Source organism: Anaerobacillus sp. 63XJN7_5_ISO-PGPR-S23-430 (assembly GCF_056173695.1).
In genome coordinates, this window is record NZ_CM149686.1 from 2012193 (window position 1) to 2127535 (window position 115343).

At 39.6% G+C, this 115343-nt stretch carries 103 protein-coding genes, 8 tRNA genes and 3 riboswitches (2 of these 114 cut by a window edge); of the genes, 92 read left to right on the top strand and 19 right to left on the bottom strand.

All coding sequences use genetic code 11. From position 1 onward, the window contains the following. The 13 genes from AC0VYJ_RS10825 to AC0VYJ_RS10885 form a co-directional block, all read left to right on the top strand. Window positions 1-371, top strand: partial view of an NRDE family protein gene (locus AC0VYJ_RS10825; RefSeq protein WP_194221571.1) — the end only. The gene continues 385 nt to the left of window position 1, outside the view; 371 of the gene's 756 nt are visible here — the last part of the coding sequence; its start codon lies beyond the left edge, outside the window; it ends in the stop codon at window positions 369-371. A gap of 129 nt (window positions 372-500) precedes the next feature. Then, the gene (locus AC0VYJ_RS10830; protein WP_194221572.1) at window positions 501-656 is read left to right on the top strand and encodes a hypothetical protein; all 156 of its coding nucleotides are present in this window, start codon (window positions 501-503) and stop codon (window positions 654-656) included. Window positions 657-852: 196 nt separating this feature from the next. Next, window positions 853-928 (top strand) — tRNA-Val (locus AC0VYJ_RS10835). Window positions 929-957: 29 nt separating this feature from the next. Continuing rightward, window positions 958-1033 (top strand) — tRNA-Thr (locus AC0VYJ_RS10840). Window positions 1034-1038: 5 nt separating this feature from the next. Continuing rightward, a tRNA-Leu gene (locus AC0VYJ_RS10845) sits at window positions 1039-1123 on the top strand. Window positions 1124-1131: 8 nt separating this feature from the next. Further along, a tRNA-Arg gene (locus AC0VYJ_RS10850) sits at window positions 1132-1208 on the top strand. 4 nt (window positions 1209-1212) lie between these two features. Next, window positions 1213-1288 (top strand) — tRNA-Ala (locus AC0VYJ_RS10855). 19 nt (window positions 1289-1307) lie between these two features. Beyond that, window positions 1308-1400: transfer RNA gene (locus AC0VYJ_RS10860), tRNA-Ser, on the top strand. A 5-nt stretch (window positions 1401-1405) separates the two neighbouring features. Then, a tRNA-Gly gene (locus AC0VYJ_RS10865) sits at window positions 1406-1479 on the top strand. A 7-nt stretch (window positions 1480-1486) separates the two neighbouring features. Continuing rightward, window positions 1487-1561 (top strand) — tRNA-Glu (locus AC0VYJ_RS10870). Between the two features lie 126 nt (window positions 1562-1687). Next, window positions 1688-2014 (top strand): transporter, encoded by a 327-nt coding sequence (locus AC0VYJ_RS10875; RefSeq protein ID WP_194221573.1) that lies wholly within the window; start codon window positions 1688-1690, stop codon window positions 2012-2014. A 326-nt stretch (window positions 2015-2340) separates the two neighbouring features. Beyond that, window positions 2341-2982 (top strand): YpjP family protein, encoded by a 642-nt coding sequence (locus tag AC0VYJ_RS10880; protein ID WP_475367345.1) that lies wholly within the window; start codon window positions 2341-2343, stop codon window positions 2980-2982. A 53-nt stretch (window positions 2983-3035) separates the two neighbouring features. Then, complete coding sequence (locus tag AC0VYJ_RS10885; RefSeq protein ID WP_430246299.1) at window positions 3036-3263, top strand: hypothetical protein; 228 nt, start codon at window positions 3036-3038, stop codon at window positions 3261-3263. A 192-nt stretch (window positions 3264-3455) separates the two neighbouring features. On the opposite strand, the gene AC0VYJ_RS10890 is transcribed toward AC0VYJ_RS10885, so the two are convergent. Beyond that, window positions 3456-3692 carry a YuzB family protein gene (locus AC0VYJ_RS10890; RefSeq protein WP_226613011.1) on the bottom strand — a complete coding sequence of 79 codons (237 nt, stop codon included), beginning with the start codon at window positions 3690-3692 and terminating at the stop codon, window positions 3456-3458. 192 nt (window positions 3693-3884) lie between these two features. Between AC0VYJ_RS10890 and trxB the strand changes: the two genes are divergently transcribed. Next, a complete protein-coding gene (gene trxB, locus AC0VYJ_RS10895) occupies window positions 3885-4826 on the top strand; it encodes a thioredoxin-disulfide reductase (RefSeq protein ID WP_430246303.1) in 942 nt (313 codons plus the stop codon). A 34-nt stretch (window positions 4827-4860) separates the two neighbouring features. Here the strand turns inward: trxB and AC0VYJ_RS10900 are convergent, their stop codons facing one another. Beyond that, window positions 4861-5304: an Hsp20/alpha crystallin family protein gene (locus tag AC0VYJ_RS10900; RefSeq protein WP_194221578.1), complete on the bottom strand. Its 444-nt coding sequence runs from the start codon at window positions 5302-5304 to the stop codon at window positions 4861-4863. 150 nt (window positions 5305-5454) lie between these two features. On the opposite strand from AC0VYJ_RS10900, the gene AC0VYJ_RS10905 reads away from it, so the two are divergent. Both AC0VYJ_RS10905 and AC0VYJ_RS10910 read left to right on the top strand, forming a co-directional pair. Beyond that, window positions 5455-6249 (top strand): thymidylate synthase, encoded by a 795-nt coding sequence (locus tag AC0VYJ_RS10905; protein WP_475367346.1) that lies wholly within the window; start codon window positions 5455-5457, stop codon window positions 6247-6249. Beyond that, complete coding sequence (locus AC0VYJ_RS10910; RefSeq protein WP_475367347.1) at window positions 6246-6728, top strand: dihydrofolate reductase; 483 nt, start codon at window positions 6246-6248, stop codon at window positions 6726-6728. Before AC0VYJ_RS10905 ends, AC0VYJ_RS10910 begins: the two co-directional genes overlap by 4 nt. A 45-nt stretch (window positions 6729-6773) precedes the next feature. Here AC0VYJ_RS10910 and AC0VYJ_RS10915 read toward each other — a convergent pair whose 3' ends face one another. Then, window positions 6774-7607, bottom strand: a complete 834-nt coding sequence (locus AC0VYJ_RS10915) for a YitT family protein (RefSeq protein ID WP_194221581.1) — start codon at window positions 7605-7607, stop codon at window positions 6774-6776. Between the two features lie 154 nt (window positions 7608-7761). Between AC0VYJ_RS10915 and AC0VYJ_RS10920 the strand changes: the two genes are divergently transcribed. Next, a complete protein-coding gene (locus tag AC0VYJ_RS10920; RefSeq protein WP_475367348.1) occupies window positions 7762-8427 on the top strand; it encodes a GntR family transcriptional regulator in 666 nt (221 codons plus the stop codon). A gap of 36 nt (window positions 8428-8463) precedes the next feature. Here AC0VYJ_RS10920 and AC0VYJ_RS10925 read toward each other — a convergent pair whose 3' ends face one another. Then, window positions 8464-8784: a 2Fe-2S iron-sulfur cluster-binding protein gene (locus AC0VYJ_RS10925; RefSeq protein ID WP_475367349.1), complete on the bottom strand. Its 321-nt coding sequence runs from the start codon at window positions 8782-8784 to the stop codon at window positions 8464-8466. 166 nt (window positions 8785-8950) lie between these two features. Here AC0VYJ_RS10925 and AC0VYJ_RS10930 point away from each other — a divergent pair, with 166 nt between their 5' ends. The 6 genes from AC0VYJ_RS10930 to AC0VYJ_RS10955 all read left to right on the top strand — a co-directional run bounded on the left by AC0VYJ_RS10930 (window position 8951) and on the right by AC0VYJ_RS10955 (window position 16960). After that, window positions 8951-9382, top strand: coding sequence for a DUF2203 family protein (locus AC0VYJ_RS10930; protein WP_475367350.1), 432 nt, complete (start codon window positions 8951-8953; stop codon window positions 9380-9382). 334 nt (window positions 9383-9716) lie between these two features. Next, window positions 9717-11603 carry an ABC-F family ATP-binding cassette domain-containing protein gene (locus AC0VYJ_RS10935; protein WP_475367351.1) on the top strand — a complete coding sequence of 629 codons (1887 nt, stop codon included), beginning with the start codon at window positions 9717-9719 and terminating at the stop codon, window positions 11601-11603. Between the two features lie 2915 nt (window positions 11604-14518). Beyond that, on the top strand, window positions 14519-14953 hold the full coding sequence (locus AC0VYJ_RS10940; RefSeq protein WP_475367352.1) for a YhfM domain-containing protein: 435 nt from the start codon (window positions 14519-14521) through the stop codon (window positions 14951-14953). A 136-nt stretch (window positions 14954-15089) separates the two neighbouring features. Further along, entirely contained in the window at window positions 15090-15542 is a 453-nt protein-coding gene (locus AC0VYJ_RS10945) for a VOC family protein (protein ID WP_475367353.1), read from the top strand. Between the two features lie 708 nt (window positions 15543-16250). Then, window positions 16251-16439 (top strand): hypothetical protein, encoded by a 189-nt coding sequence (locus AC0VYJ_RS10950; protein ID WP_475367354.1) that lies wholly within the window; start codon window positions 16251-16253, stop codon window positions 16437-16439. Window positions 16440-16642: 203 nt separating this feature from the next. Continuing rightward, entirely contained in the window at window positions 16643-16960 is a 318-nt protein-coding gene (locus tag AC0VYJ_RS10955) for a hypothetical protein (protein ID WP_475367355.1), read from the top strand. Window positions 16961-17113: 153 nt separating this feature from the next. Here the strand turns inward: AC0VYJ_RS10955 and arr are convergent, their stop codons facing one another. Then, a complete protein-coding gene (gene arr / locus AC0VYJ_RS10960; RefSeq protein ID WP_475367356.1) occupies window positions 17114-17530 on the bottom strand; it encodes an NAD(+)--rifampin ADP-ribosyltransferase in 417 nt (138 codons plus the stop codon). A 512-nt stretch (window positions 17531-18042) separates the two neighbouring features. On the opposite strand from arr, the gene AC0VYJ_RS10965 reads away from it, so the two are divergent. From AC0VYJ_RS10965 to AC0VYJ_RS10995, 7 genes are all read left to right on the top strand, one after another. Further along, complete coding sequence (locus AC0VYJ_RS10965) at window positions 18043-18864, top strand: M55 family metallopeptidase (RefSeq protein WP_430246335.1); 822 nt, start codon at window positions 18043-18045, stop codon at window positions 18862-18864. Between the two features lie 15 nt (window positions 18865-18879). Further along, entirely contained in the window at window positions 18880-19809 is a 930-nt protein-coding gene (locus AC0VYJ_RS10970) for an ABC transporter permease (protein WP_430246338.1), read from the top strand. A 1-nt stretch (window position 19810) separates the two neighbouring features. Then, entirely contained in the window at window positions 19811-20755 is a 945-nt protein-coding gene (locus AC0VYJ_RS10975) for an ABC transporter permease (RefSeq protein ID WP_430246340.1), read from the top strand. A 51-nt stretch (window positions 20756-20806) separates the two neighbouring features. Next, a complete protein-coding gene (locus AC0VYJ_RS10980; protein WP_475367357.1) occupies window positions 20807-22438 on the top strand; it encodes a peptide ABC transporter substrate-binding protein in 1632 nt (543 codons plus the stop codon). A 195-nt stretch (window positions 22439-22633) separates the two neighbouring features. Beyond that, on the top strand, window positions 22634-23734 hold the full coding sequence (locus tag AC0VYJ_RS10985) for a dipeptide epimerase (protein ID WP_404682100.1): 1101 nt from the start codon (window positions 22634-22636) through the stop codon (window positions 23732-23734). Beyond that, on the top strand, window positions 23721-24629 hold the full coding sequence (locus AC0VYJ_RS10990) for a C40 family peptidase (protein ID WP_475367358.1): 909 nt from the start codon (window positions 23721-23723) through the stop codon (window positions 24627-24629). The genes AC0VYJ_RS10985 and AC0VYJ_RS10990 overlap by 14 nt, the downstream gene beginning before the upstream one ends. Then, entirely contained in the window at window positions 24629-25417 is a 789-nt protein-coding gene (locus tag AC0VYJ_RS10995; RefSeq protein WP_475367359.1) for a serine hydrolase, read from the top strand. Before AC0VYJ_RS10990 ends, AC0VYJ_RS10995 begins: the two co-directional genes overlap by 1 nt. A 65-nt stretch (window positions 25418-25482) precedes the next feature. Here the strand turns inward: AC0VYJ_RS10995 and AC0VYJ_RS11000 are convergent, their stop codons facing one another. After that, entirely contained in the window at window positions 25483-25977 is a 495-nt protein-coding gene (locus AC0VYJ_RS11000; RefSeq protein ID WP_475367360.1) for a L,D-transpeptidase family protein, read from the bottom strand. A gap of 43 nt (window positions 25978-26020) precedes the next feature. Here AC0VYJ_RS11000 and AC0VYJ_RS11005 point away from each other — a divergent pair, with 43 nt between their 5' ends. The 7 genes from AC0VYJ_RS11005 to AC0VYJ_RS11035 all read left to right on the top strand — a co-directional run bounded on the left by AC0VYJ_RS11005 (window position 26021) and on the right by AC0VYJ_RS11035 (window position 33320). Continuing rightward, window positions 26021-26521 (top strand): metallophosphoesterase family protein, encoded by a 501-nt coding sequence (locus AC0VYJ_RS11005; RefSeq protein WP_430246350.1) that lies wholly within the window; start codon window positions 26021-26023, stop codon window positions 26519-26521. A gap of 118 nt (window positions 26522-26639) precedes the next feature. Further along, complete coding sequence (locus tag AC0VYJ_RS11010) at window positions 26640-28142, top strand: phytoene desaturase family protein (protein ID WP_475367361.1); 1503 nt, start codon at window positions 26640-26642, stop codon at window positions 28140-28142. Then, window positions 28139-29575 (top strand): phytoene desaturase family protein, encoded by a 1437-nt coding sequence (locus AC0VYJ_RS11015; RefSeq protein ID WP_430246354.1) that lies wholly within the window; start codon window positions 28139-28141, stop codon window positions 29573-29575. Before AC0VYJ_RS11010 ends, AC0VYJ_RS11015 begins: the two co-directional genes overlap by 4 nt. A 7-nt stretch (window positions 29576-29582) precedes the next feature. Continuing rightward, window positions 29583-30419 (top strand): phytoene/squalene synthase family protein, encoded by an 837-nt coding sequence (locus tag AC0VYJ_RS11020; RefSeq protein WP_430246356.1) that lies wholly within the window; start codon window positions 29583-29585, stop codon window positions 30417-30419. Between the two features lie 247 nt (window positions 30420-30666). Beyond that, complete coding sequence (locus tag AC0VYJ_RS11025; RefSeq protein WP_475367362.1) at window positions 30667-31245, top strand: GNAT family N-acetyltransferase; 579 nt, start codon at window positions 30667-30669, stop codon at window positions 31243-31245. 52 nt (window positions 31246-31297) lie between these two features. Continuing rightward, window positions 31298-32230 carry an alpha/beta hydrolase gene (locus AC0VYJ_RS11030; protein ID WP_475367363.1) on the top strand — a complete coding sequence of 311 codons (933 nt, stop codon included), beginning with the start codon at window positions 31298-31300 and terminating at the stop codon, window positions 32228-32230. Window positions 32231-32570: 340 nt separating this feature from the next. Next, a complete protein-coding gene (locus AC0VYJ_RS11035) occupies window positions 32571-33320 on the top strand; it encodes an AAA family ATPase (RefSeq protein ID WP_475367364.1) in 750 nt (249 codons plus the stop codon). Window positions 33321-33465: 145 nt separating this feature from the next. On the opposite strand, the gene AC0VYJ_RS11040 is transcribed toward AC0VYJ_RS11035, so the two are convergent. From AC0VYJ_RS11040 to AC0VYJ_RS11055, 4 genes are read right to left on the bottom strand one after another with little or no spacing between them, the layout of a single operon-like run. After that, window positions 33466-34929, bottom strand: coding sequence for a phytoene desaturase family protein (locus AC0VYJ_RS11040; protein WP_475367365.1), 1464 nt, complete (start codon window positions 34927-34929; stop codon window positions 33466-33468). Then, complete coding sequence (locus AC0VYJ_RS11045) at window positions 34926-36047, bottom strand: glycosyltransferase family 2 protein (protein WP_475367366.1); 1122 nt, start codon at window positions 36045-36047, stop codon at window positions 34926-34928. Before AC0VYJ_RS11045 ends, AC0VYJ_RS11040 begins: the two co-directional genes overlap by 4 nt. Next, window positions 36047-36859, bottom strand: coding sequence for a carotenoid biosynthesis protein (locus tag AC0VYJ_RS11050; RefSeq protein ID WP_475367367.1), 813 nt, complete (start codon window positions 36857-36859; stop codon window positions 36047-36049). The genes AC0VYJ_RS11045 and AC0VYJ_RS11050 overlap by 1 nt, the downstream gene beginning before the upstream one ends. 17 nt (window positions 36860-36876) lie before the next feature. Then, window positions 36877-38382, bottom strand: coding sequence for a phytoene desaturase family protein (locus tag AC0VYJ_RS11055; RefSeq protein WP_475367368.1), 1506 nt, complete (start codon window positions 38380-38382; stop codon window positions 36877-36879). Window positions 38383-38561: 179 nt separating this feature from the next. On the opposite strand from AC0VYJ_RS11055, the gene AC0VYJ_RS11060 reads away from it, so the two are divergent. The 4 genes from AC0VYJ_RS11060 to msrA all read left to right on the top strand — a co-directional run bounded on the left by AC0VYJ_RS11060 (window position 38562) and on the right by msrA (window position 42654). Continuing rightward, window positions 38562-39080: a glycosyl-4,4'-diaponeurosporenoate acyltransferase CrtO family protein gene (locus AC0VYJ_RS11060; protein WP_475367369.1), complete on the top strand. Its 519-nt coding sequence runs from the start codon at window positions 38562-38564 to the stop codon at window positions 39078-39080. Continuing rightward, a complete protein-coding gene (gene fni / locus AC0VYJ_RS11065) occupies window positions 39061-40104 on the top strand; it encodes a type 2 isopentenyl-diphosphate Delta-isomerase (RefSeq protein WP_226613046.1) in 1044 nt (347 codons plus the stop codon). The genes AC0VYJ_RS11060 and fni overlap by 20 nt, the downstream gene beginning before the upstream one ends. Before the next feature lie 195 nt (window positions 40105-40299). Beyond that, a complete protein-coding gene (locus tag AC0VYJ_RS11070; RefSeq protein ID WP_194221612.1) occupies window positions 40300-41703 on the top strand; it encodes a Na+/H+ antiporter NhaC family protein in 1404 nt (467 codons plus the stop codon). 87 nt (window positions 41704-41790) lie between these two features. Next, window positions 41791-41904, top strand: a riboswitch (SAM riboswitch). A 99-nt stretch (window positions 41905-42003) separates the two neighbouring features. Continuing rightward, window positions 42004-42654, top strand: a complete 651-nt coding sequence (msrA, locus tag AC0VYJ_RS11075; protein ID WP_475367370.1) for a peptide-methionine (S)-S-oxide reductase MsrA — start codon at window positions 42004-42006, stop codon at window positions 42652-42654. Between the two features lie 47 nt (window positions 42655-42701). Here the strand turns inward: msrA and AC0VYJ_RS11080 are convergent, their stop codons facing one another. Next, the gene (locus AC0VYJ_RS11080) at window positions 42702-44945 is read right to left on the bottom strand and encodes a hypothetical protein (protein ID WP_475367371.1); all 2244 of its coding nucleotides are present in this window, start codon (window positions 44943-44945) and stop codon (window positions 42702-42704) included. 257 nt (window positions 44946-45202) lie between these two features. Here AC0VYJ_RS11080 and cydD point away from each other — a divergent pair, with 257 nt between their 5' ends. The 18 genes from cydD to AC0VYJ_RS11170 all read left to right on the top strand — a co-directional run bounded on the left by cydD (window position 45203) and on the right by AC0VYJ_RS11170 (window position 68214). Further along, window positions 45203-46936, top strand: coding sequence for a thiol reductant ABC exporter subunit CydD (cydD, locus tag AC0VYJ_RS11085; protein ID WP_475367372.1), 1734 nt, complete (start codon window positions 45203-45205; stop codon window positions 46934-46936). After that, window positions 46933-48642 carry a thiol reductant ABC exporter subunit CydC gene (gene cydC / locus AC0VYJ_RS11090; RefSeq protein ID WP_475367373.1) on the top strand — a complete coding sequence of 570 codons (1710 nt, stop codon included), beginning with the start codon at window positions 46933-46935 and terminating at the stop codon, window positions 48640-48642. The genes cydD and cydC overlap by 4 nt, the downstream gene beginning before the upstream one ends. A 224-nt stretch (window positions 48643-48866) precedes the next feature. After that, window positions 48867-49103 (top strand): hypothetical protein, encoded by a 237-nt coding sequence (locus AC0VYJ_RS11095; RefSeq protein WP_475367374.1) that lies wholly within the window; start codon window positions 48867-48869, stop codon window positions 49101-49103. 86 nt (window positions 49104-49189) lie between these two features. Then, the gene (locus AC0VYJ_RS11100) at window positions 49190-51334 is read left to right on the top strand and encodes a DNA topoisomerase III (RefSeq protein WP_475367375.1); all 2145 of its coding nucleotides are present in this window, start codon (window positions 49190-49192) and stop codon (window positions 51332-51334) included. A 185-nt stretch (window positions 51335-51519) separates the two neighbouring features. Continuing rightward, the gene (gene argC, locus AC0VYJ_RS11105; RefSeq protein ID WP_475367376.1) at window positions 51520-52578 is read left to right on the top strand and encodes an N-acetyl-gamma-glutamyl-phosphate reductase; all 1059 of its coding nucleotides are present in this window, start codon (window positions 51520-51522) and stop codon (window positions 52576-52578) included. Between the two features lie 27 nt (window positions 52579-52605). Continuing rightward, the gene (argJ, locus tag AC0VYJ_RS11110) at window positions 52606-53838 is read left to right on the top strand and encodes a bifunctional glutamate N-acetyltransferase/amino-acid acetyltransferase ArgJ (RefSeq protein ID WP_475367377.1); all 1233 of its coding nucleotides are present in this window, start codon (window positions 52606-52608) and stop codon (window positions 53836-53838) included. Then, complete coding sequence (argB, locus tag AC0VYJ_RS11115; RefSeq protein WP_475367378.1) at window positions 53801-54634, top strand: acetylglutamate kinase; 834 nt, start codon at window positions 53801-53803, stop codon at window positions 54632-54634. The genes argJ and argB overlap by 38 nt, the downstream gene beginning before the upstream one ends. Beyond that, window positions 54625-55797, top strand: a complete 1173-nt coding sequence (locus AC0VYJ_RS11120) for an acetylornithine transaminase (RefSeq protein WP_475367379.1) — start codon at window positions 54625-54627, stop codon at window positions 55795-55797. The genes argB and AC0VYJ_RS11120 overlap by 10 nt, the downstream gene beginning before the upstream one ends. Then, the gene (locus AC0VYJ_RS11125; RefSeq protein WP_475367380.1) at window positions 55794-56867 is read left to right on the top strand and encodes a carbamoyl phosphate synthase small subunit; all 1074 of its coding nucleotides are present in this window, start codon (window positions 55794-55796) and stop codon (window positions 56865-56867) included. Before AC0VYJ_RS11120 ends, AC0VYJ_RS11125 begins: the two co-directional genes overlap by 4 nt. Then, window positions 56854-60054: a carbamoyl-phosphate synthase (glutamine-hydrolyzing) large subunit gene (gene carB, locus AC0VYJ_RS11130; protein WP_475367381.1), complete on the top strand. Its 3201-nt coding sequence runs from the start codon at window positions 56854-56856 to the stop codon at window positions 60052-60054. The genes AC0VYJ_RS11125 and carB overlap by 14 nt, the downstream gene beginning before the upstream one ends. Before the next feature lie 4 nt (window positions 60055-60058). Next, window positions 60059-61027 (top strand): ornithine carbamoyltransferase, encoded by a 969-nt coding sequence (argF, locus tag AC0VYJ_RS11135; RefSeq protein ID WP_475367382.1) that lies wholly within the window; start codon window positions 60059-60061, stop codon window positions 61025-61027. Between the two features lie 70 nt (window positions 61028-61097). After that, window positions 61098-62309 carry an argininosuccinate synthase gene (locus AC0VYJ_RS11140; protein WP_475367383.1) on the top strand — a complete coding sequence of 404 codons (1212 nt, stop codon included), beginning with the start codon at window positions 61098-61100 and terminating at the stop codon, window positions 62307-62309. A gap of 12 nt (window positions 62310-62321) precedes the next feature. Beyond that, the gene (gene argH, locus AC0VYJ_RS11145; RefSeq protein WP_475367384.1) at window positions 62322-63704 is read left to right on the top strand and encodes an argininosuccinate lyase; all 1383 of its coding nucleotides are present in this window, start codon (window positions 62322-62324) and stop codon (window positions 63702-63704) included. Window positions 63705-64025: 321 nt separating this feature from the next. Further along, window positions 64026-64163, top strand: a complete 138-nt coding sequence (locus tag AC0VYJ_RS11150) for a hypothetical protein (protein ID WP_475367385.1) — start codon at window positions 64026-64028, stop codon at window positions 64161-64163. Between the two features lie 122 nt (window positions 64164-64285). Further along, window positions 64286-65155 (top strand): patatin-like phospholipase family protein, encoded by an 870-nt coding sequence (locus tag AC0VYJ_RS11155; protein WP_475367386.1) that lies wholly within the window; start codon window positions 64286-64288, stop codon window positions 65153-65155. A 73-nt stretch (window positions 65156-65228) separates the two neighbouring features. Further along, on the top strand, window positions 65229-66677 hold the full coding sequence (aldA, locus tag AC0VYJ_RS11160; protein WP_475367387.1) for an aldehyde dehydrogenase: 1449 nt from the start codon (window positions 65229-65231) through the stop codon (window positions 66675-66677). Window positions 66678-66781: 104 nt separating this feature from the next. Continuing rightward, on the top strand, window positions 66782-67897 hold the full coding sequence (locus AC0VYJ_RS11165) for an aminopeptidase (protein ID WP_475367388.1): 1116 nt from the start codon (window positions 66782-66784) through the stop codon (window positions 67895-67897). 110 nt (window positions 67898-68007) lie between these two features. Continuing rightward, window positions 68008-68214 (top strand): hypothetical protein, encoded by a 207-nt coding sequence (locus tag AC0VYJ_RS11170; protein ID WP_098443633.1) that lies wholly within the window; start codon window positions 68008-68010, stop codon window positions 68212-68214. A gap of 75 nt (window positions 68215-68289) precedes the next feature. On the opposite strand, the gene AC0VYJ_RS11175 is transcribed toward AC0VYJ_RS11170, so the two are convergent. After that, window positions 68290-68985 (bottom strand): Crp/Fnr family transcriptional regulator, encoded by a 696-nt coding sequence (locus AC0VYJ_RS11175; protein ID WP_475367389.1) that lies wholly within the window; start codon window positions 68983-68985, stop codon window positions 68290-68292. 95 nt (window positions 68986-69080) lie between these two features. Between AC0VYJ_RS11175 and AC0VYJ_RS11180 the strand changes: the two genes are divergently transcribed. The 4 genes from AC0VYJ_RS11180 to AC0VYJ_RS11195 all read left to right on the top strand — a co-directional run bounded on the left by AC0VYJ_RS11180 (window position 69081) and on the right by AC0VYJ_RS11195 (window position 72212). Then, the gene (locus AC0VYJ_RS11180; protein ID WP_475367390.1) at window positions 69081-69296 is read left to right on the top strand and encodes a glutaredoxin family protein; all 216 of its coding nucleotides are present in this window, start codon (window positions 69081-69083) and stop codon (window positions 69294-69296) included. Between the two features lie 269 nt (window positions 69297-69565). Further along, entirely contained in the window at window positions 69566-70852 is a 1287-nt protein-coding gene (egtB, locus tag AC0VYJ_RS11185; RefSeq protein WP_475367391.1) for an ergothioneine biosynthesis protein EgtB, read from the top strand. Continuing rightward, window positions 70849-71820: an L-histidine N(alpha)-methyltransferase gene (gene egtD / locus AC0VYJ_RS11190; protein WP_475367392.1), complete on the top strand. Its 972-nt coding sequence runs from the start codon at window positions 70849-70851 to the stop codon at window positions 71818-71820. Before egtB ends, egtD begins: the two co-directional genes overlap by 4 nt. A gap of 77 nt (window positions 71821-71897) precedes the next feature. After that, window positions 71898-72212 carry a thioredoxin family protein gene (locus tag AC0VYJ_RS11195; protein ID WP_194221634.1) on the top strand — a complete coding sequence of 105 codons (315 nt, stop codon included), beginning with the start codon at window positions 71898-71900 and terminating at the stop codon, window positions 72210-72212. A 32-nt stretch (window positions 72213-72244) separates the two neighbouring features. Here the strand turns inward: AC0VYJ_RS11195 and AC0VYJ_RS11200 are convergent, their stop codons facing one another. Beyond that, complete coding sequence (locus AC0VYJ_RS11200; RefSeq protein WP_475367393.1) at window positions 72245-72475, bottom strand: hypothetical protein; 231 nt, start codon at window positions 72473-72475, stop codon at window positions 72245-72247. A 225-nt stretch (window positions 72476-72700) separates the two neighbouring features. After that, a riboswitch (cyclic di-GMP riboswitch) is annotated at window positions 72701-72789 on the top strand. Between the two features lie 25 nt (window positions 72790-72814). Here AC0VYJ_RS11200 and AC0VYJ_RS11205 point away from each other — a divergent pair. The 4 genes from AC0VYJ_RS11205 (at window position 72815) to AC0VYJ_RS11220 (ending at window position 76905) form a co-directional block, all read left to right on the top strand. Further along, window positions 72815-72952, top strand: a complete 138-nt coding sequence (locus tag AC0VYJ_RS11205; RefSeq protein ID WP_475367394.1) for an anti-repressor SinI family protein — start codon at window positions 72815-72817, stop codon at window positions 72950-72952. A gap of 381 nt (window positions 72953-73333) precedes the next feature. Then, entirely contained in the window at window positions 73334-74716 is a 1383-nt protein-coding gene (locus AC0VYJ_RS11210) for a glycine--tRNA ligase (protein WP_194221635.1), read from the top strand. Window positions 74717-74841: 125 nt separating this feature from the next. Further along, window positions 74842-75411 (top strand): HAD-IA family hydrolase, encoded by a 570-nt coding sequence (locus AC0VYJ_RS11215; RefSeq protein WP_475367395.1) that lies wholly within the window; start codon window positions 74842-74844, stop codon window positions 75409-75411. 87 nt (window positions 75412-75498) lie between these two features. Next, complete coding sequence (locus AC0VYJ_RS11220; RefSeq protein ID WP_475367396.1) at window positions 75499-76905, top strand: MFS transporter; 1407 nt, start codon at window positions 75499-75501, stop codon at window positions 76903-76905. A 46-nt stretch (window positions 76906-76951) separates the two neighbouring features. On the opposite strand, the gene gltC is transcribed toward AC0VYJ_RS11220, so the two are convergent. After that, window positions 76952-77857: a glutamate biosynthesis transcriptional regulator GltC gene (gene gltC, locus AC0VYJ_RS11225; protein WP_194221638.1), complete on the bottom strand. Its 906-nt coding sequence runs from the start codon at window positions 77855-77857 to the stop codon at window positions 76952-76954. Window positions 77858-78033: 176 nt separating this feature from the next. Here gltC and gltB point away from each other — a divergent pair, with 176 nt between their 5' ends. Together gltB and AC0VYJ_RS11235 are read left to right on the top strand one after the other, a co-directional pair. Then, window positions 78034-82623, top strand: coding sequence for a glutamate synthase large subunit (gltB, locus tag AC0VYJ_RS11230; protein WP_475367397.1), 4590 nt, complete (start codon window positions 78034-78036; stop codon window positions 82621-82623). A 14-nt stretch (window positions 82624-82637) separates the two neighbouring features. Continuing rightward, window positions 82638-84122 carry a glutamate synthase subunit beta gene (locus AC0VYJ_RS11235; protein ID WP_475367398.1) on the top strand — a complete coding sequence of 495 codons (1485 nt, stop codon included), beginning with the start codon at window positions 82638-82640 and terminating at the stop codon, window positions 84120-84122. A 99-nt stretch (window positions 84123-84221) separates the two neighbouring features. On the opposite strand, the gene AC0VYJ_RS11240 is transcribed toward AC0VYJ_RS11235, so the two are convergent. After that, window positions 84222-84311, bottom strand: a complete 90-nt coding sequence (locus tag AC0VYJ_RS11240; protein WP_224880206.1) for a putative holin-like toxin — start codon at window positions 84309-84311, stop codon at window positions 84222-84224. 218 nt (window positions 84312-84529) lie between these two features. On the opposite strand from AC0VYJ_RS11240, the gene AC0VYJ_RS11245 reads away from it, so the two are divergent. From AC0VYJ_RS11245 to AC0VYJ_RS11255, 3 genes are all read left to right on the top strand, one after another. Continuing rightward, window positions 84530-85474, top strand: coding sequence for a ring-cleaving dioxygenase (locus AC0VYJ_RS11245; protein WP_475367399.1), 945 nt, complete (start codon window positions 84530-84532; stop codon window positions 85472-85474). Next, window positions 85471-86076 carry an alpha/beta hydrolase gene (locus AC0VYJ_RS11250; protein ID WP_475367400.1) on the top strand — a complete coding sequence of 202 codons (606 nt, stop codon included), beginning with the start codon at window positions 85471-85473 and terminating at the stop codon, window positions 86074-86076. Before AC0VYJ_RS11245 ends, AC0VYJ_RS11250 begins: the two co-directional genes overlap by 4 nt. Window positions 86077-86338: 262 nt before the next feature. Further along, window positions 86339-86797: a DUF4306 domain-containing protein gene (locus AC0VYJ_RS11255; RefSeq protein ID WP_475367401.1), complete on the top strand. Its 459-nt coding sequence runs from the start codon at window positions 86339-86341 to the stop codon at window positions 86795-86797. Window positions 86798-86869: 72 nt separating this feature from the next. Here the strand turns inward: AC0VYJ_RS11255 and AC0VYJ_RS11260 are convergent, their stop codons facing one another. Further along, window positions 86870-88105, bottom strand: a complete 1236-nt coding sequence (locus tag AC0VYJ_RS11260; RefSeq protein WP_475367402.1) for a dicarboxylate/amino acid:cation symporter — start codon at window positions 88103-88105, stop codon at window positions 86870-86872. Window positions 88106-88380: 275 nt separating this feature from the next. Here AC0VYJ_RS11260 and AC0VYJ_RS11265 point away from each other — a divergent pair, with 275 nt between their 5' ends. The 3 genes from AC0VYJ_RS11265 to AC0VYJ_RS11275 all read left to right on the top strand — a co-directional run bounded on the left by AC0VYJ_RS11265 (window position 88381) and on the right by AC0VYJ_RS11275 (window position 90807). Next, on the top strand, window positions 88381-89157 hold the full coding sequence (locus AC0VYJ_RS11265; protein WP_475367403.1) for a class I SAM-dependent methyltransferase: 777 nt from the start codon (window positions 88381-88383) through the stop codon (window positions 89155-89157). A gap of 6 nt (window positions 89158-89163) precedes the next feature. Then, window positions 89164-89664, top strand: coding sequence for a G/U mismatch-specific DNA glycosylase (gene mug / locus AC0VYJ_RS11270; RefSeq protein ID WP_475367404.1), 501 nt, complete (start codon window positions 89164-89166; stop codon window positions 89662-89664). Window positions 89665-89910: 246 nt separating this feature from the next. Then, the gene (locus AC0VYJ_RS11275) at window positions 89911-90807 is read left to right on the top strand and encodes a branched-chain amino acid transaminase (protein ID WP_475367482.1); all 897 of its coding nucleotides are present in this window, start codon (window positions 89911-89913) and stop codon (window positions 90805-90807) included. Window positions 90808-91150: 343 nt separating this feature from the next. Here the strand turns inward: AC0VYJ_RS11275 and AC0VYJ_RS11280 are convergent, their stop codons facing one another. Both AC0VYJ_RS11280 and AC0VYJ_RS11285 read right to left on the bottom strand, forming a co-directional pair. Beyond that, the gene (locus AC0VYJ_RS11280; RefSeq protein WP_475367405.1) at window positions 91151-93034 is read right to left on the bottom strand and encodes a vWA domain-containing protein; all 1884 of its coding nucleotides are present in this window, start codon (window positions 93032-93034) and stop codon (window positions 91151-91153) included. Continuing rightward, a complete protein-coding gene (locus AC0VYJ_RS11285; RefSeq protein ID WP_430246428.1) occupies window positions 93035-93940 on the bottom strand; it encodes an ATP-binding protein in 906 nt (301 codons plus the stop codon). It abuts the gene before it with no gap. A gap of 175 nt (window positions 93941-94115) precedes the next feature. Here AC0VYJ_RS11285 and AC0VYJ_RS11290 point away from each other — a divergent pair, with 175 nt between their 5' ends. The 3 genes from AC0VYJ_RS11290 (at window position 94116) to AC0VYJ_RS11300 (ending at window position 96838) form a co-directional block, all read left to right on the top strand. After that, on the top strand, window positions 94116-94457 hold the full coding sequence (locus tag AC0VYJ_RS11290; RefSeq protein ID WP_160919492.1) for a YojF family protein: 342 nt from the start codon (window positions 94116-94118) through the stop codon (window positions 94455-94457). A gap of 13 nt (window positions 94458-94470) precedes the next feature. Then, window positions 94471-95136: a bacillithiol biosynthesis deacetylase BshB2 gene (bshB2, locus tag AC0VYJ_RS11295; protein WP_194221648.1), complete on the top strand. Its 666-nt coding sequence runs from the start codon at window positions 94471-94473 to the stop codon at window positions 95134-95136. Window positions 95137-95218: 82 nt separating this feature from the next. Then, complete coding sequence (locus AC0VYJ_RS11300) at window positions 95219-96838, top strand: ABC-F family ATP-binding cassette domain-containing protein (RefSeq protein WP_226613088.1); 1620 nt, start codon at window positions 95219-95221, stop codon at window positions 96836-96838. A gap of 37 nt (window positions 96839-96875) precedes the next feature. On the opposite strand, the gene AC0VYJ_RS11305 is transcribed toward AC0VYJ_RS11300, so the two are convergent. Next, entirely contained in the window at window positions 96876-98225 is a 1350-nt protein-coding gene (locus AC0VYJ_RS11305) for an MATE family efflux transporter (RefSeq protein ID WP_430246431.1), read from the bottom strand. A 131-nt stretch (window positions 98226-98356) separates the two neighbouring features. Here AC0VYJ_RS11305 and AC0VYJ_RS11310 point away from each other — a divergent pair, with 131 nt between their 5' ends. The 14 genes from AC0VYJ_RS11310 to AC0VYJ_RS11375 form a co-directional block, all read left to right on the top strand. Continuing rightward, window positions 98357-98767, top strand: coding sequence for a thiol-disulfide oxidoreductase DCC family protein (locus tag AC0VYJ_RS11310; RefSeq protein ID WP_475367406.1), 411 nt, complete (start codon window positions 98357-98359; stop codon window positions 98765-98767). A gap of 167 nt (window positions 98768-98934) precedes the next feature. Continuing rightward, window positions 98935-99037, top strand: a riboswitch (purine riboswitch). 246 nt (window positions 99038-99283) lie between these two features. Next, the gene (locus tag AC0VYJ_RS11315) at window positions 99284-100165 is read left to right on the top strand and encodes a 5'-methylthioadenosine/S-adenosylhomocysteine nucleosidase (protein WP_475367407.1); all 882 of its coding nucleotides are present in this window, start codon (window positions 99284-99286) and stop codon (window positions 100163-100165) included. 261 nt (window positions 100166-100426) lie between these two features. Then, the gene (locus AC0VYJ_RS11320) at window positions 100427-101317 is read left to right on the top strand and encodes a nitrilase-related carbon-nitrogen hydrolase (RefSeq protein ID WP_475367408.1); all 891 of its coding nucleotides are present in this window, start codon (window positions 100427-100429) and stop codon (window positions 101315-101317) included. A 99-nt stretch (window positions 101318-101416) separates the two neighbouring features. Further along, window positions 101417-102778, top strand: a complete 1362-nt coding sequence (locus AC0VYJ_RS11325; RefSeq protein WP_475367409.1) for an NAD(P)-dependent oxidoreductase — start codon at window positions 101417-101419, stop codon at window positions 102776-102778. Window positions 102779-102798: 20 nt separating this feature from the next. Next, entirely contained in the window at window positions 102799-104079 is a 1281-nt protein-coding gene (gene preA / locus AC0VYJ_RS11330) for an NAD-dependent dihydropyrimidine dehydrogenase subunit PreA (RefSeq protein ID WP_475367410.1), read from the top strand. 15 nt (window positions 104080-104094) lie between these two features. Beyond that, window positions 104095-105513, top strand: a complete 1419-nt coding sequence (gene hydA / locus AC0VYJ_RS11335) for a dihydropyrimidinase (RefSeq protein ID WP_475367411.1) — start codon at window positions 104095-104097, stop codon at window positions 105511-105513. Window positions 105514-105537: 24 nt separating this feature from the next. Next, window positions 105538-107019: an NCS1 family transporter gene (locus AC0VYJ_RS11340; RefSeq protein WP_194221657.1), complete on the top strand. Its 1482-nt coding sequence runs from the start codon at window positions 105538-105540 to the stop codon at window positions 107017-107019. A 4-nt stretch (window positions 107020-107023) separates the two neighbouring features. Beyond that, window positions 107024-107254, top strand: coding sequence for a hypothetical protein (locus tag AC0VYJ_RS11345; protein ID WP_475367412.1), 231 nt, complete (start codon window positions 107024-107026; stop codon window positions 107252-107254). Window positions 107255-107268: 14 nt separating this feature from the next. Then, window positions 107269-107511: a hypothetical protein gene (locus AC0VYJ_RS11350; protein WP_194221659.1), complete on the top strand. Its 243-nt coding sequence runs from the start codon at window positions 107269-107271 to the stop codon at window positions 107509-107511. Between the two features lie 290 nt (window positions 107512-107801). After that, window positions 107802-109391 carry a PucR family transcriptional regulator gene (locus AC0VYJ_RS11355; RefSeq protein WP_475367413.1) on the top strand — a complete coding sequence of 530 codons (1590 nt, stop codon included), beginning with the start codon at window positions 107802-107804 and terminating at the stop codon, window positions 109389-109391. Window positions 109392-109502: 111 nt separating this feature from the next. Next, on the top strand, window positions 109503-110969 hold the full coding sequence (locus tag AC0VYJ_RS11360; RefSeq protein ID WP_283152100.1) for a CoA-acylating methylmalonate-semialdehyde dehydrogenase: 1467 nt from the start codon (window positions 109503-109505) through the stop codon (window positions 110967-110969). Window positions 110970-110984: 15 nt separating this feature from the next. Further along, complete coding sequence (locus AC0VYJ_RS11365; RefSeq protein ID WP_475367414.1) at window positions 110985-112322, top strand: aminotransferase; 1338 nt, start codon at window positions 110985-110987, stop codon at window positions 112320-112322. A 130-nt stretch (window positions 112323-112452) separates the two neighbouring features. Beyond that, a complete protein-coding gene (locus AC0VYJ_RS11370) occupies window positions 112453-113436 on the top strand; it encodes a quinone oxidoreductase family protein (protein ID WP_194221662.1) in 984 nt (327 codons plus the stop codon). 497 nt (window positions 113437-113933) lie between these two features. Next, window positions 113934-115343: the 5' end (the start) of a 2-oxoglutarate dehydrogenase E1 component gene (locus tag AC0VYJ_RS11375; protein WP_475367415.1), read on the top strand. The gene runs 1449 nt beyond the window's last position; 1410 of the gene's 2859 nt are visible here — the first part of the coding sequence; the start codon lies at window positions 113934-113936; its stop codon lies beyond the right edge, outside the window.

The following is a 115343-nucleotide window of genomic DNA, read 5'->3' on the forward strand; positions in this document are numbered from 1 at the left end:
AGGATCAAATTTCAAAACTAGAGAACGGTGTTCACGCTGTAAGTAATCACTTACTGAATACGAGCTGGCCAAAGGTTGAGCAGCTTAAAGAAGAATTGAAACACTATTTAAGTGCAGAAAAGAACCTCGATCAGAATCGTCTTTTTGAAATGCTTTCTCATGCTGAGCCTGCACCTGATCATTTATTACCACAAACAGGCGTGCCGATTGAATGGGAAAGGATGCTTTCACCTGTTTTTATTAAGTCAGATCATTACGGAACGAGGGCGCAAACTGTTATTATGGTTTCACAAAATGGAGAAGTTACTTTCGTTGAGAGGTCAGGAGAAGATCAGGAAAATTACTACCAATTTAATCTTGATGAAGCATAATTGCGCTCTAAGTGAATAAATTATGTGTTACCTGTAACTTTTGCCGATAGATCGATGGTGAAAAAAGATTCGGGTTTAACAACAGAAAAATAGGGTACTGAGAATTATTACTTATGAGGAGGGGTTTTTTTGAAAAGAAAGCGTCACTATGTTGAAGATCAGCTTTTGCGGGAATCAACCGACATGAAAGAGTACCGAAAATATGATTCTGAAATGGTGACTAAAAAAAGACCAATACTCCGCCAAAATAAAAAGAAAAAACCACTTATTCAAACGCCAGTATAAGCAGGGGAGAGCGCTCCCTGCTTTTTTCTATGTCAAAAATGGAGTGCTTAACTATGGGGATTAATTTTTTTGTGAAAAAGGGTTGTGTTTTTTTCGGGTCGGTGATAAGATAAGTCTTGTCCTTGAAAAAACACAATAAAAAAAGTGTTGACGAGACAAAAGATGATATTGTATAATAATGAAGTCGCTGTTTAACGGAGGATTAGCTCAGCTGGGAGAGCATCTGCCTTACAAGCAGAGGGTCGGCGGTTCGAGCCCGTCATCCTCCACCATTTATTTTTGGTGATTTTCATTAAATTATGCCGGCCTAGCTCAATTGGTAGAGCAACTGACTTGTAATCAGTAGGTTGGGGGTTCAAGTCCTCTGGCCGGCACCACACATGCGGGTGTGGCGGAATTGGCAGACGCGCTAGACTTAGGATCTAGTGTCTTACGACGTGGGGGTTCAAGTCCCTTCACCCGCACCATAGAATATGCGCCCGTAGCTCAATTGGATAGAGCGTCTGACTACGGATCAGAAGGTTAGGGATTCGACTTCTCTCGGGCGCACCATATTGGGGCCTTAGCTCAGCTGGGAGAGCGCCTGCCTTGCACGCAGGAGGTCAGCGGTTCGATCCCGCTAGGCTCCACCATATATATTTTCATGTTTTCGGAGGAATACCCAAGTCTGGCTGAAGGGATCGGTCTTGAAAACCGACAGGGGCTTAGTCGCCCGCGGGGGTTCGAATCCCTCTTCCTCCTCCATCTTTGCGGGTGTAGTTTAGTGGTAAAACCTCAGCCTTCCAAGCTGATGTCGTGGGTTCGATCCCCATCACCCGCTCCATTTTGTTGGCCCGTTGGTCAAGCGGTTAAGACACCGCCCTTTCACGGCGGTATCACGGGTTCGATTCCCGTACGGGTCACCAACTAAATTTTCATAAACTTTATTGGCTCAAGCATACTCAAAGAGGTGCTTTTTTTGTTGTTTTCAATTCGGTACGTCTTATCAGAATACAGCATACAGTGACTGTATAAGAGAGGGGATGGACCGAATGTATTATGAAGAACATGAGCATATTGCTTATCATTATGACAACACAGATGCCTATCGTCAGCAACCGGTAGCTCCAACATCGAGCCCACCAGCATCACCGCCTCCTAGACCACAGTCAGCACAAGCTGGAACATTTGCTGTAGATCCAGGATCCATTAGAAGGTGTATGTATCGGTTTACTTATATTTGGATGAGAGGCGGCAATTCATTTTGGTTTTGGCCAGTATATGTAGGGCGTACTTCTGTTTCAGGGTTTCGCTGGACCGGTAGAAGATGGGTGTATACAGGCATAAGTCTGAGAAGAATTGATATGTTTACTTGTTAATAGATGGAGCGCTTACATGAAGCGCTCTTTTTTAAAGGCTCTTTCGTAGACATTGTTGCTATAGTGGGTGAATTTTCGCTCAGGGATGCTCGTTTTTCGCGGGGCAGGCGGTTAGCACCCTTCCGCTCCAATCAGCGAAGTTTAGTGTTTAATTCAAGAATTGTTTCGAAAGCAACAATCTTTTAAAAAAGAGCCTTTTTGAATGAAAAGCTTCGTTACCATAGCCAAATGAAAATTAATGAAAAATCGTCTAAACTTCTGGCTTTTTTGAGAAGATCATGCGAGAATAATACTAACTATTGATCTTCGAAAGTCAGGTGCACATAATGAAATTCCCTCTTTGGATGAGAAAGTTATTTGTAGCATTTGTTGCTGTTATTACGCTTGGAACTGTGGTTCCTACTGGATATCTAGCAGATGACAAAACAGAGTCATCAGAAAATTATCAAGAAGAAAACCATCTTCTTATTGAGCCGAGAGACGAGCCTGATAAGGCGATAGAGCCTCTTGTTGATCAGTATGATTGGCCCATCATAGCTCAGGACGCTTCTTCTTCTGAACTCCTGACGCATTTTGTAAGCTATGCAAGCAATCAATCCGAGCAACTCGGGCTAACAAAATTCGGTGAAACGATATCAACTCGAGTCGGTAACGAGTATCGAGATGCAATTGTACCTAAAATGACAGAAGCGATCGCTACCTCAGTGGAAAATCTGGATGAGGATACATTAAGGTCACTTCGTTTGACGGACAACCCTTCTGGTGGATACGGAGAACGTATTCTTCATGTATATAATGAACAGAGTGGGGAAGACTTATTGCGTTTTCATGTGAGAAGAGATCATCCCCCACAAGATGGCTATTGGTTTAATTTTCATTACCATGCAGCGAATGATGATTTTGAAGAACATTATGAAGTAGGTAAGATTTATTGGGATAAAAACACTCCGCCTAAGTGGCTCTCGTAAGAGAGGTGCGCGGGGTGTTTTTGGTTGGAGATTAAGGGAGGATCACAACATAGATGGAACTTGTACAATGTATTAGAGATGTTTTCGAAGAAGAGCCTTTAACCGGCTCAGAAAGTGTATTGAATCGTAAATTATTTAAGGAAGGTCATTTCTATCCAGTTTATAAAGATGAGCATCATAGCTGGATTACGCTTGATGATGAAGGAGAGCAGCATATTATTGCTACCGGCACCTCACTCAATGAAGACTTCTGGTTTACTTTTCGGTTTCGCATAGCATAATAAAAAGCCGCATAAAGCGGCTTTTACTTTTTTTTAGGGCGCGCATTTTGCGGGCCTCTTTTTTTATTCATAAGAAGAGCGTCTTCGCCTTCTTTTTCACCTTGCACACCGGCTTTCGGATCATACGCGTTTCGATTTTTCATGTAAGCTCCTCCTCTAATTGGATTCACTTATTAGTATGTCCAAATTCGGTTAAAACATCGGATTTTCTTCGATGAACTGGTAGACGTTATCAACTAGCTCATCGGGAGTTTCGGCAGTAACGCGCTCGCCGTTAACGAGACAGTAAATATCCTGGCTACAAAGTGTGCAGTGACCAAGACAAGAATATTCGAGCACATCAAGATCTGTATCTTTTTCTAGTTTTTCCATTGCTTTATGTGAACCGCTCGAAAGATTGCTCATGCAGAATTCAACTATTGGATTCATCTTTTATTCACCTCGGATTTTCCTTACTATTACAAGACTGTTTCTATTCTATCAAGAAGGTGTGAAAATGAACAACCATTTGCATAAGATCAAGAAACAAATTGATGGATACCCATATAATTTGTAAGAGAAGGGTTTATTTCTATATAATTAGGAAAAATAACATAATGAAGTCGATAGAGGAGGGTCATTATGCATAAAGCAGTTATTGTAGGAACAGGACCAGCGGGTTTAACAGCAGCCATTTATCTTGCGAGGGCTAATATGGAGCCGCTCGTCATTGAGGGACCGGAACCTGGTGGTCAGCTTACGTTAACAACAGATGTTGAGAACTTTCCCGGTTTTCCAGATGGCGTTCTCGGTCCAGAATTGATGGAAAATATGAAGAAGCAGGCGCTTAGGTTCGGCGCTACAATTGAGCGAGGATGGGTGAAGGATATTGATTTTAATGAGCGTCCCTTTAAATTAAAAACAGATACTCTCGGGGATATTATGGCGGAGTCTGTTTTGATTTCGACTGGTGCTTCAGCAAAGCTTCTAGGTATACCAGGAGAATCAGAGAATATGGGTCGAGGTGTGAGTACATGTGCAACGTGTGACGGCTTTTTCTTCCGTGGTAAAAAAATCGTTGTGATTGGTGGAGGAGACTCAGCTATGGAAGAAGCGACTTTCTTAACGAAATTCGCTTCAGAAGTTACTGTTCTTCACAGGAGGAAAGAACTTCGCGCATCAAAAATTATGCAGGAGCGTGCTCGCTCTAATGATAAAATTAGCTGGAAGCTGAATGCTTCCCCGCTAGAGGTTGTAGCAGAAAACAATAAAGTGAGCGGTATTAAAGTAAAGAATAGTGATACGGGAGAAGAGGAGTTCGTTAAGACAGATGGCATATTTGTTGCGATTGGCCATCGTCCAAACACTGATTTTCTCGCGGGTAAAATTAATATGGATGATAAAGGTTACGTTCAAGTAGAACCAGGAACGACAAAAACGAATGTCCCTGGTGTATTTGCATGTGGAGATGTACAGGATTTCACTTACCGTCAAGCGATCACAGCAGCAGGCACAGGGTGTATGGCGGCTATGGATTGTGAGCGGTTCCTTGAAGGAAACGCTTTTATAGACTGGAGTATGTAAGAAGAAAAAGCGCAGGCCTTGGCCCTGCGCTTTTTTAGTCGATGTTAATATAATTCGAATCGGTACGTATGCGATCAGATTTGGGTATCTTAATTTCTAGAACACCATTTTCGTATTTTCCTTTCACATTTTTCATGGAAAAGTGAAAGGGAAGCTTAATGGTGCGACTAGTACTTGAATAGGACCGTTCTTGTTTGTAATATTTTTGTTTATCGTTTCGTGACTCATGAAATTCTTTAGATTCAATGGAAATCCGGAGACCATCTCCAAGTGGTTCCACTTTAATTTGCTCCTTTGTGATACCAGGTAACTCTGCTTCAACAATAAATGCATCCTCCGTTTCATAAAGATCAACCCGAAACGACTGAGCTGGTAGAAGATTCGCAAATGGCTCTTTAAAGAAATCATCAAAGGTGTTCATCCAATTTTGAATAGCAGGGTCTTGAAACAGTTTGGGCAATTTATCGCCTTTCGCCATGGTTATTTCATCCTTTCCAACATTTCTGTTATACAGTATGTTTGCCCAAGGAAAATGTGCTTTTTGGCTGTTTTTTACATACAATTCACAAGTTACTTCTCATCTTTCTTCATGTTACAATGGTCATTAGAGAATTGAAGGAGGAGTACGATGAAGACTTATTTGCAGCTATGCGAAGAAATTTTACATAACGGAACTAAGAAATCTGATCGGACAGGAACGGGGACGGTCAGTGTATTTGGACATCAAATGAGGTTTGATTTACAAGAAGGTTTTCCAGCTTTAACTACCAAAAAACTTCACTTAAGATCAATCATTCATGAGCTTCTTTGGTTTTTAAATGGAGACACCAATGTAAAGTATCTTCAGGATAATGGTGTGCGCATCTGGAATGAATGGGCTGATGAAGATGGTGAGCTTGGTCCAGTTTATGGTCATCAATGGCGCTCGTGGACGGGCGCGGACGGATCAACCGTTGATCAAATTGCAAAAGTAGTTGAGCAAATTAAAACTAACCCGAATTCAAGAAGAATGATTGTAACAGCATGGAACCCTTCAGAAGTCGATAATATGGCTTTACCTCCATGTCACTGTCTTTTCCAGTTTTACGTTGCTGATGGTAAGCTTTCTTGTCAGCTTTATCAACGTTCTGCTGATGTGTTCCTTGGGGTGCCTTTCAATATCGCATCCTACGCGCTTCTCACGATGATGATGGCGCAGGTGTGTGATTTAGAGCCAGGTGAATTTATTCATACGCTAGGTGATGCGCATATTTATAACAATCATATTGAGCAGGTCAACCTTCAGCTCACTCGTGAACCTAGAGACCTTCCAAAAATGAAAATTAATCCAGACGTGAAATCAATTTTTGATTTCTCATTTGATGATTTTGAGTTAACGGATTACAATCCTCATCCACATATTAAAGGAGAGGTGTCGGTATGATATCATTTCTTCTAGCAATGGATGAAAAGCAGTTAATTGGGAAAGACAATGATCTGCCTTGGCATTTGCCAGCTGATCTCGCTTATTTTAAACGCATGACGACTGGAAAATCGATCGTTATGGGAAGAAAAACATTCGAATCAATTGGCAAAGCGTTACCCGGCCGTGATAATTATCTAATTACTAGAAAAGACCTGGAATATGAAAAGGTTACTGTACTGCATTCTGTAGAGGAGTTTCTGGAACTTTCAAAGCGTGAGGAAAAAGATTGGTTCGTTATAGGTGGCGCTGAAATCTATCGTCAGCTGCTTCCGCATGCTGATCGCCTGTACATTACTGAGATTCATGAATCGTTTGATGGAGATACTTATTTTCCCGATTTCTCTCAAGATGATTGGAAAGAAACTTCGCGCGAAAAACATTCACGTGATGAGAGAAATAAACACGCTTTCGATTTTGTCGTTTACGATCGCAACTAAAAAAATCCCCCGGTGAAATGCGTTTCACTAGGGGGATTTTTGCTTTTATGTTTTAGGAAATGTAAATCCTTCTCCAAAAACATCTCTCACGTCATGCACAACGACAAAAGCTTTATCATCGACTTTTTGAATCATCTTTTTAAGAAGGAAAAGCTCCTGTTTATTAATGACAACGTATAAGATGTCTTTTGATTCATTTGAATAATGTCCGCGAGCATTAATAACCGTTACGCCTCGGTCCATTTCTTCACTTACTTTCTCTGCAATGGCAACAGTACTTTGAGAAATAATCGTTACGGCTTTACGCGTATCAAATCCGTCAATTAAATAGTCCAATATTTTTGTGCTAATATAGATGGAAATTCCGGTATACATCGTATTTTCGATCCCGATGACGACGGAAGAGCCGAGTACAACGAGAATATCAAAAACAAACATCGATGTACTTACGCTCCACCCAAAGCTTTGGTTAAGCATACGGGCAACAATTGTAGATCCACCAGTAGTACCACCTGAGCGGAGAACGAGACCGAGACCAATCCCGATGAAAACACCTGCAAAGACGGTTCCGAGCATAATATCAAGCGGCTGACCCATTCCTTCAGTTAATTGTATAAATAATGAGCTAAAGAAGATCGCAAGCATCGTATACCAGGTTACTCGTTTATTCAGTACCTTATATCCAATGGCTAAAAGCACAGCGTTCATAACAAAGTTTGTAATCCCTGGTGACCAATCAAGAATATAATAAAGCGTCATCGATATGCCAGTTACGCCGCCTTCACCTAGTTCGTTTGGAATCGCAAACCAGTTCACACCAAGCGCAAAGAATAACGATCCGATAATAATTAACGTTATTTCTTTTCCAGTATTGTTCATGTCATCACTCCGTTCTGTTCCTCAATACGTAGGATAATATATCATAGTGGTTGAAACTGGACAAGATTGTTCAACAATATTGTTCGAAAGAAATGTGACTCCCTTTTTTTTATGTTAAAATAATGGAAAATAGAGTATGGGCGGGTCTTAAGACATGCGTAAAGAAACAGTTGAACAAAAAGTGTATCAACTAATAAAAAATGCGATATTAACGAGACAAATCGCTCCTGGGAATCAGCTGTTTGAAAGTGCTATTGCTGCTAAAGTCAATGCTAGTAGGACGCCGATTCGAAGTGCTATTACGAAACTGGAAGCAGAGGGTCTTGTGACTGTCGTTCCGAATAAAGGAGCATTTATCGTTCAACCGACGATTGATGAAATGATTCAGGCTTTTGAATTGAGAAAAGTTTTAGAGGACATGGCGATCCGTGAAGGGTACGCAAAAATGGAAGCTTCTGATATCGAGCGGTTAAAATATCAGACTGAGGAGATGGGAAAGGCGTTTAAAGAAGGGAACATTCTCTTATATCATGAACAAAATAAGGCGTTTCACCTTGTGATGGCTAAAGCGAGTGGAAATCGTTATTTGATTGATTTTATGGAGCAAATTTTAAATCAAATCACCATTTATATGGTGCTGTATGATGTTTTTAGTGGTAATGATGAGAATGATACTGTCGAACATAATAAAGTGATTCAACTACTAGAGGCGAACGATGAGAAAAGTCTTCATAACGTTATTACAAACCATCTTGAGAATAGTTTAGCAAAGCTTCAGGAAGATAAGCTAAATTATCAGTCACTGACAACACTATTTTAATAAAGACGAGCTAGGTAAGCTCGTCTTTGCTTTTGCTTATTCAGCAGGTCTAGGTCCAGCATCAAGGCCAGAGCTTTCAACAGTCATCGCAGGCTTCACTTCGCAGTTGCCGTTAACACGAACCTGACAGGAGAGGCGTAGTTTTTCTTCCACGCCTTTTTTCTTAAACGCTTCCTCTTCAATTTCAGTTAGTTCTCCAAATTCTCCATCCACCACTTCTACACGGCAGGTGGTGCATTTTGCGTTCCCTCCGCAGCGATGAAGAACATGTACCCCGTTATCTTCAAGAGCAAGTGCTAACTTAGTTCCTTCTTCTACTTCAAACGTTCCGTAATCTGGTACAGTAACTTTAGCCAAAGAAATTCCTCCTTTATGAAATGGTTCCCCTTACATCCTCTATCATATCCGAATTTCAACTCTCTTTGAAGAGCATTGCTCCGATTGTAAAAATTCGTCGAATAATGGTTAAAGAAAGTGGGTAAGGGTAAAGAAGTAGTAGTAAAGACGAACCAGGAGGAGAAACATGGAAAAAAAGTATTTTACTTTAGAAGAAGCGAATCGTTTGTTGCCAGTGTTAAGGAGAGAGCTTGCCGGACTTAAGCGCCTGAAAATTCAATTTAGCGAACATTACGATCAGATTGAACAGCATAAGAAAACGCTTCTTTATCGTCACAAAACAAAAGTTGACGAAGATATCCTTTTTAAAAAAGAGGCACGGATGGAATTTATGGAGTTAGAAGCACAAACGTTTATTAACAATATCATGACTCTTGGAGTAGAAATCAAGAATGTAGATGAAGGATTAATTGATTTTCCTGCAATAATCAATGGAAAAGAAGTGTTACTGTGCTGGAAAGACGGAGAAGAGGAAGTATCCTTTTATCATTCAGATCTAGGTGGATTTAATAAACGAGAACCGATTGAAAACATTATGAAAGAGGAGGAGCAGGGCTGATGTAGATCAGCTCTTTTCAATAAAACATAATTAAATTTCAATTACCGTACTAGTATATAATTTTAAAAATAGCTCACCTTAAAGAGTAGGGAGGTGAGTGCATGAAAAACCCAAAACAAACTCATAAGCAAGATACCGAATTCGCAAGCGAGCTAGCAGCTGAACAAAATAACAATAAAAAGCATAAGAAAAATAAGCAACAAAAAAAGAACGCTTAATAAAAAGGAGCTCTTAGCGGAGCTTCTTTTCTTTATCTTATTAGTAGATCAGTTCCCTTCTTTCTCTAAAACAGTTAAAATAGGAAGCAGACTAAAGAGAGAAAAGGATGAGTATCATGAGCTTATTACAGGCTGAATTAATCACCAAATCATATGGAGAGAAAACACTATTTGATGGGATATCTTTTTCACTCGAAGAAAAGCAGAGAATCGGTTTAATTGGAGTAAACGGCACAGGGAAATCCTCTTTGCTTAAAATTCTTGCGGGCATCGAGTCGATGGATAGCGGTACACTGCACCATGCGAATCAGTTCCATGTAGAGTACTTGCCTCAGGACCCGGTATTTGTTGAGGAAAAAACAATCCTTGAGACGGTTTTTGATAGTGATGTGCCGTTATTTAATACGGTAAGAAAATATGAAGAAGCGCTGCAGAACGTAATGAACTTTCCTGAGAAAGAAGCGACACAAGAGAAGCTCATTCAGGCACAGGAAGAAATGGATCATCTTCAAGCGTGGGATTTTAGTACCCAAGCTAAAACGATTCTAACAAAGCTCGGGCTTACTCAGTTTGACGCAATGGTGAATGAATTATCAGGGGGTCAACAAAAACGTGTTGCACTAGCGAAAGCATTTATAAATCCAGCAGACTTATTGATTCTCGATGAGCCCACTAACCATATCGATAATGCAACTGTTGAATGGTTAGAACAATACCTGGCCAATTACTCTGGAACTCTATTGCTTGTTACGCATGACCGGTATTTTCTTAATCGTGTAACAAACCGCATTTTTGAACTGGATAAAGGACGATTGTTTGAATATGAAGGGAATTACGCTACATTTCTTGAACAGAAAGCGATGCGTGAAGAACGTGAGGCGAAAGAAGAAGATAAACATAATAAATTACTAAAAAGTGAGCTAGAGTGGTTAAAAAAGGGAGCGAAAGCTAGAACAACAAAACAAAAAGCACGTAAGCAAAGAATCGAGAAAATGAAGGAAGAACCAGGACGAACGACAGAAGGAAATGTCGATATGGCATTAGGTGCGAGTCGTCTAGGTAAGAAAGTAATTGAAGCTACGGATATATCAAAAGTGATCAATGGTCGAACGTTAACAGACCAATTTAACTATCTTGTTCTCCCACAAGACCGAATTGGCATTATTGGACCGAATGGTTCTGGCAAAACGACGCTACTTAATATGCTTGCTGGTCGAATCGCTCCTGATTCAGGTCACGTTGATATTGGTGTAACAGTTAAACCAGGTTTCTACACTCAACAAAATGAGGGGTTAGATGAATCGCTTAGAGTAATTGAATACATTCGTGAAGGTGGAGAGGAAGTTCGCCTCCGTAAGGGCGGAACCGTATCAGCATCTCAAATGCTTGAGCGCTTTCTATTCTCACCTGATATGCAATGGACATACATATCCCGATTATCTGGTGGAGAGAAAAGAAGATTATATTTGCTTCGTATCTTAATGGAAGAGCCTAACGTTCTTTTCCTAGATGAGCCTACGAATGATTTAGACGTTCAGACACTTGCTGTGTTAGAAGATTATCTTGCCGAATTCCCTGGAGCTGTTATTACCGTTTCCCACGATCGTTATTTCTTGGATAAGATGGCAGAGCAGCTTTTCGTTTTCGATGGTGACGGAAAGATTGATCACTATTATGGTTCCTATTCCGATTATCTTGATGTATTGAAAAAAGAAAAAGAGCTTGAAGCTATGGAGAAAAAGCAATCAACTCCAAAAACAGATGATGCAATCGAGAAACCAAAGCAAGTGAAACTCTCTTACAAAGAAAAGAAAGAATGGGAAACGATTCAGGACACTATTGAGAAAATTGAACAGCGCATTGAAGACGTTAAAGTTGAAATAGCAGAATCAGGAAGTGATTTTGCAAAAGTAGATGAGCTTTATAAAGAAGAACAGGCTCTTACGTTGGAATTAGAAGAAAAAATTGAACGTTGGTCTGAGCTCTCAGAGAAAATGGAATAGTAGGAAACCCTGCTATGTATTAATGAGTTTTGAGAGATTCACTCACCAAAAAATTTATGTAATCAAACCTAAAGCCACTCCTGCACTTCAGGTGTGGCTTTTTTGGTCTGCTAGGAATGCGGATTAGGGAGTGAATTGAAAAAGGGTTTGAATGGTTATTTATGTTAATATTGAAGTTGAATTAAAGTAGGTATTCAAGTTAAGGGCAGCATTGTTGAAGGCTCAAATTCAAGGTAAACTGTGTTTATCTATTCATAGTACAGACTTATAAGCCAAGAAAGACGGTATTTGAGGTTATGAATTGATAGAAATAGTGGAATTTTTGGGCTTTTTAGGGGGGTGAAATTATGATAAAAGAAGAAATTCAAAAAGCTATAGAAATATTTAGAGAGCAAGTAGATGCGGTCGTCATTGATGTGATAGATGTTCTAAAGGATCTCTTCATGTAAAGGGAGAGGTTTTTTAGTTCCTGAACATCTTCTGTACTTATTAATTACAAATGAACGAAACATACATAATCAAATTATGTATGTTTGGCGAGTGAATAGAAGAAAAGAAGCCTTCGTTTCGAAGGCTTCTAATTTTGTTGACATCAATCATGATCTTACATGCAGGAAAAGGTTGCACCATCATCCTCGTTTGTATATGGTTATTTTAGGAATTATTTTTCAATGAAATCTTCCACAATCTCGGAGCTTATCTGTAAGAAGATAGGCTCCTCTTAATTTGAAATAAAAGATTGAGTTATGTTTGTTGATTTGAAATAATTGGTATTAGAAGTTTGGTCAGTTTAAAGATAACAGCTGAAATTGAAACATATTTTTTATGTAAACGTATTTTTTGAGGTATATTGATAATCGGAATGGAGGAAAAGTATGGCGGTTTTTTTGATTAGTTTCTTTTCAGCAGTGATTATATACATGACTGTTCATTCGATAATCAAGGTTTTAAATATAGCCTTAAATAGAGATGAGATATCAAAACGAAAATATAAACTTATTATGGCTACATCGATTTTTATAGGTACTCTCATAGCAGTAGTTTTACCTTTTGGATATGAAAGACTTTTTGCTGCTATTCTGTAAAATTTTCTTTAGTTTGATTAACTAAAGTGCATTCGCTTAGAAGGTTAGCGTTTGGGGGTATATTTAAATGTCTCGTAATCTACCCATTTATGGTCTAGGATTGCAAATTGTATTCTTTCTTCTCTTTTTAGCGCGTTGTTATCCAAAATGACCAATGTGATTGTTGCAACCATTTGTTTAATGCTCGGATTTTCAAGTATAATTTTCGGGTTGTTTCAGTTAAACATAGTAGCCGTCTGTTTCTTTGTGTCATTGTAATCATTATTGGAACTTTGATTATCAGCTTTACTATATTTACGTACTTCTTAAGTGAGGCTGATTACCCATCCTTGATTAGAATTGCATTTTGATAATTATCTTATAGGGAATTTGCTCAATTATTTCGGAAATTTTGCTTAACAATACGTAAGTGCTCTATGTAGGTTTAGGGCTGGAGTGTTAATTTGAAGGAAGTGTAAAATGTTCAAATCAAACATAACAAATAGAATAATAAGGTTAATATTTTTTTGGATCGGAGTATCTTTTTTGTTGCTTAATAGTAATAGTATCGCCAGTTCACAGTTATCATTAATATTTATAGCCTTGATTGGGGTTTCATTTACAGTGTATCAATTAACAATAATTATAACTTTAAGAAAAGTAAGTCGAAATTAGTTATTAATTCATAGAGAACCAATTGATCAATTATCTCTGAGCTTATCTGTAATAAGATAGGCTCCTTATTGTAAATGAAATATGGATTTAATAGAATCGTTTTGAAATAATTGGTATTGACGAGTAGAGCAAGAATTTTTAAGAGGGTAGTATCTGTTTAAACAACAATTGGGAAATTTACTAGAGGTGATATTTGTGATTGGTTTATTAGAGATTATATTTCAAGTATCAGGAGTTGTGTTGCTCATATGTGCAATTTATTATTATTTTCATTTTAAGAAAATCAAACGGGAAAGGAAGCTGAAACCAGTTGAGTTAACAGTTTACGCTGTAACTCAAATTGCATTTCTTCTTTTAGGAAGCAGCTATTTACTACTACTTTTGGATAAAAATAATTAAATAAACTCGGAGTTTATCTGTAATAAGATAGGCTTCTTTTTAATTAAATGGCTATGTTAAAGTTTAATGTTGATACTTCACAAAAGTAGAACTTCCAGTTTATGGAAGTTCTACTGTGGTATATTTTGCTTGTTAACTAAAGCAATAGGTTAATTAAGTGGGGATATCATTTTCTCTCAATCACTGAAGATATCCTTCATTTCATTTTTTTCTTTTTTTAATCGTTGAAAATGCCTTTCTATTCGTCTTGCTATAAAAGGCAGAAATATTACTATTAACATAAGCCAAAGCATAAAATTCCACCTTTTTTTTTAGAATTTCCCAGTCAAACTCCTCTAATCTTTCCATTCAAAGAAAAAAGAAATGTTAGATATTGAACTTACTTAATCTAAGTGTATCATAAGTTTTTGTACGAAATATACCATCTTCCAGTATCTCGGACCGCTTACCGAATAAAAAGTAATCGCTATATACAGGTCCAGGCAGGATGTGGAAGAATATATAGAGGTGAAGAAATGAATGAACTACTTTTAGTCTCGATGTTTGTGTTTGTACTTATGACTTATAAACAACTGCGAGCGTTAAGAAACAAAGAAATTCCCAGAGGCAATAGAAGAATTGTTTGGTCGATTTATAGTTTTTCAGTAATAGGGTTAGTAGCAGTGAATATCTATTTTTCTTAAGTCTCTTATTAAAATAAATCGGAGCGTTTGCTAAATAAATTGTAAGTCTATGTAGGCTTTAGGGAGGATTGTAGAATAACTGGGAGGACAAATAATGAAAAGAAACATATTGATTATGATTATACTTTCAATATCTCTAAGCGCCTGTTCAACAAACGAATTAGAAAATGTTGAAAGAGTAGAAGTAAGCTTTTGGATTGGAAATGAAAAACAATCAGAAGAAGTAGCGTTTAAAGAGAAAAAAGAAGTAGATGTATTCGTTGGTGCCACCAACAATGCAAAAGAACTTGATGATCAAAAGGTTATTAAAACACCTCCAGTATTGACCAATGATCTTATTATTGAAGAAAGCAATAATAAAGCATTTCAATTATGGATTACTGAAGATGGAGAAGGGTTCATTCAAAGTCTTGTACCAGAAGATATCCTAACATACCAATTGGATGAAGGTTCGGTAAAAGATGTAATAAATATTTTAAACAAACAAGATAATGTTACGCTCCTACCAAACATCGAATTTGAAAAATAAATCAGTTTTTGAGGTGTTCCATAATCTAGAAGCTTATCTGGAAGACTAAAAACGTTATAAATTAATATAAATTCACCTGAGTTCAAGTGCTACTAGTCGATAGTTCTGATTAAAATTAATAAGGAGTGATCTAATTATGGCAATAAACAAATTGCTAAGAATGGACAATGTCGGCATCGTTGTAGAATCTCTTGATGACGCAATTTCATTCTTCGAGGAGATTGGCTTGAACCTCGAAGGACGAGCCACTGTCGAAGGTGAATGGGCTGGTCGGGTAACTGGATTGGGTTTTCAGTGCGTAGAGATTGCTATGATGGTTACCCCAGATGGTCACAGCCGACTTGAACTTTCGCGATTTATCACCCCACCAACTATATCAGATCATCGGACTCATCCTGTAAATACACTCGGTTATCAACGCCTAATGTTCACCGTTGAAGACATTGACGAAATGGTATCCAGACTTACTATGTATGGCGCTCAGCTCGTTGGCAAAATGGTTCAATACGAGGACTCGTATCGGCTCTGCTACATTCGTGGAATCGAAGGACTTCTAATTGGTTTGGCAGAACAACTCGGTAACAAATAAGTAAGCGAGGTCTCATAAAGAGACTTTACTCAAATATAAATTACTGAAGCGAAAATTGAAACTGACAAGCAGTGTGAAAGTTATTTGAAGAAGTAGGGAAACAGATTCACGTGAAAACGTTATATGAGAATACGTCTCGATTCGAAGAGAATTCTAAGTAAACAATTTCGGAACTTATCTGCAGTAAAATAAGTCTCTTTTAGTGAAAAAGAATTGATACCCTGGATTCCATTTGAAATAATTGGATTTGTGTGAGGTAACCGCATTAAACAATCACTAGAACTATTTAGTTAAGGAGGTAGTATGAAGAAAGTATTATTAACTATATCAATAATTGTTAACCTGCTTTACTTAATTAATGTACTTGCTAGTTTAGGAATCAGGCAGTCCAATGGAATGAATGTTTTATTGGGATTGATATTTGTAGTAAGTATTCTGGGGTCAATATTTTCCCTAATACGATTTAGACAAAATTCGTGCTATCATCTTTATCTGTCAATTACGGTGCTTACATTAAACTTAGCTTCCTTTGGGTGGTTTGCTTTTATAAATTATTTATCGATAATAATGGGAGGATAAGGCCTCTTATAAGGTAGGTATCTTGAAATCGAGTCTTGAACTATCTCGGAGGGATAGCTACACAGTGGTTATCGGTTAGCAAGCTGGTGTAATATTTGACGAAACGTTATTCTATTAAGGGGTGAGGTTATGGGGTTTTGGTATTTCTTAATATTATTTGTAGGAATATTTTTAGTTGTTAAGGGGCTATTTGGGAATAAAAGAAATGCCTTGGTATTGATAGGGGTCATAAGTATTGCGTTCTCAATATTTATGTTTACACCAGGAAGTGATGAAATCATTTCAGAACTATTTAATTTTTTTGGAATAGATATATGAGTAATCTTCTACTAGGTATTTTCACGAACGGTTGCTAAAACTAAAGAAAAATATCTTGATTTGAAGTATTCTACAAAAAAGAGCGTTAATCTAAAAAGGATTACGCTCCTTTTTGTTTAAGTTGATTAAGAGGACAGTTTAACGGGATAAACTATGTTGAAAATTAATCTACATAATAAGCGAAAGAAAGTAGGTTTTATAATATGGATTTATCTTTGGAAATTGCGCATATTATACTGCCAGTTGCAATAGTGGGTGGGATTGGAGTATTTGTAATTCTAAGAATGAAACATAAGTCTAAGCAAGGAACTCTAGGTAAGAAAAAAATAAGAAGTGCTCAAACTATATTAGATAGCTTAATACCATTCGGAATGATGTTTGGTTTGGCTGTTGCTATACTTCTCAGCATGTTTAGCACCTTTTCCTTTCTTTCTGCAATTACTTGGGGACCTGGTATAGGTATGTTATTAGGATATTTTGCTTATGAAATTTACAGCAAGAAGGAAGATAGTTATTCATAATAACTGCCTTCCAGAAACTCGGAGCTTATCTGCATGCAATAAGAGAGGCTGCAAGTTTAGATACACAATAGAACTTTTTGTTCAAAACCAGGCATCGCTAGTATTGAGATACCTAGTTTTTCTTTCAATTTATGATTTGAGAGATTTAGAAGATTAATCATATATGACAAATTTCCCTTGTTCATGTAACCTTTTTATAGATGCAAGCATATGATTTATTTCTTCATCGGAATGTCTTTCCCATGAACTTAATTCAGCTACTATTTTTAAGGGCGATTTCGATCTATAAGAACGTGTAGGGTTTCCGGGAAACTTTTTGTCAGTTACGTTTGGATCATTTTCAAATTCACCTAATGGCTCTACAATATATATTCTTTCTTTTGATGTAGATATTGCTAATTCAGCCCCCCATTTAGCGGCATTTAATGTAGCAGTGAAATAAATATAGTTCGCTTTTTTGTTTTGGTAATTTGATAAGTGTTGCGGTACTAATAGATCTCCAATTTTTAGTTCTGCTTTCGTACCATGAAAGAAAGGTCCATGATCTAAGACATCTTTTTTGTCATTCATTTTAATACACCTCTCTTTTTTGATTTGTATAAAATAGTATAGAGCAGCAAGTATAAAAATAGTAGTCTATAATTACCTGGAAATTAGCGGTATAATATAAGTAGAGAAAATGTAGTTGAACGACAAGTAACTATAATTTGCGTTTTCATTAGCAATCACCGTCAATGGTTGTTGGAGCTTTAATAAAATAACAAAATTTACAGAGCTTGAAATGGCATTTTGCCTCTAAGCTCTCTTTTTTTATGATTTAATATATGTTTTGGCCTTTGAAGCGTTATGTGATTTCACGATTTGTCCATCTGAAGTAACTCGGTTATCAATATACTGGTGTGGTTTTTATATATTGTAAATATATTTTTAGGATCCCCCTTTTTGTGAACTCTACGAACATTGAGGAGCATTTGCAGAATGAAATAAAACTTCGCGATCTCCTTAGAATATTTTGAGAAATGAAGTAAATAGTGGTATAATTATTCAGAAAGTTACGAATCTAGAGAGAAAGGAGAACATTTGTGAAGTTTTATTTATCGGTAGATATGGAAGGCGTAACCGGTCTTGTAGATGAGACGTTTGTGGATTCGAATAAACAGAATTATATGCGTGGTCAGGAAATGATGACGCAGGAAGCCAATCACGTAATCGAAGCCGCCTTTGGAAGTGGATGCTCAGCTGTGACGGTAAATGATAGTCACTCAAAAATGAACAACTTACTTATTGAGAAGCTTCATCCCGAAGCAAGGCTCATTTCAGGAGATGTGAAGCCTTTTTCTATGGTTCAGGGGTTAGACAGTACATATGAAGGTATGGGGATGATCGGTTATCATGCACGCGCCGGTATGCCGGGCGTAATGTCTCATTCCATGTTCCACAATGTGAGAAATTTCTACATAAATGATCAAGTTGTAGGAGAGCTAGGGATGAATGCATACGTTGCCGGATACTTTGGTGTTCCGATTTTGTTCGTTGCAGGCGATGACAGAGCTGCACTAGAAGCCGAAGAGCTTATCCCAAACATAACAACAGCTGTTGTAAAAGAAACGATTTCTCGATCTTCCGCTCTTTTGTTATCACCACAAAAAACAGGGCAAGTGTTACGTCAACAAACAGAAAAGGCAATGCTTAATAGACACAATGTCGAACCTTTAGTTCCTCCTCGCGAGCCTGTATTTCGCATTGAATTTGCGAATCATGGACATGCCGAGTGGGCGAGCCTTATGCCTGGTGTTGAGATTGAAAAAGAAACGACAGTTAAATATCAAGCGAAAAATATGCTTGAAGTCTATCAAGCTATGCTTGTGATGACTGAATTAGCATCAAGAACAACATTTAGCTAGAAAGTAGGGATGCCTGTGGCGAAATATATTATCAATCGTCTCTTCGCCATGGTGATTACATTGTGGATTATCGTAACCATTACGTTCTTCTTAATGCATGCGGTACCAGGGTCACCATTTAACCAGGAAAGAAACACCAGTGAAGCGGTGCAGCAAAACCTTGAAGCGCACTATCATTTGGATGAACCAGTTTTTATTCAATATGCCATTTACATTAAATCACTTGCAACACTTGATTTTGGGCCTTCTATTAAACAATCATCTACGTCGGTTAATGAAATGATTGGTAGAGGATTTCCAGTCTCGGCAGAACTTGGGGTTACGTCGCTTTTGATTGCGATTATTTCAGGTATTATTCTAGGCATTATGGCTGCCCTTCGTCACAATGGTGCAATTGATTACATAGCGATGACTTTTGCGGTCTTTGGCATTTCAGTACCGAACTTTATTATGGCGACTTTACTTATTCAACAGCTAGCTGTGAACTGGGAAGTTTTCCCGGTGGCTACTTGGGCCTCGCCAATGCATATGATCCTACCTTCTATTGCGCTTGCAACTGGGCCAATGGCCATCATAGCGCGCCTTACTAGATCAAGTATGATCGAAGTTCTCAATCAAGATTACATCATGACTGCTCGGGCAAAAGGGATGACAACATTCCAAATTGTTATGAAGCATGCTATGAGAAATGCTTTACTGCCGGTTATTACTATTCTTGGAACACTTGTTGCTGGAGTATTAACTGGGAGTTTTGTTATCGAAAAAATCTTTGCCATTCCTGGCATGGGTAAATATTTTATCAACGGTATAAATGATCGTGATTATCCTGTCATTATGGGAACAACAGTCTTTTATAGTGCCTTCCTCATTATGATGCTCTTTATTGTAGATATTGCTTACGGGATACTAGATCCGAGAATTAAGCTGCATAAGAGGGGGGAATAGCATGATACCGGAGCGAAAAGATACGAAACAAGAGCTATCAGAAGACCTCTTTCTTCCGTTAAAAGATTCCTCTAATAATGCAGAGATGATTGCAAAGCCAAGTATTTCTTATTGGAAAGATGCATGGATGAGGTTGTCTGGGAACAAGTTGTCTATGGCTGGTCTTATCATGTTAGTATTGCTTGTCTTAATGGCCATATTTGGTCCGTTGCTAACACCATATTCTTACGATCATCAGGTTTTGACCGAAGGGAACTTACCTCCATCTTCTGAGCACTGGTTTGGAACAGATAACCTTGGTCGAGATATGTTCACACGAACGTGGAATGGAGCTAGAATTTCATTGTTTGTTGGATTTATGGCAGCGATTATCGATTTTGTTATTGGAGTAGCTTATGGAGGGTTTTCAGGATATAAAGGTGGAAGAACGGATAATTTCATGATGAGAATCATTGAAATTTTGTACGGTCTTCCATATCTCCTAATGGTTATTCTTTTGATGGTCGTCATGGGTCCTGGGCTCTTTACGATTATTATTGCGTTAACTGTAACAGGGTGGGTCGGAATGGCACGAATTGTTCGAGGACAGGTTCTTCAGTTAAAGAACGCAGAGCATGTTCTCGCATCTCGTACGTTTGGAGCAAGCGCAAGTCGCGTTATTCGAAAGAATCTCCTTCCTAATACGATGGGGCCGATCATCGTTCAAATGACTTTAACCGTTCCTACAGCTATCTTTGCCGAAGCCTTCTTAAGTTTCTTAGGACTAGGTGTACAAGCACCCGTAGCGAGTTGGGGCGTAATGGCAAATGATGGATTATCGGTTATTTTATCAGGGCACTGGTGGAGGCTGTTTTTTCCAGCATTCTTTATTTCATTAACGATGTTTGCTTTTAATGTTCTCGGTGACGGTTTGCAAGATGCACTTGATCCTAAACTACGTAAGTAAATCCTCATCTCGATGAGTTTTCACTGATACAAATACTAAGGGGGAATTTTTTTGAAGAAGATTATTACAATGCTACTTTCTCTAGTGCTACTTATTAGCATCGTTGGTTGTACAACTACGGAAAATAGTTCATCAGAATCAAATTCAGGAAATGATGATGCAAAGCAAGAGGATGGAGCGAAAGTACTGAAGTTAAACAATGGAAGTGAACCAACATCATTTGATCCACCAATTGGTTTTGATAGCGTTTCGTGGAACGCTTTAAACAATTTAATGGAAGGTATGACGCGTCTAGATAAGGAAGATCAGCCACAGCCTGCCGCTGCTAAAGAGTGGGATCTTTCAGAAGATGGCAAAACATATACTTTCCACCTTCGTGAAGATGCCAAGTGGTCTAACGGAGAGCCTGTTACAGCGGAAGATTTTGAATATGCTTGGAAGCGTCTAGCGAATCCTGATACGGCTTCACCTGCAGCTTTTCTTGCTTATTTTATTGAAGGCGCAGAGGCATTTAACACTGGAGATGGATCAGAAGAAGATATGTTGGTAAAAGCTGTGGACGAAACAACACTTGAGGTAACTCTTGAAAGTCCAGTAGCCTATTTCCCTAGTGTTATTTCAAACCCAGCTTTCTTCCCTGTTCATAAAGCAACAGTAGAAGAAAATCCGGAATGGCATACAGAAGCTGATTCGTATGTAAGTAATGGTCCTTTTAAACTAACGAAATGGGAACATGATTCAAAATTCGAATTTAGTAAGAATGAAAATTATTGGGATGCTGCAAATGTAAAGCTCGATAAAGTAGATTGGGCTATGGTTGATGACACGAATACAGAATATCAAATGTACAAAACTGGTGAACTTCATACTTCTGATGTACCAGCTGACTTAAGTGAAGAGCTTTTCAGTGATGGACAAGCTCAGGTTGAAGATCAGTCAGGAACATACTTCTATCGCTTTAATCTTGAAATGGAGCCATTCCAAAATGAAAATATTAGAAAAGCATTTGCTATGGCAGTCGATCAGCAGAAAATCGTGGAATTTGTTACAAAAAATGAAGAGAAGCCAGCAAATGGCTTTGTGGCGTATGGGTTTGAAGATGCAGCAGGCGGCGACTTCAGAGAGGTTGGCGGTGATCTTGTAACCAATGATGCTGATCAAGCAAAAGAACTACTAGAAAAAGGCATGGAAGAAGAAGGTTATGATGAGCTTCCTGCCGTAACATTAACGTATAACACGAGTGATGATCACAAAAAGATTGCTGAAACTCTTCAACAAATGTACAAAGAAGTTCTTGGTGTTGATGTAGAGCTTGCCAATCAGGAATGGAACGTATTCTCTGATGAACAAAAGCAATTAAACTTACAGTTCTCAAGGAGTTCTTTCCTTGCAGATTATGCTGATCCAATCAACTTCCTTGAAAGTTTCCAATCTGGGCACTCTATGAATCGTACTGGCTGGAGTAATGAAGAATACGATTCCTTAATTGCACAGGCGAAAGAAGAAACAGATGAAGCTAAACGATTTGAATACATGCATGATGCTGAAGCACTCTTGTTCGAAGAGATGCCAATCTTCCCGATTCATTTCTACAATCAGGTTTATCTTCAGAATGAAGATGTGACGGGAATTGTACGTCATCCTGTTGGCTATATGGAATTGAAATGGGCAGATATGAAGTAATACAGTTGAGCCTGGTGATACGAAAACCAGGCTCTTTTTTTTCTGTCATTATACGATATTGGCAAAAGGGCTATAGTTTTACACGCATCATTGATAGAATTAGCTTGAGCTATGCATCACACACTTGAGACTATCTATCTCGTAACACTAGGCATTACATATGATGAAACTATGAATATTTTAAAGGAGATATCTATGAAGATTACTAATATTGAAACGTTTTCTGTATCCGTTCCGTTAAAGAAACCTTTTAAAACGGCGCTTCGTACAGTGACAAATGCCGAAGCGATCATTGTAAAAATAACAGCTGGGGAATACGTCGGTTATGGAGAAGCACCTCCAACAGTCGTCATTACTGGTGAAAGTCTTGCTAGTATTGATTCGGCCATTCAACATGTCGTGAAGCCGAAATTGGTTGGAATGGATTTAACGGAATATGAATCCGTCATGTACACTCTACAGAAATCAATGATTGGAAATACGAGCGCAAAGGCAGCAGTTGATATGGCTATTTATGATCTATTGGCTAAGCGAAGTCAACTCCCTCTTTATCAATTTCTTGGAGGATATCGGAATGCCCTGGAAACAGACTACACCGTTAGTGTAAACGAACCTGTAGAGATGGCAACTGACGCTGTTCAATACATAAAAGATGGGTTTTCAATTTTGAAAGTAAAGGTAGGCAAAGACACCATTCAAAACGACTTAAGTCGAATCAAAGAAATTAGAAAGCGCGTTCAAAACGATGCCGTTATTCGTCTTGACGCCAATCAGGGGTGGACAGCTAAGGAAGCAATTTATGCCATTCGAAAAATGGAGGATGAAGGTCTTAACATCGAATTAGTTGAACAGCCCGTTCATGCGAAAGATATTGAAGGTCTAAGAAAAGTGACTGATGCTGTCTACACCCCAATTATGGCAGATGAAAGCGTGTTTTCACCTGAGGACGCACTTAAAGTAATCATCACCCGAGCAAGTGACCTTATTAATATTAAATTAATGAAGTCTGGCGGTATCCATCAAGCATTAAAGATTAACGCGTTAGCGGAGAGTGCTGGAATGGAGTGTATGGTAGGAAGTATGATTGAATCACGAGTCGGTATAACTGCCGCCGCACACCTTGCTGCTAGCCAACGAAATATAACGAGGTTTGATTTCGATGCGCCACTGATGCTTGATTACGATCTTGTGAATGGCGGGGTTCAATATACTAAAAATATGATGACGTTTACTGAAGATTATGGTTTAGGAATTCACTATGTAGAAAAGGGTGGGATTACAGTTGGAATGGACTAAAAAAACAATTGCCGTAGCCGTAGCAACGTTATGGACAACTCCGGAGAAGGCAAGGACAGTTGATCATAATGCTCTAACCAATCCAGTGAAATTAACAGAATGGTTGGAACCATTGTCTTATTCGAATAGATTGGAACTGTGCGATAATAACCACGTTCAATCCCAAGTTTTGTACGGGGAAGAGGTCTTAGTTTTAGATCAGCGAGGAAATTGGTCTTATGTACTCGTCCCTTCACAACCCTCTTCAAAAGATGAAAGAGGCTATCCTGGATGGATTCCAACGATCCAACTTTCTGAAAATGTACCAGGAGTATTTACTGAAGTTGTAGCTACAAATAAGCATGGTGTTCAATTTACAACTCAAAATGGAAAAAGTGAAATGCGATTAAGTTATCAAACGATCCTTCCTGTTTTAGAAGAGCGTGAACGAACTTACCTTGTCTGGACTCCACATGGAGAGGTGATTTTGAACAAAGAAGACGTTACGACTCGTCCAACAAATGGCCCATTTGGAACAGGCTTAGACCTTGTTCGCGAAGCTGAACAATTTATTGGTCTCCTCTATTTATGGGGAGGTATGTCATCTTATGGATATGACTGCTCTGGATTTAGTTACAATATGGCTAGAACTATTGGCTGTACGATTCCGCGAGATGCCCATGATCAGTTAAAGAGTGGAACGCTAGTAGAAGAAGGTGACTGGCAAAGAGGTGATCTTCTCTTTTTTGCTTATGAGCACGGAAAGGGATCTGTGCATCATGTAGGCATATATTACGGTGGAGGAAAAATGATTCATTCTCCTAGCACTGGACGCTTTATAGAAATTACCCCTCTTAAAGGTACGCTCTATGAGGAAGAACTTTGTGGCGTTTGCCGCTACTGGGAGACGAATTAATGCAGTTTGAACAAGTAAAAGAGAAAATTATAGCATGTTTCCAGGGTCTTGAAGGAAACCAATCCGTGTATGTATCAACGCCTGATGGAGAATTAACTCATCATGAGGATCAGCCTGTATCATCAGCTAGTATTATTAAAATTGCTATTATGATGGAAGCTTTAAGACAAGTGGATAGAAGTGCGCTCACATTAGATCAAGTAGTAGAGATTGAAGATGTCAATCGAGTCGAAGGCGCTGGTGTGATCTACCATCTAGGTAAAGAACTCGAATGGAGACTGACTGATCTGATTCATCTGATGATTATTTCTTCTGATAATACAGCTACAAATCAGTTAATTGATTTAGTCGGCATAGCGAATATTAATCATACTATGAAAGGAGCGGGGGCCTTTCATTCAAAGCTAATGAGGAAAATGATGGACCGAGAAGCCGTCAAAGCTGGAAAAGATAATATGATGAGTGGAAAAGATACTTATTTACTATTAAATCAACTAGTTGAACAACACCTTCTATCAAACTCATCTATGAAATGGGCGATAGACGTTTTGCTTCAGCAGCAATTTAAGGATAAGTTTACAAGTAAGATTTCTACCCTAAAGAAAAACACGCTTGCTCATAAAACTGGTGAACTTGCAGGAGTGGAGCATGACGCGGGTATTTTATTTACATCAAGAGGTCCGGTTATCTATGCTTTTTTAACAGCTGGATTGCTAGAAAACCGGTACGGAAGAGATGCTATTGCGAATGCGGGTCGGTTACTTTATGACTTTTATAAAGAAGACTGAAACGATGAATGAAATGAACAAAAGCGCCGTTTGTAGACGGCGTTTTTGTTTTGCAATAATCCAAATTAATGACCAATTGAAACGGCCGTTCCAATTGGAATCGTATTTGCAAGTTCTTCGACATCACGGTTATACATTCGTATGCATCCTTTCGATACATATTTCCCAATAGAGGAAGGATCATTTGTCCCGTGTATACCATAATGTATTTTAGAAATACTCATCCACATCGTACCGAATGGTCCGCCGGGGTTTGGAGCTTTGTTAATGATAATAAATTGTCCAGTTGGCGTATCGTGAAGCATACGCCCCACACCAACAGGGTATACCTTTACAGTAGATCCATTTTTTTGAAGTGTAAGCGTTCGCTGTGTAAGAGATACATAAATGGTATATGGAAGTGTTGCAGGATCAGGGTATCCAGGGATTTGGATAAGCTGGCCTGGATAGATAAGATTAGGGTTTTGTATGGAATTTGCCCTTATGATTTCAGTGACTGGAACTCGGTAATCCCCGCTAATAGAAGATAATGTTTCACCTGACTTCACCGTATGCTGCAAAAGTAGCCCCCCTAGCGCTATTAAATGAAAGGAATGAATACTAATGAACGTCGTTATCGTTTCAGATACACATATGCCACGGATGGCGAAAGAGCTTCCCAAAGCACTAAAAAATGAGCTGTACCATGCAGAACTCATTATTCATGTAGGTGATTGGCAAACACAGGCAGTTTACGAAGAATTAAAGTCATTTGCGCCTATTAAAGGAGTTTATGGAAACGTCGACGAAGCTTTTTTTAATAATAAGTTTAATGAAAAACTCATATTGAATTTAGAATCTCATCGAATCGGCATTACGCATGGTCACGGTAAAGGTAAAACAACAGAACAAAGAGCCGTTTCTCAATTTCAAGATGATGATGTCGAATTAATTCTCTTTGGTCACTCCCATATACCTCTTCATAAAGAATATGATGGGAAGGTCATTTTTAACCCTGGATCACCTACTGATAAGCGGAGACAAGCTCGATATTCATTCGGAAAACTTACTATTGAACGAAATAAACCTCTCCACATTGAACATGTTTTCTTTAATGAAAAATAGGGCAATACGTTAATTAGATGGTTTTGTGCATAAATTGTTGAACAAAATAGCGTTAATATGTATAATGTTTGTATAATATATGTGCGAAGTTTCATATGCGGATGGAAGGGGAAAAATGATGCCAACAACAAAACGAGTCATCGTAATCGGTGCAGGTCCGGGAGGGCTTACAGCTGCTATGCTTCTAGCGAGCAAAGGACATTCGGTTACAGTTTATGAGAAACAATCCTATGTGGGGGGGCGAACTTCTGGATTTGAGCGAAGTGGCTACCGCTTTGACAGAGGACCAACCTTCCTTAATATGCCGCATATTCTCGAAGAAATGTTCGAGGAATCTGGACGTAATGTCCATGACTATATCGACTTAATTGAAATCGATCCAATGTACGAATTGAAATTCGATGATGTTTCCTTTTATCCAACGCGTGACCAGGATGAAATGGTTAGAAGAATCGAAGAGACATTTCCTGGAGACGGTGAAGGGTATAGACGTTTTATGAAAGAAGAGAAAGAAAAATTCGAAGCGCTCATGCCTATTCTTCAAAATAAGCATGATTCACTTCTTGATTATGGTAGATGGCGGTTTGTGAAGGCTTTACCTAAATTGACGGTGACAGATAGTGTTTACAAGCGACTTTCCCATTATTTCGATGATGAGCGTTTAAGGCTATCCTTTACTTTCCAGGCAAAATACCTTGGAATGTCACCGTGGGAGTGTCCAGGTGCTTTTACGATTCTTTCTTATATGGAACATGCTTACGGCATTTTTCATCCGATTGGCGGATTGAGTCAAATTCCAGAAGCTATGGCCAGGGTTATTAAGGAAGAGGGCGGCGAAGTTCATACGAATAAAGGTGTGAAGCAGCTCTTACTTGATGGGAAGACAGTGAAAGGTGTGGAACTTGAAGATGGTACGACGGATTATGCCGATGAAGTCATTATAAATGCTGACTTCGCACATGCTGTAAATCATCTCATTCCATCTGGTTCTGTAAAAAAATATACACCTAAAAAAATGGAACAGAAAAAATATTCTTGCTCAGCCTTTATGCTATACCTTGGTGTAGATAAAAAGTACGACTTACCGCATCACTCTATTATTTTCTCCTCTGATTATAAAAAAAACGTAGAAGAGCTTACTAAGAAGAAAATTCTATCAGAAGATCCTTCCATTTATGTACAAAATGCTTCCGTTACTGACGATACTCTTGCTCCAGAAGGTAAATCTTCCATTTATATCCTTGCTCCAGTACCGAATAACTTTAGTTTAGTTGATTGGGAAGAACGTAAGGATGAATTTAGAAGGTTAGTTCTTGATCAGCTTGAACAAAGAACGGAATTTAAGGATATTGAAAAGCATATCGAAGTTGAGGAAATGTACACGCCAACGGATTGGGAGATGGATTTAAATGTTTATAAAGGAGCCACATTTAATTTAGCTCATAATCTTCCTCAAATGATGTACTTCCGTCCACCTAACCAATTTAAAGAATTAAATCATTGCTGGCTTGTTGGTGGAGGAACTCACCCGGGGAGTGGACTTCCAACAATTATGGAATCTGCACGCATCACGAGCAGAATGCTTCATGAACAAGCAGCGCTTTTGGAGAGTGCGAAATGACGATTGGTATAGTAGGTGGAGGCATAGGTGGCATGCTTTCCGCGCTACTCCTTTCACAAAAAGGCTACAACGTTGAGCTGCATGAAAAAGCGCCTACGCTTGGAGGTAGACTTTCATTTGTTGAACGAGATGGGTTCAAGATCGACAAAGGCCCTACGATCGTGCTTCTTCCAGAGATGATCTATGAGTTTTTGGATAAAGCGGGAGTTCCTCGTGAGGAAGTTGAGATGGTAAGGTGTGATCCACTATATCGCATGATTTATCCAGACGGTTCTACTTTTACGAAAACAAGTGATATCGAGAAGCAGCTGGAAGAGATCACTCGAATGTTTCCTGGAGAAGAGCAACATTTTCTTTCTTATCTTGAAGATATGCGCGTTCGATTTAAGAAAGGAAAGGCGGCTTTTCTCGAACAGTCTTTTATTAATAGAAAAGATTTCTTTACTCCAAGTAATATGAAGCTTTTACTCGAGCTTAAAGCTTACCAGTCTGTTCAATCTCAAGTATCTAATTATTTTAATGATGAACGGTTGCAAGACGCCTTTGCCCTACAAACGCTTTATATTGGTGGAAATCCATCTGCTTCACCAGCACTTTATTCTTTAGTTCCTTTTAGCGAATATGAACATGGCATCTGGTATTTAAAAGGTGGCTATGCAAGCTTGATTACTGTATTAGAAAAACATCTTCGTCTTCAAAACGTAACGGTTCATTTAGAATCTAACGTGGAAGAATTACTCATTGATGGGAAGACATGTAGAGGAATTCGTACTACAAGTGGAGAACATTATTATGATAAAGTAGTGTACAATGGAGATTTCCCTATGATCAAGAATCTGATAAAAAAAGAGAAAGTTCCTCGGAAGAAATACAAAGCCTCCTCAGGTTGTCTACTCCTCTATATGGGGCTTGATCGTGTATATGATAATGCTGATGTTCATCAATTTTTTATGACAAATGACTTTACATCCCATATGAAGGACGTTTTTCAAGGTGGTAAATTGACAGACCAACCGGCTATTTACACGTTCCATCCTTCTCTCATTGATGAAACGCTAGCACCTCCTGGTAAAGGCGTGCTATACGTGCTGATCCCCGTACCATCAGGTGAAGCAGTCGAATGGGATGAAAAGGAAAACGTTGCATCAAAAATGATTGAACTTCTTGAAACAAGAGGTTTTCCAGGTTTAAAAGAATCTATAGAGTGGTTAGAAATTCGCACACCTGCTGATGCAGAAGTGGAAGGCTTATATAAAGGGGGGAGCTTCGGTATCGCCCCAACGCTTACACAATCAGGCGCTTTTAGACCACAAGTGAAACCTTTTAAATTTGAAAACCTTTATGCGGTGGGAGCATCGATCCATCCTGGAGGTGGCATCCCAATCGTTATGCAGGGGGCGGATCTTCTTGTAAAAGAAATTGAAAGGGTGTGAACGAGAGATGCTCGAACAAGCCTATGCTCACTGTGAAGCCATTATTAAACATCATTCCAAAACGTTTTACAAAGCGTTTTCTTTATTGCCTTCTTCAAAGAAGAAAGCAGTCTGGGCTGTTTATGGTTTTTGCAGGCAGGTTGATGACATCATTGATGAAGGCACAGATCCTGAAGCAGAATTAAAGGTCTTTCGTTCTGAATTTGCCTCTTTTCTAAAAGGTGAAATACCAAAAACTGATCCTATGTGGCTAGCTCTTGAAGATGTTTTTCGTAATTTCTCCATGGATACGAAAGCTTTTCACGATATGATTGCTGGGCAAGAAATGGACTTATATAAAACGAAGTATTATACGCTTGAGGAACTTGAACATTATTCTTATCATGTGGCAAGCACCGTTGGCCTTATGCTTCTTCCAATTCTTGCTCCAAAAAAGGTAGACGAACTTCGAGAGAGTGCCATAGCGTTAGGTCTTGGCATGCAAATCACGAACATTTTAAGAGATATCTCTGAAGATCTAGACCGAGACCGAATTTATTTGCCAATTGCAGAGATGGAAGCATTAGGTTATGGTGTTGAAGATTTAAGAAGTCGAAGAATGAATGAGGCATTTATCAAAGTTTGGGAAAAGCTTGCTGTTCGAGCTGAAATGCATTACGAAACAGCTTTCTCAGCTATGCATCATTATCCTCTAGATGCTCGCCTTCCAGTGAAAAGCTCAGCGGTTTTTTACAAAGCCATTTTGCAGTCCATTCGTAAAAAAGAGTATAATGTCTTTCACCAGCGAGCATTTGTATCGGAAAAAGAAAAAGAAGCGCTTTTATCGGCGATTGCCGGAAATTAACAAAAAAGCTCTCTTCCAATTGGAGGAGAGCTTTTTGTTATATCCTTAATGTCTTTAAGATTAAGGAATCTAAGCGAAAAGGAGTTGTAACATTTGAGAGAATTTGAAATGATTAGGAGGTAATGAATGTTCTATGCATCATTAGGGGTAATGATCTCTAATTTTTTTCAAAAAGGGTGACGCAAGTAATCAAGAAAGCTATTCTAGAAAGAGCTATGTTATCGACAAAGAAAGGTAGGAAAGCCTGTTGATTTATATTGAGAAGAAGAAAGTAACATTAAGAGAGGCAACATTGGAGGATATTAGTACTTTATACTATTGGAAATATGAAGAGGAGAAGCAAGAAGCAAAAAAATGGAACGGCCCATACATCATTGAGAAGAAGATATCCAAAGTAGAGTACAAGAAAGAGTGGGAGCAACAGCGTGAAATTAGTCTCGGAGTTCCAGATACGTTAGTTATTGAAGCAGACAATAAAGTGATAGGTACAGTGGGATCATACTGGGTTGATAAGTTCACTAACTGGCTTGAAACCGGAATTGTTATTTATGATCCATCTTACTGGAATGGAGGATACGGTTCTGAAGCTTATAGAGAATGGATCCATTTTCTATTTCGATCAACAAAGCTTCGTCGACTTGGCATGTCTACCTGGTCTGGGAATGAACGGATGATCAAGGTGGCAGGGAAGGTTGGAATGAAAGAAGAAGCTAGAATAAGAGATGCAAGAATAGTAGAAGGTGTTTACTACGATGCCATCAAAATGGGGATGCTTCGAAGTGAATGGGAGCAACTTCGGTTTAATTGTAAGGCGTTTTGTTTTTGAAGGACTTATGGCATGATAGAGGTAGCTTGCTATTAATCATTTGGGGGAAATTATGAAAAAACGATCTTATACACGTTTATTGAATGAAACGATCACAATTTATGAAGAAAGTGGTAGTTTAAAAGCTTATCAATTTATGAAAGAGCATGCGAAGAATGTGGAAGGCAATCAAGCGCAGCTCTACAATTTTCAATATGCTCTTGCAGCTGCAGCTGACCTAAAAAAAGAAGCCCTTGGGATCATGGAGGAAGCCATTATTGATAAGGGATACTGGTATGCGTATGAGTATTTACAAGCGGATGAAGACTTGGATTCCCTCCGTGAGTTTGAAAAGTTTCAAGAATTGGTTCAGCTTTGTAAACAAAGAGAAGAAAAGGCGATGGAACAAGCAAAGCCAGCGTTAACGGTTTTAAATAACGAGGGTGAACAAGAACGTCCCGTTCTTATGGCTGTTCATGGAGATCAAGAGAATGCTGAAATGACCGCTGTAGCTTGGAACCGAACAGCAACGAAAAAGTATAAACTCGCCTTTCCTCAATCATCTCAAATCCAGTTTTCAGATGCTTATGAATGGGAAGACGCTGCTTTAGGGGTACAAGAAATACAGGACCATGTGAATTCCCTTTCCTCTAGAGAAAACTTGATTATTGGAGGTTTTTCAGCAGGATGTCACGTAGCACTTAGAGCGATTCTCGAGCAGCGTATACGTGTGGATGGTTTTATTTTCGTAGCACCATGGATTCCTAATATTGATGAATGGCGAGATACTATCGATTCTTTAAAGAATTCAAATATAAAGGCTTATATCATATGTGGTGAGGAAGATGATGACTGTCTTGAGGGGTCTAAAGCCTTATCCGAGTTGTTGGAAGCTCAAGAGGTTGCACATGAACTGAAAATTATTCAAGGTCTGGATCATGAATACCCGGAGGAGTTCAATGAATGGCTTCACCGAGCTCTGCAATTTATTAATAAAAGGGATTAGGGAAAGACCTTAGATAGAGCCCAGTTTCATTTATTCTAAGTCCGAATTCTTTTTGATCACAAAAGTTCAATCCTCTGGAAGGATGATCGCATGAGAGAACAAATTGGTGAGTGTACAAACTGTCAGAAATTAGTTTATTGCTTGAATGGTTTTCTCGATGGAGTTAGTTGGAATGGTCAGCTATACTGCTTTACTTGCTTTGAAAAACATGAAGGTCAGCCGCCGTCATAGTCTTGATCGATGTAGTGGGATCATACTTTATTCAATAGAAGATTCCTCAAACCTTTTCCAGAATGTGCATAAAGGGTTTCTTAAGTGTTATGACATAAGGGGGAGTCAAGTGAAACTAACGAAAGAGACACAATATATCAGAAGTGTCCGTTTAGAAAAAACTGAAGCCAATGAATTTCCGTTCTCACTACCTGCTGTACAAAGTCTACAGGATGAACTTATCTTTCACCCAAATGTTACGTATATTGTTGGTGAGAATGGAATGGGGAAATCAACGCTGCTAGAAGGGATAGCTGGGACACTAGGTATGAATCCTGAAGGTGGCACGAAGAATTTCAATTTTTCTAGCTATGATTCTCACTCAAATTTGCATCAGTATTTGAAATTAACAAGAGGAGTTCATAGACCAGATGATTCTTTTTTCTTTCGAGCCGAGACGTATTACAATTTAGCTACGAATATTGAAGCATTAGATCAAGAGGGATTTGGTCCGAAAATTATTGATTCTTTTGGAGGGAAATCACTTCATCAACAATCGCACGGAGAGTCTTTTTTTGCTACATTTATGTACCGATTTCAAGGAAGAGGGTTGTACATTTTAGATGAACCCGAAGCGGCGCTCTCACCGATTAGGCAGCTATCGATGTTAACGAGAATACATGAGCTTGTTCAAGAAGGTTCTCAACTAATTATATCGACACACTCACCAATTTTAATGGCATACCCTGAGGCAAGAATCCTACAGCTAAACGCCGATAGCATGAGTGACGTAACGTTAGAAGGAACTGATCATTTTGTGACGATGAAACAATTTTTTGAAGATAAAGATCGCCTGTTGCATCATTTGTTGAAGAATTAAGGGTAAAAGGTGTTCAAACGAAATAATTGATAAATTAAATCGAAAAGTGCCCTCCAAACGCAAGCTTCATTTGGAAGGCACTTTAAATTTGTTTAGATAGTCTACCATAAATGGCGTTCTTTACTGAACAATTTGTACTTGTGCACTAGTGATCTTCGCGTATGATTCGATTCGCCACATTTTTCCCGCTAATGACGACCATTGGAGAACCACCACCAGGATGGGTGCTTCCGCCAGCAAAGTAGATATTCGAGATATCCTTTGATTGATTGGAAGGTCTAAGAAAACTATTTTTTAAAGAATTCGAAGAAATGCCGTAGAGTGCCCCTCTGAAAGCGTGGAAACGTTCTTTAATTTCTTCAGGTCCGATGACCTTCTCCGTGACAAGGTGCTTTCTTATAGGTAATTCATGCTTCTCCAACTTATCATATATTTTCTCTTTATATTCCTCTAAGGAAACTTGGTTATTTTCGGACAGAGGAGGCGCATTTACTAGAATAAAGAGATTATCTCCATCTGGAGAAACAGAAGGGTCTGTTGCTGAAGAATTTGAAATATAGATCGTCGGATCGTCAGGCCATTCTCCTTTAAATAGCGTTTTAAACTCATGACTGTAATTTTGAGCAAAGTATACTTGATGATGTACGAGATTAGGAAGTCTTGTTGATAATCCAGCCATGATGACAAAAGCGGAAATGGAAGGAGATGATCTCTCAATTTTTATATTAGGCATGGATGGTCGCTCTTTCTCATCAACTAATGCTGGATAGGCTTTTAATAAATCGCCATTAATAATAACCTTGTCTACGTTTAATCGATCAGAAGCCGTTTCAATTTGCTTCGCTTTTTTATTTTCAACATGTATTTGATTCACTTCAGTATTTAAGTGAAAAGTAACACCTAGCTGTTTTGCCGCGGTTTCTAGACTTTCAGCAAGTTTGGTGTTTCCCCCTTTAACATAATAAACTCCCTGCACCATCTCAAGGTATCCGATCATCGCAAAAGTAGCTGGCGAGAGAAAGGGGGAGGAACCAATATATGTAGAATAGCGATTAAAAGCTTTTAATAAAAGAGGATGCTGAAAATAGCGTTCATGAAAGTGATTCATTTTCTCAAGCGGTCTCACTTTCATAACCGCACGAAACAATGTAGGAGACAAGTAATCATTCCACTTTGTAAACATCCTCGGAAAGAATGATGATTTGGATAAATGATAGAGTCGTTCAATTTCTTTGAGATATGCGAGATAATGATTCGCTGCAAATGAATCAAGCTTCTGTAGTTGTTCTATCATGAAAGATTCGTCTGTGCTCATCATAAAAGATTGACCATCATAGTCTACATTTCTTGTATGATGGTCGAGCTTCATCCACGTGAAATAATCCCTGGGGTTAAGGTTTGCTTCTTCAAATAAAGAATCAAAAATTTCAGGCATTGTCATTGTGTTTGGCCCGAAATCAAAGTGATGTGTCCCCAGGTTAACTGGCATCATTTTCCCACCTGCGTATTCATTTTTGTCATAAACGTGTACGTTGTATCCTTTGCTAGCTAGCTTAATTGAAGCAGAGAGCCCACCGAGTCCTGCCCCAATAACGGCAATTGTTTTCATGAGTATGTTCTTCCTTTCCAAACATAACCTTTCTGCCTTAAACCTGTGCGCATAGAATGAATCAACAGAGTCATAAACGCGACAGCACTAAGTGGCATGAGGAGCGATAACGTGACTCTTTGATTCGTTCTTAAATCAATCCATGCTTTTTGAAGCACGATTAGGACATAGGGGTAAAAGAGTGCGACTATTAGTGAACCTGTTAATGCTGTATAAAGCCCTGCAAGTAATAAAATAAAAGGGCCGACATAGAAAATACCATAAAAAATAAAGAGGATCCATATTAGGAAACGAGAGCGGCCGAGACCTGGGAAAAGGTTTTTAGTGAAACCATTCCAGACTTCGCGATTTGTTTGATACATATAACAAGTGACCACATTTGTTATATTGGCAAGAATAACTCTTTGTCCTTTTTTCTTAAATGCTTTTGCTAAATCAATATCATCTAGGAGGGTCTCGCGAATCCCTTCATGACCACCAACGTGTTTGTATGATTCCGTATGAACCATTATAAAAGCCCCATGAGCAGCGGTGAAGGAGGGAAGGTTCGTCCAATTAGCTGGTGCTAATGGAAGATGGAAATGAACGACAAAATGCTGAAGTGGTACAAGAAGCTTTTCAAGAAACAAGCTTACAGGAAAAGCAGGAAACCCTGTTATCATGGAAGCCTTCCGCTTTTTCATTAATAAGAGGGCAGCTTGAACCGCATTTGGCGACAGTCTTAAATCTGCATCATTAAACAGTAGGTATTGTCCTTTAGCATGTTCACTTAGCTGGTGACAAGCATATACTTTCCCAGTCCAACCTTCAGGTAGGTCTTTACCACGAATTATCATAAATCGCGGATCATTTTTTGTTCCTTCATACAGTAAATTCAATGTTTGATCACTAGAGTGGTCGTCAAGTAGAAGAAATTCAATATTTTGATATGTGAGCTTTTTTAAGCTTTGAAGGAGTTCCCCTACGTTTCGTTCTTCATCACGAAGAGGGATAAGAATGGATACACGTCCATTCTCATCCCCCTGAATACTTCGATTTGATAGACGTGGCATGAAGAGTGAATTGATGATCGTCCACAAGACAAACGCTGTAAGAATGCTAATATAGATGAGCAACATTAGACGGTCACCTCTTCCACTTTAGCGTGTCCATTTTGCTTCGCTTTTTTCTTATAGGTAATTAGCAAAAGCAGTGTAGGAATCGATGTTACAAAGACCGCAAGCCAAAGTCCATCAAGTAGTGCAAGGAAAATAAACATACCCATGACCATACCAAATAACATAGCCATTCGATGCTTCCATATAATGAAAGAAGTCCTATTTAGAACCTTATTCCTCATATAGAGAGGATAGAGTAAGGCATGGAAGAAAAGGGATACCCAGAACCAGCCCGTGAAATTTTGGAAAGGAACGTTATAATAAACGCCGTTTCCGTCCCATCCCCAATAACCCTTCACTAAATAGGCGACGGGATCAATGATTAAGTCAATTAAAACGGCAATAAGGGAGCCTACAAGGGAGTAGACGATCCATCTTATGATTCCAGGATTTAGTATTTCGGTCATTTGAAGCGATAGCACATGGGTAACGGCGATCACCATAATCCAAGCAAAACCAATCCCTATTGGAACGTCAGCTAATTTAAACCCAAAATCACCGGAATAATCATATTTACCAAAGATTAAACCATAATGAACGCCTAAGCCCTCTGCGATCATGCTGAAAGCAAAGATAAAGGAGGCAATTGAAAGCCCCCGCAAAGCCCCAAACGTACGTACAAAATAAAAGCTGCCTAATATTCCACAGAGTATAAGGAAGAAGGCATTTGCCCAGTTAAGAAACGATGGAAGTAGGTCGAAGCCAACAAGGATCAACCCACAGCAGTACCAAAAAATAAATAGTCGAAAGATTACGTTATCCCATTTCATCATGTTGCGAAGTCCCTTTCTTAGCCAGTTTGTTCATCTTTCAATTTCTGATCTTCAGCAATTAAATCTGCAGTTAACTGACCTGAAAGTGTAACCATTGGTACACCACCACCTGGATGTGTTGAACCGCCTACAAAGTACAGATTATCAATTAGTGAACTTCTAGATGGTATTTTAAAACCACCGTTTACTTTACGATCCGTTGCTACACCATAGATAGAGCCGCCGTTAGAACCATATAAATTCTTAATATCATCTGGAATGAACTGATATTCGAATTCAATTGATTCGCGAAGACCTGTCATACCCATTCGTTCTAATTTATCTAGGACGATTTCACGGTATCTACCGCGATGTTTCTCAAAGCTCTCACCAGGCTCTAATGGTGGAACATGTGTTAAGACAAAGAGATTTTCTTTTCCAGCCGGTGCCTGAGTAGGGTCAGATTTTGATGAGACACCAATATAGACCGTTGGATCGTCAGCAGGGACCCCTTCATCAAATATTTGTTTGAATTCTAACTCGGGATCTTTCGAGAAGAAAAAGTTGTGGTGTTGAAGGTGATCAAACGTCTTATTTACACCAAGTAACAACACAAGGCCTGAAACGGTAGGAGTATATTTTTTCAATTCATCTTTCACTTTTTCAGCACCAGGCTCTCCTTTAAGAAGCGTCTCGTGGGCAGGGATGCCTTCAAGATTACTAACGATTAAGTCTGCCTCCATCATCGTCCCATTCGCAAGTTTTACACCAGCTGCTTTTTTGTTTACGGTGAGAATCTCAGCGACCTCTGTATTGACTTGTACGTCCACACCTAGCTCATCAAGTAGCTTAAGCATTCCTTCTGCTATGTTATACATACCGCCTTCAACATAATAAATACCAAGGCCAAGCTGCACATAAACAAGTTGTGAAAGAATGGCAGGGGAATGATAAGGTGATGAGCCAATATACATAATAAAGAAGTTAAAGAGCTGCTGAAGATGTTTATCATCCAGATATTTTTCCGTTGCCTGATTCATTGATTTCATAGGGTTCATTGTGAGAAGATCTTTAAATGAATGCAGTTTTTGCAAATCTTGAATGCCTGACAAGCTTTTTTTGTAAAAGCTTTTTAAGCTTAAATCGAACATCGTTTTGCAATAATCTAAATAGGAGAGGAAGTTGGAATAATCTTTCTCTGAGCGCTTATGTACTTCAGATAACATAACAGCTATATCACTTGTTACATCAATCTGGGCGCCATCTTCGAAGAAAGTTCTCCATTGAGGTTCAATACGTTTAATGGTCATATAATCGTTTACATTTCGGTTTGCGCTTTTGAATAGTTTCTCAAGGACCCAAGGCATTGTTAGAATGGAAGGACCCGTATCGAATTTAAACCCTTGGCCAGAACGTTTGTTTAATTTGCCGCCAGCGCGCTCATTTTTTTCCAGTACGGTAACTTGATGTCCATCGGCTGCAAGACGAATAGCTGCCGAAAGACCTCCTAGTCCAGCACCAATAACGATTGTTTTTTTGCTCATTCCATCTCCTCCTTCATCGAATTAACTTCAAGCGTCGACATTTATACACTGTAATTGTATAGTGTGGGTATAACCTTTGTAAAGGAATCATAACGCTGTTACAGTGTATAATAGGTTTTCCTGACATAATAATTACCTAATCTTGGATATGTTAAACAATTTTGAAACGAGGAATTTGTATGCAGGTCATCCACTTATCGATCGTAGGGTTAATCTTAGTGAATATTTTTGCCTGGCTGATCATTCATGTTTCTATCTCTTATATTTGCCTTCGGTTGCCAGATTCCTTTTATGAATCTAAAAAATCAATGTTACAAAATAAGAAATGGGAACTGAAAGTGTATGATCGTATCCAGATAAGGAAGTGGAAAACAATACTACCTGATGGGGGAGATGTGTTTAAAGGAGGATTTCGGAAGAAAGAACTCAAAACGCTCACTTCTTCTTATATAAGGAAATTTATCTTAGAGACAAGACGTGCAGAGGTGACCCATTGGCTTCTCATACCACCTTCATTCTTGTTTTTCTTATGGAATCCTTTGAGTATTGGTTTAGTAATGGTTGGGTATTCTTTAATAGTTAATCTTCCATTTATTCTTATACAAAGGTACAATCGACTCAGGTTAAAACCATTATTACATCGACAGATGAAAAAAGAGCAGCGCAGGGGGAATTCCATTGGAACACTTGGGGTTTGATCAAACCGAAAAAAGAAAGAACGAACATATTGATATTTGTCTAACGGAAGACGTGGAAGGACAGGGACTTACGACGGGGTTAGAAAAATATCGTTTTAAGCATAATCCACTACCAGAAATTGATTATAATGAAGTCGATATCTCCACTCAATTTCTTAATAAGAAATTGAAGACGCCATTTCTGATCAGCTCAATGACCGGCGGTACAGAGCGATCTTGGGAGATTAATAAACGTCTTGCCAAAGCTGCTGAAGCACATGGTTGGGCGCTTGGTGTAGGCTCAATGCGTGCCGCTATTCAAGAATCGAAATCCGCTTATTCATTTGACGTAAGAAAACATGCACCAACCATTCCTATACTAGCCAATATTGGAGCTGTTCAACTCAATTATGGTTTTACAGTAGAAGAGTGTAAGAGAGCGATTGACTTCATTCAAGCTGATGCGCTTCTGCTTCATTTAAATCCATTACAAGAAGTATTCCAACCTGAGGGTGATACAAATTTCCAAGATTTAATCGATAAAATTCGAGAAGTAGCAAAAGCGATCCCTGTTCCACTCGGTATTAAAGAGGTTGGCATGGGAATCGATGCGAAGAGTGCTCAGCGTCTTATAAGTGCAGGTGCCAGTTTTATTGATGTTGCTGGAGCGGGTGGAACATCCTGGATTCAAGTTGAAAGTTTTCGTTCCCATCAAACATTAAGACAACAAGCTGCCGAAGCTTTTCAAGATTGGGGTAACCCGACAGCTGATTGTATTATTGATGTAAGGAAACAGCATCCCGATGTCCCGATGGTTGCAAGTGGCGGACTAAAAAATGGTGTGGATGCAGCTAAAGCTATTGCTCTCGGGGCGGATGTGTCCGGATTTGGTAGGGCATTACTTGAAAATGCAGTAGATGATAGTGAAGAAGCGCTATCAGATCAATTAAAGCGAATTGAGTTCGAATTACGAACAGCTATGTTTGGAATTGGAGCTGCATCGATCAATAGATTAAAATACAATAGCGCATTAAAAAAGAAATAGCCAGAGCACTGAGCTCTGGCTTTTTTGTATGAATAAGTTAAGGAACGATGTTCAATTTGTCATATTTAAACCATATGGCACCAATGACTTCGAGCAACTCCACTTGCTCAGACGAATGAGGAATCAACATTATCGGTTCCCGTAGTATAGGTCGTTCTCTAGAGAGCAAACTAGAGCTTAAGGAGGGCGACGCTAATGGCCTGGTTATCCATTTTTCCGTTTATCGTTGTCATTATCATTGCGATGAAAACAAAACTAGTGATCCCCGGATTAACGGCGGGTTTGCTAACAGCATCATTTATATACAAACCTGGATTGATCATTGGTTTACAACAGTTCTATGAATTTATTATGACTGGTTTGAAAGATGAAAATAATGTTAAAATCGTCCTTTTTCTATATATGTTTACGGGCTTAATCGGATTGATGAAATATACTGGTGGGATAAAAGGATTTGTTCAAGTTGCCTCATCCAAAATCAACTCAAAAAAAGGAGCGTTATTTCTGACGTGGGTGTCAACGCTAGGAACATTTAGTGCTCCTAGTTTCCGCATTGTAACGGTAGCCCCAATCATGAAAGCTCTTTTAAATAAAGTGAAAATCACTCCTCAGGAGCTTGGATTTGTGATAGAAACGACAGCAACTCCAGTTATTGTCTTAATGCCAATTGCTACCGCTTTTGTCGGCTATATGTCATCTGTTGTGCAGCTTTCACTAAAAGCAGAAGGCATTGAAGGAGATGGCTATCGTTACTTTCTTCAAAGTATCCCTTACAACTTTTTTTCGATTAGTATTTTATTGATTGGCTTTTATTTGAGTTTTTTCCATCATCGAAAAACGCCAGCTACAGACGCAGGTAATGTGGAAAAAAAGCTTGATGATCAATGGGAAGATTGTCATCCAGCTGTGGCGAAGGATCTTCCTACGAAACCGATGAATTTATTAATACCTCTTGGAGGAGTTATTCTCCTAACACTTCTTCTTACATATTGGAGTGGTTATAAGAAGGGGTTTACTTCTTTAATCAAGGCGTTTATTGAGGCAGATGTCCTCGACGCGATGGTCTTTGCACTTCTCACTACAGTACTTTTAACGTTCATTTTCTATTTATTTCAGCGTTTTTCTTTAAAGGACCTTGTTACTTATTTTATCGAAGGTGGTAACGAGATGATGCCGGTCATCGTCTTGCTTACTGTCGTTTGGGGCTTAGCAGCTTCAACAGAAGCTCTTGGCTTCTCGTCTTTTGTTACCTCAAACCTTGATTGGATTCCTACTTTATTTGTACCACCAGTCTTATTTCTCGTTGGGGCGTTTATTTCATACTTTATTGGCTCATCATGGGGCACATGGGGAATTTTAATGCCGCTCGGTATTTCATTAGGGTATTCTACAGGAGCAGATCTACCTGTTGTCATTGGAGCCGTATTTGCGAGTGGGACATTTGGCGCTTTTGCTTCTCCGCTAAGTGACAATACGAATACAGTTGCGAGGATCTTGCAGTTGAATCCTATGACATATGCGAAATTTAAGCTTGGCCCAGCTTTATTAGCGGCGGGATTAGCAGCAGCTGGCTACTTTGTTATCTCTTTTGTAATATAATTATTTTTATGAGTACTTTTGTATTGACATCCGTTTTAAAACCATTTATTATTGGAACTAACTTAATAATCCTTTGTTTAAAGGATCTTCTTATTCAGAGAGGTGGAGGGACTGGCCCTTAGATACCTCGGCAACGGACCTATGAACTTATGTTCAATTGGAACCGTGCTAATTCCTGCGACGAAAGTCGAAAAATGAGAAGAGGCTCGGTCTATCCAAACCCTCTTCTGTTCGAGCAGATGAGGGTTTTTTTATGCACCCTCATTTGGAAATATGTTTTAGTAGAGGGAGAGACTGATATTGCATACACTAATGGATAACGAAGCAAGAAAACAACAGCTTATTAAGACCCTTCTCTCACAAGGGATATATAAGAAGGGTGAAAAGCAACTTTATATGTTATCACTAAATGAATTAGAAAACATATATGCTCGATCAAATAAAACCATACAGAGAAAAGGAAACGGAGTGGTCATAGTGGAACAAGCAACATTTGCAGCAGGGTGCTTTTGGGGAGTAGAAGCGCTATTTCAACAATTGAACGGTGTTATTTCAACTTCAGCAGGGTTTACAGGAGGAGAGACGATTAATCCAACTTATGAAGATGTTTATTCTGAATTAACAGGCCATGCCGAATCCGTACAAGTTGAATATGATCCTTCTCTCATTTCTTATGAAGAACTTGTAGAAGTTTTCTTTGAAAATCATAATCCAACCTCCTTAAACAAACAGGGAGAAGATGTCGGAACACGCTATCGCTCAGCGATCTTTTACCACTCAAATGAGCAGGCAGAAATAGCATTGATTGCAAAAGAAAAACTCGAGCGATCTGGACGCTTCAAAAAACCAGTTGTGACGCAAATTGTACCAATCACTTCATTCTATCGTGCAGATGAGTATCATCAAAGCTATCTTGCTAAGCGTGGACAGTCTTCTTGCAAAATTTCATAATAGAAAAAAGGCTTTCTCTCATTGTCATGAGGGAAGGCCTTTTTTAGTTAATCACCTTGATTGACACCTATTTGATCAATAAAGACTTTTCCTTTCTCTGATGCATTAAATTCGAATGTAAGAGCATTCATCTTCTTCGGATTAAAGGCATTGTTTGCTTCTAAGAATCGCTGCATCGGAATATTAAAGGTTTGGAGAACCGGTTCAGTAGGTTCACCATAACGTCCTTCTTCAAAGTATTTTGTTTTTGTGTGTTGAATAGGAAGAACACCTTGCAACTGCATGACGTCACTCAGCTTAACACTAGCGGATGCTCCGTTATCTGAACTAGCCGTGATTGTGAAATCAACAGGTTGCTGGTCAGATGGATCTGAAAGGTTTGCTGCTGTGAATGTTAATGAACTGTTCATTGTATAAGCAAATGGATCCTGAAGGGCTTTCTTGAAATTTAATTTGTATGTGCCGTTCTTTGAATAGGAATGATCCCATTTCAAAAAGACCCCATGAGTACCTCTTTCTTTATCGCGTCGAAATTCAAGCTCTCCTTCATACCATTGCAGCAAGCTATTAGTCTCTATGGTGATATAGGGAGATGTCGCTGTTGTGACATCAACGTCCTCTTCAAAGGTGCTATAGATATGATACGAAGGATCTTCATATTTACTAATGTATGTTGTATCAGGTAGCCATTCGAGAGCATAGCGATAATCCTCAAACATCGGTTGATAGGACTCATTTTGATGAAGCGTCGCCTCAAGAAAGCCAGCGACATATGTGCGGGCTATTTGTCGTTGTTCAGTGCCTTTAAGAAGAGGCTCTTTATTTAATAAAAGCGTGAAAGGGAAATACGTATCGTTTTCTCCCCACGTTGTGTTAAATTGTCCGTGATTGGCGCGATCAATATAAAGGGCTGCTTTCATAGCTTCTTTACTGCCAGTTAAATCAATCCCATTATACTGTCGGTCGCCTTCGAATTCCGATAAATCACTATCATAAGAACCTTGAAGTAATAAATAATTGACATCATCCACTTCGATTTTTCGATCTGAAAGTGTTTGATAATCCGTCGGTGCAAGTGCGATAACAGATTCAATATTATAATGGAAATCAAAAGTCATGTTCCCGTTATTTGGGTAACGATCAAGGTCATTGAATTTTGCTGCTAAAATCGCAGCTTGACCACCGCGAGAATGACCTATTAAAGCAATTTGATCCATCTTCACTTTGTTGAATAATGGATTATCTTTTTGAGAAGATAATTTCTCCATTTCTTCAATATGTTTAAGCAGCAACCAAGCGCGTCCATTAATGTCTCCTGCGAGGCCACCAGACCATGATGAATTGAAGAAGTTCTCATCTACTGATACTGTTAAAAAGCCACGACTAGCGAGTAACTCACCTAAATAATTGTAGCCTTCATCTGAGAAGTCCTCCATCTTATGGTTTCCATGGACAATAAGGACAAGAGGAAAAGAACCATTTCCTTTAGGCACCCATACACGTCCATTAAGTGGCACATTGGTGTCTTTAAAGCCCCAGAACCACTCGCGTTCTTTGGACCATTCTCCAACCATACTTGAAGCGTTAACTGACATCGTTTGAATATCTACTTGCTCCCCAAATTCAGGACGTTGCTTATCCTTTCCACTTCCATATGTATAAGTAGTTACATCAAATGAGCCGTATTCTGAAGGGTTATCACTAACAGGTGAGAGCGGCTCTACATTAATAGAGAGACGATCATTCATTAAACCAGGTGTGAATAACCAGTATGAAAAAGCTGACGTTGCTAAAACACCAAACAGTAGCATGATCATAGACATTGGCTTTTTGATGCCTTTAGAAAGAGGGTATCCGAACATAGCGCCAAGGATGATACCGACTGCAATTAAGAGATAGGAGAGCGGAAGGATGTTCTCTAATTGACGAAATTGATCTAATGTATAAATGGTTATAGCAAGCGAGACTCCAATACTTGCAATGAGAAGAGAGGGTAATCTTTTGAAATGCTCTATGAACCATGTACCAATCTTAACGGTGAGCAGTGTACTGACAACTGCAATTAATAGGAAAAGAATAACGTCCATTATTTGACCCAGTCCAGTATGAAAATCAAACCCAATCGAAAAGATTAGCAGCATTGTCATAAAAAGAGCGCCGTAAGAAGCTCCTTTCCATATGGTTTTAAAGAAGGATTGTAATGGTTGAGTAAAAGAAATCAATAAATGCTTTAATTTATTTCGTTTGTGTGTATTTTTACGCGTTTTTTCAAATTCAGGTTCGTGTTCCACGCTAATCCTCCATTTCTTATCCTGCTGCTTTCATTATAGCAAATAGGAAATAAGGAAGAATGCTAAATCTAAGAATGCCTCAATTGAATAAGTAGTGGCTCGATGACTCTAGCACAGATTTCGTTCATTTAATTGTAAAAATAATCGCTGCGTAGTATTTGCTTCTCCTTTGTATAAGTCGTACAATAGGAATTAAGAATTAATGTGAAATATTTCACAAACGTATGTTTGTTGTGAAACTAAAGGTGGGGGATCAGGTGAAGAACGAACTTAAAGCGTATGCTTCAGGTTTTAAAATCACACACTTGTTTATGATTTTAGGTGCTCTTATGATTGGCGCATCCATTATTGTACAGGCTTTTCTTACAGTAGAAATAGTGAATCGGGTATTTATTGAAAAACTAGCATATTCAGACATTTCATCGTATCTCATTGGCTTACTGATTGTCATGGCGCTACGCCCTTGCGTATCTTATTTAATGGGAAAAGCAGGCGTTAACATGGCCGCTATTGTAAAACAAAGAATAAGAGAAGCGCTTTTGAATAAATTTTCTCGAGACGCACTTCTAACGTCTTACCAGGGTCAATCTGGACAGAAAGTGAGCGTTTTACTAGATGCGGTGGATGAGATTGATTCCTATTATAGTCAATACATTCCACAAGTGTTTAAAACGGCGGTTATTCCTTTTTTTATTCTAATCGCAGTTTCAACTCAGCATATTGAAACAGGGCTAATAATGATCGTGACGGCTCCATTCATTCCACTCTTTTATATTATTATCGGCATTCGTACTCAGAAAAAATCCGAGGAGAAGCTAGAGCAGATGACCGTTTTTTCTGGTCGCTTTCTTGATACAATTCAGGGTTTGACTACGTTGAACTTGTTTCGTCAATCGAAGAAATATCGCTCGATTATGGAAGAAAGCAGCTTGAATTATCGAGATGCAACGCTCGAAGTTCTTAAGGTTGCGTTTGTTTCATCCCTTATGCTTGAGCTTATTTCAATGTTAAGCATTGGGATTATCGCTCTTGAGATTGGTCTTCGTCTCATTGTGTTTAATAGCATGTCTTTTGCTACAGCCTTTTTCCTTCTTATGCTTGCTCCTGAGTTCTATCTTTCCCTAAAGGAACTAGGCAGTGCTTTTCATACTGGTAGAGGTAGCATGAGTGCAATGAAAAAGGTAAGTGAAGAACTTCATCGTGAAAGTGACGAAATGAAATGGGGAGATCGATTACTTGAAACGAAGGAGAGGCCACCACTGTTGGCGTTTAAGAACGTTTCATATCGCTATCAGGAGAGTGGATTTGGGTTATCCTCTATTGATCTAACTATTAAACCTTATAGCAATACGGCCGTGATTGGTCGGAGTGGATCTGGAAAATCGACGCTTTTGAATTTGCTTGGTGGATTGCTTCCACCTCAAGAAGGTGCCATTACCGCCGACGAAATTCCCCTAACAAGTTTAGAAGAAGAAAGCTGGTTTTCAAAGATAAGCTTTATATCACAAAACCCGTATTTGTTTACTGGAACGATCGCTGAAAATATCGCGATTGGATCAAAAAGTAGGGATAAAATACAAATCGAAGCGGCGGCTGAGAAAGCTGGTATTTCCTCGTTTATTGCTTCTCTTGAAAATGGTTATGAGACGGTTATTGGTGAATCCGGAAGAGGGATATCTGGAGGAGAGAAGCAGAGAATTGCGCTTGCTCGAGCATTTATAAAACAACCAGAGATTATTTTATTTGATGAACCAACAACGGGACTTGATTTATATACAGAGAAAGTTCTTCATACTTCGATCAAAGAACTATCAAAAAACGCAACAATGATTACTGTAGCACACCGTATCCATACAATACGAAATGCCGATCATATTATACTCCTTGATAAGGGAAACTTGATCGCGGAAGGAACCGATGAATCGCTTTACGCTTCAAGTGAGTTGTATCGTGATATGGTTGATACGCAGAAGGCGGAGGTCACTTTATGAGAGAGCTAGCATTTGTATGGCGTGAGATGCTGACAGAAAAACGGGATATCCTCCTCTCAATATTATTTGGTTTTATTGCGGGAATAACAGCTGTTGCCTTGTTTGCTTCTAGCGGCTATTTAATTTCGAAGGCAGCCTTATCGTTACCTGTGTTTGCATTAGCGATTTTAACAGCTGTTGTGAAATTTTTTGGACTTGCCCGCGCAGCTGGACGCTACTTTGAAAGGATATATTCTCATCGCGCGACGTTTTCCATTTTAAGCAACATGCGCGTCTCCTTTTATAAAAAGCTTGAGCCAATAGCGGCAGGGTTGTCACAGAGATATCGCAGTGGAGATCTGCTAGGTAGAATTGTAGGAGATATTGATCGACTGCAGCATTTTTACCTTCGCGTTTTTTATCCACCTATAGTTTTTATTCTCATATTCCTTGTTACGATTTGGTTTACGCTATTCTATTCTTTCGAAATTGCACTTCTAATGTTACTTGGAGTAATTTTTACAGGGATTGTGATTCCGGGTTACTTTGCGTGGAGTATTCGAAAAAAGGATCGAAAGGTTCGTTCAAGTAGAGGAGAATTTGCTGCTGATTCAGCTGAGTTTTTCGCTGGTTATCGTGATTTGAAAATCATGAGTGAGGTTGAAGGAAAGAAAAGCGATCTTAAAACAAAATCCAACGACTATGGGATTGCTCAAAGCAAAGAAGGAAAAGCAGAAGTGCTTCATCAAGCCGTTAATTCATTTGTGTCTTTATTTGTAACCTGGAGTGTTATTGGGATCGGTTCATATCTTGTCATAACGGGAGAACTAGATGGCGTGTTTCTCGCCATGCTTGTCCTGATCTCTTTAACGTCCTTTGAGAACGCAGTGCCATTGGCTATCATGCCTGCTTATTTGCAAGATAGCATAGTAGCTTCGAAAAGACTGTCATCTGTAGAAGGGAAGCCAAGGGTGGAAGAGAAAGAAAAGGTGGATCTTCCGAATGAGAAAGCTTTTTCTCTGTCGGCAAGAAATGTCACTTTTTCTTATCCAAATGAAATACGAAAGTCATTAACTAATGTAACGGTTCATATTCCAGCAGGAGGAAAAACGGCTATTGTTGGACCAAGTGGTTCTGGAAAATCGACTCTATTACAACTTTTCTTAAAGTTCTTTGAGGGAAGTGGCGCATTAGAGATGAATGATCGTTCCATTCAATCGCTTTCCGAAGAGAATATCTGGAGCAAGACGAATGTCGTCCTGCAACAAAATCATTTCTTTTCAGGTACGATTCGTGATAATTTGCTTCTAGCCGGAGAGTCATTATCCGATGAAAAGTTAATGGAAAGTCTTCAAGCTGTCCAGCTAGAACACTTTTCTCTCGATTATAGCGTGCACGAAAAAGGATCGAACCTTTCTGGTGGTGAGCAACAGCGCCTCGCTATCGCCCGTTCCTTCTTAAAGGGTAAACGAGTCTGGTTATTAGATGAACCGACTTCCTCAGTCGACCTTCTTACTGAAAGGTCAATTCTCAAGCATCTTTTTGAACAAGCGAAAGAGGATACGCTTCTACTGGTCAGTCATCGTTTAAACAATCTTGAACAAATGGATCAAATTATCGTAATGGATTCAGGGCAAATCGTAGAAAGTGGTACGTATAAAGAATTGATGAAAATAAAGGGCTATTTCTATCAAATGAGAGAAATAGAGAAAAGTGTCCTTCTTTAATATTGATGGAGTCTCATCTTCCAATCGCTTACTGAAAGAAAATAGCGATTGGAAGTTTTTTTGTTGACTTTTTTAGTGGACATGTTGATTTGTGAATCAATAGAGAATCGACCTTAGAACTAATGCTATGACAAAAAGAAGGGGGAAGTCTTCTTTATATGGAATTTTATAGGGATGATCTAAAAAGGAGGGGGTTTATTGTTAAACAACGTGAGTGTGTAACCGTGAAAGTACCTAATATGAAACAAGCGCTAGCCTTTTGTACGAAAGTTTTGAATTTCGAGGTATCAAAAGAGGATGGCCCTAAAATTGTGAGCCTTGTTCATGAAAACATATCAATTGTCATAGAAGAGGAAGCGGTTCAATCTGATAATAAAAACGTGCTGCTCGGAATTCCATCTACTAGCATTCGTCAGGATCCTTTTGATCCAAGCGCCTTAGCGATAGTTGAATATAGTTAGGAACGTTAAAACACCTACTACCATATACGATCACATGTACGATATACTAATAGCTAGCGTATTTTTTTGAGAGAGGAATGTTACCTTTGGCAGCTGTTTGTATTATCGCCGAAAAGCCAGATCAGGGAACGCGTCTTGCCGCCCCTTATCCAACCGAAAAAAAACAAGGATATCTCTATATTAAACCTAATCCTGATTTTCCTGATGGAGCCTATATGACTTGGGCTGTAGGACACTTGTGTGAACTCGTTCCACCTGAAACATACGAATCTTCATGGAAGAAGTGGTCTCTTCAAACCCTTCCGATGATTCCGACACAATTTCAATATCAGGTAACGAAAGGAAAATGGAAACAATTTAATGTCATTAAAGAACTCGTTAACAAAAAAGAAGTAGGATCTATTATTCACGCGGGTGATGCTGGGAGAGAGGGTGAACTCATCGTCCGTACGATTTTGAATCAGGCTCGTTGCAAGAAACCAATGAAGCGACTTTGGATTTCTTCACTAACAGAACGTGCAGTAAAAGAAGGATTTCAATCACTGTTAGAAGAAACAGAAACGCGTAATCTTTATTACGAGGCTTATGCAAGATCTTGTGCAGATTGGGTCGTAGGAATTAACGCCTCACGCGTGTATACACTTCTTTTTAAACAAAAAGGGTTACAGGATGTTTTTTCTGCAGGAAGGGTTCAAACGCCTACACTAGCATTAGTCGTTCAACGAGAGAAAGAGATTGCGAACTTTAATTCAGAGCCGTTTTGGGAAGTGAAGGGCACATTTGATTACAATGGAAAAATGATTGTTGGAAAATGGACCAATGAAGATCAAACGAGACTTGAGTCGCCCGAAATGGCCCAAGCCATTGCTCAATTTTGTGAAAATAAGGACTGTTTAGCGAGTGAGGTTAAGAAAGAACGGAAGCAGTACAAAGCTCCCTTCTTGTATCAACTATCATCTCTTCAGTCTACTGCCAACAAGCGCTATAAATTTTCACCGAAAAAAACGTTGGATATTGCTCAGAAGCTTTACACAAAGGGGAACATTTCGTATCCAAGAAGTGATTCTAGTTTTGTCACCAAGGATGAAGCGGCAGAATTCCCTTCGATTTTATCAAAGCTTCAGAAGCAGCGAGCTTATCAAGAGTATTTTCCACTAAAACGTGACTCGCTCTTAAAGGACAAGCGATTTGTGAATGCTGCGAAAGTAAGTGATCACTATGCGATCATTCCAACAGAACAGGTGCCAAACCTGGATAAATTATCAGGTGATGAAGCTAAAATATATGATTTAATCGCACGAAGTTTACTAGCGGCGCACGAAGAGGCATCGATTGTCGATTATACAACTGTGCTCACCCTCGTTGATAATAGAGCCCTATTCCAATCAAAAGGACAGGTGCGAATTCAGGAAGGATGGCAACGAATTATCCCATCGAGTCAGAAGGATGAAGAGTTACCACCTATTGAAAAGAACGAACAAGGTAAAGTTGTATCTGTAGAAGTAACAGAAGGCAAAACACAGCCGCCAAAACGATTTACTGAAGGACAGCTTATTACAATGATGAAGACGGCCGGTAAGCATCTAGATGATGAATCTCTTGAGAAGATCTTGAAAGACACAGAAGGACTTGGGACTGAAGCGACTAGAGCGGGAATCATCACAATGCTCAAAGATCGCAAATACATCGATGTTGTAAAAAACCAGGTATATGCAACGGAAAAAGGCATGTTATTGATCGATTCGATCGGAAATGCCGTTCTTTCAAGTCCTGAAATGACAGCGAAATGGGAGCAGCGGCTAAAACAAATTGGAAGTGGCGAGGCTTCTCCACAAGCGTTCATGGAATCTGTGAAGAAACTTGCAGCGAAGCTAACCTCCGATGCAGTTGAATCTTCTGCATCATGGGATTTAAAAGATATTAAGATAGAAGCACAGCCATCCAAAAAATCACTAGGAAAAAAGGTTGGCACATGCCCACTTTGCGGTTCTGACGTACTGGATAAGGGGAAATTATTTGGGTGTAGTAGTTATGCTAAAACAAGTTGCCCGTTTACAATCTCCAAACGAATTCTTGGTAAACCTATTTCGCAAACGAACGCTAAAAAAATTCTAACTGAAGGAAAATCCAATGTAATCAAAGGGCTGAAAAGTAAAAAAGGGACGTTTAATGCCGCGCTTGTATGGAGCCCGGATGAGAAAAAACTAACATTTGAATTTGAAATGAAGTAATTTTAAGCATGCCTTTCATAGGGGCATGCTTTTTTTGAACTAATTTTCTCACCTAACACACTCTTTATCAGGATGATAAACAAGTTGCGCTTGTTAATACGTTGTGACAAATTCATAAATTTGAAAAAATAATAAAAAACCTGTTGTATATATATACTTATATATGTATAATCATTCAATAAGCAATGAAAGAGGGAGTGGAAATAGTGAAAGCAAGTATAGTCGGTGCTAGCGGATATAGCGGCCTTGAATTAATTCGCTTATTGCTTAGTCACCCTGAAGTAGAAATTAATACAATTGTATCTCCATCTAACGCAGGAACAAATGTCCATGATGTTTTCCCACATCTCACGAATATACAAGTAAGTCAGTTTGAAGCACTTGATGCAGAGAAGCTTGCTTCCGAGTCAGATGTTATCTTCTTCGCAACACCAGCTGGCGTGAGCAGTCAATCTGTTCCTTCACTACTAAATACGGGTGTTCCAATGATCGATTTATCCGGAGACTTCCGATTAAAGAGTGGAGATTTATATGAAAAGTGGTATAACCATTCATCTCCACCAGAAGGAGCTTTGGAAGAAGCGGTATATGGATTATCAGAATACTATTCAGAAGACATTAAATCCGCAAATTTAATTGCCAATCCAGGATGCTATCCGACGGCAACGCTACTAGGTATTCTTCCAATTATTCAAAAAGGATGGGCTGATCCATCGTCTTTAATCATAGATGGAAAGTCGGGACTTTCAGGCGCAGGACGTAAAACGAGTCTGACAGCCCATTACTCTGAAGTTAATGAAAATGTATCAGCTTATAAACTTGGCAAACATCAGCATATCCCTGAAATAGAACAAGTCATTTCGAATCAAATCGGTGAAAATGTAAATGTATCATTCTCTACTCACCTCGTCCCGCTTACAAGAGGGATGATGTGCAGCATGTATGTCAATCTATCTCATGATCGATCCGAAGCAGAAGTGATTGATCTTTACCAATCAATCTATGAAGATCATCCTTTTATTCGCGTGATGCCTGAAGGGAAATGGCCCTCCACAAAAGGTGTTTCCGGTTCTAACTACTGTGATATTGGTCTTTCTGTAGATCCGAGAACAAATCGCTTAACGATCATCTCGGTGATTGACAATTTGATGAAAGGTGCTGCTGGTCAAGCGGTACAAAATATGAATCTACGATTTGGCTATTCTGAGACAGCAGGTCTTAGTTTATCTCCAGTATTTCCATAAATCTACTAAACGAAAGGGTTGAATGCTTTGGCAACATCGACTGTAAGTGAGGAACTTTTTTCAATCGTAAAAGAGGGCACAGTTACTTCTCCTAAAGGATTTCAAGCTGGTGGGTTTCATGCAGGTTTAAAACGAAAGCGTAAAGATCTTGGCTGGATTAAATCGGTTGTACCAGCGAATGCTGCAGGAGTGTTTACAATGAATACTTTCCAGGCACCGCCATTAAAAGTGACAAAAGAAAGTTTAGTAGATGGAAAACTTCAAGGCCTAGTTGTTAATTCGGGAAACGCCAATGCGTTTACAGGAAAGAAAGGCCTTGAGGACGCATATGAAATGCGAAAACAATTCGCAACTGTGATGGGTCTAAAAGAAACGGAAACGGCTGTTACTTCGACGGGGGTCATTGGGGAGTATTTGCCCATGGAAGCCATTATCAAAGGGATTCATCACATTCCAAGCTATGCAGAAAAAACGAGTGGCACCGATTTTGCTGAAGCGATCGTTACGACAGATACAATGACAAAACAGGTAGCCGTAACGTGTCAGATTGATGGAAAAGACATCACCATTGGTGGTGCTGCAAAGGGATCAGGAATGATCAAGCCAAACATGGCCACGATGCTGGCTTTTGTAACGACCGATGCAGAAGTAGAAAATAACGCTCTTCAGTCCGCATTAAGCTCTGTGACTGACACGACTTATAACATGATCACAGTTGACGGTGAAACGAGTACAAATGATATGGTCCTTCTTCTAGCAAATGGTCAGGCGGAGAATGAAGCGTTATCAGAAAGTCATCCTGAGTGGCAAACGTTCTTAAGTTCACTAGAGTATGTTTGTCAACAGTTAGCGAAATTGATCGCTAAAGATGGCGAAGGGGCTACAAAACTCGTTGAAGTTCACGTAAAAGGTGCTCAAACAGAAACCGGTGCGAAAGCCATTGCCAAATCTGTTGTAGGTTCTAGTTTAGTAAAAACAGCCATATATGGAACCGATGCAAACTGGGGACGTATTGTATGTGCTATTGGGTACAGTGGTGAATCTGTTCAAGAAGATTCTCTTTCCATATCACTTGGACCCATTAAAGTAGTGGATTATGGTATAACAACGGAATTTAGTGAGGAAGAGGCAAAAACCTATTTAGAAAACGAGAACATTCATATCTATATTGATTTGCATAACGGTAATGAAGAAGCAACGGCATGGGGGTGTGACCTTTCTTATGATTATGTCAGAATCAATGCCTCCTACAGAACATAATCAAAAGTATTTTGTTATTAAATGTGGTGGAAGTATATTAAATCAGCTTCCAGAATCATTTTACCTTGACCTAGTAGCTATGAAAAAACAAGGATATCATCCGGTACTCGTTCATGGTGGAGGCCCTGAAATCTCAAGGATGCTTGATAAACTATCAATTCAGACAACATTTGTCGATGGACTACGTGTCACAACAGAGGAGATGGTCGATACAGTTGAAATGGTACTGAGCGGTAAGGTGAATAAACAGCTCGTGCGGAAGATCCACCATGCAGGAGCGAAAGCCATTGGCATTAGTGGCGTAGACGGCAAGCTGTTTACATGCAAACAGTCTAATGAATCACTCGGCCGTGTTGGGGAAGTCATCCATGTAGATAAATCACTAATTGAACAACTCTCTCAAGCTGGGTACATACCTATTATCTCACCAATCAGTACGGATGAATCTTTCGAACCTCTTAATATTAATGGGGATGAAGCCGCATCAGCTGTCGCTCAGGCGCTGCGTGCAGATATTTGTCTCGTTAGCGATACACCGGGTGTGTATGAAGAAATTGATGGGCAAAAAGTTATTTTCAGAACGCTAGATGAGCCAAAAATAACAAGTTTAATAGAAAAAGGCACGATTATTGGTGGAATGATCCCTAAAGTGAAAGGAGCGATTGCCGCTCTTTCGGATAAAGTCTCCTCGGTAATTATTGTTGATGGTCGAGAAGAGAATGCCCTGCTAAAAGCAGTCGTACATGAACCTGTTGGAACGCGAATTGTTCGAAAGGAGTCTTTAGAATGTCACTAACTGAAACGTCACAAACAAGCATCATGCAAACATATAATCGACTTCCGATTACTGCCGTTAAAGGTGAAGGAAGCTTCCTATATAGTGAAGACGGAACAAAATATCTAGATTTTACTTCCGGAATTGCCACATGTAATCTTGGTCATCAACCAGAAGCGATCAAAAAAGCTGTATCAGATCAGTTAAATCTCCTCTGGCATTGCTCGAATTTATACCATATCCCAAAACAGCAGGAACTCGCTGACGTGTTAACGGCGGAAAGCTGTTTTGACCAGGTGTTCTTCTGTAATAGTGGTACGGAAGCGAATGAAGCAGCGATTAAGCTCGTTCGAAAATGGAGCGGTAAAGAAACAATTGCAACGTTCACAAAGTCCTTCCATGGAAGAACGCTAGGTTCCCTTTCCGCTACAGCTCAACCAAACCTTCAAGATGGATTTGGCTCTATGCTTCCTGGTTTTGAATATTTTCCTTACAACGATTCTGATCGTTTATCAGAAATCGAGGAACTAAAACCAGCAGCCGTCATGTTAGAGCTCGTCCAGGGAGAAGGAGGCGTTCGTCCAGCAGATCAGGAGTGGATTTCGGAGCTTGTGTCGATTTGTAAATCGAACAATATTCTTATCGTCGTTGATGAAGTGCAAACCGGGATGGGCCGAACCGGAACGCTATTTGCTCATGAGCAATATGGGTTTGAACCAGATATTATGACGCTTGCAAAAGGGTTAGGTTCAGGATTCCCGATTGGTGCGATGCTTGCGAAGGAAAGCGTAGCGCCAACATTTGGTCCAGGAACTCACGGAAGTACATTTGGGGGAAATCCACTTGCTTCTGCCGCTGCAACTTCGACGGTAAAAGAGATTGTTTCTTTACTTAACAACGCAAAAGAAATGGGAGACATGCTTATAAATGAATTAAAAAGTTTGTCGGAGCAGTACAATTCCATTAATGAAGTGAGGGGACTAGGTTTACTTCTAGGAATTGAAGTGGCGGATGCCGCGCCTTTTGTTAGTAAGCTTAGAGAAAAAGACGTTCTGGTTTTAAGTGCAGGACCTAACGTCATTCGCATTCTTCCACCTCTTAATGTGAGTAAGAAGGAAGTAGAGCAATTTTTGGAGAAGCTAACCGACGTTTTTAAGTCAACTGAAGGGGAGGATAAGGCATGAAAAAGGGCTATCTTGTATTAGAAAACGGAGCAGTATTTGAAGGCGATCTAATAGGGGCTTTAGAAGCTTCTGGTGAAGTTGTTTTCAATACAAGCATGACTGGATATCAAGAGATTGTATCTGATCCTTCTTACGCCGGGCAAATCATCGTCTTCTGTTACCCACAAATCGGTAACTATGGAATAAATAAACTTGATAGTGAAAGTGAACACCTTCATCTTCACGGTGTTGTTACAGGAGAGCAGTGTGAGGAACCTAGTCATTATTTAGCAACAGGTTCCTTCTCAAATGGTTTATTACAGAATGAAATTCCTTCTTTAACAGGTGTAGACACACGAGCCCTCGTTAAAATGCTACGGGATTATGGAACAATGAAAGGACAGATAACGGCTGAATTTCCTAGTAACAACGTTGAATGGAAATCAGAGAAATCTTTTGTTCCAAATGTATCAGTAAAAGAAAAATCACATTATCCAGGTGAGGGACCACATATCGTGCTAATGGACTACGGGTATAAGAAATCAATTCTTACGTCCCTTCAATCTCTTGGTTGTGCTGTAACAATCATGCCATTTAATACAACTTTTGAGGAAGTTGTTAACCTACAACCAGACGGAGTGGTGTTAAGTAATGGTCCTGGAGATCCTGAAGCATTATCTGCAACTTTTAAAACGATCCGGCTTATTAGTGAAAAATATCCAACATTCGGGATTTGTCTTGGTCATCAGCTTCTCGCTCTTGCACACGGGGCGTCCACTCGAAAGCTAACATTTGGACATCGGGGGTCGAATCACACGGTGAAGCATTTGGAGACGGGGAAAGTGTTTATCACCTCCCAAAACCATGGTTATGAAGTCGTACAGGAGACCTTAGAAGATACAGGGTTTGCGCTTACTTTTGTTAATTTAAATGATGGAACCGTTGAAGGATTAAAACATCAACATTACAACATTCAATCGGTGCAATTCCATCCTGAAGCACATGCGGGACCATCTGATACAGCTTTTTTATTCGATGAATTTATGCACCAGATTACGAGAACAGGAGACCAGCATTATGCCTTTACGTAAAGAGTTAAAAAAAGTTGTCATTTTAGGATCTGGCCCTATTGTCATTGGTCAGGCAGCGGAATTTGATTATGCAGGTACACAGGCGTGCCTGGCGCTAAAAGAAGAGGGGATTGAGGTAGTTTTAATAAATAGCAATCCAGCCACCATTATGACGGATTCATCAATCGCGGATCATGTTTATATGGAACCAATGACGCTTCCTTATGTAGAGGAAATCCTCAAAAAAGAAAAGCCTGATGGCATCATTGGCACACTGGGTGGTCAAACAGGTTTAAATCTTGTCGTACAGCTTTATGAAAAAGGAATTCTAGAAAAGTTGAATGTGGAACTTCTTGGCACCTCTGTTGAATCTATTCAAAATGGGGAAGACCGTGAGAAGTTTAGACAGCTCATGCTTGATATTGGCGAACCAGTACCTGAGTCGAAAATTGCCGTGACAAGGGAAGAGGCATTAACATTCGCTCGAGAAATTGGCTATCCGATTATGGTTCGCCCAGCCTATACAATGGGTGGTGAAGGCGGTGGATTTGCAGCTGATGACAACGCCTTGCTTGAAATTGTTGATCGTGGCCTTTCCTTAAGTCCTATTCACCAGGTACTCATTGAAAAAAGCATGCTTGGTTGGAAAGAAATCGAATATGAAGTGATGCGTGACGAAAACGATACGTGCATGATCGTCTGTAACATGGAAAATATGGATCCTGTTGGAATTCATACAGGGGATTCGATTGTTGTTGCACCATCTCAGACGCTGAATGATTACCAATACCAGATGCTACGAAACGTTTCGTTGAAAGTGATTCGTGCCATTGACGTTATTGGTGGTTGTAATATTCAAATTGGATTAAACCCTGAATCAAACGATTATTACATCATTGAGGTGAATCCGCGGGTAAGTCGTTCGTCTGCATTAGCTTCTAAAGCTACTGGCTATCCGATTGCACGTATGGCTGCAAAATGTGCCATTGGCTTTACATTAGATGAGCTTCCAAATCCAATTACAGGTAATACGTATGCAGCATTCGAACCTGCCCTTGATTATTTAGTTGTCAAAATACCGAGGTTCCCATTTGATAAGTTTCCTGAAGGTGATCGCGTACTCGGAACGCAGATGAAAGCAACTGGAGAAGTGATGGCAATTGATCGAAGTTTTGAAGGTGCTTTAAACAAAGCTGTTCGATCTCTAGAGAGTGGTCATCAATCATTAACAGGCTTATATGAAGAGGTAAGTCAAGAGTATTTAAATGAACAGCTAATGACGCCAACAGATGAAAGACTTTTTTTAATTAGTGAAGCTTTTCGAAGAGGTTATTCTGTAGAGGACATCAAATCACTTACAGCCATTGATAGCTGGTTTCTTCATAAGGTGAAGCGAATTGTGGAAGCGGAAGTAAAGATAATGAATCAAACCGATCTTTCTGAAGAATTATTGATTCATGTTAAGCAATTAAACGTTAGTGATGCTTACATTTCGAAAGTAACTGGAAAAACGATCGATTCGATCATGAGTATGAGTAAAGAAGCTGGCATTCAGAGGGGAATGAAGCAAGTTGATACGTGTGCAGGGGAGTTTGAAGCCATCACGCCTTATTTCTACTCTACGTATTTAGGGAGCGATGAGATGGAGCAGATCAATGAGCCAGGCATCCTCGTTCTTGGTTCAGGGCCCATTCGAATCGGGCAAGGTGTGGAGTTTGACTATTGCTCCGTTCACGCGACACAAGCAGTGAAGAAGTTAGGCTATCGTGCGATTGTTATGAATAATAACCCAGAAACGGTTAGTACAGATTATAGCGTTGCCGATCGTCTTTACTTTGAACCGCTCTCACTTGAAGATGTTCTTGCGGTTATCGAAAAGGAACATATTATAGGAGTGGCCGTACAATTTGGTGGTCAAACAGCTGTTAATTTAGCGGAAGAGTTGCACGAGCGCGGAGTTCCAATCCTCGGAACACCTGTTGAGAACATTAATAAAGTTGAGGACCGAGATCAATTTTATCAATTGTTGGATTCTCTTTCGATTCCTTATATTGAAGGGAAAATGGCTTACAAGCCAGATGAAATGGAGGAGCTTGCCGCAGAGTTAGGATTCCCGATCATTGTAAGACCTTCCTATGTGATAGGCGGACAAAACATGTTTATCTTCCGTCATATGGATGAATTGAAACGGTATACGCAAAAATTAGAGAGCAGTTCAAAGAAAATGTGGCCATTCCTTCTCGACCGCTTTGTGGAAGGAATTGAATGTGAGGTCGATGTGATTTGCGACGGAGAATCAATCGCCATTCCTGGCATTATGGAGCACCTTGAACGAGCGGGCGTTCATTCTGGAGATAGCACAGCGATTTATCCACCTGTATCCATTACAGAGAAGCAGAAAGAAACGATTACGATGTATTCTGAAAAGCTCTCTCAAGCGCTCGAATGTCGAGGGTTAATGAATATTCAATTTGTCATCGATCAAGGCATCATTTATGTTCTTGAAATTAATCCAAGATCTTCGAGAACGGTACCCGTTATCAGTAAAGTAACGAACATTCCAATGGTTGAATGGGCGATTAAAGCGCAATTGCAAAGTAACTCATTAGAAGCAACGGGATTATTAGAAGAGAAGCCTTATTACACTGTGAAGTTTCCTATCTTCTCAAATGGAAAGTTAAAAAACGTTGACCATGTGCTTGGACCAGAGATGAAGTCTACAGGAGAAGTTCTTGCTATGGCAAAAACATCGGAAGAAGCATTAAGAAAAGCGATTGTACCAACATGGGATCCGAATAAGCTACCTTCTTCCATCCTATGTTCAATTAGTGAAGAGCATAAAGAAGCTGCATGTGATGTACTAATGAAGCTTAAAGAAAAAGGTGTAAAAATATACGCAACATCTGGAACAGCCAAATTGTTAAATGACAAAGGCATCCAATCAACCGTGATAAAAAAAGATTTAGATGAAATTGAGACGCTAATGAAAGAAGAGCTAAGCGCAGTTGTATCGATTCCGACAATCGGCAGAGAAAAAGAACGCTCTGGATTTCAAATGCGCGCACTCGCCACACGATATAAAATTCCATGTTTTACGCATCTTGACACGCTTCAGTTATTGGTCTTAGAAGGATCGAAGACACTTGAAGTCAACAGTCTAGCGCATTGGCACCAAATGAAAGAAACTCCAATCGGGCAGGAAGGATGATTGAATGATGCAGTCGGTAAAAACGCAAAATGAAATCGCAGAAGGAATGAAGGGGAAAGATTTTCTATCGATCGCTGAACTTAGCAGTGAGGAGATTCATTATCTTTTGCAAGAAGCTGAACAGTTGAAAAAACTTCAAAAAGAAGGGATTCCTCATGGAGAATTAAAAGGAAAGGTGCTTGGGATGATCTTCGAAAAGTCATCAACAAGAACGCGTGTATCATTTGAAGTAGCGATGCTTCAGCTTGGCGGGCATGCTTTGTTTCTTAGTTCGAAAGACATTCAGCTTGGAAGAGGTGAGACGGTTGAAGACACCGCTAATGTGCTAGCAGGGTACCTTGACGGAGTAATGATTCGAACGTTTGGCCATGAGACGATTGAACGTTTTGCGAAAGCTTCTTCCGTTCCTGTTATTAACGGATTAACAGATACACATCATCCAGCACAAATTCTTGCTGATTTACTAACGATTATCGAGCATAAAGGTCATTTAAGTGGATTGAAAGCAGCTTATTTTGGAGATGGGAACAATGTGGCTCATTCACTTATTGAAGGGGCAGCGAAAGTGGGCATGAATTTCACGATCGCCTGTCCAGCAGGGTATGAACCAGATGAAGAGATCGTAGCGAAAGCGAACGAAGTAGCGAAAACAAATGGTTCGGTCATTGAAGTAACCGCTGATCCCCTTGCAGCTGCTAAGGATGCGGATGTTTTGATTACCGATGTGTGGGCGAGTATGGGGCAAGAAGACGAGCAAGCTGAACGCGAGGGCGTTTTCGAACCTTATCAGGTGAATGAGGAGTTATGCATAAATGCTGATGAAAATTACATCTTTATGCATTGCCTTCCAGCGCATAGAGGAGAAGAGGTTACAGCGGAAATTATCGATGGCTCTCATTCAGTTGTATACCAGGAAGCAGAGAATCGTCTTCACGCTCAAAAAGCACTTTTGAAACTTTTATTAAAAAGTTAAATTTTTTTCGTGCAATTTGAATAAATATACGTTATCATAGATATTAATACAAAGATAAGGAGTGGATGACATGGCAAAAGAGAAAATCATTCTTGCTTATTCCGGAGGACTTGATACCTCCATTTCGATAAAATGGTTAGAAGAAAAATATGGATACGAGGTTATTGCTCTTGGACTTGACGTAGGTGAAGGGAAAGATCTAGAGTCGATCAAGGAAAAGGCACTGAATGTGGGTGCCTCAAAAGCTTATATGATTGAAGCGAAAGAACTTCTTGCTGAGAATTATCTTTTACCCGCATTAAAAGCAAATGCATTATACGAAGGGAAATACCCGCTATCCTCAGCACTGTCACGTCCCCTCATTTCAAAGCTTCTCGTTGAAGCGGCTGAACGTGAAGGAGCTACGGCAGTGGCACATGGATGTACAGGAAAAGGAAATGATCAGGTTCGCTTTGAAGTATCGATTCAAGCGTTGAATCCGGACTTGAAAGTGATCGCTCCTGTTCGTGAATGGGGAATGACGCGTGATGAACAGATTGCTTACGCACAAGAAAAAGGGATCCCGGTTCCAGTTAAACTTGATAATCCATTTTCAATTGATGCCAACATTTGGGGACGTGCATGTGAGGCTGGTGTACTTGAAGATCCGTGGGCTGAGGCTCCAGAAGCCGCATTCGATTGGACAGCACCAATTCACCTAACACCTGATGAGCCGGAATACATTGAAATTGATTTTGTAGAAGGCTGCCCAACAGCACTTAATGGCCAAAAGATTGGGCTAGTTGATCTTATTGAGAAGTTAAATGAAATCGGCGGCGTCCACGGTATTGGACGTATTGATCATATTGAAAATCGCCTTGTTGGGATTAAATCCAGAGAAGTATATGAAAATCCAGGCGCGCTCATTTTGATTAACGCTCATAAAGAACTAGAATTTCTAACACATACTCGTGAAGTATCACAGTTCAAAACGACGATTGATCAGCAGCTTTCAAAACTGATCTATGATGGTCTATGGTATTCACCACTTCGTCAGGCGCTTGAAGGGTTCATTAACGAAACCCAGAAAGTAGTAAGTGGGAAGATTCGTCTTAAATTACACAAAGGGTCAAACACAGTAGTTGGACGTAAGTCAGAAAACTCTCTCTATAACGAACAACTTGCAACATATCTTAAAGGTGATCTCTTTGATCATGACGCTGCAGTTGGATTCATTAAACTATGGGGATTACCTACAAAAGTGAATGCGGAAGTGCATAAGAAACAAAAAGTAACTCAATAAGGAGATGTTAGTGTGTCTAAGCTATGGGGTGGACGCTTTACGAAAGAAACGAATAAGCTTGTAGAAGAATATACAGCTTCGATCCAGTATGATAAAGAACTAGCAGAAGAAGATATCGAAGGCAGTCTGGCCCATGTTCAGATGCTTAGTGAATGCGGAGTGATTAGTTCCTCGGACATGGAAGAAATCAAGCGAGGCTTACACGTTGTTCTTGAGAACATTCAGAATGGAACGTTTGAATACGATGTATCTCACGAAGACATTCATATGAACATTGAAAAAGCACTCATTGATGAAATAGGACCTGTTGGAGGAAAGCTGCATACCGGTAGAAGTCGTAATGACCAGGTTGCAACGGATATGCATATGTACCTTATAAAAAAGGTTAACCATTTTATTTCACATATCGAAGAGGTTCAGCAGGCGATTCTAAGCCAGGCTGAATCTCATGTTGAAACTGTTTTACCAGGTTATACACATTTGCAGCGTGCTCAACCCGTATCATTTGCTCATCATATGCTAGCGTATTTCTGGATGTTTGAACGTGACAAGGAAAGGTTTCAAGACAGCTTAAAGAGAACGAGTATGTTACCGCTTGGTGCAGGCGCACTAGCTGGAACAACCTTTCCGATTGATCGTCATCGCACGGCAGAACTGTTAGGTTTTGACGCCGTTTATCCGAATAGCATGGACGCTGTTAGTGATCGTGATTTTATTGTTGAGTTTCTTTCAAATGCTTCCATGCTTATGATGCACATGTCCCGTTTGTCGGAAGAAATGGTGATCTGGAGCAGTCAGGAATTCCAATTTATCGAACTAGACGATTCTTTCTGTACGGGATCGAGTATTATGCCACAGAAAAAGAATCCGGATGTTCCTGAACTTCTTCGTGCGAAAACAGGTCGTGTTTACGGGAATTTGTTTAGCTTGTTAACGGTATTAAAGGGACTACCGCTTGCTTATAACAAAGACATGCAGGAAGACAAGGAAGGCATGTTTGATACAGCTAAGACGCTTGATGGCGCTCTTCAACTTTTGGCGCCTATGATTGAAACAATGACAGTACAGACAGAAAACATGAAGCAAGCAGTTAATGAAGATTACTCTAATGCAACCGATATTGCGGATTACCTTGTGAATAAAGGAATGACGTTCCGCGAGTCACATGAAGTCATTGGAAAAATTGTTCTTTACGGTATCGAGAGAAAGAAATTTTTACTTGATCTTACAATGGAAGAATTTAAATCATTTACGCCATTATTTGAAGAAGATGTTTTTGAAGTGCTTAAGCCTGCTAATGTGATGAATGCAAGAAAAAGCTATGGAGGTACGTCGCCAGAGCAAATCGCAATTCAGATTAGTTTAGCACATCAGCATGTGAAAGAAAATGCATAAAGGGCCCTATCCGATAGGATAAGACCCTCATGAAGAAGGAAGTTATTAGCGTTTGCTAAACAAGCGATGGGGTAGAACGGTAGTTGTCTTTTGGAGACACCTCTTTCTAATGAAAGTTGTTAGAGCCTTGTTTTACCAACAGAGTAGTTCAACGCGACCATCTCCTTAAAAGCTTCCGTTTTCCTTATGCACTTTTGGTCTTCCCTCTTCACTAATTATCATAGCCACTTTCATCTGGTTCTATACATGTTCATTTCACTTTCTTACGGATACTTTTTTTCCGTAAGTGGGAGAATATGAAGAGATGAAAGGAGGGGTAAGATGGGCCGAGGAAAGGCATTTGATCATAAGAAAAAAGGTATGGAACGTGAACGACCTAAAACAGCAGATCAAACAAAGTTCCCTCAAGAAGCATCAACAGGGCATAAAACAATTCAGAATGAAGAACGCGAAGAATAAAGGAAGCTTCCTGCACTGGCAGGGAGCTTTTTACTTTTGACGAGTAACTAAGCTTGCTTTCTTGAGGTTCATTTACAACTCCAGTAAAATTAACTATAGATGATTGAAAAGGGGACTTTTAAATGAATTCAGTAGGTCTTGTACTAGAAGGCGGAGGGATGAGAGGCGTTTATACGGCAGGCGTTTTAGAGTATATGATGGAGCACGATTTGTATTTTCCTTACGTGATTGGCGTATCTGCTGGTGCTTGTAATGCAGCTTCATACCTCTCTAGGCAAAATGGAAGGAACCGCACAGTACTTATTGATTACGTGAACCATCCAGAATACATTTCATACAAAAATTTATTTCGTAAAAAACAGCTGTTTGGTATGGACTTGATCTTTAATGAAATTCCTTCTACTCATGTGCCCTTCGATTTTGAGGCATTTCAGAATGCTACTGAGCAATTTGTTATTGGCACAACAGACATCTCTACTGGAAAACCTTATTACTTTAATAAGAAAGATGATGGTGAACAGATTCTTTCGATTCTAAGAGCATCGAGCTCATTACCATTTATGGCGCCGCCCGTTCAAATTAATAATCGTTTTCATCTCGATGGGGGTATTACAGATCCGATTCCTGTTCAAAAATCGGAAGCCGATGGCAATAAAAGTCATGTCGTCGTTTTGACCCGTAATGAAGGATATCGAAAGCAGAAATCAAAGTTATCATGGATGATCCAACGTCTTTATCGGAAAAATCCTGCGCTCGCACAAGCCATTACAAAGCGATATATTCATTACAATCAAACACTTGATCATATAGAAGCAAATCGGGAAAATTATTTTATCATTCAACCTTCCACACCTCTTGAAGTAGCACGGATAGAAAAGTCACAGCTTCGTCTCACGACTTTATACAATCAAGGATATGAAGAGATGAAAAGGCATCATAAAGAACTAGAAGATTGGCTTGAGAAGAGGGAGTTAGCGAAAGAACCTGTTTGAATGTGTGATCATATGTTTAAGAATATAACTAACTTGGGAACAGTTCTCCAACACTATGTAGGAGGTCTTTCAAGTGAAAAGCTATCAACTATACATTAACGGTGAATTTACAAACAGTCATTCAGAAGAAATGCTCGAAGTGATCAATCCAGCTACAGAAGAAGTGATTTCACGAATTCCGAAAAGTGATGAGAATGACGTGCAGCGTGCAATTGAAGCCGCTAAAGCTTCCCAAAGAGATTGGGAAAAGAAACCTTCAATTGAACGAGCTGATTACTTATATAAGATTGCAAATAAAATTGAAGAGAAAAAAGAAGCTTTTATTAACATGTTGACTGAAGAAAATGGTAAAACAGTAGATGCTTCAAAGGCAGAAGTAGACCTAACGATTGATTACTTCCGCTATATGGCAGGTTGGGCAAGACGATATGAAGGAGAAGTACTCCCAAGTGATCGCCCGAATGAGAATATTCTTGTATTCAAAAAGCCGATCGGAATCGTTGGGGGTATTGTGCCATGGAACTTCCCAATGTTTATCTTTGCTCGGAAGGTAGCACCAGCGTTTGTCACAGGCTGTCCGATTATTATTAAGCCAAGTCAATATACGCCAAATACAGCATGTGAGCTAGCAAGTATTATCCATGAAATCGGCGTCCCTAAAGGAGTATTTAGCTTAGTTACCGGTAAAGGTTCAGACATTGGTACGCCACTTGCTTCTTCACCAGACGTGCAAATGATTAGTTTAACAGGAAGTTATCCGGCAGGTTCAAAAGTGATGGAAGCGGCTGCTAAAAACATTACAAAAGTGAATCTTGAGCTTGGTGGCAAAGCGCCAGCGATCGTAACGAAACATGCGAACGTTGACTTAGCCGTTGAGAAGATTACGACATCTCGTATAACAAACAATGGTCAGGCTTGTACAAATGCAGAACGTGTATATGTGCATGAAGATGTAGCCGAAGAATTCATCTCGAAAATTACTAATACTTTTAAGAATACAAAAGTAGGGGACTCTTTAAACGAAGATGGATGTGACATAGGTCCACTTGCGAACAAACAGCAAATCGATTCTGTCGAAGAAATGGTGAATAATGCAGTGAAAGCTGGTGCTGTTGTGAAAACAGGTGGGAAGCGTGTAGATCGGGACAAAGGCTTTTTCTTTGAACCTACTGTTCTGACTGATGTATCCCAGGATATGAATGTTATCCAAGAAGAGATTTTCGGACCAGTCTTACCGATTGTTGTATATAGCGATTTTGACAAAGTTCTAGAAATGGCTAACGATACTCATTATGGACTATCTTCATCGATCTTTAGTGATAACATGCACGAAGTGATGAAAGCATCGAACGTCCTTCGTTATGGTGAAACTTATGTGAATCGTGAGAACTTTGAAGCGGTGCAAGGGTTCCATGCAGGTATGGGACAATCAGGTATCGGTGGTGCAGATGGCAAACATGGTCTTAATGAATATCTTAAGACACACGTAATCTATATGGAGTACGATCAAGATATCAAATAAGAAAACCGGGCGTATGCCCGGTTTTCTAATGTTTGAAGAAACTCCGGTATAGAGCGTATAATAGAAAAGGTTAAGAATATTAATTTGATGAAAAGAGGGAGAATATGTTTGATTCTCGTATTATAGAGTTTGCAGAGAAACTTGTGCAGTATTCTACAAAAATTCAACAAGGTGAACATGTCTTGATTGAAGCCTTTGATGTGAATAATTCATTAGTGCGGAGTATTGTAAAAGAAGTACATAAAGCAGGTGGCTTTCCTCATGTGAATTTAAGAGATAATCAAGTTCTTCGTGAGCTATTGATGAATGCCACAGAAGAACAAATTACAGAATGGGCTGAAATCGACTTAAATCAAATGGAGAAAATGGATGCGTATATTGGCATTCGCGGTTCTGAGAACATTAATGAACTTTCTGACGTTCCTGAAGCGAAAATGGCTCTCTATAATCAGATTTACAAAACAAAAGTTCACAGCAACCAACGTGTAAAACAAACGAAATGGGTTGTGATGAGATATCCTAATGAATCAATGGCACAGCTATCAGGTATGAGTACAGAAGCATTTGAAGATTTCTATTTCAATGTTTGTACAATGGATTACGCAAAAATGAGTGAGGCGATGGATGCCCTTGTTGAGCGTATGAACAAAGCTGACGAAGTCCGAATCGTCTCCCCGGATACAAATTTAAGTTTTTCTATTAAAGATATTCCAGCTGTAAAATGTGCGGGTGAACTTAACATACCTGATGGAGAAGTATTTACGGCACCTGTAAAAGATAGCGTCAATGGCGTCATTACGTATAATACACCTTCTCCTTATAACGGTTTTGTGTTTGAAAACGTCCAGCTTACTTTTGAAAACGGAAAAGTGATTGATGCAGTTGCAAACGATACAGAAAGACTTAATCAAATTCTCGACACGGACGAAGGTGCACGATATATCGGAGAATTCGCTATCGGCGTCAATCCTTTCATTCGTGAGCCAATGAAAGATATTCTCTTTGATGAGAAAATCGATGGATCTTTCCATTTCACCCCAGGACAAGCCTATGATGAGGCACCAAACGGCAACGATTCTTCCGTTCATTGGGATCTTGTTTTAATCCAACGTCCGGAATATGGTGGCGGGCAAATCTGGTTTGATGATGAGTTAATTCGCAAAGATGGCAAGTTTGTCCCTGAAGCACTTCAAGTGTTAAATCCAGAGAATCTAAAATAAAGAAGAGAAACGCATCCATTGGATGCGTTTTTTCGTACAGATGACCAATCACATTTTCAGTTCTTTGAATATAAATAAAGAAAACTACTTAAGACAGGAAGTGCCTTCCAATGGAAATACATTGTGATGGATGTACGAAGGAGATGAGAGACTGGGAAACCATTCATATGGTGAAGTTCGATAAATGGTATGTTGGTCATTTCAACTGTTTATTGAACTTGAAAAAAAAATTAAATCTCAATAGACCGATTAAGTGGGATAAACTAGAAGGAAAAAAGGATAACCAGAAAGACTCAGATGGAAAAACTGCAAATTAGATCGAGGGGCAAGAAAAGACGCTAATGAAACTTAGCGTCTTTTCTTGTGAAGAGGATATCTGATGTCTCTGCTTCTTATTCTCCGTTTTCTTCCATGTAGGATATTGCCTGTTCTGCATGGATCGCAAATGTTAGCGGCGTTTTTTTTATGTAGCCAGCTTTTTTAAGTTCGCTAATCGTGGCGCTCACTGTTTCTCTTGTGGAACCGATCATCGTAGCGATATCATAATGCGTTAACTTAATATCAATGGTTTGCCATTCATTTTTTCTTTTACCAAATTTTTCGCTGAGTTTCATTAAAAGCGATAGGATTCGATATTTTACACTTCTAAGCGCCAGGTTTTCACTCATTTCATAGATTTCTTTTAAACGAGATGAAAGAATTTCAATGAATTTTATGGCGAGCTTGGGGTTTTCGGAAATAAGTTCTTCAAATTGATCTTTACCGATGACGCAGACATATACGTCAGACATGGCTTCCGCATATACGGAATCATCATTGAGAGAGAAACTAGATGTTTCACCGAATATGTTGCCGTCTCCTAGAAGGTCAACAGTTAATTGTTTACCTGCAGCGTTAGAGCGAAAGAGACGTACTGTTCCTTTTTTTAAAAGGAAGAGGGCTTTCATCGGTTTTTCGGGCCCCAGTATGACCGTTCCTTTTTTTAAAGGTTGCATGTCACTTACACGATCAATTTGTATTAAGTCATTCATTTCGAGTTCTTCAAATAAGTTGATCTGAGATAACATTGTTAATTTATCTATTTTCATCACCTTCATTCATGTCAAAGTAGTTGTACTCCGTAAGTTAGCTTACATCATTTTATCTATTTTATCACTTATACTAGACTATGTTAGGAGGTTAGATGTCTAACATGGAACAGATTACATTATTTACGATTACAAGTTGTATCGATTGTTATAAAATGAAACAGCATCTAAAGGTAAAAAGCATCCCGTTTGAAGAAGTCAATTTAATGGAACAGCCGGATCGACAGGATGAACTCATTAAAGTTGCTGGGGAATTTGTTGTACCTTTTCTTGTAGGAGGAAAGGAAGCTCTTTCTTTGGAAGACCTTTAATAGCCAAGCAATAATGAGAGGAATAATATAGAGCACGCATTAAATAAGGTGTTACGAATGCTAGATTCACATCTCCAATACTTTTCCTGTTATTAGAGGAAGAGAAAAGCAATTGTTGGATACAGAGGACATTCTCCTAACGACACAGGACTTTAAAGATATATTAAATGTTCTCTTCGAAACAGGAATATGTCTTTAAATGTTTAATTTAGTTAAAACTAGGGTAAAACTTTATGTTCATAAATTATAAAGATTTTGGGGAGGAACTTATGGTACAACAATCCATTCAATTAAACGAATTACGAAAACAATTGCTTCATGCTTATGAAGCAACACGCACAATGACGAACACCTTAGTGGAACCACTTGAAACGGAGGATTTCACTATTCAATCGATTCCAGATGTAAGTCCTCCCAAATGGCACATGGCCCACACAACGTGGTTTTTTGAAACGTTTATTCTGAAAGAATACTGTGAAAATTACAAGTCGTTTCACGAAGAATTCGAATACTTATTTAACTCTTACTATGAAAGTGTAGGAAGTTATTTCCCTCGCCATGCAAGAGGCTTGCTGAGCAGGCCAAGTATAGATAAAGTTAGAAGCTATCGATCTGATATTGATGAAGAAATGGTTACTCTTATTCAAGAAATTGACGATAGTAAACTTCACCAAGTTGCCGATTTAGTAGAAATCGGATTGAATCACGAGCAACAGCATCAAGAGCTTTTAATGACAGACATTAAATATAATTTTTCCATTAATCCATTGAAACCCGTCTACCGTTCACTTGAGGTTAATTCTAAAGAAAAAGCTACACCATTAGAGTGGATCTCATTTGAGGGAGGGCTGATTGAAACGGGTATAAATGAAGATGATGGTTTTTCTTTTGATAATGAACGTCCAATACATAAATCTTGGCTTGAGCCATTTAAGTTAGCGACTAGAACAGTAACGAACGGGGAATATCTTGCGTTTATTAAAGCTAGTGGTTATAAAGAAGCGACCTACTGGTTATCAGATGGTTGGGCAACAGTAAAGAAAGAAAATTGGCAAGCACCGTTGCATTGGGTTGAAAAGGATGGGGAGTGGTATACCTTTACGCTTCATGGGTTAGTTCCACTAAATATAGAAGAACCTGTTACACATATTAGCTACTACGAAGCTGAAGCATATGCAAGCTTTGTAGGTAAAAGACTTCCTTCTGAGTCCGAATGGGAACTTGCAGTTCGCGATCAGCCGATTGCGGGTAATTTTGTTGAAGATGGCATCTATCATCCCGTCGCATCGGTCAAGAAAAATGAAGGTATAATTAAAAAAGCCTATGGAGATGTGTGGGAATGGACGAAAAGTCCTTATATGCCTTACCCAGGTAATAAACCGCTTGACGGGGCGTTGGGTGAGTATAATGCAAAATTCATGAGCAGTCAGATGATTCTAAGAGGCGGATCATGTGTTACCTCCGTATCTCATATTCGTCCCACTTATCGAAATTTCTTTGGTCCAGATAAACGCTGGCAATTTACCGGCATTCGTCTTGCAGATGATGAGCTATGATAAAAACTTCGCCAAGTATTCAGCTAGTTGATCTTTTACCAGAACAATCTGATCGACTTCAAGAAGTTTTAAAGGGATTGACAGCTCCTAATAAGAAGCTTGAGCCTAAATTTCTTTATGATCAATATGGATCTGAGCTATTTGAAGAAATCACACAGCTAGAAGAATATTATCCGACTCGAACGGAACTTGGAATAATGGAAGAGTCTCTTGATGATATTCTTGCTTACATTGGCGAAGAATCTAGGGTTATTGAATTTGGAAGTGGGGCAAGTCGCAAAATCAGACTTCTTCTTGAATCTGGATTGATTCAAGAATATAGTCCTATTGATATATCGAAAACATTTTTGAAAGAGTCTGCAGCACAATTGGCATTTGATTATCCTACCATTAAAATTACTGGTATTGTTGCGGATTATACAAATGCCTTTCATCTGCCGGAACATCTGCTTGATCCTTCTAAAAAAAAGACGGTCTTTTTTCCCGGTTCTACAATCGGTAATTTTGAGAAGCAAGAAGCAGAAAGGTTTTTATCAAGAATTTCGAGTACACTATCAAGTAATGATGGATTATTAATTGGAGTTGATCTAAAGAAATCACCATCTCTTCTGCATCGTGCTTATAATGATAGCAAGGGAGTAACTGCAAAGTTTAATTTAAACATGCTTCGTCATTTGAATCTTTCGTTAGGGGCGAATTTCTCCCTAGATCAGTTTGAGCATTACGCCTATTATAATGCTAATCTGGGAAGGGTTGAGATGCATCTTGTCAGTATGCTAGAGCAAATGGTGACCGTTGGTGATCAACATATCCATTTTGAGAACCATGAAACGATTCATACGGAGAATTCCTATAAATATAGTCTAGAGGAATTTAAACTGTTAGCAGAGAATTCAGGTTTCACATCAATGAAAACATGGACTGATCAAGAACAGCTTTTCAGTTTGCACTATCTTAGTGTGAAATAACGTAATCTTTCTTACAGACATTCAATGATTATTTCGATATAATTGTTAATGAAGATATAGGTGAAGGAGAGATAATCATGAAGAAGATTGAAACAGCTGATTCTTATCAGTCATTCATTAACAATAATGACGTATCCATTCTAAAATATGAAGCTAACTGGTGCCCGGATTGCAAGCGCCTTGACTTTTTTATTGATGATATAATGAATGCTCATCATGAAAAACAATGGGCTCAAATCGATATTGAACAATTCCCTGAAATTACAGAGGAAAATGATGTTATGGGTATCCCGAGCCTTCTTGTCTATAAAGACGGCAAAAAGATTGGTCACTTGCATAGTGCGAATACCAAAAATCCAGATCAGGTGAAAGAATATTTAAGTCAATTCTAAACAAAAGAGAAGGTTGCGAAGGCAACCTTCTTTTATTTTGTTAGAACATATTCAATGGAGCCGTCGATTAATGAATGAACAAATGCAACTGTATATCCAATGCTAAGGTAAGTAGAAAGTGTCTCACTACAATGGGGATGTAATGGTTCTGTTGGGGCATGAAGACTTTTATACATGGTTTTTACGGTACTAGAGGTGGGTTCACAACGAAGTAGTACAACATGTTTGCCGCTCCAGGCGGTACTAATATGATTTCTCTGCATATCACTCTTCCTTTGTGAAAAATATATTCAGGGAATACAGTTAGGATATGAGTGAAATCCTAGGATGTTAGAAATAGAAATGAAAATTTAAAAATATTTTGAATTTTCATCAGATAACTGGTATATTAGTAGCATATAACGTCAAACTTCTCGATAATCGCATTTATTCACTAAAAAGTTGTGTGTTTTGTAAGTTTAAGGTCGGAATGTGTCATTTCTGAATTCTCCAGACAAGGGCAAACCATCCTAAAGGGTGGGACGCAAAGACACAGGTCTAATGTTGGTTCTCCAACGATGACGGCTGGTCCTCCTGGAAAACCCAAGAAGGAGGAGAAAAGAATGACCATGGCGAAACCTAAGCCTAAGAAGGTACTTGATCAAGAATGGGTTATTCTCATGAGGGCTGCCAGGGAACTTGGATTGAAGAAAGAAGAGGTACAGGCATTCTTAAGACAAGACAAAAACCGACATCTATGAATATACATAAATGAATGACGACCTTTAAGGTCGTTTTTTTGTGATAAGCTTTGATGAAAGCAAATACGGTGTGAAATGAATAATCCTTGACTTTAGGGCAATATTTTTTGTATCATATGTCATATCAATTGCATACATAAACCATACTAACTATGAAGGATAAATAGTAGTCAGAATAACCTTGACTTTAGCGATTCGGGGACGGTGGAAGCCCGAACGAGGTCTGATGAAACGGCAGTCTGGAGTTACGTTTCTCAAAGTGGATGCCTTATTTGCATCAACTAGGGTGGAACCGCGGGTGCATAAGCTCTCGTCCCTGGACATTTTTTGTCCATGGATTGGGAGCTTTTTATATTGATTGAGAAAAAAGGAGAGAATGACATGACAATTTCAATGGATCAGATCGTTTCAGTATCAAAGCACAGAGGATTTATTTTCCCTGGTTCTGATATTTACGGTGGACTAGCAAATACGTGGGATTATGGACCACTTGGTGTAGAACTTAAGAAAAATATTAAAGATGCATGGTGGAAGAAGTTTGTTCAAGAATCACCTTATAACAGTGGTCTAGATGCCGCCATTCTAATGAATCCAAAAACGTGGGAAGCTTCAGGTCATTTAGGTAATTTCAATGATCCTTTAATTGATTGCAAAAGCTGTAAAACACGTCATCGTGCAGATAAATTAATTGAGGACGCTCTTTCTACTGATGAAGAGGACATGATTGCAGACGGCCTTTCATTTGAAGAAATGGAGCGTTTGATGAAAGAAAATCATATTACTTGCCCTGAGTGTGGCAGTGAAGATTTCACAGAAATTCGTCAATTTGATCTTATGTTTAAAACCCATCAAGGTGTAACTAAATCGAGCACGAGTGAAATTTACCTTCGCCCAGAAACGGCGCAGGGAATCTTTGTAAACTTTAAAAATGTTCAACGCTCTATGCGTAAGAAAGTGCCTTTTGGTATTGCGCAAGTTGGAAAAAGCTTCCGAAATGAAATTACACCAGGTAACTTTACATTCCGTACTCGTGAATTTGAACAAATGGAGCTTGAATTCTTCTGTAAGCCAGGTAACGAATTAGAGTGGCATGAGTATTGGAAAGAGTACTGCAAAAACTGGCTTCTAAATCTTGGTGTAAAAGAAGATAGCATCCGACTGCGTGAGCATGCAGAAGATGAGCTGTCGCATTATAGTAATGCAACAACTGATATCGAGTACAAGTTCCCATTTGGCTGGGGCGAACTTTGGGGTGTTGCTTCACGAACAGATTACGACTTAAAGCAGCATATGGAACATTCCAATGAAGATTTCACTTATCACGATCAACAAACAGGGGAGAAGTATGTGCCTTATTGCATTGAGCCTTCACTTGGTGCTGACCGCGTCACTCTTGCTTTCTTGATTGAAGCATATGAGGAACAGGAGCTTGAAGATGGCACAACTAGAAGTGTGATGCACTTCCATCCAGCGATCGCTCCGTTTAAAGCTGCTGTATTCCCTCTATCTAAGAAGCTTTCTGAAGAAGCGCGTGCTGTTCATGCGGAACTTTCGAAATACTTTATGGTTGATTATGATGAGGCTGGCTCAATTGGTAAACGTTACCGTCGTCATGATGAAGTTGGTACACCGTACGCTATTACATTTGATTTTGATTCTGTTGAAGACCAACAAGTGACGATTCGTGACCGTGACACAATGGAACAAAAGAGAATGCCGATTTCTGAACTGAAAAGCTTTCTTGAAGAAAAAACACAATTTTAATGTAGGAAGCCGCTCAAAATACGAGCGGCTTTTCTTTATATTGAAGAATAACAATGATTCTTATTGATCGTTTACCCACGAGATTAAGCTAACTTGTTGTATAACTAATAAGGAGTGAATAGTAAGTGAAGATTCTATGGGATTTTGATGGCACATTATTTGATACATACCCTGCTTTTACAAAAGTAATGAAAGAATTAGTTTCTAAAGATGTAAAGGAAGAAGATATTTTAAAAGAGCTAAAAGTGTCTTTTCGTCATGCAACGGAAGTGTTTCATTTAACTGAAGAACAAATTAAAACGTTTCGTGAAATGGATAATGCTTTGTCACCAGAAGATAAACCACCATTTCCAGGTTTGAAAACAATTCTTCAAAAAGCTGAATTAAATGTCATTATGACTCATAAACCGCGTGAAGAGGTGATCACGATTTTAAAGTATTTTAATATGGAGCATTATTTCGCTGATCTTGTTGCCGGAGATGATGGATTTCCACGTAAGCCTGATCCTGCTTCCTATCACCATTTGAATAACAAGCATCAGCTTGATCTTGCCGTTGGTGACAGAGTACTCGATATTCTTCCTGCTAAAGAAGTGGGAATGAAAACGTGTTTATTTCAGAATGATTCTTCAGGCGCTGATCTATATGTTACTAATTATGAGGACTTGAAAAACCTGTTATGGTCATCTTCGTAAAAAGCTTTTTATGGCCATTTAAAAGTTGAAGTCCTTCATATTCATATGTGATAATACACATATGAATATGAAGGGGATGGTTTTGCCGTGGATAAAAAACTTCGGTTTATTTTAATTACATTCTTATTAGGTGTTTTTCTAGGCGCGCTTGATTCAGGGATCGTTTCTCCTGCCTTAACAACGCTTATAGAAGATCTTGGCATCGATTTGAAATGGACAGTTTGGGTCGTTACAATCTATACACTTGTTTATGCGGTTAGCATGCCGATTGTAGGAAAACTTGCTGACTTATTTGGAAGAAAGCGTATTTTTCTTGCTGGGATTACATTATTTGCACTAGGTTCCCTTCTTGCGGGATTTAGTCAATCACTGCCTGTTCTATTAGCAGGGAGAGCGATTCAAGCCCTCGGTGGAGGGGGAATCATACCAATAGCGAATGCTGTAATTGGAAGTAGTTTCCCGAAAGAAAAGCGAGGTATGGCCCTTGGTTTAGTTGGTGCTATGTTTGGCGTAGCAACTATACTAGGACCGAACGTAGGGGGGTTCTTCGTTGCACAGCTTAGCTGGCGCTGGATTTTCTTTATCAACCTTCCAATTGCCGTTGTAATTATCATAATGGGACTTAAACTTCCGGATGACCGAACAGAGAGTAAGAAACCTTCACTTGATTGGGGTGGGGCGCTTGTTCTATCATTTCTAATTGTGTCCCTTTTACTAGGTCTAACCAACCTTGAAACGAGTGAATTTCTTCAATCCATCCAATCATTGCTTGTATGGCCATTGTTACTTATCAGTCTTGTGCTTATTTACCCTTTGATCAAGGTCGAAAAAGCGGCCGCAGACCCTATACTGAAATTAAGCTACTTTACTGATCGGAATATTGTTCTCGCATTACTTATTTCAACGATTACCGGCATTGGGATAATTAGTATGATTTTCGTACCGTCATTCTCTGAAATTATCTTGTCATTATCAAGGGGCCAGGGTGGTTATGTGATGACAATTTTAGCCGTTGCTTCTGGATTTGCAGCACCTATAGGTGGTGTTCTTCTTGATAAGTGGGGCGCCAAACAAGTCGTGTTATTAGGATTTTCATTAAGTCTTCTTGGCTCACTCGTCTTTACTTATCTAGCAGATGGATGGCTAACCCTTTCGCTTGGTATGGTGCTGTCTGGTGTTGGGATTGGATTTACAATGGGCACACCGCTTAATTACATTATCCTTGAGTTAACTCCTGATCGAGAAGCTGGCGCAGCGCTTTCTTTAGTAAGTTTATTTAGATCTGTTGGCACGTCGCTTGGTCCTGTTATCCTTGCAGGATTCATTGCGACTTCAGGTTCAAGTACATTTAGCGGTAGCAAAATAACGGATGGAGTAAGGGATATGATTCTATCAGGATATGAGCATATGTATCTAGCTGCTTCGGTTATATTTCTAACTGGACTTATTCTCGGCGTCTTTCTAAAAATGCCGGCAAAAGCCTCACAAAGTTAATTGATTTAAAAAACCATGTCGAGCGTATACGCTCGACATGGTTTTTTTATTGTCCAAATCGGTTAAGAACTTCATAAAAATGGGTAAGAAATTCAAAAAACTTTCTTTCAGAAGGAGCTAACTCTCTTCCTTGCGGGATAATGACGCCGACTGTTCTCGTGACGTTTGGCTCTGATAACTCAATTTTGACTGTCTCACCTGGGAGCTGCTCAGATAGGGTAATCTCTGGTAGTAGACTTACGCCAAGTCCAGCTGCAACTAGTCCTTTAATCGTATCGATATCTTCACCTTCAAATGCAATACGTGGTTTGAATCCAACTTGCTGGCAGGCTGAAGTAACGAGATGATGCAGGGCATAACCAGAGCGAAACAGCACAAATGGTTCATTTTTTAATTGTCCGAGCCGTAGCATTGGATAATCGGCCAGGGGATGAGATATAGGGAGGAGGGCTAAAAGTTTTTCTGTGAAGAAAATATGTCCATCAACATCAGTTCGATCTTTCGGCACTGGGGACACGAAAGCAATATCTATCTCCCCTTTACTTACTGCATCGGTAAGATCTTGTACAGATCCCTGTCTTAATTGAAATCCAACGCTTGGATGCTCCTTTCGAAATGCAGAAATAACGGTAGGTAATGTTTTAGCGGCAAGGCTGTTTGGAAATCCAATTCGAATCGTCCCTGTATCAGGATTTAAAAATTCATATACAGCTTGTCTCGCGCGTTCGATTTCTGAAATGGCCGTTTCAGCATGATCCATAAAAATATGTCCTACTTGTGTTAGCTTTACATTCCGTCCTTCTCGAATAAATAACTGCACTCCAAGCTCAGATTCAAGGTTGGCAATTTGTCTACTTACAGCTGATTGTGCGACGTGAAGGGAATTAGCTGCGTCTGTCACATGCTCCCGTTTCGCGACTTCCATAAAATAATACAGTTGCCTGAGTTCCATTTAAAGCAATCTCTCCTTTGATTCATATCAATATTAGATTAATTATATCTAAATTATATATTGGAAGCATTGGTTAAAGCAATGTACAATAAGTGTAGAATATTTAAACAATTTCGACGTTATGGCGTTAAAGCGAGAAACCATAATGAATTGGGATAAGAGCGAGGAGTGGGATTATGGATAGAAGTAACTTTCCAGAGAAACAAGGATTATATGATCCAATTCATGAGCATGACGCTTGTGGCATCGGACTGATCGCCAATATAAATAATGTGCCTGCACACGACATTATTGAAAAAGGAGTCTATATGTTACGCCAGCTAGATCACCGAGGAGGGCAGGGAAGCGATCCTGACACGGGTGACGGTGCGGGTATTATGTTACAGATTCCACACGAGTTTTTCAAAAAGAATTCAGGGTTCAACCTACCAGATAAAGGTGAGTACGGAGTAGGAATGATGTTCCTTCCGGTAGATAATCAGCTGAGACAGCGTGCAAAACAAATTGTTGAGAAAGCAATCAAGGAAGCAGGTCAAGAGTTTATTGGCTGGAGAACGGTTCCTGTAGATGAAACGACAATTGGAGAAGCAGCATGTATTGCTCAGCCTGTCATTCGACAGGTCTTTATTAAGAAAAGCGATATTTCAGCTGAAGAATTTGAACGTAAATTATACGTTATTCGTAAAAAAGCAGAGAAGCAAGTCGCTCAAGATTCACAGTTATCAAAAACAAAGTATTATGCAGCGAGCTTCTCCAAAGATACGATTGTTTATAAAGGGATGTTAACACCAGAACAGCTGGATCAATTTTATCTTGATTTGAAAGATCCTAGTTTTAAATCAGCTTTTTCAATGGTGCACTCACGCTTTAGTACAAATACTTTCCCAAGCTGGGATCGTGCTCATCCAAACCGTTATCTTATTCATAATGGGGAGATCAATACTCTTCGTGGAAATGTGAACTGGATGAGAGCAAGGGAAGGAGCTCTTCAATCGGAAGTATTTGGAGATGACATGAAAGACATTGCTCCAATTGTTCGTCCAAATGGAAGTGACTCCTCTTCATTAGATAACTGTCTTGAATTCTTGAATCTCTCAGGCCGTTCATTACCACATGCGGCTATGATGATGATTCCAGAGCCATGGGACCGTGATACTACGATGCTGGATCCAAAGAAAGCCTTTTATGAGTATCATAGTACATTGATGGAGCCATGGGATGGTCCAACAGCTATTGCGTTTACTAACGGTCGTCAAATAGGAGCGATGCTTGATCGTAATGGTTTGCGTCCTGCACGATACGTGATCACAAACGACGACACGTTTATTCTTTCTTCTGAAGTTGGCGTTATCGAAATAGAAGAAGAGAAAATTTCAGAAAAAGGCCGTTTAAGTCCTGGGAAAATGCTACTACTCGATCTAGAGGAAAAGCGCCTTGTTGAAGATGAGGAGATTAAAGCGCAAATTGCGACTGATCAACCTTATCGTAAATGGCTTGATGAAAACCTTATGAGTCTTTCACCAGAAAAAGTGAAGACAAGACAGATAGATGAGAAAGAACTCGTCCAAACACAGCGTGCTTTTGGATACACATATGAAGAACTTACAAAAAATATCGCGCCGATGGTTACTGAGAAAAAGGATCCGATTGGCTCAATGGGAAATGATGTTCCATTAGCTGTTCTTTCTGAGCGACCACAGTTACTGTTTAACTACTTTAAACAGTTGTTTGCTCAAGTAACGAATCCACCAATTGATTCGATTCGAGAAGAATCCGTTACTTCAACAATGACGCTGCTTGGCCCTGAAGGAAATTTACTTGAAACAAAACCGGGAAGCGCTAGAAGAATTCGTCTTGAAACACCTATTTTAACAGATAGTCGATTTGAAGCGATTAAGGCATTAGACGAAGAGGACTTTCATCCTGAAACACTTAGTTTATTGTTTAATGCAGCACGTGGTGAAACGGAAATGGAGCATGCACTTCTGGCGTTATTCCGTAAAGCTGATCGCGCAATTAAAAACGGGAAAAGCATACTTGTTCTCTCCGATTTTGGAGTGAATCATGAGAAAGCGGCGATTCCGTCTTTACTTGCTCTAAGTGGCCTACATCACCACTTGATTAAACGCGAGACGCGTACGAAAGTAAGTTTGATCGTAGAAACAGGTGAAGCTAGGGACGTTCATCAGTTTGCTATGTTAGTTGGTTACGGAGCAGACGCCATTTATCCATATGCTGCTTATGACTCGATTGACCATATGATTAACGACGGGACGATTGAGGGCTTTTCTTTCGAAGATGCCATTGATAATTATATTGATGCTGCGACAACTGGAATTGTAAAAGTGATGTCCAAAATGGGCATTTCAACAATTCAAAGCTATCGAGGAGCGCAAATTTTCGAGGCAATTGGAGTTAGTAACGAAGTAATTGATCGTTATTTTGCTGGTACAGCTTCGCAAATTGATGGTATTCCAATCGATGTTATTGCAACAGAAACGTTAATGAGGCATCACTTTGCTTATCATGATTCTGAATATAGTGATCTTACACTTGAAACAGGTAGTGAACTGCAGTGGAGAAATGGGGGAGAGCACCATTCATTCAATCCGAAAACCATTCATACACTCCAACACGCTGCAAGAAGTAATAACTATGAATTATATAAGAAATTCTCTGGCATGGCGTTAGAAGAGAATCTCACTTATTTAAGACAGGCGATTGATTTTGGTTCGAAAGATGCGATCTCGATTGATGAGGTTGAAAGTGTTGAATCGATTACTCGTAGGTTTAAAACGGGTGCAATGAGCTATGGTGCCTTAAGTGGTGAAGCTCACGAAGCTCTTGCGATTGCAATGAACCGTATAGGTGGACGTAGCAATAGCGGTGAAGGTGGAGAGGACCCTTCTCGTTTCACTCCTGATGAAAATGGTGATCTTCGTCGAAGCTCTATTAAACAGGTAGCATCAGGTCGATTTGGTGTATCAAGCTACTACTTAAGCAATGCAGATGAAATTCAAATTAAAATGGCACAAGGTGCGAAGCCTGGTGAAGGTGGTCAGCTACCAGGGAAGAAAGTATACCCTTGGATTGCTGAAGTTCGTGGCTCGACTCCAGGTGTTGGACTGATTTCACCACCTCCACACCATGATATTTATTCGATTGAGGATCTTGCCCAGCTAATTCATGATTTAAAGAATGCAAATCCATCTGCACGAATTAACGTAAAGCTAGTTTCAAAAGCAGGCGTTGGTACGATTGCTGCAGGTGTAGCTAAAGGGCTTGCAGATGTTATTCTCATTAGCGGATATGAGGGTGGAACAGGAGCATCTCCAAGAACGAGTATCAAACACGCTGGTCTTCCATGGGAACTTGGTCTAGCGGAGACGCATCAAACACTCGTATTAAATGATTTACGTGATCGTGTTGTTCTAGAAGCTGATGGAAAAATGATGACTGGTCGCGACGTCGTGATGGCAGCTATTCTAGGCGCTGAAGAATTTGGATTCTCGACAGCACCGCTAGTCGTTCTTGGTTGTATTCTTATGAGAGCGTGCCATCTTGATACGTGCCCGGTTGGTGTAGCTACTCAAAACCCTGAACTACGTAAGAAATTTATGGGGAATCCGGATCACGTCGTGAACTACATGCAGTTTATTGCACAAGAAGTTCGCGAAATCATGGCTGAGCTAGGCTTTAGAACAATCGAGGAAATGATTGGACGTACGGATGTACTGAAAGTAAGTCGTCGCACGAAAGATCACTGGAAAGCAAGATACCTTGATCTAAAACCGCTTCTCTATCAGCCGCATGTGTCAGAAGAGGTTGGACGCTTCAAACAGCGTGATCAGGATCACAAGTTAGAAGCTGCACTTGACAATACGTCAATTATTCCTGCAGCACTCGGTGCGCTCGAAGAACAGAAGCCATTTGAGGGATCTTATGTTATTAGAAATACAAACCGCGTTGCAGGTGCTCTACTAGGACATGAAATTACGAAGCGCTATGGCACAGAAGGACTTCCAGAAGATATGATTCGCTTACACTTCACAGGTTCAGCAGGTCAAAGTTTTGGAGCCTTCGTACCAAATGGCGTCACAATGCAACTAGAAGGCGATGCAAATGATTATGTAGGTAAAGGGTTATCAGGTGGGAAACTGATCATCCATCCGTCAGCTAAAGCTGAATTTGCTCGTGATGAAAATACAATTGTAGGTAACGTTGCTTTCTACGGAGCAACTTCAGGTGAAGCTTATATTAGTGGTCTCGCAGGAGAGCGATTCTGTGTGAGAAATAGTGGTGCAAGTGCGGTTGTTGAAGGTATTGGAGACAACGGATGTGAATATATGACAGGTGGCCGTGTTGTTGTTCTTGGCGAGACCGGGAAGAACTTTGCAGCAGGTATGTCAGGTGGAATTGCCTATGTTCTTTCAGATGACCAGGAGGCGTTTAAGCGCAATGTAAATGCTGAAATGGTTCACATTGAATCACTACGTAACTATGACGAGATTCTTGAAGTGAAGCATATGATTCAGCAGCATGCATACTTTACTGATAGTCCAAAAGCGATCCGTTTCATTCAAAACTGGAATGAAGTTGTCGGGAAGATCGTGAAAGTAATTCCGAAAGAATTTAAAAGAGTCACAGAATCATTAGAAGAATTGAAAGAAAAAGGCTATGAAGATGACGACGCAGCATATGAGGTGTTCCAACAGGCTAAGAACGGTCAAATGAAGCCACGTCAAAGCGACTTGGAACCGGTATAAGGGGAGGTATTCGATTGGGTAAGCCAACAGGTTTTTTAGACTATCCTAGAGAAAAAGCACGTGAAAGAGATCATTCAACACGTTTAAAAGATTGGGAAGAATACCAGCTTCCTCAATCTGAAGAAAATCTGAAAACGCAAGGGGCACGCTGCATGGATTGTGGCACGCCCTTCTGCCACTCAGGTATAGAACTAAATGGGAGTGCATCGGGTTGTCCACTTTATAATTTGATTCCTGAATGGAATCACCTTGTATATCAAGGGAAATGGAAAGATGCGCTAGATCGACTTCTTAAAACGAATAACTTTCCGGAATTCACCGGTAGAGTTTGCCCGGCACCGTGTGAGGGAGCCTGCGTAGCAGCTATTCCTGACGACGCTGTTGCAATAAAAAGCATCGAGAAGGAAATTATTGATCGCGGGTTTGCAGAAGGTTGGATGACACCCCAGCCTCCCAAAAATCGTACAGGTAAGAAGATTGCCATTGTAGGGTCAGGTCCTGCTGGTTTAGCAGCGGCCGATCAGCTAAATAAAGCTGGTCATACTGTCACTGTATTTGAGCGTGACGATCGTATTGGTGGTTTACTAATGTACGGTATTCCTAATATGAAGCTTGATAAAGAATTAGTTGAACGACGTGTGAAGCTTCTTGAAGATGAGGGAGTAACCTTTATTGCGAATACCGAAATTGGAAAAGATGTCACACAAGATGAGCTTCGTGATCAGCATGATGCTGTAATTCTTTGTACAGGTGCTCAAAAGCACCGTGATCTTCCGATTGAAGGTCGTAAGCTCGGTGGCATTCATTATGCCATGGATTATTTAAGACAGAATACGAAAAGTTTGCTTGATTCTAAGCTTCAAGATAACAAGTATGTTTCTGCAGAAGGTAAAAATGTTATTGTTATCGGTGGCGGAGATACTGGAGCGGACTGCGTGGCAACTGCGCTCAGACACGGTTGCAAAAGTGTACACCAATTTGGTAAACACCCGCAGCTAACTGCCGACCGTATGATCGATAATCCTTGGCCAGAATTCCCTAAGGTTTTTACTCTTGACTATGCTTATGAAGAAGCGCAAGCAGAGCACGGGGAAGATCCTCGTCAATATTCCATCATGACGAAAAAATTCGTTGGTGACGAAGATGGCAATGTGAAGGAACTTCATACGGTTACAATCGAAAAGCATGTTGATAAGATGGGCAATGTGTTCATGAAAGAACTCCCTGGTACAGAGCAAGTTTGGCCAGTTGAGCTTGTCTTCATTGCTATTGGATTTACTGGACCTGAAGAAGGGGTTCTCGAACATTTTGAAGTAGAGCAGGACAATCGGAAACGAGCGAAGGCTGAATTCGAAGACTATCGCACAAACGTTGATGGTGTTTTTGCAGCAGGTGATGTTCGCAGAGGACAGAGTCTCATTGTATGGGCGATAAATGAAGGTCGCGGCGTTGCACGCGAGACCGATCGTTATCTTATGAATAAAACTGTCATGCCTTAATTGAAATAAAAAAGCACTCCTATGAAGGTAGTGACCCCGAAAGTTAGAGTTAAAACTAACTTCCGGGGGTCATCACCGAAGGGGTGCTTTTTCACTTTGTTACGATGAACGATCTTTCGTGTGGATGATGGCGAGCACAAGAGCGGAAAAGCTGACCATTAACGACAGGGCCTCAAATACGCTTAGCATCACATCACTCCTTTACATATAGAATGTCACCAGCAGGGGTTGTCCTATACGCATAAGAGGAAAAGATTTGACATAAGAATACAAATTATATACACTTAAATCAAATATCTCGAATTCGAGATAAAAGACATCTAAAAGAACAAATTAGACGATTAAAAACCGTACTATACGGGAACCTTCTAAAGTGGATGTAATATTGAAAAGGAGACTTGTCATTTATGAAGCATACAACAGGAATACATCATATTACCGCAATTGTAGGAAATCCTCAGGAAAATATTGATTTTTATAGTGGGGTTCTTGGTCTTCGTCTCGTTAAAAAAACAGTGAACTTCGATGATCCAGGAACATACCATCTTTATTTCGGAAATGAAGAAGGGGCACCGGGTACAATCATGACCTTTTTCCCATGGTCGAAAGCACATGATGGAAAGATTGGCTCTGGTCAAGTTGGCGTAACTAGCTTCGTTGTGCCTGAAGGCAGTTTAACGTTCTGGAAAAAGCGTCTTGATAAATTAAATGTAGAAAACGGTGAGATGACTCGGTTTGGTGAAAAGGTTCTCGCTTTTGATGATCCACATGGACTACACCTTGAACTCGTTGAAAGAGAAGAAGGGGAGCGAAACACGTGGAGCTTTGGCGGTGTTAGCACAAAACATGCAATCAAAGGATTTGCAGGTGCTACATTATTGACCGGCAAGTCGGAAGCAACTATGAATGTGTTAGAAGAAGTTCTTGGTTTTATTCGTGTAGCTGAAGAAGAAGATTTTGTTCGATTTAAATCCAGTGATTCGATAGGCAACACGGTCGACGTGAAGAAAACACCGCTAGATTCTGGAAACATGGGCTCAGGTACTGTCCATCATATTGCGTTTCGGGCTAATGACTTCAATGATCATGAAGAATGGAGAAACTTACTCGAAGAAAAAGGGTATAAACCAACTCCGGTCGTTGATCGACAGTATTTCAATGCCATTTACTTCAGAGAAGAAGGTGGAATACTGTTTGAAATAGCGACGGATCCTCCAGGGTTTGCAAAAGATGAAGACCCTGATGAAATGGGGAAAAACCTACTTCTACCACCATGGCTAGAAGAGAAGCGATCTCAAATTGAAAATCATCTTGAACCAGCGGAAGCAAGAGTCCTAAATGGTGACAAATGATGAACCATCTTTTTAAACAAGGAAAAAAAGAGCTTCCGACTCTACTACTACTTCATGGTACTGGCGGAACAGAAGAAGATTTGGTTCCTTTAGCTGAACTTATTGCTCCTGGGCATTCCATTCTGAGTGTGAGAGGTAATGTATCAGAAAACGGGATGGCGCGCTTTTTCAAGCGATTAGCGGAAGGCGTTTTTGATGAAGCGGATTTAATAGAGAGAACACATGAATTAAATGCTTTCATCGATGAATCAGCACAAAAATACGATTTTGAGCGCAACAACGTTATTGCAATAGGGTACTCGAATGGCGCTAACATCGCAGCTAGCCTTCTATTCCACGATGCAAATTCGCTTAAAGGCGCTGTCCTACATCATCCTATGGTGCCACTGCGTCATCTTGAGCTACCGAACCTTAAGCAAAAACCAATTTTCATAGGCGCTGGTGAAAATGATCCCATTTGCTCTCCAAAAGAGACAAAGGAACTTCAGGAAATGTTTTCTCATGCTGGGGCAGAGGTAACGGTTCATTGGGAAAGTGCAGGTCATCAATTAACGAGATCAGAAGTAGAAAAAGCGGCAGAATGGTTTAAAGAAAACTATTAGAACAGCTGGTTGATTTTAATTAGTTATACAATAAAAAAGCGGAAACGAGCATTAAAATCGAATGATTTTGATGCTCGTTATATTATAAAGGATAAGTTCATACGATATTTAATGACTAGATTTTGAATCATTCATAAGCAATAAATCTACTTAATCTATTAAGTTTGAGGACATGGTTTTAACGGGTTTAGATCCAAAAATCATTATGATAAAATAAGGGTGATGATTTGAAGTAGTTTTCAGGTAAGGAGTCGAATGTTGGATGATGAATATTGTGAAAGGTAGTACCGCACTTGTTATGCTTGTTTTATCTACATTAGGAAGCTGGTATGAAGGTAGTGAACTACGAAATAAGCCGTGGGAATGGGAATATAGCACATTTTTTTCAAGGGTGATAAACGGCCAAGTTACAGGGCAAGCAGATATATCAAGTCTAGATCACTTTATATATGCGGCTAAATTCAAACCGCTCTTCCCAATTCTTATGGTGGTAAGCGGTATTTATTTGCTGACGTTTTTATTTTCATTCGCCGTTAAGCATGATCGGAAGAAGTTAAAAGTCTATTATGGAAGTCTAGGAATGGGGTTACTTCTCGCAAGTTGTTTTAGCAATAATTCTCCCACAATTGGATTAGAAATAATTTCATGGTTGCTCATCACTGTTGGTTTACTCAATATTGGAGGATTCTTATGGATCGGTAGAAGGACAAGAGAAATTTAGTGTTAATAGAGCTTAATCGTTTAATTAGAGAAATGCGGCCCTGTTATCGAGATAACAGGGCCGCCTTTTCATTTAAGCAACTGATTTGGATGTTTTCTTTTTATCACGATCGATGACAGCTGCCCCAATAATATCACCAAGTACGTTCGAAGCTGTACCAGCCATGCCAATCATGACGTCAACTCCAGCGATTAAAGCAACAATTTCTAAGGGAAGGTTAAACATGGTTAACACTGCTGATAATGTCACTAAGCCGGCAGCGGGAATCCCTGCCGTTCCTATGGAGAGAAGTGTACCTATGGCAACAATGGTCACATAATCCATAACGGAAAAGTTTAACCCGGTGACGTTTGCAGCAAAAACGATTGACACACCCATTCTTAAGGCCCCTCCATCTGAATTGAAGACGGCCCCGATTGGTAAAGAAAAGTTCACAATTCGTTCTGAGATGCCGGCTTTTTTAGCAGAGTCAATCGCGATTGGAAGCGAAGCGATACTACTTGATGTAAAAAATGCTGTTAAATAAGCATCTTTCGTTTGAAAAAAGAAGTTTTTAATACTTAATTTCGCGTACTTTAGAAAAGAAGTATAAATCAATGCCCAAAGTAATAGAACGCCTAAATAAAAAACACCTGTGAAAGCAAGTAAAGATTGGAACGTTTGCCAGCCTTGATTGCCGAAGGATGTGGCACTAATGGCGAAGATGCCAAGCGGTGCATAAAGTAAAATACCTTGCAGTAACAAAAAGAATAAGTCATTTGCAGCGGAGAATAGCTTATGAAGTCTCTCGCCAGATTCACGCATGTCATTTTTCTCAGAATAGCGCATTTTTCCTATAGTTAATCCAATGATCACAGCTAGAAAGAGTATACCCATGAGTTGTCCCGAAGAAAAGGTTTCAAAAAGGTTATTCGGAACGATATTTAAGAGAACATCAGAAAAACCAGGAGTGTCAGGCTTTTCAACTTTCGTATCCGGAAGTGTTAGACCAGAACCAGGGCTAATCCATAAAGCGATTGTAACACCTATTAAAACAGCGGCTGCTGTTGTTAATCCGTAATATACTAACAGTTTTCCACCTAATTTCCCAAGGTATTTAGGGTTCATTTGATTGATTGCAAGCACAACTGTTAGAAAAATAACTGGAATGGCTACCAGGTTAAGCAAGTTGATTAGAATGGTGCCAAGCGGTTTAATGAATTCTATACTTGAGCCAAAAAGAATTCCCGCTGTAATACCAAGTATAAAGCCAAGCGTCATTTTTAGTATGAATGAAGAATTTTTATACATTATCCACATTTTTTGCATTGTTCCACCTCTTATTAAATAGTGTTATTAGTATAACAGCTACATAATAATTTGTTTAGAATTTGAATTTTCATTTATCGTATTTGTTAAAATTATATGGTTTATATAACAATGAGCCAATGGTGTTTATGTTAGTTGATAGCACGTGTCCACCGAATACAGCTTCACTTCATTTTTTATTTCAATATAGTTTCTAAGGTGGAGTAGTTCTCTCCGGAAATCTTCTTAAACGACATGGTATACTAGCTTTGAAGGAAATTAAAGGAGATAATCGGATGATTTTTACAACTGCAGGGAGACCGACTGAAGCACTCATTAAAGAGGCTATAAAACTGAGTCATTATTATGAAGGTACTTACATATCAAGAGAAAAACGATCGATTCAACAAATCATTCATCTTTATCAGGAAATAGTTGTGGTTGTCGGTTTTGATCGATTATGTTTGTATAAAAAAAGCGCTGAAACACCGGTTTTCTTTCATCCAAACTCAGCCATGTTTCGTTGCAGGGCGGTTCTAAATGGACGCGATGATGCGTTTATTAAGGCGAGTGGTCTTAGTGAGGGAATGAGCTTGTTAGATTGTACAGCAGGTCTTGCTTCTGACAGCATCGTTGCGAGTTTAGTAGTAGGCGAATTCGGTAGTGTACAAGCAATTGAGGGTTCAGAGCACGCGCTATTACTTCAAGAAGGATTGAAAAAATGGGAAAGTAATAATAACTACATAGATAAGGCGATGAGGCGAATAACAGTTCGAAGTAATAAATATGAAGACGTACTACCTCATTTAATGGAGAACTCGGTTGATGTTGTATATTTTGACCCAATGTTTGAAGATTCTATCTTAGCATCTGACGGCGTATCTGGTATCAAACAGGTTGCGCTTTATGATGCACTCACAGAAAATATGGTGATGGAAGCTAGACGAGTTGCTCGCATAAGAGTGATTTTAAAAGATTCTTGGAACAGCTCGCGGTTTGAACAGTTAGGTTTTCAACAACAAATTCGAAAAACATCGAAATTTCATTATGGAATACTTGAATGCAAGGAGTGAGGAGCTTTGTTACCAGACCATCTTGATCATCAGTTGAAAATTTTGTTTATCGGTTTTAACCCTGGACTCCAGTCCGAGAATGAGGGGCATCATTATGCAAACCCAACAAATCGTTTTTATTCCGTATTAAAAGAAGCGGGTCTTACAGATCGTAAGCTCTTACCAGTGGAAGATCATAGGCTTTTAGAATATGGGTATGGACTCACGAATATCGTAGATCGTCCTACGCGAGGAGCGGCTGACTTAACATCTGATGATTACACAAAAGGACGAGAGCAGCTTAGCAAGAAAATTAGATTGTACAAGCCCGAAGTCAATTGTTTTGTAGGAAAAGGAGTTTACCAGAAATTCTCGGGTGTTAGAAAGGCTGAGTGGGGATATCAACCCGTTAATCAAATAGATGGTGTGCAAGATTTTGTGGCACCATCAACTAGCGGATTAGTTAGGATGACGCTTGAGGAATTAGTAGAAATCTATCGGCATTTAAGTACAATGCTAAGAAAATGAACGACATAGATTTTGTTCTCATTCGAGAATCAACAGTATCTAGCTAAGTACAGAGAAATAGTCCCTTCGTAAGAACATGTCGTACATTACTGGTGCAACATTAATCGAAAATTCTCTAATGATTAGCCATTACGAGCATATATTATTTAAAAAGCTATGTTAGTTAATAGTGATGATATATCGGCTTTCGGTAAAAAACAACAACGTTCAATCTAGCCATTAAAGAGGGTGAATGGTGTGGCTTTTATGTTTGATAAAGATCGATTTGTAGATGATCGTTCCTTAAGTCTGAGCGTGAAAAACAAAGGGCTAAACTATGGTTTAGGCTGCATAGAAGGTATACGCGCCTTTTGGAATAAAGAACAAAAGCAGCTTTTTGTTTTTCGATTAGATGATCATTTTAAAAGGTTCCACGGCTCTGGAAAAAGCTTGTATATTCCCATTCCCTATTCTATAGATCAGTTGTCTGAGATTACCAGACAGTTACTATTAATCAACCAAGTGACTCAAGACGTTTATATACGGCCGCTTTGTTTCAAAGGAGCTAATACGTTACGTCCAGATTTAAATGATCCATTAAATCATCTAGCAATCTATCTGGATCTTACCGAGTATGAGCCAAAAGCTTCTATAAATGTATGTGTTTCCTCTTGGACAAGAGTAGGAAGTAATATGATTCCTCCACAAACAAAATCAACAGCTGGTTACTTGAATTCAGGGTTGGCAATTAATGAAGCGATGTTAAACGGTTATGATGGGGCTCTTTTTTTAACTAGAGAAGGGAATGTTAGTGAAGGAGCTACTAATAACCTCTTTATCGTACGAGGGAATGAAGTTGTGACTCCTCCAGTATCAGATGATATTCTTCCTGGAATCACTCGGAATACCGTTGCTCAAATTGTATACAGAGAGTTAGGATTATCAATGCGAGAACAGAGTATTACGAGAGTTGAGTTATACGAGGCAGATGAAGTGTTTCTTACGGGAACGGCTATTGGAATTAAGCCAGTAGTGGAGATAGATCGGAGAATAACAGGAAATGGTAAAATCGGTCTGATTACACAGAAAATCCAAAAAACGTATGACCAGATCGTTCGTGGGGAAATGTCATCCTATATTAGCTACTGTACTTCTGTGTATTAAAATGCAAAGATCTTCGAGCTAAATCGCTTAAGGTACTATATCCTTTACGATGTAATTTTTTATTAAACGAGTAAATAGAAGAGAAAATCAATTTGCCAAACCGTTAATCTTAGCACCAGCATAAACTGCTTTTATTTCTATTTATGTAGTATTTAATTTTATTTCGATATACTTTACTGACGATTTCTACCATTATTTCTTAGCGGTTTAGCGAATTGGTTTATTAGTTGGATGAGACAGGATATAGAAATGGGGTCCATCAATAAAAGGGATGTCAAGTATATTTATTATAGATAAAACGGTTATCACCATTTAGGGACAAAGTGATAACCGTTCATATTTTCTATACAAATCGTAGCAACAATCGCTTCAACAGAGGCGTTAAATAAGCGGGAATCTCATTAGCAGAAGGAATCACAAGGCTTTGTGTGCCGTAGATATTTCGCATCGTATTTTTTTCCTTTTCCTGTGGTTCCCCGTTAGATAAGAAAACACCGATTACTTCAAAGCCTTTTTTCCTTGTTTGCATCACGGCTTCATGAGTATCAATGATACCATTTTCGCTGTAATCGTATGCGGAAGGCTCGCCGTCTGTAAACACAAGTAAAATTTTATGTTTTTCATTTCGTTCAGCTAATTCTTGAGCAACTTTTCGAATCGCATACCCATCCCGATTGTCTTCTTCAGGTTCCAATTGCATAATTTTAGCCCCTTCATGAGCTTGAGTCGATCGGTTGTAATCAACAATTTGAAACAGGGTATTCGGTTGTTCCTGATCATCAGCATCGAATGCATCTTCATAGAATCCAGTGATCGAGTGTTTAATATTTAGTCCTTTTAGCGTCTCATGGAAAAGCGTAATACCTAGTCGTGTTTCTTCCATCTTGTCGTACATCGATGCCGAGCAATCGACGAGTAACGAGAACGTTACATCAAGCTCTGTACTAGGCGCATTCTTTTTATAAAAGAGACGAGGGTTTTCGTCTGTTAATAGCCTTAGTAGCTTGCGGTTCAATCGTCCAAAATGAAGATCACTTCTAGGAGCAATTTGTTTTTGCTCGATCGTTTTCTGGATCGCAGCACGAAGTGATTTTTCAGCGTATTGGATGTCAGCCTTCGCAGTTCGATAATTCGAAAGCTCTTCAGAAGTTGGTTTTTCGGCATGACGAATCACTTCTTTTACGTTTCGATTCGCTTCACCTAGAGGATCCTGTGAAGAAGCAACTGCTTTTGTATCACGACTTTCAAGAATTGCCTCTTCATCAAACTGACTGCCCTCTGACTGCTTAGAAGCACCTTGGACACTGACAAAGGCCTGATCACCAGATTCTTCTTTTCGCTCGCCTTCTCCGATCAGATCTGATTTAGCGCCTTCTTCTAAGTCAAATTGAAGGAAGTTGGATCCTTCTTGCTCCTGCTCTTCATGCCACGTATTCATTTCCTCATCATACGTTTCTTTATCTTCTTTATCAGTCGTTTCCATCGTATCGTCACTTTTTAACTGACGAGCTTCTTCATCTTCAACAACAGTGGAAGCGTTGACCGAGGTTCCATACATCGTTAAATATTCTGTTGTCATATCGAAATGATCAACATTCAGCTCCTGACAAAATGCGCTTGTGAGAGTGGTAACGTCTTTTGTTGAACTAGCTTTAGAAATCTCTATAATTAAATGGCGCAGATAGGGCTTATATTCTGCTAGTTCATTTCCTAGAGCAACTGGTTTACCGATCGCTTGTAGATAGATTCCGCAGAATAATGCATCAAGCAGCTGATTCTGGCGATTATGAACTTCAAGACGACCACGAAAACGCTTTTGAAATAATGTTCGTCTTGTATCAAAAGCAGCGCTCATTCCTGGTCGGATAGACATACAAATCTGCTCGAGTCTTATATCCTCTAATAATGCAAACAGTTGTTTACGGAAAAGAGGATGTGATTGTTGTTTGATAGTGGAGAGGTAGTGATCTACTTCATTGAAATTCGTATAATGAACATTACCAAGTGCACGAAGGTAGATATCACTTTTCATACCATCATATTGCGTTCCATCAAAAATATCATTCCAATAATGACTGACCGTAATCAACTGTTCAGCTGGTCTGTAGTAAGAATGGAAAGCGAACTGAACTTCACTCTCTAGATGACTCAGTGTTTCCGCGAGATCAGATAAACTTAGATGAAGAAAAGGATCAGTCTGATTCTCAGCAAAGTTTAGAAACTTCATTTATGATTTCTCCTGATAACGTCCGAAAATTGTTTCTGCGATGTTTTCCACTGCAGCTTTTTCACGCTCATCTTCAAGCTTATCTGTAATCGCTCGTTTAATCGCGCGTCTCGCTTCCATAAATGTTGTTAAGTCACAAGCGTCTAGAAGTGAACGAGGAGAGGCGGCTTCCTCTGAAATTTGACCATCTCTTACTTTTGATTGAAGGTCAGCAGATAACGTAACAAACTGATCCAGCTGTTTTGAATCATCTAAAAGCGATTGTTCACTTAACATTTCTTTTAAAGCTTCTCCCTGTAGGTAAGGTACTTCTATCACGATAAAACGATTTTTTAATGCTTCATTTAATGGTGCTGTTCCAATATATCCTTCATTAATTGCAGCAATGACGCCAAAGTTCTCTTTTGCCCGAACCGTTTCTCCTGTGAAAGGGTTTAGAACCATACGACGATAGTCAAGTACACCATTTAGAATGGGAAGTGTTTCTGCTTTAGCTGTATTAATTTCATCAATATAGAGAAGTTCGCCGTTTTTCATCGCGTTTTCTACTGGTCCAGGAATGAATGTAATATGAGCATTGTTTTGTTCGTCATATGTTAACGTTTTATACCCTAGAAGCGCTTCCGCATCAAGGTCAACAGAACAGTTAATCGAGTACATTGGCTGGTTAAAGAAGTAGCTAATTAGTTCGGCAAGTTTTGTCTTACCAGCACCTGTTGGACCTTTAAGAAGCACATTTTTACCTAGAATCAAAGCTGTGACGGCATCTTTTACGATCGACATATCTGGTGCTGTATAGCCTTCAGATCCGATGAGATAGTGCTCTGGATTGGAGTTTGCCTCGCGTCTTGCTTCAATACGGTCTTGTATTTTATCTGGAATATCAAACGTTTCATATAATTGCATCTTTCATACCTCCGAGTTTCGAATTCATGTCTATTCAAAAGTTAACTATAACGGAAAAAAACGGTCTCTGTCTAATGAAAGTCGTTCTAATGCCAACGTCAATCATTTTACCAGGCGGAATAGATGAGCTATACTAGTTCTAGCAAGTAGGCCTAAGAAAGAAGGGGGCATAAGAATGAAGCCTATTCAAATAGAAAAAGTACAAGAAATCCTTGAAACATTTGAGAACAAAGAACTGTATTTTCACTTAGAAACAACGAGTGGAGCCTATGCTGCTCAAGATAAAGAAAAGCTTGCGGTTGGAGCTTACATAAGAAATGGCTCAATCAAATTCACCAATGTCAAAATGGCAGGTAGCGGTCCATTCCGCGTTGGGTTTAAATTAAATGACGGTTGGATGTATGCTGAAGGCTTAACGGATTATCAATTGGATGATGGTCGTTTATTAATGGCAGGTCATGATTCGAGCGGCCGTTTAGCAGTAGCTGTTCAATTAAGCTATACACCATTCGACTAAGGAGGAAACGATTATGGAGAAACAAGTCCTCGTTGTTTTCCCGCATCCGGATGATGAAGCTTTCGGAACTGCAGGGTTGATAACGAAATTTGTAAATGAAGGCGTGCCCGTCACTTATGCATGTGCAACGCTCGGAGAAATGGGACGCAATATGGGGAATCCATTTTTTGCGACAAGAGAAACACTTCCAGAAGTACGAAAGAAAGAATTACAAGATGCCTGCAACGCTATGGGCGTAAAAGATCTTCGCATGCTCGGGTTTAGAGACAAGACGCTTGAGTTTGAAGACCCTGAACTGCTTGTTTCTACAATTGGAGAGCTAGTTGATGAATTAAACCCATCATTAATTATTACATTTTATCCAGAATACGGTATCCATCCGGATCATGATGCTTGCTCTGCAGCTGTCATAGAAACGTTAAAACGGATCCCGAAGGAAAAACGTCCAACGGTTTATGCTTTACCAATTACTCCGGACCGTGAAGTGGTACTTGGTAAACCTGATAAAGTTTTTGACGTAACGGATGTGTTAGAAACGAAGATCAAAACCATTGAAGCTCACCGCTCCCAAACAGAGGCGATGGTGGCAAGACTTGAAGATGGTTCAATGGATCCGAATTCTGAAATGATGTCGTTTATTAAACAAGAATCCTTCTGGATCTATCCATTTGATGAATAAGATCTGTTGGGTTCATATCTATTCCGTGTAGAACATGTTATAATTTGCACTATATTACGATAGATGGAGGAATACGACCTAAATGATTACAGTTACAGATGTCGGCTTACGATATGGTGATCGTAAGCTTTTTGAAGATGTTAATATTAAATTTACTCCAGGAAACTGTTATGGACTAATCGGTGCTAATGGTGCTGGTAAGTCAACGTTTCTTAAGATTTTATCAGGTGAAATCGAACCACAAACTGGCGATGTTCATATGGGACCGGGAGAACGACTTGCCGTCCTGAAACAGAACCATTTCGAATACGAAGAGTATGAGGTTCTTAACACCGTAATTATGGGACATGCACGTCTTCATGAAGTGATGCAGGAAAAGAATGCGATCTACATGAAAGAGGATTTCTCTGATGAAGATGGTATGAAAGCTGCAGAGCTTGAAGGTGAATTTGCTGACCTTAACGGGTGGGAAGCTGAATCAGATGCAGCTGTATTGCTTAGAGGACTTGGTATTTCTGAAGATCTTCATGATAAGAAGCTTGCAGACCTTACTGGTTCTGAAAAAGTGAAAGTACTTCTTGCACAGGCTCTTTTTGGTTCTCCTGATATTCTTCTACTGGATGAGCCTACGAACAACCTTGATCTTGGCGCAATTCAATGGTTAGAAGAGTTCCTTATTAACTTTGAGAATACCGTTATTGTTGTGTCCCATGACCGTCACTTCCTAAACAAAGTATGTACGCACATGGCTGACCTTGATTACGGTAAAATCCAAGTGTATGTGGGTAACTACGATTTCTGGTATGAATCAAGCCAGCTTGCTCGTACGATGAAAGAGGATGCGAACAAGAAAAAAGAAGAGAAAGTAAAGGAACTTCAAGCGTTTATCCAGCGCTTTAGCGCGAACGCGTCGAAGTCTAAACAGGCTACGTCACGTAAGAAGCTTCTTGATAAGATTACGCTTGATGATATTAAGCCTTCTTCAAGAAAATATCCTTACGTAGCCTTTACACCAAATCGTGAAATCGGAAACGACGTGCTTCACGTTGAAGGTTTAACAAAAACGATTGATGGTGTAAAAGTACTTGATAACGTAAGCTTTATGCTAAATAAAGACGATAAAGTGGCACTCGTAGGTCGTAATGAAATTGCGAATACGGCGCTCATTAAAATTTTGATGGGTGAAATGGAAGCAGATAGCGGAACGTTCAAGTGGGGTGTTACCACTTCTCAAGCTTACTTTCCTAAAGATAACTCTGATTACTTTGAGGGTGTGGATACGAACCTTGTTAACTGGCTTCGTCAATATTCCCCAGAAGATCAAAGCGAAAGCTTCCTACGCGGCTTCCTTGGAAGAATGCTTTTCTCTGGTGAAGAAGTATTGAAGAAAGCGAGCGTTCTTTCCGGTGGCGAAAAAGTTCGCTGCATGCTTTCAAAAATGATGCTTAGCGGTGCGAATGTTCTTGTACTTGACGATCCGACAAACCACCTGGATCTTGAATCAATTACTGCACTCAACAATGGTCTTATGAATTTCAAAGGTGCAATGATCTTTACATCTCATGACCACCAGTTCATTCAAACGATCGCAAATAGAGTAATTGAAGTAACACCTAAAGGGATCATTGATAAAGAAGCAACTTATGATGAGTACCTTGAAAACACTGAATTACAAGCAAAAGCACAAGAAATGTACAAGTAATACAAAAAGCGGCACCCTTCTGGGAGCCGCTTTTTGTTTATATAATTCTTCCGACTCTTTGTACGTGACGGAGACGTAGGAAGAGCGTAATAGCAGCAACGAAAAGTCCCGCACTAAGCCCAACCCAGTAGCCGTATGGACCGAACGCTGTGTATTTCGCTAGTAAGTAGCCTGAAGGAAGGCCAATCACCCAGTAAGAAATGAGACTCATAACAAGCGTTACGTTAACATCTTTATATCCTCTGAGCGCTCCTTGTATGGGAGCAGCAACGGCATCGGAAAGCTGAAAGAAGATGGCGTAAATAAGGAATACTTTAATTAAATCAAACACTTCCATGTTGCTTGTATACCAACTCGCGACGGTGTCATTGAAGAGAAATAAACAAAGAGCTGATAGTAAGGCCATTAGAACAGCAAAGACAATGCCCATATAGCTGTATTGCTTTGCATCCTGTAATCTTCTTGCCCCAACCTCAAATCCAATAGCAATTGTTAACGCCATTGATATACTAAGGGGGATCATATATAGAAGAGAAGCAAAATTAATGGCTGCCTGGTGAGCAGCGATCGTTTCGGTTGTATACGTGCTCATTAAAAGTGTAACGGCCGCAAAAATACTGACTTCAAAAAAGATAGAAAAACCTATCGGAACACCGATTTTTAGCTGTTCTTTCCAGGTAGAAAAGGATATTGGATAAAAACGTTTGAAAATCCTATACGCTCGGAATGGCCTTACTCTAATGACAACAAGTAAGGCGATTAAAAGAATAAACCAATAAGTGATCGCTGATGCATATCCAGCACCAACACCTCCTAATTGGGGGAATCCCCATTTACCGAAAATCAAAACATAATTGAAGAATACATTGATTGGAAGAGACGTGAGCGTGACTAGCATCGTCGTCCTTGTTTCTCCAAGTGCATCAAAGAAACTCCTTAGAACGGAATAAATAAACAGTGGAATAATCCCGAAGGAAAGTCCGATGAGGTAATCTTTTGCAATTTGAGCAACTTTGTTATTAAGATCCATGGTGTTTAAAATAGGGTCTAATATAAAATAACCAACAACTAATATACTAACGGAGAGAGCAACCGAAAGATAAATGCCCTGAAGTACTGAAAATGAAACCCGATCTTCCTGCTTTGCACCGATATAATGCGAAACAATCGGAGTGATGGCAAGCAATATGCCACTTAATCCTGTAAATACAGGAACCCAGAGACTTGAACCAATGGCAACTCCTGCAAGATCATTTGCTCCAGCTCTTCCACTCATAATCGTATCTACGAAATTCATTGAGTAGAGACCAACTTGAGTGATTAAAATGGGATAAAGAATGATGACTAATAATTTGATCTTTTCCTTGATCGTTTTAGTTGGATACATGGTGCAACATCCTTGCTATGTAGAATACTGAACATGGAAATTATAGCATATTCCCCATCTTAGATTATGTAGTTATGATATACTTAGTATGTGAAGTAATGAGCATGTTTTAAAACGAGGTGAATGGAACAGTGGATACAACCAGAGAATCGAAAACAAACGTTATTCTTTTTGATGGGGTTTGTAATTTATGCAATGGATTAGTGAAGTTTATGTTTAAGTATGACAAAAAAGCTGTATTTTCTTTTGCCTCCCTCCAATCGGAGACGGCTAAACATCTCCTTCATGACGCTGAACTAACAGACGTTCCGGATAGTGTGATTGTCATTAAGGATGGAAAGGCACTCGTTAAATCAGATGCAGCTCTTTATATTGTAAAGCAGCTAGGAGGCTTTTTTAGTCTTTTTCTTGTACTCCGACTTTTACCATTAAGGCTAAGAGACAAAATTTATGACGGCATTTCGAAGCGCCGTTACAAATGGTTTGGGGAAAATGAAAGTTGTATGATTCCATCAAAAAAACAAAAAGAAAGGTTTCTATAATTTTAGGTCTAACTTTTTAATAGTTATTGTTAATTATCGTTAATTCCCATTAAATCTTTCTATATACTTCTCGAAAGCAATGAATGGCGAACGATTTTATTAAAAATATATTTAATGTTCATGTTTTAGTTGTGATGATCAAGAATGTCTGTTATGGTATTAAAGTACTAACTTAATCATTTCTTACTCGTATATTCTCAGAAATATGGTCTGAGTGTTTCTACCCGGTTCCCGTTAAAGTACTGGACTACGAGTTGAAGTATGCATGTAGCTGACTTAACATTTAGTTTTACTAATAACTTTGGCAGGGATATTTGACGCATATTTTAACTTTCGTAGGTCTGGACGGTAGAACATCTTCTACAAAATCCTGGCCTATTTCTTTTGATTTTAATACGAGAATCACATTCTAGAAAGGGAGAATGACGACAGAAGAAAAGTTTACTATTGTCAGTCACAAATCACGTATTTGATGAAGAAGAGTGTCCGAACTTACATACTAGGGAGAGAAAATCGATGAGGAAACCATTTTTTAAAAAATACGCTACATCAGCTATGATAACTTTACTTTTGTTAGTTGTTTTGTCAGCCTGTAACTCTGCACCAGAATCTTCAGCTGAACAAGAGAAAACAGAAAGACCAATCATTGTACAGGGACCAATGCCAATTGAAGCAGAAGAGTTCGCACAAAAATTAGAGAATGTAACAGAAGAAAATTCAGGTTCGTTCGTTTTTTACAAAGGAACGGTGGATGATTATCCTGTTATCGTTACGAAAACAGGTAAGGGAATGGAGAATACGGCAGCTGCAACTGCACTAGCAATAGAGAAGTATAACCCGATCGCGATTATCAATCAAGGAACATCAGGAGGACATGATCCTGAATTGGACGTATTTGATATCGTATTAGGGCAAAGAACCACAAACACGGGTTCATTAAAAACAACTAATCTCGAGGAGAATGAGGGTATTAAGCCAACGGAATGGAAACCAATGGACTTAATGGCGTCTGAAGGTAGCGCAGGAGAAGATCCAGATGCAGAAAATATCCGATACTTTGATGGAGATAAGGACTTACTTGCTGCCGCGAACGCCGTGAAGGATGAATATACAAAAGGAAAAGTTGTGGAAGGAACAATTGGTTCAGCGGATGTATGGAATAATGAAATTGATCGTATCAAGTGGTTTCATGAAAATTATGGTACATCCGTTGAAGAAATGGAAGGTGCTGCAGGAGCACAAATCGCTCAAGCTTTCGATGTGCCTTTCCTAGGGATTCGTATTCTTTCAAATAATAAAGTAAATGGAGGAGAATACAACCCAAATACTGCTGAAGCAAATCAGGAGTATGTTTATAAGGTCGTTCAACAATATATTAAGGATCAAAAAGATAACTAGCATCCATGAAGTGTCTAGTAATCGTAGACCATAAATACAACCATGGGATTTAACAAAAACAGCTTAAGTAGTAAGTGCGGAGAGAGCCGTACTTCACTTAGGCTGTTTTTTTGATCCATCTTCTTTTAAAGACTCGCGACAGAATGCTAGTTTTTTGTACATTTTATTTTACATTTTGTATAGTGCATGGAGGAAATGAATCTTCTACACTTTTATTAGAAAGAAAATTCAGTTAACTAATGTGAATAGGAGGGCATACATATGGCAGATTCAGTGAAAATTGGCCTAATTCAGGCAAAAAATGATGTGGAAGGTAGTGAATCAGTTGACCTTCACAAAGAAAAAGCCATTGAAAAACATATTCACCTTGTAAGAGAAGCAAGTGAAAAAGGAGCTCAAATTGTTTGTCTTCAGGAGATCTTCTATGGACCGTATTTTTGTGCAGAGCAGAACACAAAGTGGTATGACGCTGCAGAAGAGATCCCCGAGGGTCCAACGACAGTGAGATTTCAGGCGCTTGCTCGAGAACTTGGTATTGTCATTGTTCTACCTATTTATGAGCGAGAAGGCATCTCAACCTATTATAATACTGCTGCTGTTATTGATGCTGATGGGTCTTATCTTGGTAAGTACCGGAAACAACACATTCCACATGTAGCAGTTGGAGACAAAGGCCACGGATTCTGGGAAAAATACTACTTTAAGCCTGGTAATCTTGGTTATCCGGTATTCGACACGGCTTTCGCAAAGATAGGCGTGTATATTTGTTATGATCGTCATTTTCCAGAAGGAGCAAGACTGCTTGGTTTAAACGGCGCAGAGATCGTTTTTAATCCTTCTGCAACGGTAGCTGGACTTTCTGAGTACTTATGGAAGCTAGAGCAGCCAGCTCATGCTGTTGCGAACGGTTACTATCTTGGAGCCATTAATCGAGTTGGAACAGAGGGACCTTGGAACATGGGTGAATTCTATGGACAATCTTATCTTGTTGATCCACGAGGCAATTTTGTAGCGATGGGTTCAAGGGATGAAGATGAAGTGATTATCGGTGATGTAAATAAAAAGATGATTCGTGAAGTTCGAGATACGTGGCAATTTTATCGCGATCGCCGTCCTGAGACTTATGGGGAAATGACTTCACTATTGCCTTGATGGGAGTGAAAGCAGGTGTGGCTTCGCCGCCTGCTTTTTCATTTAAGGATCTATTAGTTTATCAAGCGGTAATGCGTAATTTAAACAAGGGGGACGAATATGAATACAAGCGAACCAGCGATCCAAAAGGAACTGCAGAAAAGGTTTACTGAAGTTGTTCCACCTCTCACGAATCAGGAAGCGTTTCAAGAATCTCAAAGATGTCTTTATTGCTATGATGCTCCTTGTATCAAGGCGTGTCCAACCGGCATAGATATACCAACTTTCATTAAAAAAATCGCTTCAGGAAACATGAAAGGGTCAGCAAAAACAATTATGACTGCAAACCCAGTAGGAGCGAGCTGTGCGAGAGTATGTCCGACAGAAGAACTATGTGAAGGTGCATGTGTGTTAAATCATTCGACAAAACCAATTTTAATTGGTAATCTGCAGCGCTACGCTACAGATTGGGCAATTAAAAATGATCAAGTGCTATTTAAACAAGGACAACCAAACGGGAAGAAAGTCGCAATTGTAGGTGGCGGCCCAGCCGGTCTATCAGCTGCTCGCGAACTTGCGCTACTTGGCTATAGTGTCACAATCTATGAAGCCGAGAAACAGGCAGGTGGACTTGATACGTATGGCATCGTGTCTTTTCGGTTACCAAAAGCCATTTCACTCTGGGAAGTGGAGCAAATTGAAAGGTTAGGCGTCACCATTAAAACGGGTGTGAAAATAGGCGTTGATCTTCCATTTGAAGAGTTAGTTTCAACAAATGACCGTGTTATTTTAGCAATTGGCATGGCAAATGTTCCAGATCTTCAAATTTCAGGGGAAGAAGCTGATGGTGTTTACGATGCCATTGAACTCGTCAAAATGACAAAGAATGCGCCATTTCCAACTCACTTAAAAGGAAAGAAAGTTGTTGTGGTAGGAGCAGGGAATACAGCGATTGATGGGGCAACCTGCTCTGTTCGACTCGGTGCAGAAAACGTCAAAATACTTTATCGTCGATCTGAACAAGAAATGACTGCTTATGACTTTGAATATGAATTTGCCAAGCAGGATGGCGTTGAGTTTCGCTGGTTAACACAGCCGGTTGAAATAATGACAAATGAAACTGGCGATGTAGAAGGAATGAAATGCGTCAAGATGAAGCTTGGAGAAGCGGCTAAAGATGGGCGAAGGAGGACAGAACCTATTCCTGATTCTGAATTCCTTATTGAATGTGATGCTGTGGTGAAAGCGATTGGCCAAAAGCGGCATCTTCCATTTATAGAAGAGCTTGGTCTTGCTCATAAAGACGGTGTCATTTTAATTAACCAAGAAACGATGGAAACATCGAATCCCAAAATCTATGCGTGTGGAGATGTTATTTTCGGAAAAGGACAGGGAGAAGCCATGGTTGTTTCAGCGGCTCAACAGGGGAAAACGGCTGCTTATCATATGCATGAAAGCTTAAAAGCAACGTACTCAGCGTAAGAGGAGAAAGGGGAATATCGATGGCAGATCTTAGAACGAATCTTGCGGGTATCACTTCACCGAACCCATTTTGGTTAGCATCCGCTCCGCCTACCAATTCCGGGTACCAAGTACAACGTGCATTCGAAGCGGGATGGGGAGGAGCTGTTTGGAAAACGCTTGGAGACCCGATCCTGAATGTTTCTTCGAGATACGCAGCCGTTCATTTCAATGGCCAAAGAGTAGCGGGTTTTAATAATATCGAGCTAATTACAGATCGGCCACTTGAAGTGAATTTGAAAGAAATCTATGAAACGAAGAAAAAATTTCCTAACCACGCCGTTGTCGCTTCATTAATGGTTGAGCCTAATCAGGAAGCATGGCATGAAATCGTTAAAAAGACGGAAGCAGCTGGCGTTGATGGCCTTGAGCTTAATTTTGGCTGTCCACATGGAATGGCTGAACGGGGAATGGGCTCTGCTTCAGGGCAGGTCCCTGAGCTTGTGGAGAAACAAACTTTTTGGGCAAAAGAAGCTGCAGAAACTCCAGTCATCGTTAAGTTAACGCCTAATATTACAGATATCACAGCGACGGCTGAGGCAGCTGTTAGAGGCGGAGCTGATGCGGTGAGTATGATTAATACAATTAATAGTCTTGCTGGGGTTGATATTGATACATGGCTACCGATTCCGCATGTTGGCGGAAAAGGAGCGCATGGCGGCTACTGTGGTCCAGCGGTTAAGCCGATTGCGCTAAATATGGTAAGTGAATGTGCGAGAAACAGCCGTATTAACGTGCCGATTTCTGGAATGGGCGGTGTATCTAACTGGCAAAATGCAATTGAATTTATGTTGATGGGGGCAAGCAATGTTCAAATTTGTACAGCCGCCATGCATCACGGCTTTCGAATTGTGGAGGATCTTATCGACGGATTGTCCTCTTACCTTGACGAACGAGGCATTCTTTCGGTCCAAGACATCATTGGGAAATCTGTTCCAACCTTCTCTGACTGGGGTAATCTTGATCTTAACCATAAAGTGGTGGCGCGTATTAACAATGACGTTTGCATCAATTGCAATAAATGCCACATTGCATGTGAGGACACCTCGCATCAATGTATCGATATGCTAAATGACCCAAATGGGCATGCGATTCTTCAAGTAAGAGAAGAGGATTGCGTAGGCTGCAATTTATGTTCCATTGTTTGTCCAGTTGATGGAGCAATCGATATGATTGAAGTACAAAATGATTTGCCAAAAATGACCTGGAACGAACGTCAATCTCTTATCGGTTCGCTTAAAGATATCAAAATATCCAAATAAGTAGGGGGATTTTAAATGAAAAAAATCATTCGAAATGGGACCATTGTAACGGCCAGTGAAACGTACCAGGCAGATATTCTAATATCTGATGGTATTATTTCTTCAATTGGTAAGAACATCGAAGAAGAAGGAGCTGAAATCATTGATGCGAGTGATCGTTACGTATTTCCTGGAGGAATCGATCCACATACACATCTAGAAATGCCTTTTGGTGGTACGGTCTCAAAAGATGATTTTGAAACAGGGACTATTGCTGCAGCTTTTGGAGGCACCACATCTGTCATCGATTTTTGCCTTACTGAGAAAGGAAAGCCTCTATCAACAGCGATTAAGACATGGCACGACAAATCAAAGGATAAATCGGTCATTGATTATAGTTTTCATTTAATGATTAGCGAAATAAACGACAGTGTTTTAGAGCAGCTTCCTGATGTGATCAATCAGGAGGGGATCACATCTTTCAAAGTTTTCATGGCTTACAAAAACGTTTTTCAATCAGATGATGAAACCCTTTATCGAACTCTTTTAGCAGCTAAAGAACTCGGAGCATTGGTCATGGTTCATGCTGAGAATGGTGATGTGATTGAATATTTAACGAAGGAAGCGCTATCGAAAGGTCAGACTGAACCTATTTATCACGCATTAACGAGACCACCAGAAGTGGAAGGAGAAGCAACAGGTCGTGCGGCCCAATTAACTGGTCTTGCTTCTTCTCAACTATATGTTGTTCATGTTAGCTGTCAGGAAGCAGCTGATAAAATTGCTGAAGCAAGAAAGAAAGGCTATGACATCCATGGCGAGACTTGTCCGCAATATCTTGTTTTAGATCAAACCTACTTAGAGAAACCGAATTTCGAAGGTGCAAAGTATGTATGGAGTCCGCCACTTCGTGAAAAGTGGAACCAGGAAGCTCTTTGGACGGCTCTTCGAACTGGACAGCTTGAGACGATTGGTTCTGATCAGTGTTCATTTGATTTTAATGGTCAAAAAGACCTCGGTCGAGATGATTTTACAAAAATCCCTAATGGCGGTCCAATGATTGAAGATCGGTTTAGTATTCTTTTCTCGGAAGGAGTACTGAAAAGAAGAATTTCATTAAACCAGTTTGTTGATATTACTTCAACAAAATCAGCGAAGCTATTTGGATTATTTCCTAAGAAGGGGACAGTATCAATTGGAGCAGATGCAGATTTAGTTATATTTAACCCTGAAACAAAACGCAAAATCTCTGCTGAAACACATCATATGGCTGTAGATTACAATGCTTTTGAAGGAATGGAAATTACAGGTGAGCCAGAGACAGTTCTTGTAAGAGGAGAATTCGTAATTAAAAACAAACAGTTTGTAGGTACACCGGGGTCAGGGAAGTATATGAAGCGAGCAAAATATGGCAAGCTAAAAAACGTCACTGATAAGCCGATGATGATTCAGTAACAGACCGAAAAAGGGGATAGCTGAATGAAAAAAGATGAAAGCTATTTAAAGTCACCGGATCTTTTGCCCATTGCTCATAAAGATAGAAAGATAGGGACGGGCGGATTTGCAATGATGTGGGTTGGGATGGCTGTTGTTCTTGCCGCGTTTGCAATTGGTGGAGCCGGTGTTCAATCACTGTCACTTACGTGGGTTGTAGCGGCAACGATTATCGGAACCCTTGGGATTGGTTTATTTATTACAGTTATAGGTGATATCGGTATTGAACATGGTCTATCCTTTCCGGTATATATGAGGGCACCTTTTGGTACGATCGGTACACACATTCCTTCCATTGTGAGAGGACTTGCTGCTTCATTTTGGTTTGGAATCAATACGTATTTTGGTGCAACGGCAATGAATGCAATTCTAAATGTACTTTTTGGATTTGATAACTGGTTTGTGTGTTTTCTGATTTTCGCAACGCTTCAGCTCGTAAACACTGCACTAGGTATCAAAGCAGTTGAACGATTCGCAGATCTCGCTGCACCAGTGATCATTATCATCTCTGTATGGATGTATGCTTCATTATCCGATCAGGCAGTTGCACAGGGGCGAGAAGTATGGGCGTGGATTGAAAGCCCTGTGACCGGTGGAGCGGCAGTTACTGCTTTTCTTGTCGTTATCTTTAGTAATATGGGATTTTGGGCAACCATTTCAGCGGACATTCCTTCTATATCAAGATTCATCAAGGCTCCTAAATTCGAGCGGAATTGGGTGAAGCGTAATAAAGGAACGTTAGTAGGTAGTATGATTGCGCTACCGATAACGCAAACCTTTATGGTTATTATTGGTGGTGTATCCTACATTGCTGTTTCGAATTATGATCCAGTCGTTGCACTGCAGGAAGCCGCCACTGGTTTAGTTCTCGGCATTTTATTATTAATGATCGTTCTTGCTCAATGGTCAACTAATGTATCTGCCAACCTAGTACCAGCTGCCACAATTTTCTCCAATGTAGGTGGACCTAAAGTTCCGTTCTGGGCAGGTGTATTTATTGCAGGTATTATAGGATCAGTTGTTCAGCCGTGGAGCTTATTTAATATTCTCATACCGATCTTGCTCATAGTTGGTGGGATCTTATCTGCGATTGTTGGAATTCTTTTTGCTGACTATTATCTTCTAAGAAAGCGTCGCGTCAACGTTCCAGATTTGTATGAGCAAAACGGTCAGTATCGTTATATGAATGGGGTAAATGCCGCTGGATTTATCGCCTGGGTTCTCGGAGGATTAGCTGCTTATTTTCTCTCAAACTATTCATTTCTTGTAGGCTTTATTGTAGGTGCTGGGACTTACTTTGTCTTAGCAAAATACTGGTGGTTTAAGAAATATGAACAAGCTGAAATGATAGACCCAAGTGATGAGAAATACCTTGGGATAACAGTTGGTCGTGATTGGACTATCATGAGTGACAGTGAATCTCATGCTGTTCAAGAAGTGGGGAGTGCACTTGACGAAAGGAGCTAAAGAAATGAGAGAACATCAGCATTATTTAATCGAACGCGAGAAGGTCGACTATTTTATTGACCGTGGATATCGAATCAATGGTATTACCGAGAATTTAAGTGGGGCATTTATAGAGTTTATTCATAAAGACATGAAATCTGATGAAATTACAAAGGAAATTCTTCATATTCAAACCGCTGATGGGAGAAAATACTTCTCAGCTCTTCTTTTAAAACAGATGCAATCCGTTACTTAGAGAGGAGGAAGCTCATGGAGTACACTTTATATTCGAAGGATAGCGCTTATCCATGCGAAGTAACGATTGATGAAGAAAATGGTCGTTATATGATAAGAAAGGCGGATACGAGCGGAGAGATTTTCAATTCAGCAGCTGAGTTAACGCTCTGGATTCGATCAAATTGGAAAGAGACGGACTTCCGGAGTAAGAAACAATATTATTATTTAATGGAGTTATTAGACGAATACGAATGGGAAGTAGACACTGGGCAGTAGTTGCCCGGTGTTTTTTTACTTTTCGTGTACTGATGCAAATGATACCATACGCAAAATTTCATATACCGTAATGTAATGTAAAAAATTTAAGTAATTATGACTAATAATGTCATTATTTAGAGAATGCCTAGAAATGATTTTCACGATGTAGTAAAGTTATCCTCACGAGATGTAAGCGCTATCATAAATGATGGTTGAAAGATTATGTGCCGTAAAACCCCTGAATAGCAAAACTTCATGATTAGATTAACCATATAATCTTCAGAAGAGGAAGTGGTAGGATGCTGCGAATGACTAGTTTAACGGTCCATGAAGTGTTAGAGAGAGAACATTTTCATCATGCTACTGTCTTAGCTGGAAAAAACGGATTAGATCGAAGAATTAAGTGGGTTCACGTTATGGAAGTAACCAGTGTAAAGCAGCTATTACACGGTGAAGAATTGATTTTATCCACAGGATTTGTTTGGAAAGATAACATAAGTGTTTTTCGCTCTATTGTGCAGCAATTGATACAAAGTAAAGCTGCTGGTCTTTGCATTGAAATAGGTACATACATGGATCATATCCCTTCAGAAATAATCGAACTTGCCGATCAGTATCATTTCCCCATTATTGCATTTACAAGAGAAGTTCGATTCGTTGATATCACACAGGACCTTCACTCCCTCTTAATTGCCCATCACTATCAAATGATTTCAGATCTGGAGCAGTTTTCACAGGAACTCAATAACCTTCTTCTTGTACCAGGATGTTTAACAAAGATTTTAACGCTACTTTCCATAAAAACAGGTATGCAGGTGATTTATAACCCTAAAGAAGCTGAGCCTATTTTTGCACCTGAAGCAACGGAAGAAAAAAAGGATACGTTTTTGCATTTTCTTACGATCCAACCAGAGGGTAAAGGCCTCGTGCTCCAACATGTTCGTGCAATGGATTATCACTTTGCGAATCTCATACTTGTCCCTGCGCAACATGCTTCGATTTCTGATTACGATATGCTACTACTTGATCGAAGTGCTACGGCAATCGCTCAATATCTTTTACGAGAATTATATATTGAAGAGAAGAAGCGAGCTCTTGAAACTGAATGGTTATACGATTGGATTGAAGGAAAGCATTCTGAAGAAAGAGTTTTATCCTATCTTGTAGATGTGGATGAAACACTTATTCCACGAGGTCTTCATGTATGCACGTGTAAATTCAAAAAACATCATGATACCTACACTTCTTCTCAGATGACATACTTTATGCTTCTCATGCGGTCTGTTTTTGAACAGGAAGGTTTCTTTGTATTATCGTTAACATCAAGGAATAAACTGATAATCATCATTCTAAATCGTCGATCTGAAGCAGATGTTGATCACCGTTTACGAGAGGCCTTTGAACGTTTTCTTCAAAGCGACATCTTACAAAAAGAGTCTGTACCAGAAGTGGAGAAAATAGGAGTAGGTAAACATGTCCACCTCTTAAAAGACATGCATAAAAGCTATGATTCATCTCTTGAGACACTTGTCATGAAGGAGAAACTATTCTCACAATCATCTATAGTGACCTACTACAATGACTTCCATATTTACCGTATGATCTTCCAACTAGCTAAGGGGAGAGAACTTAATGAATTTATGTTTGATTATTTAGACCCCGTTATGCAATATGATTCGAAGAATAACAGCAACTTACTAAATACGTTGAAAGTCTACATGTGTTGCAATGGATCAAAAAAGGAAACGGCTGAACAGCTTTACGTTGTACGACAGACCCTTTATCATCGGTTAGAAAAATTAGAAGAGTTACTTGGGAGTGATTTTATGTGCTCTCCTAAGCGGCAAGCTATTGAATTCTCGTTACATGCATACGATTATTTGAAACAAAATGGATAAAATGTGCAACGTGTACAATAGGCTCCTCATCCATGTTACGTTTTGTCTAATGTATGAGTGCCATTACATCCCCTACAATAAAGATATGAACGAATCAAAGGAGGGCATGTAATGACAGTTGTAAAGAAGGAAACGGCCGTATTAAAAAACTTTGTTAATGGGGAATGGGTAAACGCCAAAAGTAAAGATACGCTTGACGTCCCAAATCCTGCAACAGAAGAGAACCTCGCATATGTGCCACTATCGTCAAAAGAAGACGTTGATCTTGCTGTTCATGCTGCGACCACTGCATTTGAAACATGGAGCAAAGTTCCTGTTCCAAAAAGGGCACGAGTATTGTTTAAGTATCATTCCCTTCTAGTGAAAAACCACGAGGAACTAGCTGAGCTCGTTGTTAAAGAAAATGGAAAGAGTTATAAAGAAGCATATGGAGAAGTGCTTCGTGGTATTGAATGTGTGGAGTTTGCGACTGGAGCACCTTCTTTAATGATGGGAGACAATCTGTCTACGATCGCTGAAAGTATAGATTCAGAGATGTTCCGCTATCCTGTGGGTGTTGTTGGGGGAATTACTCCATTTAACTTTCCAATGATGGTACCTCATTGGATGTTTCCTCTTGCCATTGCCTGTGGGAATACGTTTGTTTTGAAGCCTTCTGAACGTACGCCCATTCTTGCTAACCGTATGGCGGAACTGTTAACAGAAGCTGGTTTACCAAAAGGTGTATTTAATATTGTGCACGGTGCTCATGACGTTGTAAATGGATTGATAGAACATGAAGAAGTAAAAGCAGTCTCATTCGTAGGCTCTCAGCCCGTTGCTAAATATGTCTATGAACAAGCGGCATCACGAGGTAAAAGAGTGCAGGCGCTATCTGGTGCCAAAAATCATCATATTGTGATGCCTGATGCAGATATCGAAAAGGCTGTTCAACAAGTCATTAGTTCGACATTTGGTAGTGCAGGTCAGCGTTGTATGGCTTGTAGTGCCGTGGTTATTGTTGGAGACGGTGAAGCGTTTATTTCTGCTTTAAAAGACAAAGCAAATGAATTGAAGATGGGGAATGGATTAGATGAAGAGGTGTTGCTAACGCCAGTCATTCGAGCATCACATCGTGAAAAAGTTCTTGGATACATCGATAAAGGTTTAGAAGAAGGAGCAGCGTTAATTCGTGATGGACGCAGTGACATGAAAGAGCATGAGCAGGGGAATTTTATTGGACCTACTATCTTTGATGAAGTGACACCAGAGATGACGATTGCAAAAGAAGAGATTTTTGCACCTGTTCTTAGTTTATTACATGCTGATGGGATTGATGGAGCGCTTGGTATTCTCCGCAAATCTCGGTATGGTAACGGCGCAACAATTTATACGAAGGATGCAGGGGCGATTAGGAAATTCCGTGAAGAAGCCGATGCTGGCATGCTTGGCGTAAATGTTGGTGTTCCAGCACCTATGGCTTTTTTCCCTTTTTCAGGATGGAAGGATTCTTTCTATGGAGATCTTCATGCAAATGGAAAAGATGGTGTGAATTTCTATACAAAAAGAAAAATGATTACAACTCGCTTTGACTACTAGAGGGGAGTGAAGAGTATGCATACTGCTCACGAGAATCTTGCAGGAAAAGATGAGAAATACGTCTGGCATGCGATGCGTCCATATGATCCAAAGTCTACTATGGTGATTGAGAAAGCAAATGGCGCCTGGTTAACTGATTACGAAGGAAATCAATTTCTCGATGCTATGGCTGGACTCTGGTGTGTCAATGTTGGGTACGGTCGAGAGGAACTGGCTCAGGCAGCTTTTGATCAGCTTAAAGAGTTATCTTATTATCCGTTAACGCATACACACGCCCCGGCTATTAAGTTAGCAGAAAAGCTAAATGAGATGCTTGGTGGAGGGTACGTTATCTTTTTCTCTAATAGCGGGTCTGAAGCAAACGAAACAGCTTTCAAAATTGCGAGGCAATATCATGAGCAAAAGGGAGAAGGAAGTAGACATAAAATTGTTTCCCGCTATAGAGCGTATCATGGTAATACAATGGGTTCATTAGCTGCAACAGGTCAGGCGCAACGGAAATACAAATATGAACCACTTGGTCAGGGTTTTTTACATGTACAGCCACCAGATACGTATAGAGAGAATCAAGATCATCAAGGACAACTACCTTCGGTCAAAGCCGTTGATGACATTATGACATGGGAGCTTAGCCAAACAGTCGCCGCTATGATTATGGAACCGATCATCACAGGTGGAGGTATTATTATGCCTCAACAAGAGTACATGAAATCCGTGAAAGAAATATGTGAAAAGCACGGCGCTCTGTTAATTTGTGATGAAGTGATTTGTGGCTTCGGAAGAACAGGAAAAGCATTCGGCTTTATGAATTATGACGTAAAGCCAGATATAGTGACAATGGCAAAAGGTTTAACAAGTGGTTATCTCCCATTATCTGCAACAGCTGTTAAAGAAGAGGTCTACGAAGCATTTAAGGGGAAAGATTCTTATGATCATTTCAGACATATCAATACATTCGGCGGCAACCCAGCTTCATGTGCACTTGCCCTAAAGAATTTAGAAATAATGGAGCAGGAGCAGCTTTTTGATCGGTCACATACATTAGGTGATAAGCTAAAGAAGCAGTTAACAGAGCGGTTAGCCACTCACCCGAATGTTGGTGATGTTCGAGGGAAAGGATTATTGGTTGGCATCGAGCTCGTCGAAGACAAGAGCACTAAGAAGCCGTTAGAGGTCAGTGAGCTAAATAAAGTAATCGCCTATTGCAAATCGCAAGGTGTAATTATAGGGAAGAATGGTGACACGGTAGCAGGTTATAACAATGTTTTAACGATGGCTCCTCCTCTAACAATCAAAGAAAAGGATGTCGATTTACTTGTTCAAACCGTAATTGAAGGTCTCCTACATTTATAACAGTGCGCCGAGGGCGCACTTTTTATTGCGGGGGAAGTGGGATCAATTAAAAAAGATTGAATATTTGAATATCTTGTATTATAGTGAAAGTGTTACATACTGACTGGTTAGTTTAAAGGGAGGAATTATAATGAAAGCGATCCAACTGAAGGAATTTGGTGGACCCGAAGTTTTACAACTCATTGACATGGATGTTCCGGAACCAAAAGGTCATGAAGTATTAATTGAAATTCAAGCTATTGGAGTAAATTACGCTGATACAGCGAGAAGAGAAGGGCAATATGTTGTTGAAACTCCGCTTCCTTACGTTCCAGGCTCCGAAGTAGCAGGTATAGTGAAAGCTGTTGGAGAGAAGGTGACTTCCGTAAAACCAGGATCATCTGTTGTGACGTTACTAGGCACGAAAAATGCGACGGGTTATGCAGAATTTACGCTAGCTGATGAAAGAGGGTTGATTGCCATTCCTGAAGGTGTTGAACCTCAATATGCTGTTGCGTTACCGCTACAGGGCTTGAGTGCTTACCATACACTCAAAACAATGGGACGATTTGAAAATGGGGAAACTGTCTTAATTCATGCGGCTGCAGGTGGCGTTGGAACGATAGCCGTTCAACTCGCAAGACTATGGGGAGCTAAAACGGTTATTGGAACAGCGAGTAGTGAAGAAAAAAGAAACCTTGCTGCTGATATGGGTGCAGATCTCACTGTGGATTATACGAAAGAAGGATGGGAGCAAGAAGTTTTAGATGCAACAGATGGTAATGGAGTGGACGTTATTCTGGAAATGGCAGGCGGAGACGTTTTTAGAAAATCGTTGAAGTGTCTTGCTCCATTTGGACGACTCGTTATTTATGGCGTGGCGAGCGGAGAACAAAGCCGCTTCTATCCATCCTCTCTAATGGAGAAAAATCAATCAGTGGTTGGTTTTTTCCTGCCACAAATGATGCGCAAACCAGTCCTTTACCAAAAGAGTCTCGAAGAATTGCTACATTATATGCAAAGTGGAGAATTGAAATTAACAATTGGTGGTGTATTTAATTTAGAAGAAGCAGCTGACGTTCATCGTATGCTTCAAGGGCGTCAAACGAAAGGAAAACTAATCTTAACACCTTAATTCAACATAAACAAAGCCGACCTATAAAGGTCGGCTTTGTTTAGTTATAGCTGATATTCGTTTAGGTAAGTAGTACTTCGCTTTTCCACATACAACTAATTTTTAACGAATCCTATAGGATGAATGAAATAAAATGGACCGCATTTCGCTCGTATGACACTAAAGAAATAAACCGCTGTAAATATTCATTGGTAGAAAATCGATATTAGCTATTCACTATGGTAACACTTTGTGGTAATTTAGTATTGCACTGTGTTAATATTCGAAAAATTTTTTAGCTTTTATCATTGTTCGTTGAAATTTTTTTCGAGAATTTGCTTGAAAGTTTTGTGAGCAGTCTAAAATTATGCTAAAATATCAATGTAAGCGTTTTTTTAAATTGAAGGTTTCAAATCGCGAAATGAGTGTAAAGAACAAGTAAGAAACCATGCTTAAAGTGGTGTGCAATTAGACCATTGCACTAATCGAGTTTAAACCCAGCAGGGAGGTAGCATGCTTTGAATACCAAACAGTCCAGAGTGGAACACCCATGGCAAGAATTTTATGGACCAAACCTTGGCTATGCCATTGAATTATATGAAAAATATCAAGAGGATCCTGAATCTGTTGATCCAGACATGCGTCAAAAATTTGACCAGTGGGGACCCCCACCTTCTTCACAAGAAGTAGTTGAAACTTCAGGTCAGCCAGCTAATCTCAAAAAGGTTATTTCTGCTGTTAAATTAGCCGACAATATTCGTACATACGGTCATTTAGCTGCGGCGATCAACCCGCTTTCTAATGAAAAATCTGATCAGGATTTCATGACACCACAGAAATACGGTCTCTCTGATGAAGACCTGAAAGCGATTCCTGCACAAGTGATTTGGGAAAATGCTCCTGATGAAGTAAACAATGGATTGCAAGCGATTCAAAAATTGCAAGATCTTTATACAAAATCTATGTCTTATGAGTTCACTCATGTTCATTCAGATGATGAGCGTAAATGGCTAGATGAAATGGTAGAAAACGACTCTGTAAGTCGTACACTTACGAATGATGATCGTAAGGAGCTTCTACGCAGATTAACGGAAGTAGAAGGATTCGAGAAATTCCTTCATAAAACATTTGTTGGTCAAAAGCGCTTTTCAATCGAAGGCGTTGATGCCATGGTGCCGATGCTTGACGATGTTATTAAGTGCGGGACAAGTGATGGTGCAAAGAACGTTATGATTGGTATGGCGCACCGAGGTCGTTTGAACGTTCTAACACACGTATTAAACAAGCCTTACGAGAAAATATTCTCTGAATTTCACCATGCACCAAATAAGGAACTCGTTCCTTCAGAAGGTTCAATGGGAATTAACTACGGTTGGACTGGTGACGTTAAATATCACATGGGGGCAGACCGGAAATTTGAAGAGTCTGATACTGCTAAAGCAACGGTAACACTAGCAAACAACCCGAGTCATCTTGAATTCGTCGATCCTGTTGTAGAAGGTTATGCTCGAGCTGCTCAAGAAACACGTGAAGAAAAAGGTGAGCCAAAGCAGGACTTCCGTAAATCGTTTGCTATCTTAATTCATGGCGATGCGGCCTTCCCAGGTGAGGGAGTGGTTGCTGAGACGCTTAACTTAAGTCAGCTGAAAGGCTATCATACTGGTGGAACGATTCATATCATAGCTAACAATCAGCTTGGATTTACGACTGAAAGCACGGATTCTCGCTCTACAAAGTACGCAAGTGATCTTGCTAAAGGCTACGAAATTCCAATTGTTCACGTTAATGCGGATGATCCAGAGGCGTGTCTCGCTGCTATGCACCTAGCATACGAATACCGCATGAAGTTTAATAAAGACTTTCTAATTGACCTCATCGGCTATCGTCGATTTGGCCATAATGAAATGGATGATCCGGCTGTAACGCAG

Coding starts and splice junctions, on each gene's coding strand:
- AC0VYJ_RS10875 (WP_194221573.1), top strand. CDS start 1,688: ATGTATTATGAAGAACATGAGCATATTGCTTATCATTATGACAACACA.
- AC0VYJ_RS10880 (WP_475367345.1), top strand. CDS start 2,341: ATGAAATTCCCTCTTTGGATGAGAAAGTTATTTGTAGCATTTGTTGCT.
- AC0VYJ_RS10885 (WP_430246299.1), top strand. CDS start 3,036: ATGGAACTTGTACAATGTATTAGAGATGTTTTCGAAGAAGAGCCTTTA.
- AC0VYJ_RS10890 (WP_226613011.1), bottom strand. CDS start 3,692: ATGAATCCAATAGTTGAATTCTGCATGAGCAATCTTTCGAGCGGTTCA.
- trxB (WP_430246303.1), top strand. CDS start 3,885: ATGCATAAAGCAGTTATTGTAGGAACAGGACCAGCGGGTTTAACAGCA.
- AC0VYJ_RS10900 (WP_194221578.1), bottom strand. CDS start 5,304: ATGGCGAAAGGCGATAAATTGCCCAAACTGTTTCAAGACCCTGCTATT.
- AC0VYJ_RS10905 (WP_475367346.1), top strand. CDS start 5,455: ATGAAGACTTATTTGCAGCTATGCGAAGAAATTTTACATAACGGAACT.
- AC0VYJ_RS10910 (WP_475367347.1), top strand. CDS start 6,246: ATGATATCATTTCTTCTAGCAATGGATGAAAAGCAGTTAATTGGGAAA.
- AC0VYJ_RS10915 (WP_194221581.1), bottom strand. CDS start 7,607: ATGAACAATACTGGAAAAGAAATAACGTTAATTATTATCGGATCGTTA.
- AC0VYJ_RS10920 (WP_475367348.1), top strand. CDS start 7,762: ATGCGTAAAGAAACAGTTGAACAAAAAGTGTATCAACTAATAAAAAAT.
- AC0VYJ_RS10930 (WP_475367350.1), top strand. CDS start 8,951: ATGGAAAAAAAGTATTTTACTTTAGAAGAAGCGAATCGTTTGTTGCCA.
- AC0VYJ_RS10935 (WP_475367351.1), top strand. CDS start 9,717: ATGAGCTTATTACAGGCTGAATTAATCACCAAATCATATGGAGAGAAA.
- AC0VYJ_RS10940 (WP_475367352.1), top strand. CDS start 14,519: ATGAAAAGAAACATATTGATTATGATTATACTTTCAATATCTCTAAGC.
- AC0VYJ_RS10945 (WP_475367353.1), top strand. CDS start 15,090: ATGGCAATAAACAAATTGCTAAGAATGGACAATGTCGGCATCGTTGTA.
- AC0VYJ_RS10950 (WP_475367354.1), top strand. CDS start 16,251: ATGGGGTTTTGGTATTTCTTAATATTATTTGTAGGAATATTTTTAGTT.
- AC0VYJ_RS10955 (WP_475367355.1), top strand. CDS start 16,643: ATGGATTTATCTTTGGAAATTGCGCATATTATACTGCCAGTTGCAATA.
- arr (WP_475367356.1), bottom strand. CDS start 17,530: ATGAATGACAAAAAAGATGTCTTAGATCATGGACCTTTCTTTCATGGT.
- AC0VYJ_RS10975 (WP_430246340.1), top strand. CDS start 19,811: ATGATACCGGAGCGAAAAGATACGAAACAAGAGCTATCAGAAGACCTC.
- AC0VYJ_RS10985 (WP_404682100.1), top strand. CDS start 22,634: ATGAAGATTACTAATATTGAAACGTTTTCTGTATCCGTTCCGTTAAAG.
- AC0VYJ_RS10995 (WP_475367359.1), top strand. CDS start 24,629: ATGCAGTTTGAACAAGTAAAAGAGAAAATTATAGCATGTTTCCAGGGT.
- AC0VYJ_RS11005 (WP_430246350.1), top strand. CDS start 26,021: ATGAACGTCGTTATCGTTTCAGATACACATATGCCACGGATGGCGAAA.
- AC0VYJ_RS11010 (WP_475367361.1), top strand. CDS start 26,640: ATGCCAACAACAAAACGAGTCATCGTAATCGGTGCAGGTCCGGGAGGG.
- AC0VYJ_RS11015 (WP_430246354.1), top strand. CDS start 28,139: ATGACGATTGGTATAGTAGGTGGAGGCATAGGTGGCATGCTTTCCGCG.
- AC0VYJ_RS11020 (WP_430246356.1), top strand. CDS start 29,583: ATGCTCGAACAAGCCTATGCTCACTGTGAAGCCATTATTAAACATCAT.
- AC0VYJ_RS11030 (WP_475367363.1), top strand. CDS start 31,298: ATGAAAAAACGATCTTATACACGTTTATTGAATGAAACGATCACAATT.
- AC0VYJ_RS11040 (WP_475367365.1), bottom strand. CDS start 34,929: ATGAAAACAATTGCCGTTATTGGGGCAGGACTCGGTGGGCTCTCTGCT.
- AC0VYJ_RS11045 (WP_475367366.1), bottom strand. CDS start 36,047: ATGTTGCTCATCTATATTAGCATTCTTACAGCGTTTGTCTTGTGGACG.
- AC0VYJ_RS11050 (WP_475367367.1), bottom strand. CDS start 36,859: ATGATGAAATGGGATAACGTAATCTTTCGACTATTTATTTTTTGGTAC.
- AC0VYJ_RS11055 (WP_475367368.1), bottom strand. CDS start 38,382: ATGAGCAAAAAAACAATCGTTATTGGTGCTGGACTAGGAGGTCTTTCG.
- AC0VYJ_RS11060 (WP_475367369.1), top strand. CDS start 38,562: ATGCAGGTCATCCACTTATCGATCGTAGGGTTAATCTTAGTGAATATT.
- AC0VYJ_RS11070 (WP_194221612.1), top strand. CDS start 40,300: ATGGCCTGGTTATCCATTTTTCCGTTTATCGTTGTCATTATCATTGCG.
- cydC (WP_475367373.1), top strand. CDS start 46,933: ATGAGAGAGCTAGCATTTGTATGGCGTGAGATGCTGACAGAAAAACGG.
- argC (WP_475367376.1), top strand. CDS start 51,520: ATGAAAGAGGGAGTGGAAATAGTGAAAGCAAGTATAGTCGGTGCTAGC.
- argB (WP_475367378.1), top strand. CDS start 53,801: ATGATTATGTCAGAATCAATGCCTCCTACAGAACATAATCAAAAGTAT.
- AC0VYJ_RS11120 (WP_475367379.1), top strand. CDS start 54,625: ATGTCACTAACTGAAACGTCACAAACAAGCATCATGCAAACATATAAT.
- AC0VYJ_RS11125 (WP_475367380.1), top strand. CDS start 55,794: ATGAAAAAGGGCTATCTTGTATTAGAAAACGGAGCAGTATTTGAAGGC.
- carB (WP_475367381.1), top strand. CDS start 56,854: ATGCCTTTACGTAAAGAGTTAAAAAAAGTTGTCATTTTAGGATCTGGC.
- argF (WP_475367382.1), top strand. CDS start 60,059: ATGATGCAGTCGGTAAAAACGCAAAATGAAATCGCAGAAGGAATGAAG.
- AC0VYJ_RS11140 (WP_475367383.1), top strand. CDS start 61,098: ATGGCAAAAGAGAAAATCATTCTTGCTTATTCCGGAGGACTTGATACC.
- AC0VYJ_RS11150 (WP_475367385.1), top strand. CDS start 64,026: ATGGGCCGAGGAAAGGCATTTGATCATAAGAAAAAAGGTATGGAACGT.
- AC0VYJ_RS11155 (WP_475367386.1), top strand. CDS start 64,286: ATGAATTCAGTAGGTCTTGTACTAGAAGGCGGAGGGATGAGAGGCGTT.
- AC0VYJ_RS11165 (WP_475367388.1), top strand. CDS start 66,782: ATGTTTGATTCTCGTATTATAGAGTTTGCAGAGAAACTTGTGCAGTAT.
- AC0VYJ_RS11170 (WP_098443633.1), top strand. CDS start 68,008: ATGGAAATACATTGTGATGGATGTACGAAGGAGATGAGAGACTGGGAA.
- AC0VYJ_RS11175 (WP_475367389.1), bottom strand. CDS start 68,985: ATGAAAATAGATAAATTAACAATGTTATCTCAGATCAACTTATTTGAA.
- AC0VYJ_RS11180 (WP_475367390.1), top strand. CDS start 69,081: ATGTCTAACATGGAACAGATTACATTATTTACGATTACAAGTTGTATC.
- egtB (WP_475367391.1), top strand. CDS start 69,566: ATGGTACAACAATCCATTCAATTAAACGAATTACGAAAACAATTGCTT.
- egtD (WP_475367392.1), top strand. CDS start 70,849: ATGATAAAAACTTCGCCAAGTATTCAGCTAGTTGATCTTTTACCAGAA.
- AC0VYJ_RS11195 (WP_194221634.1), top strand. CDS start 71,898: ATGAAGAAGATTGAAACAGCTGATTCTTATCAGTCATTCATTAACAAT.
- AC0VYJ_RS11200 (WP_475367393.1), bottom strand. CDS start 72,475: ATGCAGAGAAATCATATTAGTACCGCCTGGAGCGGCAAACATGTTGTA.
- AC0VYJ_RS11205 (WP_475367394.1), top strand. CDS start 72,815: ATGACCATGGCGAAACCTAAGCCTAAGAAGGTACTTGATCAAGAATGG.
- AC0VYJ_RS11210 (WP_194221635.1), top strand. CDS start 73,334: ATGACAATTTCAATGGATCAGATCGTTTCAGTATCAAAGCACAGAGGA.
- gltC (WP_194221638.1), bottom strand. CDS start 77,857: ATGGAACTCAGGCAACTGTATTATTTTATGGAAGTCGCGAAACGGGAG.
- gltB (WP_475367397.1), top strand. CDS start 78,034: ATGGATAGAAGTAACTTTCCAGAGAAACAAGGATTATATGATCCAATT.
- AC0VYJ_RS11240 (WP_224880206.1), bottom strand. CDS start 84,311: ATGCTAAGCGTATTTGAGGCCCTGTCGTTAATGGTCAGCTTTTCCGCT.
- AC0VYJ_RS11245 (WP_475367399.1), top strand. CDS start 84,530: ATGAAGCATACAACAGGAATACATCATATTACCGCAATTGTAGGAAAT.
- AC0VYJ_RS11250 (WP_475367400.1), top strand. CDS start 85,471: ATGATGAACCATCTTTTTAAACAAGGAAAAAAAGAGCTTCCGACTCTA.
- AC0VYJ_RS11255 (WP_475367401.1), top strand. CDS start 86,339: ATGATGAATATTGTGAAAGGTAGTACCGCACTTGTTATGCTTGTTTTA.
- AC0VYJ_RS11260 (WP_475367402.1), bottom strand. CDS start 88,105: ATGCAAAAAATGTGGATAATGTATAAAAATTCTTCATTCATACTAAAA.
- AC0VYJ_RS11265 (WP_475367403.1), top strand. CDS start 88,381: ATGATTTTTACAACTGCAGGGAGACCGACTGAAGCACTCATTAAAGAG.
- AC0VYJ_RS11275 (WP_475367482.1), top strand. CDS start 89,911: ATGTTTGATAAAGATCGATTTGTAGATGATCGTTCCTTAAGTCTGAGC.
- AC0VYJ_RS11280 (WP_475367405.1), bottom strand. CDS start 93,034: ATGAAGTTTCTAAACTTTGCTGAGAATCAGACTGATCCTTTTCTTCAT.
- AC0VYJ_RS11285 (WP_430246428.1), bottom strand. CDS start 93,940: ATGCAATTATATGAAACGTTTGATATTCCAGATAAAATACAAGACCGT.
- AC0VYJ_RS11290 (WP_160919492.1), top strand. CDS start 94,116: ATGAAGCCTATTCAAATAGAAAAAGTACAAGAAATCCTTGAAACATTT.
- bshB2 (WP_194221648.1), top strand. CDS start 94,471: ATGGAGAAACAAGTCCTCGTTGTTTTCCCGCATCCGGATGATGAAGCT.
- AC0VYJ_RS11300 (WP_226613088.1), top strand. CDS start 95,219: ATGATTACAGTTACAGATGTCGGCTTACGATATGGTGATCGTAAGCTT.
- AC0VYJ_RS11305 (WP_430246431.1), bottom strand. CDS start 98,225: ATGTATCCAACTAAAACGATCAAGGAAAAGATCAAATTATTAGTCATC.
- AC0VYJ_RS11315 (WP_475367407.1), top strand. CDS start 99,284: ATGAGGAAACCATTTTTTAAAAAATACGCTACATCAGCTATGATAACT.
- AC0VYJ_RS11320 (WP_475367408.1), top strand. CDS start 100,427: ATGGCAGATTCAGTGAAAATTGGCCTAATTCAGGCAAAAAATGATGTG.
- AC0VYJ_RS11325 (WP_475367409.1), top strand. CDS start 101,417: ATGAATACAAGCGAACCAGCGATCCAAAAGGAACTGCAGAAAAGGTTT.
- preA (WP_475367410.1), top strand. CDS start 102,799: ATGGCAGATCTTAGAACGAATCTTGCGGGTATCACTTCACCGAACCCA.
- hydA (WP_475367411.1), top strand. CDS start 104,095: ATGAAAAAAATCATTCGAAATGGGACCATTGTAACGGCCAGTGAAACG.
- AC0VYJ_RS11340 (WP_194221657.1), top strand. CDS start 105,538: ATGAAAAAAGATGAAAGCTATTTAAAGTCACCGGATCTTTTGCCCATT.
- AC0VYJ_RS11345 (WP_475367412.1), top strand. CDS start 107,024: ATGAGAGAACATCAGCATTATTTAATCGAACGCGAGAAGGTCGACTAT.
- AC0VYJ_RS11350 (WP_194221659.1), top strand. CDS start 107,269: ATGGAGTACACTTTATATTCGAAGGATAGCGCTTATCCATGCGAAGTA.
- AC0VYJ_RS11355 (WP_475367413.1), top strand. CDS start 107,802: ATGACTAGTTTAACGGTCCATGAAGTGTTAGAGAGAGAACATTTTCAT.
- AC0VYJ_RS11360 (WP_283152100.1), top strand. CDS start 109,503: ATGACAGTTGTAAAGAAGGAAACGGCCGTATTAAAAAACTTTGTTAAT.
- AC0VYJ_RS11365 (WP_475367414.1), top strand. CDS start 110,985: ATGCATACTGCTCACGAGAATCTTGCAGGAAAAGATGAGAAATACGTC.
- AC0VYJ_RS11370 (WP_194221662.1), top strand. CDS start 112,453: ATGAAAGCGATCCAACTGAAGGAATTTGGTGGACCCGAAGTTTTACAA.